Consider the following 115,343-nt stretch of genomic DNA (forward strand, 5'->3'; position numbering starts at 1 on the left):
AAATCTTCCCGGGTGGAACGATTGGTTACATTGCATCTTCCTCCTCCAGTTAGAATTAACTTTCGACCAAGTTTAGTGTTTTTTTCTAAAAGTAAGACTTTGGCACCGTTGAGACCGGCATGAATGGCAGCCATCATACCACTGGTGCCGCCACCGATCACAATTACATCATAATGATTCATTATTTCCCTCCTTACAAGAGAATTCGCTCCGATTGTATCATAAGACAAAAATAAAAGGCAAAGTGTTTCCACTTGCCCTCTAAGAAATTTTTATTCTGTGATTGGATAAACAGGTATTTTAGCTCTAGTTGCTAGCTGCTTAGCAAAATAATCACTCATGAAATAATCGACCATACCGTGAATAACGGTTCCGCCACCAACTAGGACAATTAAAACATACAAAAAGTTTTCACTCGCTGTATTCAAACCAAATTGGGTCAAGAAGAAAACAACAGCCACTTCGGCAACCGCATGGATCAGATTGATGATTAGGGCAAAGGTCCATTTACTATTTCTAGTTGCTAGCCACTCAGGGCGTTTCTCTAGCATATTAGCCCCTACATAGGCGAAGACAACGTGCGAAGCAGCTCGAGCAACAATAATCAGTGGGAAACCAGCTAGCTGAAAACCAAGGCTTGTTCCTAGGCTAACCAAGACAGCTGTAAAAGGAGAAATAAACATTGCTACAAAAATGGCTACGTGACTAGCTAACGTATACGAAGCTGGCGGTATTACAATTTTAAGTGGCATTACCATTGGAATAATAATTCCAATAGCAGTTAATAAACTGGCAAAGGTCAATTGGCGGGTTTTTGATAATTTAAAGGATTGTGTCATAGAAACCTCCATAAAGTAAATAATCTATCGGAAGTTTACCAATAAACTTTACAGGTGTCAAGACACCCAATTAAACATATAAAATGTTTTCATTTTGTAAGCTTTGCTGTATCTGATCAAACTCTTTCAAACTAGGAACTGAAATGGTGTGGGAATGAATACCATTCGTTAAAGAAGCTAACATCTCTCCTTCAAAGTTTTTCATCCGTTCTAAAAAGGCTTCTAAATCGGCTTGATTATTAATATGAAGTGCAGCCGAAAGTAAGCCATAAACAGGATGCTCAATTTGGACATCAAGAATTCGACCCTGATGAGCCAAAATGGTCTCTAATTCCACCCGCATCTGACTGTTATCGTGGCGACAAACAATCACGCCCGTATAACCACTCGCTACGTTTTCACCAGCTGAAAGAGCTGGGATTAAGTATCCTTGATTGGTTGCTAAAATTTCTACCTTATTATGGGCCCGTAATAGAGCAATATCACCGACAATCACCTGACGACTGACTTGGTAGCGGCTAGCAAGTTCATTGGCTGTAACTGCCTCAGTTTGATCTTTTAAAAAAGCTAAGATAGCTTGGCGTCGTTCTTGAGCTTTCATTCATATTCACTTCCTTTAATTTGATTATAGCATGAAGTTAAAAAAGAATGTTCCTTAGATAAAAATTTAAACAGGCTAAAGAAAACCGCTTGACATTAGGGGTTGATAAGGAATATAATAGTGGACGGTATTGTTTACCCCACACATGAGCCCCGGAAACTCATCGTAACCGTAAACAACTAGATAAATATTGGAGGAAAACAACGTGCGTCAAACATATATGGCTAAAAAGAACGAAGTTGAACGCAACTGGGTATTATTAGATGCCACAGACATCCCATTGGGACGCCTTTCAACTGTTGTTGCATCAATCTTACGCGGAAAAAATAAACCCACCTATACACCACACGTGGATACAGGTGACTTTGTAATCGTAATTAACGCTGAAAAAATTGCCTTAACTGGTAAAAAAGCGACAGACAAGAAATATTATAACTACTCAGGACATCCTGGTGGAATGCGTGTCACTACAGCAGGTGAAATGCGCGACAAGAAACCTACACGCTTAATCGAACGTTCAGTAAAAGGAATGTTACCAGATAACCGTTTAGGTCGTAAACAATTCACTAAACTTTTTGTCTATGAAGGTTCAGAGCATAACCATGCCGCTCAACAACCTAAAGAATTAGACATCAATACATTAATATAAGGAGGGATTAAATGGCTACAGTACAATACTTAGGAACAGGTCGTCGTAAAAACTCATCAGCACGCGTACGCTTAGTACCAGGAACTGGTGAATTCACTGTGAATGGTAAGCCTTTGGAAGAATACATTCCATTTGCTCACTTACACGAAGTAATCAACCAACCATTCAACGCTACTGAAACTTTAGGATCTTACGATGTAATTGTGAACGTAAAAGGTGGAGGCTTCTCTGGTCAATCAGGTGCCATTCGTCACGGAATCGCACGTGCACTATTAAACGTCGATCCAGACTTCCGTCCTGCATTAAAATCAGCTGGACTATTAACACGTGACCCTCGTATGGTAGAACGTAAAAAACCAGGTCTTAAGAAAGCTCGTAAAGCTTCACAATTCTCAAAACGTTAGGACAGTCGTTGCGAACTTGTTCGCTTACGAATGTGCTATGGGACGGAGATTCCGCAAGGAATCGAGTACCAATCATTATTACAAGAATTCAACCCAACCGGAAGGTTGGGTTTTTTTATTTTTATTAAATCTAAAAGAGAGATAATAGGAATTTAAAACTGATTGGTGTTCGAGCAAAGCGAGTTAGGGATGTATTATGGGACGGAGATTCCGCAGGAATCGAGTACCAATCATTATTACAAGAATTTAGCCCAACCGAAAGGTTGGGTTTTAGTCTTTATTTAATCTAATAGAGAGACACTAGGAGGATAAAATTGATTGCATCTCGAGAAAAACGATTTACAGATGTGTTATTGGATGGAAATTCCACAGGAATCGAGTACCAATCATTATTACATTAGAACTTCGAGGCACTTTACTTAATTGGAAGGTGTCTTTTTTTGTGCTTTAGCTAACTATTCTTATAATTTTATATTCAATGATTAAGAAAAGATATTTTAGGAGGATTATAAATTGAATCAATTTGATAGATTAATCACTCAAATAAATGGTCAGTTAGGAAAAGATTTACCTGTTATTGAATATTAGATTCAGAGGGTACCTTAGGATACAGAATATTCTAGATATGTCGTCGATAACGGTTAAGGCTTCATCTATACATAATATAACTTTATACTTTATCTATATTATAAGGCAGGGAAAGATGCAAAAGTTAAAGTAAATCCAGAGTGGCATAATCTCAAATTCTTCTACTATTAAAATGATTCTGATGAAAAGAAAGTAGAACGTATCAATTATATCAAATTAAGAGAATACGGTATGATCGAAGTGAGGATGCTAAGTTAAAAATGAATATCATAATTCATTAATAAAAACAGACAAAGTCTATGCCCAACGGGATTCTGATTTTAAAGATATTTGTAGAATATACCATGAAGGTGGTTACTACAACTACGGGTATTAGGAGTAAATTAGAATGGGGAAAATAAATAACTTATTTAATTTTGTTACCAATCATTTTTCAAAGAATCTGTAAAGGTTATAATCGGTGTGGCTTTATAGACTAAAGATAATGGGGTATAAGGTGATTTTAGTTTAAAAATTTTGATTAATATCGGATAGTGATAAGTCCGTATATTCGAATCACCAAATTACCTCTTTCCTTATTCATTCTATGCGACGAGGGCGGTTTTTGTATATTAATATAAAAAAGAGGTAAATTAATGTCAGTAAATATTGTGTGGGGGGTCAGTTGCAGAGTGGGTAGGAATTATAAGTACCGTAGCAACTATATATCTAACTGTTAAATATTATAGTAAAGATAATAGAAAAGATTATATATTCATGACATATGTACAAAATAAAGTAAAGACTGAGAAAAATGGAGTGGAAATACTAACCAGTGAAAAAGAAATTGTTATCCATGTTTATAATAATGGTAAAATACCAATTAATATTAGAATAGAAGGGTTTCGTAATAAAAGAGTCGAATTATGCAAATTATATGGAGATATAAAAAAAGATCAAAGTTTAGTACCAATAGAGCCTCTTGAATCGATATTTGAAAAGCAGATTAAATTCTATAGAATTGAACCCTACTCTATCTCTGAACCATTTAAATTCGATGTGAAATGGCTAAAGAATCACTTAGAAAATAATAAAATTAATTTAGAAAAGGATGTCGAGATTCTTTTTAGAGAGATAGGGGGACAATACAAAAGTGTGATAATAAAAGCAAAAGAAATCAAAATAGACAGTTTTAATTTTAGTTTAAAGATCATTAAATACATACTCATTTATAAAATAGAGACCTTTAATAAGTCATTGTTTTTTCTTTACAAATAAAAATATAAAATTGTAAGATCTTTCGAGAATTAAATGATGTTTAAATAATTCTTAGCTTAATAACATGCTTCCATATAAGAGTAAGTAATGCTGTTTGCAACGAATATTACATTATTTTGGGTTAAATTGAAGTGTTTGAAGTGCAATTTGGATATAAAACAAGAAGTTTATATAAGAAAATAGTTTCAAAGCAGTATTACGTAAGACACTAATCTTTCAAATCTTAACAGTGAATATGAAATTGATAATCGTTATGCAGCATCTATGGTGACTTTACAAGTGAATTAGTATAAAGAAGAAGAGAATACGGAGGGCTTGCTAATCATGAACAAATACATATTATCTATGTTAATCTAAAGGATTGCAGAGTATTCAACAATAAAGTTCTATCAATCATTACAGCGTCTTATGTCCACAGCGAGGTTAATGGAGATAGCCAATAATATGTATCAAAAATGTTAATCATCAAGAACCCATACGTTGGAAGAGATTCACATTATATAGTTCATATGATTTACAATAAACACTCATTATTGTTGGTAGTTTTACTTAGTTTAAACAATAGTTGACCTAACAAATAATATTCGAAAGATGGTTTTAAATATAAATTTATAAATAAAGAGTGTTAGTAGATCCCGGTTTAATTTGAAAATTAAATTAATTCGAGGAACCAGACAACCGGGCAAGACTCTTAAAAAATATACGCGCGAGTGTGAAAAGAGTATTAAATATCAAATGTTTCCGGGAGGAAGAACGATACCAAGAAGTATAGCGATGGATTTCTCGATGTGGGTATTCTCGCAGCGTGCTTTAGAGATGGTTTTACATATTAGAGAAAAGCTTTTTTATAGAACAAAACCAAAGTGGTAGCCGTTATTTGAATCAGATGCTTCAAGTCTTTCTTCAATCGGTGACGGTATCATTAAATTGAACCAATTTTTACCAGGTTTTGTATCACCTGCAATCATTAGAGATCTAACTGGCATTGAAGGAGACCAGGAAAATATGAACTCTAAGCTTATTACAAGAATTATGATGGAAAATGTAACTTTATTAGGGATCCTAAGGAATTCATTGATTCATTTAGCTAGGATTTGTTTATTCATTTAATAATTTCATCGCATGCATATTAAAAAAGACACCGGAGAGTGTTCTTCATTAAGCAAACATAATAACTTAAGCTGCTTAGTCATCCTCAGCCATCATCGGTCCCGTTATGACGTTTAAGATTTTATATGTAACATTATCTCTAATGAATATTTCTTTTTTTCATGAGTATCTTTGACTGGTTTCTTATATTTAAAGGTTTCCGCTTATGTAAATTATTTTCAATAACACCCAAATACATTACCAGTGAATTTACTCTTTTACAAAAATTATAAACAATAGAACATTACTTCTACTATTTAAGTATTACACTAATTAATAGACTTTCATGAGATTTAATAAAAATATTTAGTACCGAATTTTTAAAGACGTGATGTTATTAAAACTTTCTCTCTTTAGTGTACATTTGAATTATGTTTCTTAAATCATTTTGATCATCACTTAGATTACTTAACTTACGATGAGCATACATTGTTATAGAGCTTGATTCTGTATTTATATAAAACTTATCTGAATATTTAGTATCCTTATCGCTATATGTAATACTTACATTAAATGGTTTAACCTCACTGTCATCATTTGTGATTAGCTCAGTAGAAAAGACTTGACCGGGTGCAAAAGTATATCCCTCTAACACTGATATTTCCTTTCTTAAATCAATGAAAACATTGGTATCTGTGATACTAATAGATTCAATTTTTGCTGGAGATTGGCCAAAGTTTTTAATTACTAGATATTTAGATAAAGTAGAGACATTTACAGTATCGAATGAAGCAACTATAACTGGTCTATTAGCTTCTTTAATTGATTTTTCAGTTAACTTTATAGATCTTCTGGATTGTAGAATAGCAATTACACTAATAATTAAACTAATTAGTGCTACAATGGATTCTATCCAACTAGTAATTTCGGTTCCTAATATTATCATGGGTAACCCCTTTCTTTTGAGATTGTTCATACTGATACTATACTAAAATACACAGGAAAAGTTTAGAGATTTTTCTGAATCTACGATCATGTGCTGATTTGAAAGATGAATATAAGCAAAAATATGCAAAAGCATTAGATGTCTTAGAGATGGTGTAATTATGAAAGTTGGACTGGTTTTATGGGCAAAGTTGAAACTAAATAATTCAACTGGATTTATTAATCGAACAGATAGACCATTTTTAATAGTCGAAGTAAATAAACAAGAAAAATATATAGAGGTAGCACCATTAAGCAAGATAGAAGATAAATTACATAAAATACTCTTTGAATCAAATGACATTATAAAAAAAAGATAATCCTGATGAAAAATGTATATATTATCACAGTTTGATTCAGATGGATAACCCAATACAAATAGAAATCTGCACTGAAATTAAAAATTTGATAACCATTAAAGAAAAATTGACAAAATTTAAGCTTGAAAAAGCGTTAGCTTCACTTTCATATTATCGAGCAACACACACATTAGAAGACGAACTAAATATCTATTTAAGTGTAGAAGAGTTCTTGACTATGAATAACTTATAAAAAATTTATCTTTTTATTGATTAAACACACTGGTGTACCCAGTATTTTTTCGACTAATTATCTTCATTTCAAAGTAGATCAGGTCAAATAAACTTCTTTATGATAATCACAATCACAAGGTAACGTACTAAGTTAATCTTGGCTAACTTTTCAGAAAAGAACAGAAAAAGTTAGGAAATATGACTATAAGGAATGTTCTTATATCAAACTTTATCTAACATTAGCAACTCTAAATAAATCAAAAAATAGCATATCAGGTCTTAAGAAAGCTCATAAATGAAGTTAATTTAGTAACCATCAATAAATCCATTAATGTATCAACGGTCACATCATTTTTGGTTAAAGTAGGTTCAAATCAGCTTTAACTTTATAAAGAATTTAGCAGTTTTAAAGCATCAGCATTTTGCTGATGCTTTTTTGGCATTAATTCTAGATAATAATTATGTGTTGTATGGACATAAATTTGTTCCAATCATTTCGATATATAAACTATATCAATATCTTGTACAAACAAGACTGATGCAATTGTATCGCTTAGATCAGGAAATGTTGTTTTTGATAGATTCACTGTCATAATTATTCTTGAATTTGGCAGATTGACGAAATCCATTCCAATTCGAAATAGATCAGTTTTAGCATTAAAGAGTTCAATCATCAAACGTCATCAATATCTTTTTTAAAAGAAAAATCTCTTCTTGAACACCCAAGATTGAAAAAAGAACGTATCATTAGAACGCTAAAAAATTACTATAGATAATATAGTAAATTAATAAATGGGGAAAGGCTATTAAAAGAGTATTTTTTAAAATTCTTTATAATTTGGTTATTTACTATAAGATAGGTTTAAATATCGATTTTACTTGAAAAATATTTATTGAAATATATTCTTGGGTTGGTTTAATTCAAGATAAATTAAACAGGGTAGTATTAACACCTGTTTATGTTGTTACATTATTGGTTACATTAGCACTGGTTACATTAGCACTGGTTACATTAGCACGTGTCGATAAATAAAAACTCTTATGTATGGGATTTTCAACAAGGTCTCATGACATAATTATGACAAGGGCAAATAGATATGAAGATGACTGGGTTTTGAAAAACATATATAATTGTTAAAATAATGTATAAGGAGAGAAAATGATTGAGACCGGAATGTTAAATCTTAGATAGTTAAAAGAAAATGATTTAGATTATATATATGTTTGGGGTTCAGATGAAGAGGTTACAAAATTTGCAACTTTTACTGTTCATAAGAGCAAAGAAGATACAGAAAAATTTCAGACTCTTGGTTAATCAAATATAATGAACCCGATACTATCAGATTTGCTATTGAAAATACAGAAAGCCCTGAAGTAATATAGCTGGAATTACATCTGAAGGGTATCCTGAAATTGGATACGCTTCAGCTAAATAATATTGGGGAGAAGGCTATATGACAGAAGCATGTAAGGCCATGGTTAATTACATGTTTGAACTTGGATATAGGAAAATATTAATTAAATCAGTGATTGAAAATATAAGTTCTAATATAGTTATAGAAAAAATAGACTTTTCTTTCTTAAAAAAGAGGAAGTTCATCTAAAAAAGCTAGACAAGAATGTCACTTTAAATGTCTACGAGATAAATCAAGGTTAGACTTTAAACCTGGATCTATAACAAGTTTAAATCGTAAGTAGGGTGACAGGGTTTGAGAACATCTATATAAGGAAAAATGATAGATCAGTGTATTTTATAACCATATATTGAATAGTATTATTCAATAAAATTTTAAGTCAAGAAATATAAATTAGAATTTAGTGGGTGAATTATGGTGTGTTTAAATATCTATAGTAATAAAAAATTTTTTATTTGATCTTCATAACTCTAACTATTTTTGATAAATTAGTGATTGCAATGTTTGCTACAGAAGCTAGAATTTCTGTAATCCCTGAAAGTTTGGCTTATGATTTGAGATTATTATAAATGATTCTTAGTTTCGAAAAACATGCAAGATAATTCCTTAGACGTTAAAAAATCTATAATACGAAGATTATTATACGATAATGCAAACTAAGCAGTCTGGCTTGTTTAGTATCTAAACTTTCCATATTTATTATAAAATCTGAAGATTTGAAGTGTTTCTCGCTAAAATGACAATAGCTTGGAATGCAATCAGGATTTTTAATTGGAATGTAAGATGTTGCCCCCATGTATATTACTTCAGGTGGAAAAGCGCCTATTTCTGATTCGCTGGATTATGAAGAGTTTCCTCTTACACTAAGAAAATGAATTTACTAATTGTATCACTTCAATGTCTAAATTTTTTAATTCTGACTTTTGTGTTTTTAATGATAAAATATAGTAGTATGAATGTATAAGTACTGCAAATGTTATGTTAAAATAAGAGAATGTATGTTCTTTAGGAGGTTTTTTATGACAAAAGATGTTATTAGTAAAGTAAGAATTGGAACATTAGATTTTAATGATCCTTTTTTTCAAACTCTCAGAGATGATTATGAAGGATTCGATAAATGGTTAGAAAAAAATCTAATGAAGAAGCATATGTTTTTTTTGAGAATAATAAAATAGGTGGATTTTTGTATTTAAAAGATGAAACGGAAGAATCTAATGAAATACGTCCTTTTTTTGATAAAAGAAGACGTTTAAAAGTGGGTACATTTAAAATTAATGCTCACGGAACTGTATTAGGACAAAGATTTTTGAGTATTATATTAAGAAAAATGTATGAAGAAGGGTTTAACTTCACTTATGTTACATTATTTAAAAAACAAGAAGGTTTGATAAAATTACTTCAAAAATTTGGCTTTAGATTATTGGGAAAAAAGAATAACAATGAATTAGTTTACTATAAAAACGATGAAGTATTTGATAATATTTATATTGATTTTCCAAGAATATCAAATAGAAATAACAATAAATTTTTATTGTCTATACTACCTATTTTTCATACAGATTTATTTCCTGATTCTAAATTAAGTACGGAAAAAAATCATTACATAGAAGATCTTTCTTTTACCAATACTATTGAGAAAGTATATATTGCTGCAATGCATGAGATGGCAAATATAAAAAAGGGTGACCGTATTGTTATTTATAGAACTGCTGAACAGGGTAAGAGCGCAGAGTATTCATCAGTAGCAACTTCGATATGTTCTGTAATTGAAGTAAAAAATATTGATGAGTTTAAAGATATAACTGAATTTTCAAAATTTTGTGGTAAGGGATCAATATTTTCAGAATCTGAATTATCAAATATGTGGGTAAATAAAAAATATCCATACGTTATAAAAATGCTGTATAATGTTCCTTTGAGAAAAAGAATAACTCGACACGATTTAATAGAAGTTATAGGTCTTAATAGACAAGCCTATTTTGGTTGTCTAAAAATTAGTGATCATGAATTTGATAAAATTTTAGAAATAGGTGAAGTAGATGAAGGTTTTATTATCGATTAAACCTGAATTTGTGGAAGAAATAATGGAGGGGAGAAAAAAGTTTGAATATCGAAAGAATATATTCAAACGACCAGACGTATCTTCTGTAGTTGTGTATGCTACTAAACCGTATGGAAAAGTAGTTGGAGAATTTGAAATCGAAAGAATAATAAAAGAAAAACCTAATAAATTGTGGGAACTAACACAAGATTTTTCTGGAATTACGCAGAAGTTTTTTGATGAATATTTTAAGGATAGAAAAACAGGCTTCGCAATTCAAATAAGAAAATTTATTGAGTATGACGAACCAATGGATTTAAAAAATTATGATAATAGAATAAAAACAGCTCCACAATCATTTTTGTACTTGGAGGGATAGGGTTATGGAGTACATTTTTTTGTCAGGTGTACATGGAGTTGGTAAATCTACTTTATTAGAAAGAATTTCGAAAGATAAAAATATAACGATTGAATCTATAAGCAATTTAATTCGACAAGCTGGTAATGAGATTAAGGAAAGTAATAAATTAACCAAAAATATACCAAATAATCAAAATTTGTGGAAGCAAGAATTAAATAAAAAAATACTATTAGATGACAAAAAAATAATTTTAGATGGCCATTTTTGTTTATTAAATTCAAAAGGGGAAGTTGTAGTTTTACCAGATAATACTTTTGAAGGTACAAAAATGAGCAAAATAATTTTTAAAAAAGAAAAAAATGAAATTATAAAGCAGAGAATAGAAAATAGAGATAATATTATTTGGGAATTAGAAACAATTAAGTTACTACAATCTTTGGAAGAAAAAAGAGCCATATTTTTTTCAAGAAAATTTGATATTCCCCTATTTATTTTTGATAACAATGAACTATATAAAGACTTATTAGAATTTATATAGAAAAAAGAGAGATGGTTATTGATGATTCATGAATTAAAAATAGATGAGATATATTTTGAAGATATATTAAGTAATAATAAACAATTTGAGATAAGATATAACGATAGAAATTTTAAAAAAGATGATAAAGTGATTCTAAAAGAAATAAATTCATTTAAAAAATTTACTGGAAGAGAAATTGAAGTTAAAATTATATACTTAACTGAATTTGAACAGAAAGAAGGATATGTTGTTTTTGGTTTTAAAAAGCTTTAACTATGACAATTTATTTAATTAACATTTTAAGAAGCTGGATTAAGTAGTGTCAAGTTATATCAATTTAAATCCTCTATTCTCAATATTAATTCTTATTAATATAACTAGAAATAAAGATATAAAGTGATTCTAACGTATATTGAAAAATAAGAATTTAAGTCTTTTGTTCTCAATGGGTCAGGACATTCGTTGAAACTTGTTTGCTTAAGAATGACTATTGTACGTAGATTTAGAGGAATCGAGCATCCGTTATTGTATTTGATGTAAATATTATTAAAATTTTTGATAATTAAGTATTAACACTTATAGTTCATAAAACTAGGTGCATGAATAAATTTAATCAAAATCAATTCAAAGACGATAATTAATATTTAAAGTTAGGATCTTCATCATCCAGTAAACTAGGCGTCATTTATAGGTCATCATCTAATTCCAGAAGTTCTTTTTTTAATCTAGCCTTTGAATTCTTAAATTTGTTTGCCTTCATCACTATTTGAAACTTCAGATGACTTAAAGACCATTTTGTTATACCGATTCACGGTCAAGAGTTTCATCTCCCGCTATATACTAAATGGCTTCACCCGTCTGTATTTCCTTCATAAGCAATTATTTAATAATAGTTTAGATCTTCATTGTTTCTTTTATTACTTCATTTATCTCATGAAGTAATATTGCCGTCAGCAATAATACATTCTTGATTATTAGACTATTATGTTTCTAATTTAAGGAAACTTATTCATTATTTTGTTTTGAATAATAGTAATTGTTGCTATAAGAATCACCCCAAAAATTGTAAAAAAGCTTTTGTATGAAGGTAAGAAAATCGTAAAAAGAATAAGATAGAAATCATACCCAACATAAAAAATGAATGGTTTGAAGGAAACGCAAATCAAGCAAGAAGACTTGGCCGTTTAATTAAACCAGGTAATGAATCAAGAAAGATTTGTTTTAAAGTGGCAAATTGAGATTCATTTACTTGTCTGTACCTTTTTTATCTTACTTTTTTCTTAATTATTTTTTGCACTGAAAATTATTTATTCAGCGCTTTTATTGTGTATTTTTTCAAAGTTTAGGGACTGGAAAGTTTAGTCCTCCTTCAGTAAGTTTTCGAATAGTTATTGTATGTAATGAGTCTTTATAATATAATAGCTCTATTAAGATAAAATTTAATTTATTAAATTTCGAACTATTAATAAATTCTACATTAAATAAATCATCTCTATAGGAATTGAACTGACAGCCGAAATAAAGAATGATGGATTATAAGGATAATAAACTCATGTACTACTGAAAAAGAAACAATTACCAAAAAAGCAGATTGAAACTAATACTCATTATATAGGTTCTACTGTAAGGACTCTTATCAAAAAAATTGGAGTGGTATAGCTTGTTTATTAAAAAATTAAGACATGAATATCCAAATTTCAAATTAGAAATTGATGATTTAATGCTAAATAGTAATACAATCATCGGTCTAATAGGGGAAAATGGTGCTGGGAAAACTACTTTAATGAATATTCTCTCAGGAATGAATACTGCAAACCAAAATTTACAAATAGATGATCATAACTTAGAAAATATTCTGTATATTCCTTCAGATGTCGAACCATACGAGTTTATGACGGTTATGGAATTCATCACAATTGTTATTAAGTATTCTGACTCATCAATAAGTCCTCAAATTATTATAGATAAGTTAGAACTGAATGAAAAAGAAAATACTTTAATTTCAGAATTATCTCAGGGAATGAAAAAGAAACTAACGTTAATCAATCTTTTTTTAAACAACTATAGCTTAATTATTTTGGATGAACCATTTAAAAGTGTTGATATCAAATTTATTTATCAAATGAAGAAAATCATCCTAGGGTTAAAAGAAGATTCTATTATCTTAATATCTTCTCATATATTAGATACTTTAGAGGATATTTGTGATGAATTCATCTACTTAGAAAAAGGAAAAATTAAAAAAATGTTTAAAAATGATCAGAACCATAAAAGTTTGGAGAGTGAACTGTTTGATTAAGGCTCTCATGGTTGATTTAAAACTATTTAGAGATCGTTTTAAAATTTATGGATTTTTCAATGTGTTTAGTTTGATTCTTATTTTATTGTTAATAGTAGTTGGTGGGAAATGGATACTTTTTACTAAAGCAAACTATTTATCTTTAGCAATGTTTTTTTCACTGTTTCTCATGATGACTGGTTTAACTAATATCAATCCGAATAAAAATAGTTCTTCGAAAATCAGTATGTCTTGCTTTTTCCCAAAACTAGGACTGGACAATATAAATAATTATTATAAATTCAGAAAGTTCATTTTTGCATACGTGACGATAATTTATCTTTTGTTTCCATTCAGTACAACTATCTTTGATTTAAAGACTTTTATTTTTTTATTAATTTTACTTTCTGTATTTATCTTAGTAAGCATAGTTAGTAGTATCTATCTCAGCGAACGTTTGATTAACAACATTAATTTAATTATACAATTAGCAATGGCTTTATATATAGCGTTAAGAAGTAGAGGCATGGCGCCTTTTGAAATTGAAAATGTAATATTAAGGTCTGATTTTAACTTTTTAATAATTCTATATTTCTTAATTTTTATTTTGAATATATACTTGTTGTCAAAAAAAGCTAGAAAGATCAAAGTGTATACATCTGTTTTGGGGATTCGCAATATTTATAATCCATTATTTTTATTTGTACTGAGAACTAAAATTAAATTTGATATTATAATTATGATATTCTTTTCAATAGTATCAGGCTTTGCGGACAATAACTATGATGAACCAATTGTTTTTATAGTGACCTTTTTAGGTGCTTTGTATATGATTTATTATGCATATTTGTATGCAAACGCTAAGAGAATTACTCTATTTTACAACGCTTCTAATTTAAAACAATTGAGAATAGACACGATTAGTCATTTAGCTAAATTCTCAACAATTTTTTGTATAATTGCTGCAACTTTGGGTCTGCTTAGTGATTCTCTTCTCAATTATATTTTTTATTATTTAGTTACAATTATTAGTTTTATTATTTCTAATAATATTGTACGTATTAATATTGAGAAAAAAATAAATAAAAAGGTAATACTGTTTACTGATTTAATAAAAAGTATCTTTTTAACAATAGTATTTATTCTCTTTTTTCTTTATGTGAAATCAGTTTTTTCAACCTTTAAATAATTCCTCAATCATATGTGGTACTAGTAGTTCATACTTTCTAGCAAAATAAATATTAATTCGTTTCAAATGATCGAAAGGTTCGATTATAAAAATAAAAGCATTTAATTATTTATACTTTCAATAGTTGTAAAATTTAGACTCATTCTTATTGTCTATATTAATCAATAAAAAGGCCCTCAATCAATAAAGGCTGAGGGTTTTCTGGTAGTTACTTAATCTAATTCGATTTGTACAGGGTAATCAATATTTAAATCAGGATCTTCATCATTCACTAATTTTAGCATCATTTCTAAATCATCATCGAGTTCAGGAACCTTTTCATCTTCGTCTAGGCTTTGAATTTTTAAAATGATTTGATCTTTTGCACCTGCTTCAATTTCTTCTGAAAGAAAGACCATTTTTTCATCTACTAAATCATCATCGATGGTAACGTCTTCTGCCAAGATATTCATGGTTTTATCAGTTTTATTCTCTACTTCAAAGACGAACTCATAATAATAGCCCAGATCTTCATCATCTTTTTCATTTACTTCAATATATTTAATGAAGAAATCCTCATCATCCGTGATAATATATTTTTCATCTTCACCAGTTAAGTCTTTTAACTCTGTCTCTTTTTCTTTTAGTTCTTCTTTGAGCTCTTTAATTTCAGTTCTCAATTCTTCAATCTTTTCTTCATCTTGAGCAAAAACAGGTACTCCACCCAACATCATCATACTAGCTAGTAACATTAAGCTTTTTTTCATAAATGTTCCTCCTTATAATTTCTAAGAATACATTATTTAATACAAAATTTTTAAAACCTTTCTACGAGCAAGTTTTTCGGTATTTTGACTATATATTTACCGTAACATGATAAGTAGGATCAATCAAATAAATGGATTAATCAACCAAGTAGGTATCACTATTTATCAAAAATTTTACTATTTCAATTATTCTATTTGAAGAAATTGTTTCCGTTATAGGAAAAATATAAGACAAGATCATATCGTACCTTCTTAGTAAAAGTAAGATCTTCACTATTAAGAGATTGGATATGTCTGTTTAAAGAAAACATACGGCGAATAAGCATCGTTGCATATTATTTCGGTTGTCAACCTAGCTTTGTTACACTAAGTATATAATAAGGAGGGATTCTATGAATAATAGTGATCTAAAAGTTTTAGAAGTTATCGAAAACACTTTGCAAGATAATTCTGAAAAGCATTTAACCAAGGCTGATTTCAGTGATATAGAAGAAGACAAATTAGTTGAAAGTCTTCATAAATTACGTACAATGGGCAAAATTGAGTTCGAAGAAAATCAAGGCGAAATTGATTTTGAATCGATTAAATTATAAATAGAAAAGAAGTATCCCTACAGTTGGACATCCCAATCCAACTGTAGGGATATTTTAATGGTTAAAAAAAACAAATACCTTTTATAGAAATACCGGCTATTATAAAATATATAAAGAAAATAAAAATGGTATTGCACAATAGAATAAGCAATACTTTTCAGTTCTAGATTGAATATAATTTCTTATTTCTTAATGTGTTCCGTCTCCTCAAATTTTCCAAGTAAATCGCTTCATTATTCTATCTTAGAAAGGCTTTCTCTAGTATTATAGGGAGAAAGAAAGGAGCATTTCTATGATGCATTTACTGGTAATATTCTTTTTAAGCATATTTATTCTTATGTCAATATATGAAAGACGAACACTTTTATACAGTCTCTCTTTGATTTTGTTGGTTACAACATTATGTATCGATATAATTTTGATATATGAAAGAAATGGGATTGATATTTTTCAAAGTAAAGTAGGCTACCTACTTATCATATTAGCCATATTGTTTATATTGCTCACTATCATTGGTCCAGTTATGATAACTTTTACTTTTATATTTGAGGGAATACGACTCCTTTTAAAAGAAGGGATCTACTTTAGAAACTTATTGGCAGTTGGAGTTGGTTTTCTATTTATATTTAGCCCGTTCATCACAACGGGCATTATAGAATTAGCCAATCACAACACTCTGATCATAGCAATATGTAATATTTATCGCATTATTATTACTTATTTACTTGTTGTAGCGAGTGCCTATACTTTGTCCAGTTTTTTAAATTTTATTAATACAAAGAAACATGATCTTGACTATGTAGTGGTTCTCGGAGCAGGTTTAATAGGTGAACAAGTGACTCCTTTACTGAAAAGTAGAATTGATAAAGGAATAAAAGTTTTTAAAAAACAAAAGAATTGTCGTTTGATAATGTCTGGTGGCCAAGGTTCAGATGAACTTATCTCAGAAGCTGAGGCAATGAAGAGATATGCTGTGGATGTAGGTATCGATCCGCAATTGATCATTGAAGAAAATAAGTCCACTAATACCAAGGAAAATATTAAAAATTCCTATAGTCTTATGGCCATAGATGACCCTAAATTTGCTATTGTAACAAATTATTATCATTTGTTTAGGGCCTTATTATTGTCCAAAAAACTTAACATCAAATGTATTGGATATGGTGCCAAGACACGATTGTACTTTTCTCTAAATGCATTTGTCCGAGAATTTATAGGGTATCTAGCGATGAGTTATAAAGTTCACTCTATTACGTTGCTTTTTTTAATAGTACCTTATCTAATCTTTCTATGGATCGACACTCTTATTTAGTATCCTAGTATTTTTCCTAATAAGTAAATTGGGGATAGTATATATTTCTTGTGGAGTATAATTCTCTCTGTAAAGCAAATAGAGTCAGATCAAAAGTGCATACGTAAAAGTATATAGAGATGAAATAAAAAGCATATCAAAAATAATATCATGAGTTAAAATACATTTACACTCTTTTTCTTCATGTATTGACCCCCAAATGTCAGACCAAAAATCTAACTTCTTTGGAGTTGCATTATTAATTAAGGGTATTTTATAGGAGTGAAGTCATTCTCGGAAGAAATGATAAAGGTATCAAAATATTTAGACAATTCAATCAACTTTGGATAAGTTAGAGATATAAATATCTGATCGTATTTCTATAACAGATTTCAACTTCAGTGATTCTACTTATCATTCTTCGTCTGCAAAAACAAGTTAAAATTCTTAAGGGCTAATCTAGATATAAGGATAATTTTGCGGTATCCTTAAAATAATATAGTTAGTGGTATTAATTTTTAGTATAAGCATAAATAAGGTGATTTAATGTACAAGAAAATAGTAGCTTCTATTCTTACCCTGTTAGCTTTAGGATTGATCCTATTTCTAGGATCCAGAGTTTATTATGATAGTGATAGTGAACTGTCAAAAACAGAACTGAGGGCTCGAAAAAACAATTCTCCAGAATCATATCGTACACTATTAGCAGATTTATATGAGGAGCAACCTTTAACCGCAAAAGGGATCAAACAAGAAAGAAAGTTAAAAGAAGTCAGTTTAGCAGATTATAACATTAAAATTGAACAGATTTTGAATGCGTTAACTGATGGCAATCTTAAAAAGAATATTAAACTTATGGCTGAAAATGATCGAAAAATACTTGAACTCAATCATGCTATTACGGATCTTAAAATAGAGATGGAAGATTCTAATGACTATCCTGCAGGTCTTTTCCTAAAAGTAAAAAAAATAGATCATCAATTAAAATCTTTGCAACTTACAAGAGCATATAAAGATTTAAGTACCTCGTATCAAAGTTGGGGAAAAGCGATCCAAGAGAAATCTGTATCCGTTCCTAATAAAATTTATGCCGACCCTGATCTTGGAAAATATTTAAATGATCCCTCCTTGACAAGTGAAGATAGTAGCGAACATTCTCTGTCATCAAAGTTTGTTGTGTTAACCTTTGATGATGGTCCTAACCCTATCACTACTCCTCAAATACTTGACACGCTTAAATTTTATGATGTGAAGGCAAGCTTTTTTGTATTAGGTCAAAATGCTGAAAAATATCCTGATATCATTAAAAGAATGCAGGATGAAGGACACTTAATAGGTAATCACTCTTATAGTCATCGAAATTTTACGCTGATTAGTGAAGCAGAGATATTAGATGAATTAAATCGTACCAACCAAATTATTGAAAGTGCGACCCATGCTTCGGTCAATTATTACCGTATGCCATATGGTGCAGGCGGTCAACGCGAAATGCAATTAACAAAAATGACACCTGTCTTATGGAATGTCGATTCTGAAGATTGGAAAAGTCGCAATGAACAAATGATCATTAATCGAGTGAATAGCACGTTGAGGCCTGATCCCGTGATTCTTATGCATGATATCTATCAAGAAACGGCAAACTCCTTAGGAACCATCATTGAAAATATCCGCAGGAATGGTTATCAATTCGTGAGATTAGATGAAATGATGTAGTGTTAGCATTATGTTTATAAGCATTAACCAGTCGTGAAGGCTGGTTTTTTTATATGAAAGAGACACTAAGTAAAAAAGAAACCATACGCCACCACCGAAAAATATTTCAATAATATAAATAAAATATTGACAAAATATTTCAACGTGCTATACTTTTTTTGTAAACGCTAACAGGAGGAAGGAAATGGAAGCAGAAAAAAGGAGTACTGAACAGCGGAATCCACGAACATATCATTTTGATCAGGTATCAACATTAGAAATGGTACAACTAATGAATTCGGAGGATAAAAAGGTCGCAGAGGTTGTAAAAAATAATTTAGTTCATATCGCAAAATTGATTGATGAAATCTATAATTTAATGAAAAAAGGGGGACGATTGATATATATTGGAGCAGGCACTTCTGGCAGACTCGGTATCTTAGACGCATCAGAAATTCCCCCAACCTTTGGAGTAGAAAATAATTTAATTCAAGGTATTATTGCAGGGGGTTCTACAGCTTTGCAAAATGCTGTTGAAAATGCGGAAGATGATAAGACACAAGCAATTCAAGATTTAAAAGAAGTAAACCTCAATGAAAATGACTTTTTGATAGGAATTGCTTCTAGTGGAACAACGCCTTATGTTTTCGAGGCACTGCGTTATGCAAAAAGTAAAGGAATAAATACCGGAAGTATCACATGTACTGAAAATAACATGATCAGTCAAGTAGCTAAATTTCCTATAGAACTGATAACTGGCCCTGAAGTTATAACGGGTTCAACTCGGTTAAAGGCTGGGACCGCTCAAAAGTTAGTTTTAAATATGATATCCACATGTATAATGACTAAAATGGGAAAAGTATACAGTAATTACATGGTCGATTTGAAGATAACTAATAAAAAGCTCTATCAACGAGCGACTAATATGTTGATGGATATCCTTGAAATCTCACAGCCAGAAGCGCAAGATCTTTTACAACAGGCAAACGAAAACGTCAAAGCTGCGATTGTGATGAAGTTAGTGGGAGTTTCTTATACAGAATCAGTTGAATTAATAAATAAGAATAACGGTAAAATTAGAGAGGTTGTGGAAATTGATGGATGAGAAGATGAAGGATATGGAGTTAATAGTTTTTACTATTATCAATAAGGGAGGTAATGCAAAAGGATTAGCTTATGAGGCAATTGCTGAAGCAGAAAAAGGTAATTTCAATCATGCGGAGGCTTTATTAAAAGAAGCGGACGCAGAATTAAAAGAAGCGCATAAGGTTCAAACGAGTTTGATTCAAGATGAAGCACGTGGTAAAAAACAGGATATAACTGTTTTATTTGTTCATGCGCAAGATCACCTAATGACTTCAATCGAAGTAAGGAATCTGGCTGAAGTATTTATTAGAAATTCTAGAAGGATCGAAAAGCTTGAAAAAGCCTTAGCTCTAAAGGACAACGGAGATGAATAAGGGGGATTATAAGGAATTTCTGCCCCGATTAGGTTATAAGGATGCGATAATTTTGGTGACAGTTATGATGGTTGCTACTATATTTCTTCCTTATCTGTTAGTAAAAATCGGTGTTCAATCACCTTTTTTGTTTTCATTATCTGGCGCTATTTTGGTAGGAATGACCCCACTCTCGATTTACAGTAACCTCAAAAAACATAGTCATATTCAAGCAAAAATCATCCGGTTAACTTTAGCTTTAATTTACTTCTTGTTTACTTATTTTGCGGCAAGATATAATATCATTTTTTAGGAGGAATCATATGAAATTTCTATTAGTTTGTGCAGGAGGAATGTCCAGTGCGATAGCGGCCAAGTCACTTGAGGAAACTGCTAAAAAGAAGGGTATCGATTTGGAAGTACAAGAAATCGGTACTCAGGCATTTGAGGATGAAGTTGGAGAAGGGTATCAACTAGCGTTAGTTGCTCCTCAAATTAGACATCGTTTTGATACACTAAAAAGTCAAGCAGACGCAGTGTCTGTCCCAATCATATTAATTAAACCTCAAGGGTACTCCCCAATAGGTGGAGAGTTTTTGTTAAATCAAATAAAACAAGAAACGAATGTTTTGGAATAGAGAGGTATAGATATGTTTGAAAAATTAACAGAATTCATAGATAGTAAATTTTCAACGCCTATGGCAAAGTTAGGTGAACAACGTCACTTAAGAGCGGTTAGGGATGGTATTGTTGCTACGTTACCACTAATCATTGTTGCTTCAATGTTTATGGTAATTGCATTTCTACCAAACTCATTACCAGAAAATTGGGCAATAACTCAATTTGTTGCTGAGAATCAAGCAAAAATTCTATTACCATACAGAATGTCGATGTATATTATGACGCTTTATGCAGTGTTTGGTATTGGTTTTTCTTTGGCGAAATCTTATAAATTAGATGGCTTATCCGGAGGTATTTTAGCAGAACTTGCATACTTGCTGACTGTTATTCCTAAATTAATGCCGGAAGTTACACCAGTAGTGCAAGAACTAGCTGATAAGAATGAAGAATTGTCTACATTTGTCTCACAATTACCTGCTGGATTTGTTTTACCCATGGCGAACCTAGGAGCAGCTGGAATGTTTGTTGGAATTTTAGCAGCTTTCTTTGCGGTTGAAATTTATCGCTTCACCCAAAAGAGTGGCTTTAAAATTTCAATGCCGCCACAAGTACCAGAATCGGTTGCGCGTTCCTTTGAGTCATTAACTCCTACGGCGATTATTTTAATCATTGTTTCTACAATCACAATGTTCATCGGTATCGACTTGCATGGTATTATGTCAAATATAATTACGCCATTAATTCAAGCTACTGACTCTATGCCTTCAGTTCTTTTAATTGTCTTTCTTGTACAATTCTTTTGGGCCTTTGGGATTCACGGTATGTCCATAGTTGGTTCATTAGCTCGACCAATTTGGCTAGTTTTGCTGGAATCCAACACAACAGCTTGGGCTGCAGGGGAGAATGTCGTCAATATTGCGCCAGAACCATTTTATCAATGGTTTATATGGATTGGAGGAGCAGGATCAACAATTGGTTTAACTATATTATTAGCTTTTGCTTCAAAATCTAAATATGCGAAAACTTTAGGAAAAACAGCTTTTGTTCCCGCCTTATTTAATATTAATGAACCAATCATTTTTGGAGCGCCGATTATACTAAACCCTACCTTAATTATTCCTTTTATTGTGGTTCCTTTAATAAACACGATCATTGCTTATATTGTGGTTTCAATAGGATGGGTTAATAAGATAGTAGCTTCTTCACCTTGGACTTTACCTGGACCAATTGGTGCCTTTCTAGCTACAGGGAATGACTTTAGAGCGATAATTTTAAGTCTGTTTCTGATTGCCTTATCAACTGCTTTATATTATCCGTTCTTTAGAATTTATGACAAGCAATTATTAGAGCAAGAACTAGATGTGAAATAGACCAGCAAACTTAAATGAATCTTAGCTCCTACTTTTTATTTAAGTAGGAGCTTTAATTAGAATTTGGAGGAAAAAAATGCGAAAACTTGGAATTTCATTGTATCCAGAAAAAAGCAGTTTTGAAGAATTAACCGACTATATTGATGTAGCAGCAGAAGCAGGTTTTAATAAAATTTTCACTTCGCTTTTACAAATTGAAGGTTCTGGTGAAGAGATTGTACAGCGTTTAAAAGAAGCTAATGAATATGCAAAAAATACAGGTTTTGAAATTATTGTGGATGTGTCCCCGCGTATTTTTGATGCCTTAAGAATCTCCTATAATGACTTGAGTTTTTTTAAAAAAATCGGTGCAGATGGTATTCGCTTAGATGCGACTTATAGTGGTCGCGAAGAGGCCATGATGTCCTATAATCCTTATAACCTAAAAATTGAGATGAATATTAGCAACGACGTTCATATGATAGATAATGTGATGGATTATGCACCTAATAAATATAATCTTTTAGGCAGTCATAACTTTTATCCTCATCGATACAGTGGCTTGAGTCGTGATTTTTTTATCAAGACTACCAAACGCTTTACTGCTAATGGAATACGCACCTCAGCCTTTGTCAGTAGTCAAAACAAGGAAACCTTTGGCCCTTGGCCAGTCACTGATGGCTTACCCACTTTAGAGATGCACCGCAATTTGCCATTAGATGTACAGATAAAACATCATTTAGCAATGAACGTAATCGATGATATTATTATTTCTAATTGCTATCCATCATATCAGGAACTTCAGTCTGTCAGTGAGCTTGATTTATCTCTAGTGACTCTCGATGTGAAACCGATCAATAATTTACCTGAAATCGAAAAGAAAATTTTATTTGAAGAACTGCATTTTAATCGTGGAGATATTAATGAATATTTTATTCGTTCGACACAAAGCCGAGTGAAATATAAAGGACATCCATTTGATTTAATGAATGCACCCGATATCATCAGAAGAGGTGATGTTTTAATTGAGAGTAGTTTATATGGCCATTACGCTGGAGAAATGCAAATCGCTTTAAGAGACATGGAAAATTCTGGTAAAACAAATGTAGTTGGAAGAGTTCGTGAAGAAGAAATATTTATCTTAGATGAAATCCAACCGTGGCAGAAATTTAGATTGAGAATGAGTGAGGATTAATAATGTATTTTATATGTGTAGATGGTGGCGGAACTAAAACTCAATTTGCCTTATACTCGAACTGGGGCACACAGATTGATGTTAAAACTCTACCGACTTGTCATATCTTACAAACGACAGAAGAAAAAGCGATTAAAATTTTACAACAAGGTATTTTTTTATTATTAAAAGGAAGAGAAATTAATGAATCAGATTTGGTTCTTTCATTAGGTTTGGGCGGTTATGGGAGCTCGAATAACCGAGGAAAGATCGAAAAAATTGTTCAACTAGTTACACAGAATAGATACCCTTACTTTCTTACTAATGATGCAGAAATTGCATTATTGGGCGCCCATAATGGTCAAAGAGGTGCTATATTAATTGCAGGTACAGGGTCCATTTGCCTATTTTTTGATGGTGAACATACTATTCGAAGTGGTGGTTGGGGCTATTTATTTGGTGATGAAGGGAGTGCTTTTTGGATTGGTCAGAAAATGCTGAATCGTTTTGCCAAAGAAGCAGATAATCGAACTGCTAAAACAGAAATATATACTTATCTGATGCGGAAATATCAACTAACAAATCCTCATGATATTTTAGATGAACTTATTTCAACTAATAAAAATAGTCGAACCATAATAGGTAATCTCGCAAAAGACGTAGTATCTATGGCCAATCAGGGAAGTCAAGAAAGTGTTGAGATTATCAAAGATGCTGCAGCAGAATTGGCAAGTCTTGTTAATGAGTCTCTAAGTGATTACGACAGTGTAAATTTAGCTATTTATGGTGGACTATGGAAAGCAGGAGAAATATTACTTAATTATTTTTCAGAGAGCTTGGATAGTCATATTAAAGTATGTGAGCCAAAAGGAGACGCCTGTCGCGGAGCGTTCATTTATGCAAAGAAACAATTATTAGTTAGGGGAAGCTATGAGCAACGTACAGTTTAAATTGAAACAATTAAAAGATCAGCTAACTGAAACGGAAGAAAAAATTGCTAAGGTGATCGAAACAAAGCCAAAACTAATTTTAAAAGCTAGTTCACAGGAGTTAGCGGACCTATCAGGAACTTCCCCAGCTTCTTGGAATCGTTTAGCCAAAAAGCTAGGATACAAGGGAGTCGTTGAACTAAAAGTTGAATTGGCGACTGAAGGGAATAAACCAGAGATATATGAGGACATTGATCTTCTAATAAATGGTTCAGAAATGATGGAAGATCTTGTCTTGAAGTATCAAAGAATTTGTGAAAAATCGTTAGCAGACACAATAAAAATTCTGGATGTCGAATCTCTTAAACAAGCAATTAAACTTATGATTAAAGCTGATCGAATCTTTATATATGGGGTTGGTGCTAGTTCAACAATTGCGTTTGATTTTTTACAAAAGGTATCAAGGATTGGTAAAACAGCGATTTTTTATCCAGATATGCACCTACTATTATCTCATCTATCAAGCATTACTAGTAGGGATGTTCTTCTTTCAATTTCTTATTCAGGAGAAACACCTGAGGTTATTTTTGGATCGAATTTAGCTAAAGAAAATGGAGCAAATGTAATAAGTATTTCTGGTTTTAATCCAACCAATAGCTTAGCTAAAATAAGTGATGTTAAGTTATTTATTCCACTAGAAGAAAAAAAATTGAGAGTGGGTGCGATTACCTCTAGAAATTCCTCTCTACTGCTTACCGATATCCTTTATTTAGGTTTAGCGGCAGAAGATTACGAAGCAACGCTTTCGATGCTTAAGTATTCGCATACCAAAGCTGATATATTGAAGAATGGGAGGAAATAGATGAAAGCAATAGGAATAATGTCGGGCACCTCTCTTGATGGTGTCGATGTCGTTTTATGTGAAATCAATGGGGTAGATGAAGAAACACAAGTGAAAGAATTAGCCTTTAAAACTTTCAAATTTGAAAGAAAATTAAAAAGTAAGCTAGAAGAGATATTAGAAGAAAAAAAGGCTGATCTGGCATCTATCTGTTCAATTAATTTTGAATTGGGTGAGTTTTTCGCTGAATGTTGTTTGAAATTATGTCAAGCATATGGGATAAATAGCACAGAATTAGCTTTCATTGCTTCCCACGGGCAGACTATTTATCATATTTCTGAAAATAGCGATAGCAGTATTAAAAGTACTTTGCAATTGGGTGAAAGTGCTCTAATCGCAGAAAGATGTGGCTGTCAAGTCATTTCAAATTTTAGATCCAGAGACATGGCTGTTGGTGGCCAAGGAGCTCCTCTAGTTCCTTATAGTGAATATATTTTGTATAAGAACAAGCAAAAATCTTATGGGTTTCAAAATATTGGCGGAATAGGGAATATCACAATAATTCCTAAGAATGCGCAGAAAGAACAAGTCTTTGCGTTTGATACCGGTCCCGGGAACATGATGATCAATCAAGTAACGAAAATTCTTTATGACACAGAGTATGACAATGCGGGAAGGTTTGCTGCTAAAGGAAAATTAATAAAACCGTTACAAGAAGAGTTGATGGGTCACCCTTATCTAAAGACGGAGCCTCCAAAATCAACTGGTAGAGAAATGTTTGGAGATGATTACACTAATAGACTGCTTGAAAAGTATTTCAGTCATAAAAAGGAGGATTTAGTAGCGACCTTCACATGGTTTACGGCCTACTGTATTTATTATAGTTATGAACAATTTATAAAAGAAAAAACAATTATCGATGAGTTAGTAGTCGGTGGCGGAGGGGCTCATAACTTAACGTTATTAACTTGGATAAAAAAACTTTTGCCGACTATCAATGTACTAACTCAAGAAGAAATTGGTATGTCTAGTGATTCAAAAGAAGCAGTGGCCTTTGTTATATTGGGAAATCAAACCTATCATAGAAGACCTTCCAATCTTCCGTCTGTAACAGGAGCAAGAAAAAATGTGATATTAGGTCAAATTACTTATCCTTAACAGTGTTATATTAGATTATTAAAACTTGTTGTTGACTAAGACATATATTCCTTCAGATTTAAATATTTTATAAAATAGTAAAAAGTAATTCCTATATTTTTAATAAAATATATATGAATAATATTGGGTTAAAAAAGGAGTGCTTTTATATAAATTAAAAACTGTAATATTATTTATTAATAGAATGAAAACTAGATCTGAGAGTGTTATACTTATAGTATAAAGCGGTTACAAAAAATTAGGAGGTATTTTATGAAGAAACTACTTACAAGTATGATGGCTATGCTATCTGCTGGGGTTTTATTAACGCAACCGATAGCAGCCTGTACGGGTGTTTATGTTGGTAAGGATCTGACAGAGGATGGATCCGTCATTTTCGGGCGAACTGAAGACTTAGAGCAAAGTCACAACAAAACCTTTGTGGTGGTTGAAGCGACTGAAAATGAAGAAGGTGCAAAACTAGTTGATGAGTATACAAAGTTTGAATTTGAATTGCCAGCTGAATCCTATAAGTATTTTGCTGTTCCAGACACTACCCCAGAGTGGGGCTTATACTATGAAGCAGGTTACAATGAGTATGGTGTTGCGATGGATGCCACTACAACGACTTATACGAATGATGAAGTTTTAGCAGTCGACCCTTTAGTTGAAAATGGACTCTCAGAAGGAATCATGACGACCGTCGTGTTAGGCCACGTTAAAACAGCTCGTGAAGGGGTTGAGTTATTAGCGTCAATTATTGATGAGAAGGGATCTTCTGAAGGAAATGGCTTAATTATAGCCGATAAGAATGAAACCTGGTATATGGAAATTTTATCTGGTCATCAATATGCTGCGATGAAGTTGCCAGATGATATGTTTGCGGTATTTCCTAACTCATTTTTCTTAGAAACAGTTGATGTGGAAGATACTGAAAATGTTATCGCCTCTGCCGATTTAATTAAAACAGCAGAAGAAGCTGGGACTTATGTTGAAGAAGAGGGAATGATTCGAGTAGCTGATTCCTACGCAGCCGAAATTGATCCTGGCTCTATTTCGAGATACTGGTCAGGGGTTAAAACTTTAGATCCGGATGCTGAAGTTTCATTAGATGATACAGAATTTCCATTCTTACATTCAACAGATAAAACGATTACCCTAGACGATGTAATGAGTTTACAACGGAATCGTTTAGAAGATACAGATTATATTCCAGCGGATAACATCGCATCTGCTACCGGTGGACAAGTTGTTAAAGAAACTGAAACAACAGAAGGTGAAGAAGCTGAAGTAACAGAAGGCGAAGAAACCGAAGCATCAGAAAGCGAAGAAGCTGAAGCAACAGAAGGCGAAGAAAGCGAAGAGGCTGAAGCAACAGAAGGTGAAGAAACCGAAGTAGCAGAAAGCGAAGAGGCTGAAGCAACAGAAGGTGAAGAAACCGAAGTAACAGAAAGCGAAGAGGCTGAAGCAACAGAAAGCGAAGAGGCTGAAGCAACAGAAGGTGAAGAAGGCGAAGAAGCTGAGGTAACAGAAGGCGAAGAAACTGAAACGACTGAAAAGCAAGAACCAGAAAAACCTGAGAATGCTTTATATCCAATTGGTAATAAAAACACAATGGAGGCGCATATCTTCCAAATTTATGAAGATATGCCTGAACAAGTTCCAGGTGTGATGTGGTTAGCTATGGGATCTCCTACCGTTTCACCTTATTTACCATACTTTGGAAATATCAATGATACTATTTCTGCTTACCAAGTGGAAACCAATGAATATGATCCAGATTCATTCTATTGGGCAGTAGATAATCTACTAACCATTATGTTGGAAGACGAAGAGAACTTAAAACCAGAAATTAGAGAAAAGATCTTAGCCATTGAAAAAGCTGGTAAAGATAAATATGAAGAATTACGTCAAGAACTTATCACGATGTATGCTGAAGATCCCCAAGCAGCTGCAGAATGGATTACTGAACAAACTATGCAATTAGCTCAAGATGCCTTTGACCAAATCAAAGATCTTGAAGCGGAATATGTTGAGAAATAAAGAACAATAAATAAGAATTATATTTTTTTAATATAATGTCCTTAATGGTTAGCTGAACTGCCCCCTGTCTAATTGATAAGGGGCAGTTCATTATATACTAAGGTATGAAATATTTTTTGAAATAAAATTCAGCACAAATGGGGAGGATATAAACAGACTATAAAAGAAAGCAGAATCATTAATAATTCAAACTATATTTAAAATCAAGAATAAAGAAAAATTTCTGAGCCTAGCATTTTGCTAGGTTTTTTTAAAATTATAATGTACAAACTGAATATCTAATGACACAAAAATTGGGATGAAATCGTATTCAATATTTATTTTTTTCATTTATACTGTAGATAGATAGGAAAGGAGGGAATAAATGAAAGAGCGAGCCATTCAAATTATTTCTTTGCTTATACGAAATAAGGATTATAAAATTTCAAACATAGAAAAAGAATTATCGCTAACGAGAAGACAAATTAATTACTCATTAAATAAAATAAATGAAACTTTTCGTTCACATGGCCTTCCAATAATAGAAAGGACTCCGACAGGAAACTTCATAATACCTAATGAAATAATACAACTGTTTGCAACTGAACAAAATTTAGATATGGATTCTAATACGTATTTTACCGATTTAGAGCGAGTCGATTTTATTTTATTATATTTAATAATTAGTGGAGAAATGGTCTCCCTAAATCACCTAATAGATATGTTGAAGGTAAGTAAAAATACGGTTCTATCAGATTTAAATAACGTTGAGGATAACCTAAATCTTTTTGATCTAAATTTATCTTATAGTCGTAAAGAGGGATACATAATTGATGGTGAAGAGAAAAATGTAAGAGTTCTACTTAATGATATTATTAGACGAAACATATTATATAAAAGAGTTGTCCCTTTTGAACAAAGTATAATTAATAAATTCGAAGATGAAGTTATACATATGGTTAGAATGGTTGAGAAAAATTTAAAAGTTCGATATTCAGATGAATCATTTAAATTTCTAATTGAAGTAATGAAATACAATTTTGCTCGAATTAATTCTGAAAAATCTAAGGAGCTTAATTTTAAAGAACCATTATTGATGGAATCACATGAGTTTAAAATTATTAATAGGGTTGATAATTTGAAGTTAAATCAAGAAAATAAATTGTGGTTTACACTTCTTTTAATTTCTTCAAATATTTATACTAATGCAATCTTAAATTCAGGTGAATACAATATAACAGACACATTATCATTTAAATTAGAGCATTTGATTACGGAAATGGTTGATGATTTTCAAAATCGTACTTTAATACTAATTTCTAATCGTGATAGTTTTGAAAGGAGACTTTTAAATCATTTAAGACCAGCTGTTTTCAGAATTCAATTTGATATCAAAGTTAATGATTATTCATTAGAAGTGTTAAAACAAGAAGATGACTTACTAATTCGTTTAATTCAAGAAATCATACACCCGCTTGAGGAATTTATCGGTAAGAAAATCCCTGATGATGAGTTGCGATTACTTTCCTTATATTTCGGAATGCAACTTAATAGAAACGAAGAGTTACCTGAACCTAAAAAAAGAGCTGTAGTTGTTTGCTCAAACGGACTCATAGTTTCTAAACTTATGCAGCAACTTTTAAGACGCTTATTTCCTGAAATGATTATATTGAATTCTTTGTCCGTCAGAGAATTTAATGAGTTTCAAAATGATTACGATTTAGTTTTTACTTCTATACCATTAAAGACAAAGCTCAAACAGTATATTATTAATCCACTTATGACTTCGGATGAACAATTAGAATTAAGAAAGCAGGTTCTTTCAGACTATGGAATGAGCGAGTTAAATGAAATAGTTGAGAATGCAATTGTTGCAGCTAAGGAACATGGATCTATTTATGATGTAAAAGGCTTGAGGAAAAAGTTTGAAAAGATATTGATTACAAATAATGCTGCTCATGATTATCATGAAGATTTTCTACCAGGACTAAATGATTATTTAAATATAGAGAGAATACAAATTGCTGAAGGTGCTTTGTCATGGAGAGAAGCAATTCAATTATCGTTTAAACCTTTCCTGGAAAAGAATATGCTTGAACAAAGCTATGTTGAAGAAACGATATCGCAGTTTGAAACTGGTAAAGTATTTCATTATTTTGGGACAAAAATGGCTATACCACATTGTGATAGGGTTCAAGATTTAAAATCTGAAGGTATAGGATTGTTAATTTCAAAGACGCCTATACAATTTCCAAATAATATGAAAATAAACTTGATAGCACCAATGGCAATTATAGATACTACGAGACATTTAAAAGCTGTTAATAAGTTAGCGGAGATTGCCCAAAATGACACTCTAACTTCATCGATTATTTTAAGTAATGATATTAAAAAGATATATAGATTATTGGGAGGAAAGTAAATGGAATATCCAAAATTCACTATTATTATGAGAGGTTATACAAAGGAAGAAGCTTTTAAAATAGCAAAAAATATAGATGGTTTAGAAGAAAATTTTGCTATTGAAGTTACGCTAAATACACTGAATGCTTTTGAAATCATTCGTTTGCTGAATGAAAATTTTGGAAATCACTTAAAGGTAGGAGCAGGAACTGTGAGAAACTTAAAGGAAGCTGAAGAAGCAATTGCTAATAATGCACAGTTCTTATTAGGTCCACATGTCTTCTCTAAGGAAATTTTTGATTTAGCGAAGAAAAATCAAGTTTTAACTATCCCAGGAGCGTTTACTCCATCTGAAATTGTAAACCAATTCGAAATGGGAGCAGATATTGTTAAAGTTTTTCCAGCTAGAACTTTAGGAGCAGATTATTTTAAAGATATCCAAGCACCTCTAGGGAAAATTCCACTAATGGCTGTAGGAGGTATTAATTTTGAAAATTACCAATCTTTCTTTAAAAAAGGGGCTTCATTTGTTGGTATTGGTTCTAGTATTTTTAATGGTAGAAAAATATTAGATATGGGAGATATGGAGATCAGAGGAATGCTTAGAAAATATATCGAAAAACTTCAGGAAGTGAACTAAAAGATGTCAATACGTATGAATTTAAAAAGTGAATTAATGTTAAATCAACTGGATGTCAATTCTAAAGAAGAAGCACTTAGCTTGTTAGCAAAAAAATTAAAGGAAGAGGGTATGGTAAAAGAAGAATATATTGAGGCAATAATAGAGAGAGAAAGAGAATATCCTACTGGTCTTCCATCAGCACAACCGGCAGTTGCTATTCCTCATGCTAATCATGACTTAGTGAAGAAAACTTCAATGGCAGTCGCAACCTTGGCTAAACCGGTAAACTTTAAGAATATGGAAAACATCACTGCTGACATTCCAGTTCAAATTATTATGATGTTAGCTATTGCTGAACCTGAGGGACAAATCGAAATGTTGCAGAAGGTTATTTCGTTTATTCAGAATGAAGATATGAAAAATAATTTATTGCAGGCAGAAAATAATGAAGAGATGTTAAAAATAATTCAAAAAATTATCGAAAATTAGGAGGATAAATATGAAAAAAATTTTAGTAGCTTGTGGAAATGGTATCGCAACGTCAACAGTAGTAGCAAATAAGGTTAAGGAATATTTATTAGAAAAAGATGTTCAAGTAACATTAAGTCAATGTAAGTTAATGGAAGTTCCTGGGAAAGTCGAAGATTACGATGTTTTAATAACAACTGGCCAATTTGAAGGGAAAACATTTGGAGTTCCGGTTATTAAAGGAATGCCACTATTAACTGGAATAGGCGCTGACGAAATGCTTAATCAAGTTTATGAATTAGTTAAAGATTAGGAGTGAGCTAAATGAATTTTTTGATGAATATATTTAATTTCTTTATAGATGCAGGTCCAATGGTCATGTTGCCTGTAATAATAACGATAATAGGTTTAATTTTCGGACTTAAAATTTCCAAAGCATTTAAGTCAGGACTAACCTTAGCAATTGGATTTGCAGGGATAAAATTAATTTTAGATTTCATGACCTCGAACATTGGTCCTGCTGCGAAGGCAATGGTTGAAAGAACGGGTGTTCATTTAGATGCATTAGATGTTGGCTGGGGATCTATTGCAGCAGTTACATGGGCTTCTCCAATAATCGCTATCCTAATTTTTGTTATCTTGGCGATTAATATTATTTTGTTAATTTTAAAACGAACCCATACTCTTGACGTGGATATTTGGAACTATCATCATATGGCCATTGTTGGTGTTATGACCTATTTCGTTACAAAAAATATTTTCCTTGCGGTTGGTGCTAGTGCTACTATGGCAATTATTACATTTAAAGTTTCAGATTGGTCACAGCCAATGGTAGAAGACTTTTTTGGGATACCTGGTGTTTCATTGCCAACAGTTTCAGCTCTATCATCATTAATTATTGCGTGGCCTGTAAATTGGTTGTTAGATAAAATTCCATTCATAAGAAATTCCAAATTTTCAATTAAAGATGCTCAAAGATATCTCGGATTCTTTGGAGATCAAATGATAATGGGATTAATTATAGGTTTAGGGATCGGCTTTTTAGCTGGATTCGAGCTAACTCCAGTCTTAAAATTAGGAGTTAGCATGTCAGCAGTACTAGTTTTAATTCCAAAAATGACTGCCCTATTTATGGAAGGATTGATGCCGATTTCTGATGCCGCTCAAAAATGGTCACAAAATAAATTTGAAGGTCGCAAGCTATTTATAGGCCTTGATGCAGCAGTTGTCGTAGGGAATCCTGATGTTATTACAACGGCATTAATCATCATTCCCTTGACTATAGCCATGGCACTTGTATTACCTGGTAATAGGGTTCTTCCTTTTGCAGATTTAGCGGTTGTTCCTTTTCGAGTAGCGATGGTTGTTGCCTTAACAAGGGGAAATTTATTAAAGAATCTAATTATTGGTTTAATAGTTACAGCTTCTCTATTATGGTGTGGAACGATTACTGCACCTGTATTAACTAGTATTGCACAATCAGTGGGAATTGAATTAGGAACTAGTGCTTTACTAATTTCATCTTTTGCTGCAACATCAATGATTCAAAGCTTTCTAGTATTTATTGCATTTAGCTACAATCCATTAATTGGAATTCCATTATTGTTCTTAGGTTTTGCAGCTTATTGGTATGTATTAGAAAACAAAACAAAACAAATCGAGGCTTAGTAATTTCATTTTATGAAAGGAGTAAAACATGATTATTACGGATGTTAAAGTATATAAAGTAAAACCTAGATGGATATTTATAAAGATTATGACTGATGAAGGGATTGAGGGCTGGGGTGAAATGATCTCTGGTACTAAAACGGAATCGGTGGTTGCTGGGGCATTAGAACTCAGTAAGAGAATAATTGGTAGAAATCCTTTTGAAATAGAACGTATTTTTCAAGAACTTCATCGATCATTTTTTAGAGGCGGTCCTATAAATGGAACTATAGTTTCAGGAATTGAGATGGCCTTATGGGACATTAAAGGTAAAGCCTTAAATGTACCTGTGTATGAATTACTTGGAGGATCTTGTAGAGACAGTCTGAAGGTTTATTCATGGATTGGAGGAGATAGACCTGATGATGTTCTGGAACAAGCCCAAGATCGATTTGATAGAGGTTTTTCAGCTGTGAAAATGAATGCTACTGAGGAATTACATTATATAGATTCTCACGAAAAAATTACCCAAGTGATTGAAAGAGTTGCTTCAATTAAGGATAAATTCGGAGATAAGATGCAAATTGGTATAGATTTCCACGGTCGTGTTCATAAACCTATGGCAAAAGTTTTAGCTAAAGAGCTAGAACCTTATCATCCAATGTTTTTAGAAGAAGTTGTCTTACCTGAAAATGAAGAAACATTTATTGAGGTTGCTCAACATACTTCAACTCCATTGGCGACAGGAGAGCGATTGTATACTCGCTGGCAATTTAAAAACATCTTTAAACAAGGAGCAATTGATATTATACAACCTGACGTTGCTTTATGTGGCGGGATACTTGAATTAAGAAAAATTGCTGCTATGGCTGAGGCATATGATATTGGAGTGGCACCTCATGCACCATATGGCCCTATTGCTTTGGCTGCCACTTTACAAGTTGACGTATGCTCACCTAATGTTTTCATTCAAGAACAAAGTTTAGGAATTCATTATAATAAAGGTTTTGATTTGTTAGATTTTGTTGAAAATAAAGAAATTTTTCAATTTAAAGACGGTTATTTAGATATTCCAACTAAACCAGGTTTAGGTTTAATTATGGATGAAAAAATGGTAGAAGAAGTTTCTCAAGAGGGACTCCATTGGACAAACCCATCGTGGAAGAATTATGATGGAACAATTGCCGAGTGGTAGAATCAATGAATGAATTTGTTTTTTCAACAATACTAATTTTAGTATATTTAATACATCTTTTTAGTAAACGTAATAAAATTCTATTTAAATCTAAAAGATCAATTTTTAATAGAATCACTATTATTATTCTTTCATGTGTATTTTTATTCTCTTTTTGGAATACTGTCGATCATCAATTACTCTTATCGATTGTGTGCTTACTGATTGGTTATGCAGTCAGTATTGAAGGAATTTCTAAAACAAATATTATTAAGTTTGGAACTTTTGATAATAAAATAGGTGATTACGAAGAGATTTCAATTTATGAAAAGGCACCTAAAGATATTTATGTAGAATTTTATAACCTTAAGACTAATAAACAGTCAAGATTAATTCTTAATGAGTCAATTCAAACATTTGAAAAGTGGATTCAGTCAAATTATCCTGATATTTTAATTAGAAAAAATGAGTAATGAACTAAAGCTCTAATTCCTTCTTATTTTGGGAATAGAGCTTTTATTTTTAATTGGTCTAACATATTCCTAATTTTCGTAAAAAAGCTGTATAAGTTTGTTAATAGCATAATACAAGACTTATTGCTTAATCCAAGGCTTTTTTTTTGTTACTCTTAATAAGAGAATAATAATTGATAAAGTTAAAGGAGTGTTTCCATGGAAATAAGAGTGTTGAATGAAGCAGATATACAGGAAGTCATGACCATGAAAGAGGCCATTCAAGCAGATAAAGAAGCTTTAAAATTATATTCGGAAGGGGAAACCGAAATCCCCTTGAGAACCAATATTGACGTGGAAGAATTTGAAGGACAAAACTTATATATGCCCGGCTTAGCTGGTTCAGCAGCCGGAATTAAAATTGCCTCAGTCTATCCAAATAATATTCGAAAAGGTATTTCCTCTGTGCCGGCAACCATGATTATGCTGAATGAAGAAACAGGCGAAGTTTCAGCCCTGATGGACGGTACTTATCTAACAAGGTTACGAACAGGGGCTGTTTCGGGAGCAGCGACTGACCTATTAGCTTGTAAAAACGCTTCAGTCTTTGCCTTGTTTGGGACAGGGGGACAAGCCCAACATCAATTGGAAGCCATTTTAACGGTGCGACCTATTAAAGAGGTGCGCGTTTTTGATATTGACCAAGAGCGTGCTAGCGCATTTGCTCATCAAATGATAGATTTATTCGCTGAAAAGTTTGAAGTTGAAATTAAAACAGTTGCTTCTTCAAAGGAAGCAATTAGTGGAGCCGATGTTATCACAACTGTTACTACATCTACAAAACCCGTTTTTGATAGTAAAGATCTTAAGCCAGGGGTTCATATTAATGGCGTAGGCTCATACACACCAGACATGCAAGAACTTCCTGAAGAAATTTTTGCTCAAGCAAGTAAGATCTATTTAGATACCAAAGATGGAGTCTTGAATGAATCAGGCGATTTAATCAATCCGCTTAAAAAAGGTATTATACAAAAAGAGTCCATCACAGGTGAATTAGGACAATTAGTAGCAGAGAAGACACCGGGCCGCCAAACGGATGATGAAATAACCATCTTTAAAACCACAGGATCAGCTGTTTTAGATATTGTAGTTGGGAAAGCGATTTATGAAAAAGCTCTTGAATTAAACAAGGGGCAAGTGATTGAATTATAAAAAATTATTATATTAATAGTAAATCACCCTCCGATTGTGGAGGGTGATTTTTAGAAAAGATTGCCTTAAAAAACCAAAATCTTCCTCACTTCTCTAATTAACAATGCTATAATAAATTAAAAATATTTTAAATACATTCGAGAAAGAGGTTGCTTATGAAGACGATTGCAAAATTTGGAACTTTTTGCTCAGTTATGATGATGATTAATTGTCTGATAATTCATCCGGTGGCACTTGCGCAAGAGAATAGTCATAATGATTATGCAAATTATACAAGTTTCGAAAACAATTATGAAGATTCGAGTATTTTAACTTCAGAAATTTATTATGAAAATACCAGTTTAGTGTCCACTGAAAACATACAAGATAGCAGTGAATATGATTATACCACTAGCGAAGATGACTTCAATGAAACAACAGAAGATAGGCGTACTACGCTCAGTTTTGCAGATGATAAAGAAGCACCTAAACTATTAAGTGTTACGACGAATAAAAATGAATACCGCCCAGGCGAACAAATTGAAGTGAAAATTAGGGTAGAAGATCGATCAACAATCGAATCTATTTTCCTAAGTTTCCATGATGATTTTGGCACAGGATTTGGAACATTCTTAGACATAGAAAATAAAATATATAAAGTGAGAGAAAACACTTATGAAGGAATTCTGTATGCAAAAGTTCCGGAGATTTCATCAAGAAAGTATAGAGTTTCAAAAGTATCAGTGATGGACAGTTCTAAAAATATAAAAGAATATAAATTAGATTTTACAGAAACAAAAAATTTATTTCCAGAAATACAGGTAATTAGTGATCTACAGGAAGATATTTCTCCTCCAAAATTGATTAGTGTTGAAACAGATAAAGATTACTATAATCCGGGAGAAGTAATCGAAGTGCGAGTGGTCGCTAGTGATCAGTCTGAGATAATAGACATGGTCGTCTCATTTAATAATCAGAATAATGAATCGCTTCAACAAATAATAGAAGAAAAAGATAAGGTTTCGAAAATAGGAGAAAATCTTTATGAATTCAAATCTTATTTTAAGGCACCAAATTATTCTGACTCACCCTTTGAACTTAAGTTTGCCTATCTAATAGATACTTATTATCATTACAAATATTACACTTCTTTAGAAGAATTGAGTGATTTCGAAATACCAATGTTTAAAATAATTGCTCCAAATGATTGGGAAAGCACTGCTGAGACTAGTGAAGAATTTGAAAGTAGAGTGACAAAAACAGAATTTTATTTTATTGATAGTGACTCGAATGATTTAATTTTTACAAGGACATCTTTTAGTAATGATTATAAGGATATTCCAAAGTTTCTAGATGAATATAATCAAAACTATCTTACGCATTTTATGCACTTAAGTAATCAATTGACTGACTCGGTTAAATATGATGACGAATCAAATGGGGTTCTTTTTTCAAGATATCAAAAAGATATAGTGACTGTTTATATTAAAAATCTTGATGAAGCGAGCAATTTAAATAAAAGAAAGGAACTTATCCCAAAAGGTATAATTTATGATGATTCTTGGGATGACGGGCCTCTTTGGAAGAGGATTAAAGTAGTCAATAAAAATGAATTATTATATGAAGACAATTCGGAAATTTCAAATAAATCAATTGATCAAATAATTAAAGAAGCACTTTCTGTGCTAGATTCAGACAAGTTCTATTATATATCTACCGATGTAAAAACTAAGTTTTATTCACCTATATTTTCGGAAGTGTCTTATGCGGGCCCAGCTTATAATATTACCGTCTATGTAGGCGAAAGAATAATTGATAATGGAACTAGTGATGAAGAAACCAACCAAACTCAAACCGAGGAGGTTTTTTCCACTGAAGATACGACTACTTCATTGAGTGTCGATTTTACTGGAGAAAAAACAACCATAACCGATTCCCAAAATTATTCAACTAACGAAGGGTTCACTCAAGTAGAACCTAATTTTACTTTTGAACTGCCTAATAAGGAAGAAATAGTTGATAGCTTATTAAATGATTATTATGATGAAGTGACTGGAGTATCTATTGGGGTGGACTGGCTAGATAGAGATATTTTTGATTTCATTGTAGCGCCGGTAGCTATGACTGAAGAACATATGAAACTACTGAATAATCGATCAGCTGATATTTATGATATTTATCCAATAGATTCTCAAGGTAAAAAAATTCAAATCAAGCAGCCAGCCACTGTTACAATTCCACTGGATCAGAACCGAGTATTTCATTCGGTCGTCTATTTGGATGTAAACCGTCAAGTTGCTTTTCAAGTTCCATCACTTTATTTGGAAAATAAGGTCCAATTCACCGCAGATCATTTTAGTGAATATGCGGTGGTATACGAAAACAATAACAAAAAAACAAATTTAAGCAGTGAACAGGATAAAAAAGTATTAAATCAAAAAGAAAATTCTTCTATGTCAAGAAATAATCAAACACAGTTACCAAATACTGGTGAAAGTTACGCAACTAAAATGATGACTTTCCTATTAATGGTTTTAATCGTTACTATCATACTTCCTCTTTTACCCAAATTTTCTTCTGAAGAGCCGCTTAACTAGTTTTACTATGAAAAGCTATTGGATAAATTAAATAGTAAGCTGTTATAATAAGATTATGGACTAAGTAAAGGAGGTCACCAATGAAGTTACCAGCGATTAATTTTGAAGAATTAAATTTCTTCACCATACTTTTAAGGTCACTTTTAGCCATGTTGATTAGTGGTATGATTGGTTTTGAACGTGGATTGAAAAATCATCCAGCCGGTATGCGCACTTATATTTTAGTCTGTATAACTTCAGCCATGGTGATGATGACGAATCAGTTTGCGGCCGAATTTTATGAGGGAGTTGATCCTACACGGATGGGGTCACAAGTTGTTAGTGGGATTGGCTTTTTAGGTGCCGGTATGATTTTAGTCACTAATCGTGACAAAATTAAAGGTTTAACAACGGCTGCGGGCTTGTGGTCTTCGGCTTGTATTGGCTTAGCAATTGGGATCGGCTTCTACGAAGTAGCAATTGTTGTAGGCTTTATACTCCTAATCACTTTGACCTTCTTACAAAGAGTTGAAAGCTCATTAAGGAAGAAAACACCTTGGGTAACGGTTTTTGTCCAAGCAAAGGATGTTCAATCATTTAACGAGGCGCTTCATTTTATTGAAGCGTCATTAGTTACCGTCACTTTTATCAAACCCTTGGTGAATAATAGTGACCAACTTGATTATCTAGTCCGTTTAGTAATTCCTAAAGAAGTTCATCCTGAAAAGTTCTTTCAAGATATCAATCAGCTTTCAGGTGTGAGTATTTATGAATCGGAAGATGAATATAATTAAAAAAAAGCTAGTCAATGTTATAACCATTGGCTAGCTTTTTGTTTATATATTTTTGCAGAATATTCCTCTTGGATGTAGTTAATTAAAGGATGCTGATCTTGGTAATGGACCGATTCAAGCGTTTGAATCGGAGTAATCCCCATCAAACAGTTGGTCATAAAACCAGCTTGAAAAGCCTGTCTCTCCTGCCAGTCTATGGGGCGAATAGTCACGGGGAAATGCTCAATCACCCATTGACGCATAATACCTGGAAGAAGACCTGCACTTGTTGGAGCAGTGATAAGCTCCTGGTCTTTAACAAAAAAGAGATTCGTAAAGCTTCCCTCAGTGATCTGGTCTTTTTCATTTAAAAAGATGCATTCAAAAGCCCCTTTTTCTCTTATCTGCTTTAAATTAATTTTGTTCGCTAAGTACATAGTAGACTTGTGTTGCAAAAGTGTGTTAGAGGAGTGGCGCTGCCACTTGGCTAATTTTAATGGCTTTGCAGGCAAGAATGCCTTCCCATAGGGATCTGGTCGTTCCTGAATAACAAGATTGTCTGGTGAGAGGATGATTTTTAAAGCACCATCAACCATTTCTTTTCCGTTAATATGGTCGTTAATAACGTTCTTAGTTATTGAACTTGTGAAGTCTAAAGCTTTGGCTGATTGAATTAAACGGTCAAGATGTTGATCTAAGAAGAGCGCTTGTCCATTGATGACTTTAAGGGTGGAAAAAATACCCTGTCCAAAAACAAATCCTTCATCTAGTTTGATGTAAGCCATGGTTGGCACTCCTTCATTAATTGATCTAGCAGTGAATAATCAATAGTTTGAGCGGCATCGGTCCAGGCTTGGTCGGGGTTGTGATGCACTTCGATCATAACCCCCGAAATATTAGCGGCTAAAGCGGCTTTACTTAAAGGAAGGATGAGGTCGCGTCTACCACTGGCATGGCTAGGATCAATAATGACGGGTTGTTTTGTTTTAGCTTGGAGAAGAATGGCACCTGCTAAATCAAGCGTGTTGCGTGTTTCATCTTGGAAGCTACGGATGCCGCGTTCGCAGTATACAACAGACGCTTTTCCTTCGCTCATTAAATACTGACCGGCCATTTCCCATTCTTTAAGTGTTGCTGAAAAGCCTCTTTTTAATAAGACGGGTTTGCCGGCTTGACCTAATAACTTCAGCAGTTGGTAATTATACATATTTCGAGAACCTACTTGAAACATATCCACAAGATCGATCAGCTTTTCGACATCATATTCACTTAGAACCTCGGTAACCATCGGTAGGTGAACGGAATCTGCAGCGGCTCTTAAGTATTTTACACCTTCAAAGCCTAAACCTTGAAAGGCATGAGGGCTAGTTCTTGGTTTATAAGCACCCGCTCGAATCATGTCAACTCCTGCGGCCTTCAAGGCTTGAGCTTCTTTAAAAATATGTTCTTCGGATTCAATGGAGCAAGGGCCAGCGATAACAATCGCCGGTTGCTTGCCAAAAGTGACTTGTTTTACAGATACAGAATTGATTGTCATTTATATCTTCTCTTTCTATGTGCTAGGTGATGGATCATCAGAATCATCGAGGTAATTTTTGATAAAATCCAGAGCTTGAAGGTAGCCTGCAAGGCCTTGCCCTTCGATCGTTTTTATAGCTAAGTCTTGAACATAAGAAATGTGACGGTAATTTTCCCTTTGACTAATAGCACTTAGATGGACCTCTACAAAAGGGATGGCCACTGCTGCTAGGGCATCACGAATAGCGATCGAAGTATGAGTGTAGGCTGCTGGATTGATTATAATTCCGTCAATTTTTTGATAAGCGGCTTGAATTTTATCGACCAATTCACCTTCGTGATTTGATTGAAAGACGTCTAAAGATACTTTATGTTTTTTTGACCAATCGTTTAATAGATTTACTAGGTCTGTGTAAGAGGTATGACCGTATATTTCTGGTTGACGAATGCCTAATAAGTTAAGGTTGGGTCCATTGAGGACTAATAATCGCATGTTTGATCAGCCTTTCTTGCATTTCTTGATAGCTAGTGGGAATAGAAGACTTGACGGGAATAATGAGGTCTGCACTCTCGCGGTAGAGTGTTTTTCGCTCATCCCATAAACGCTTAACTTGCTCTAGCGACGCTGAAAGCGGTCGGCTCTTTCGAGACAGTTCTTCTAGGGGGCGCTCCAAAAGAATCAAGCGACCATTCTGTTTTAGAGCGTGACGGTTCTTTGCGCTTAAAATGGCTCCTCCGCCCGTCGCAATTACTTGCCCGTTTTCCTTAGTTACTTGGTGAATGATTTTTTCTTCTAGGTCCCGAAAGGATTTTTCGCCCACCTTGGAAATATATTCAGAGATAGGTTGATGGATAACAGCTTCTATCAATTGATCGGTATCTAAAAAGGGACGGCCTAGTTGATCGGCCAGTTTTTTTCCGAGCGTGGTTTTGCCGACTCCTGGCATTCCGATAAAAACTAAGTTTTCGATTCCTTGCCAATAGGATTGACAAATTTGATGGATGAAGTCTGTTGGATAAGACGTATCGGTAAAAAGTTGACTGGCAAAAAAAGCTTGAGCAATTAACATGTCGAGTCCACCTATACCTTGAATGCCTTGGCTTTTGGCTTGGAGGACTAAAGAAGTCCGTAAGGGATTATAGATGAGATCAACGACCGTTTCTAATTGAGGGAAAGCGGTTAAGTTTAATCTTAAATCCTGGTTATTGGGGTACATACCAACCGGTGTCGCATTGAAAATAACTTGAGCCTCCTGATGGTCAGCGCTTAATGGGGGGAAGGCTTGGCGAATACTTAAATGGCTAACTCGTTGACAGCCATGATTTTTAGCATAAACACCTATCATTTTGGCAGAGCCACCGGATCCAAGAATAAGTACATTTTTGTCTGTTAAGGTCAGATGATTATTTTTTAATAAAAAGTCTAAGCCAGCGTAGTCAGTATTATAGCCTTTGAGTTTGCCCTCTTTATTTACAATTGTATTGACCGACCCGATAGCTTTAGCCAAGGGGTCTAGGCTGTCTAAATAAGGTAAGACCGCTTCTTTATAAGGAATAGTCACATTGAGCCCGAGGTAGTTTTTTTCTAAAAGAAAGTCTTCCAACTGATGGGGTTCTAATTCAATTAAGTGATAGGGATAATTCCCAATTCGCTGGTGAACAGATTGGGAATAACTATGACCTAATTTACGTCCGATTAGGCCACAAAAAGTGGTTTTTTTATTTTTTTGAGAAGTCTGAAACATAAGAACCTACTTTCCAAAGGTAATTAATTTTTTGTTGAAATAGTTGGCCATTGACCGTCCATCATCATTAGGTCTAAAAGGCAAATAGCAGTCATCGCTTCAATAACGGGAACAACTCGAGGGACGATACAAGGATCATGCCGGCCCTCAATCGTCAATTCTTGATTAACTTGTTGGTCAAGGTTGACACTTGCTTGTGGTTGACCGATAGAAGAGGTAGGCTTTATCGCTACTCGCATAATCAAGGGCATGCCCGTGGTCAAACCGCCGATAATGCCACCGTGATGGTTGGTCAACGTTTTAACCGTCAGGTTACTATCCAAATAATAAGGATCGTTGTGCTGGCTGCCACGTAAGTTCGCCCCAGCAAAGCCCGTTCCGAATTCAACGCCGCGGGTGGCGGGAATGCCAAACATGGCATGGGCTAATTTAGCTTCACACGAATCATAGAGAGGTTGACCGATACCAACTGGTAATCCGTCAACGATTACTTCGACTTGCCCTCCTACAGAGTCTTTGTCTTCTTTAGCGACTAAGATAGCTTCCTTCATGGCTTGTCCTTGTAGGTCATCGATCACGGGAAATTCTTTATTAACTAATTCACTTAAAGCCTTAAAATCAGGTTGCGCAAAATCAACCAACCGGTCTTTTATACCAGCGATCGAATGAATGTGGCTATAAATTTGGATGCCGCTTGTTTCTAATAAATAGCGGGCAATACTACCAGCCATTACAATTGGAGCAGTCATGCGCCCTGAAAAGTGTCCGCCCCCACGAATATCATGGTGTCCCTCATACTTAACAAAAGCAGGATAATCAGCGTGTGAGGGGCGCGGGAGATATTCATGTTGGGCATAATCCTTAGACTGCATGTCTTGATTCCTAATCTCTAAGCAAAGAGGCGCGCCACAGGTTTTACCGTCTACAATACCCGCTTTGACCTCAAATAAATCAGCTTCGTTACGGCTAGTTGACCAAACCTTTTTACCAGGACGACGACGTTCGAGAGCTGTTTGAATGGCTGTATAAGGGAAATCTAAACCGGCAGGAAGGCCATCAATGACCACCCCAATCGCTTTAGCATGTGACTGTCCGTAAACAGTGAGACGAAATTTTTGACCGAGACTAAAGGACATGATAGATACCTCCTAGTTTTTGAAAATCATCGAAGAAGTGGGGATAAGATTTAGAAACACAGTCCGCTCCTTTAATAATCACAGGTTCTTGGGCAAGACTACCGGCAATGGCAGCTGTCATTGCAATACGGTGGTCTTGAAACGCATCCACGATTCCACCATGAAAGTCTTGACCTCCTTGCAAGATGAACCCATCAGCTTCTGCTTGTATGTAGACACCTAAAGCTTGCATAAGAGCTACGGTTGATTCTATCCGGTCACTTTCTTTTAAGCGGAGGCGTTGCCCGTTAACGATGCGGGTAATCCCAGCTTTTCTAGCAGCTGCTAGGGTAAGGATAGGAATGGCATCGGGTAATTGCCGAGCATCGATTTCCAATACTTGATTACTTTCAGTTGAAGTCTTACTTGGCTGATAGTTAGTGGATTGTCTTGCCAGCTTGGGGATGGGGTAGCCCAATTTCTCCAAATAGGACAAAGCCTGACGATCTGCCTGGAGACTGTCAAAAGCAAGATTTAAGACCTGGGCGCCTGCTACTAAGAAGAAAAGGGCGTTGGACCAATCGCCTTCTACTTGGTAGGACACTCCTTGTATAAGTCCAGTGGGTAGATGATAGGTTTGAGTTAGATTAGAGAAATCAATTCTTTTACTAAATTCAATTAAGGTAGCTAGGGTCATGTCGACGTAGGCAGCGGATTCCAAAGGCGAAGTTAATTTTATCTGACTTGCTTTATCTAAATGAGCGAGAGCCAAAGCTAATCCTGAAATAAATTGGGAAGAAACATTACCCGGTAGTTGGTAATTTCCTGCTTCTAACTTGCCTGAAAGCCAGATACTAGGGCCTTTTTCTTGCCAATAGATACCCAATTGGTCAAACAAGTGCCAATAAGGTTGGTTGGTCCGACTGATCAAACTTCCTTGGCGGATAATTTCGACATGTTGGTTTCTTTCTAATCGACTAGCTAAGATAGGAATCAGAAAGCGTAAGCTTGTTCCCGATTCGCCCACCTTGAATTGGCGCTTCATCGAATGAGCACCTGGTAGGATGTGGTATGCTTTTTGATCTGGATCATGGTGAACCAGGCAACCTAGACCTTCAATACAAGCTAAAGTTGCTTCTAAATCTTTTGAAAGACGGTCTAAATAGATGGTAGAAGGACCGTTGGCCACACTGGCTGCAAAGAGTGCTCGATGAGCGTCTGATTTAGAAGGAATAGCAGAAATATTGCCTTTTAAAGAGTGAGGAATAATTTGGATATCCATTTAAATTCGACTCCCTGCTTCAATCCATTGGCCTAATTCATGAACAGGAATGGCTTGTCGGACACACTTTCCTATTTCAAGTGGGATAATTAAGTGAATCGTTAGGTCTTGTTTTTTCTTGTCGTGATTAATGGCCTTCATTAAATCTTGGCTATCACAGTAATAAGTCTGGAATAGTCCTTGTTTTTGGTATAGATCTTCAAGAAGAGGAACAAATGATTGGCGGGCCCAACCCAATTTAAAACTAGCACGAGCCATCCATAATAGACCGATTGCGACTGCTTCACCATGGTTCACTTGGTGGTTGCTGATGCTTTCAATGGCATGGGCGAAAGTATGACCTAAATTAAGGTATTGTCTTTTACCCTGATCGTGAAGGTCATTAGCAACATAGGCGTGTTTTATTTCTAAAGACCGTTTAATTAGATTCAAGTAGTTGAGTTGACTTTTATCTCGATTGATTTTCTCCAATAAAGCAGGGTCAGTAAGGATCGCGTATTTTATGATTTCTGCTAACCCATTGTTAATTTGTCTGATATCTAAGGTGTTTAGGTAGGAGCTATCGATATGAACCCAAGCGGGATGGTAGAAAGTACCCACTTGATTTTTATAGGCACCAAAATTAATGCCATTTTTACCCCCAATGGCAGAGTCAACCATAGCTAATAGAGTTGTCGGAACTTGAATAAAGTTGATTCCTCTTAAATATGTGGCGGCTAAAAAGCCCCCTAAGTCACCAATGACGCCACCGCCAAAGGCAATCAAGCAATCAGACCGAGTAAGTCCTACTTCTACCATATGATTCATCACTTCTTGATAGCAAGCTAATGACTTTGATCCTTCTCCTGGAGGAACAATGTGGTAAGAAAAGGATGCTAACTGATCAAGTTGATCGATTTGTTCTTGGTAAAGGGTCGCCACATTTTGATCAGTTAGCAGAAACTTTTTGCCGCTCATTTGGCTTAAGCGCTCTTTTAATTGACTAAAATGATCGTGTTCTAGATAGATCGGATAAGGAAAATCATTAAATTGGATGTCCAAAACGTGCCCTCCTAAACAAAAATAGGAGCCCTGATAAAATCAGAGCTCCGCTAAAGACGTATAATAAAACAGCGGAAGATAAAAGGCATCGCATGACCGTTCATTTCGTTTTACAGCAACTTCCCATCTGTAAATACTTTACGCACCTTTTATACTCTGTTTAACTTCTCTTTCATTATAGGCGAATGTTAGCGCTTGTCAATCTGTGAAAGATTAAAACAGTTAAAAATAAACAAATGCTTTTAAGCATTTTTACAATAAATAAACTATGATAAGATAAGTTTGGAACCAGTTCATAAAAACAACTGAGAATGTACTGACAAGGAGAAACTCTATGAAGTTTGTTATCATTGATAATTATGATTCTTATACCTACAATCTTTTTCAATTAATAGCCAAAGTCACCCAAGAAATTCCCTTGGTTATTAAAAATGATCAAATGTCCTATGATGAATTTCAGCAACTTGATTTTGATGCGATTGTTATTTCACCAGGGCCTGGCAACCCGCAAAATCCGCTGGATTTTGGTTTATGCCGCGAAGTGATTGAAAAGCAAGAGCGACCGATTTTAGGTATCTGTTTAGGCCAACAAGGGATCTATTACCTCAATGGTGGAGAAAATATATTGGCTCCTCAGCCTGTTCATGGTCGATTGAGTGAAATCAGACACAATAATCAAGGTTTGTTTAAAGACTTGCCCCAAGATTTTAAAGTGACACGCTATCATTCTTTAGTTTGTAAGGAAGAAGATTTAGAGAACATCCAAATTGATGCGCGCACGCATGATGGCTTAATTATGGGGATTTCTCATCGCAGTAAACCTCAATACGCGGTTCAATTTCATCCTGAATCGATCGCTTCGCAAGAAGGAGAACAGTTAATCGTTAATTTTATCCATATAGTGAAAGCTTACCAAGCTCAATCCCTGCCTATATTTATTGAAAAACAAGCCTTCACTAGAACGAGTCAAATGGTGTTTGACCAACTTTATCAAATGAATAAACAGACACACTGGTTAGATTCGAGTCAAGTAACCGAAGGTATGTCTCGCTTCTCAATTATCGCTCAGGCAGGTCCTTATCATGGGCACCGTTTAGAATACTCTGTAACGACTAATCAGATAGTGAAGAAGGATCAAACGGGTAAAGAAGTATTGATTCAGCAAGATATCTTCACCTATTTGGAACAAAACCAGCCTCGATGGTCTGTTCACCCAGACTTACCCTTTGACTTTCAATTGGGTTACATAGGATACTTTGGTTACGAATTAAAGAGTTTGACCGAAGGACCGAATCAGCATCAGTCACCGTATCCAGATGTCATATTAGATTACATCGATCGAGCAGTGATTATCGATCATCTCGAAAACCAACTCTATTTTTTATCCTATAAAGATGATAAGGATTGGCTAAAAGATTTAGATTTTTCAAAGGTTTATACTTCAGCGATTGAAAAAGAAGACCCTGTTATGGAGGCCTTCGATCAACCGACGATTGCTTGGGCTATGGATCGCAGGGACTATTTGAAAGCTATCCACCAATGTCAAGACTACATTCGTCAAGGAGAGTCTTATGAAATTTGTTTAACCAACCGTTTGGATGTCGAAGACCAGCTAGATGCCTATAAATATTATCAAGCCTTACGTCAAGCCAGTCCCGCACCTTATGCAGCCTTTTTAACTTTTGATGATTTTGCTGTTGCATGTTCTTCTATGGAAAAATTCTTAACACTTGATCGCAATGGAAGAGTGCAAACCAAGCCGATCAAAGGAACAGCTAAAAGAGGTCAAACCCCAGCAGAAGATCAAGCAATTATTCATGCTTTAGCAACCGAAGAAAAGACCATGGCCGAAAACTTGATGATTGTAGACCTGTTGCGGAATGACTTAGGAAAGGTCTGCCAAATTGGAACAGTATCCGTTCCAAAGTTGATGGCCGTTGAAAGCTATTCAACCCTTCATCAATTAGTGACGACCGTTCAAGGCTTTCTTGCTAAAAATGTTACACCTATTGAACTATTTAAGGCATGCTTCCCTGGTGGTTCAATGACAGGGGCGCCGAAGTACCGGACCCTTGAATTAATCGATCAATTAGAAGGACGTCCTCGAGGTATCTACTCAGGGGCTATTGGCTATATTGCTAATAATGGGTGTATGGATTTAAACATTGTTATACGTACAGCGGTTATTGAAGAAGAAAAGACTAGTATCGGTCTAGGGGGAGCAATTATTGCCCTTTCAGATCCAGAAGAGGAATACCAAGAGACCTTAGTCAAAGCCCAAGGAGCGCTTAATGCCTTAAAAACCTATTACCATCTACCTTCTAACTATCAATTTAAAATTAAAGGAGCCTAGCTATATTGAATAATAAAATGAGATTTGAGACGCCTATGTCATTGAACTTAACAATTGAGAGTGACCCCGATCGAAAAGTAGAAATTGTTAAAATGATTTTAGCAGATTTGCCAGAATGGTTTGGAATTGAACAAGCGGTACATTTTTACATAGAAGATGCAAAGAGCAGTCAGTGTTTTGTGGTAACGGATCATGAGCTTCCTGTAGCTTTTTGCTACCGTTTCAAACTCTAGCTCGGATTGCGCTGAGATTATTTGCATGGCAGTTAAAAAGCAATATCATCATAAAGGATTAGGGCGTTTATTGATAGAAGCTATTGAAAACGAAACTTCTAAAAAATATGGACTACTACAAGTGAAAACAGTAGATGAAGGACATTATCCACAATATGATGAGACAAATGTCTTTTATCAAAAATGTGGCTTTAAGAAATTAGAAGTTTTTCCAGATTTGTGGAATAAAAATAATCCGTGTCTTATTTTGGTCAAAGCCTTATAAAAGCTATATACGAGGAGACAAGTTTATGAGAGACCTTCAGTTAAAAGAAGATCTATTTTTTATATCTGAAATTTTTTTGAAAGAACATAAATATCGCATGGCTAATCAATTGATTTTATCTGTAAAAGAATACCAAAAACATAGTGATTACCACACAGTTAATAACATAAGTAATCATCGGTCTTGGACTCTCAAGTGTGACTTTGTTTTGGTCGCACCGCCGGGTTGGTACGAATCTCAAGATCAACACTTTCAAAAAGAACTATTTAATGAAGTGAAAAAAAATGGAAGCTTTTTGATCGATGAACAACAAATAATTACAAGTAATTATTGGCGCCATTTAGACCAGCAAAGCAAGAGAAGATGGATTGAGACTGAAGATGAGTCATTAAGCCTAACAGATATTGATGAAATTGAAAATTATGAGTATTTAAAGAAATACCACAATATCTTTCCTAATAATCATGGTCCTAATTGTTTTGCGGCTTGTTTATATGCAATAACTAAGAATGAATTCATTTTAGATCAATGGGTTTGGCAAGAGACTTTCTTACAAACCTTAAGCCGAAACAATTACCGAAGGGTTAAGGATAATTATTTTCAAGCAAAAGATGTCATTTGTTTTTTAAAAGAGGATCATTTAATACATACTTGTTTTGTTTTAAATAAAGCTTATTGTTTTAATAAAAATGGTCAAACTTTCCACGAACCATGGAAGATTGTTGATTTGTCTGAAGTTTTTCAAACCTTTTCGGATAGCAAGTATAGCATCTATCGCAAAAGTCAGTAATCAAGATTAGTGGCTGGGACAAAAGCCCTGAATAAATGAAATCCGAGCAACGATAAAATCGTTGATCGGATTTTATTAAAAATATAAATATAAAAAGCGTTTCCTACTATCATAGTAATAATTACGAGCCATTTAGGAGGGCTTTCTATTTACCAACAGTAGACTATGAATCAACTTACTTGCCATTTGAAATTGATTGTCTATTACCTGAAAATTCTTTTACTTATCTAATTCATGAAGTGGTCGAACAGATACCAGAAGTAAACATTCCCCCATTTGAATCCGTTGATGGGCGACCTACTTATCATCCTCGTATCCTACTTAAAGCATTATTATTTGTTTATTCTGAGGGAGATTCTTCAGGACGTCGGATACAAAAGATAATGGAAGAAAATCATTGACCGTTAAGAAGCAAAGCTCACCCATTCGGTGACAACCTATTTTAACGCACAGATTCAACACGAGATTCAGTAGGCGATGTCATTCGATCAAACTGAGACCTTATTCGAAGACCTCGTTACTATTAAGCAGCTCTTAAGCGAAGAAATTGAAACACTTAACTGCACGATTGAATCGAAGCCTGTTGCCGGACTTGATGAACGTAGACACAAGCGCCGTCGCCCTATAAAGTATCATCGAAAAATTGTACAGAATTTCATTCCTTGAAAAAATATATCACTTATCAAACGCCATTCAACGGACGCAATAGCTTTTCTAAGATAGAGCTTGACGCAACATTTATTCCTATGAATGAAGAAACTGTGCGTAATGATCCACTCAAGCCGAGTTATAATGTTTAGATTGCCACTCATTCCATTTGTTGAGCAATTTTCCCATCCACCGCGTCGTACTATCGCTGACACCGGATATGGTAGTGATGAAAATTTAACTTAATTAACCTACCATGGGTAGAAGCGCATTATTAAATATAATCTATTTGAGAAAGAATGGACGAAGAAATGTCATCGGATCCTTAAATTTAAGGGGAACTAGCAAATCGACTCCCAAGCAAAGACAAACACGTTGACTGAAGGAAGAATTTAGTATTATCATCATACGCGCTAAGAGAAAACACGAAGTGGTTATGAAAGTATGTTCGAAGTTTTTATCTGGCGAAGGGAGAAGGCACTCTTCAGTCAATGATAGTTTGATGTAAAGGCTGTATTCGGTCAGGTAAAGGCCAATTTAGGTCTCAGTCGGCTCCACCGACGTGGTAAAGATAATGTGAAGACCAAAGGAGGACTGGTATTTATGGCCAATAATCTACGTAAATACACAAAGCAACGAGCCTAGAAGGGGAAATAACTTTCCTTTCTAGGCTCGCTGCGTTTTAAGAGACGAATGAGGAGACCTTTTGTCCCAGCCCTATTTTATTTAGCCTGATTAAGCGTTCGTAAACTATTGAGGACAGCAAGTATCGTTACTCCTACATCAGCCACGATGGCCATCCACATGGATGAATAGCCTATTGTAGCAAGTATCAAGAAGAGAATCTTAATTCCTAGAGCAAAAATAATGTTCTGACGGGCTATGTGCAAGGCTTTTCGAGCAATTTTAATAGCGCGAGGAAGTTTGGCTAGGGAATCATTCATGATCACAATATCCGCTGATTCAATAGCAGCATCTGAACCCATTCCGCCCATAGCAATTCCTATATCGGCACGGGCCAAGGCAGGAGCATCATTAATTCCGTCGCCGATAAAGGCAACACTGGAAGTATTGTTTTTAGAAGATTGAGTATTTACGCTCTCTATAATAGTCTCCAGTTCTGCCATCTTTTCTTGCGGTAACAAGTTACCTTTTGCCTGATCAATACCCACTAGTTGAGCAATTTCATCAACGGTCGCTTGATTATCACCAGAAAGCAAAATGGTAGATGATATGCCTAATTGATGTAATTCTTTCAGCGCTGATTGAGAATCTGGCTTGATCTGGTCTTTAATGAGAACGTAACCTTGATATTCTTGGTTAATGCTGAGATAAACGACTGTGGCAGCAGTCTTTAATTCTGGCACTTCAATCGTGAATTGATCCATCAAGTCTTTGTTTCCGGCGAGAAGCGTTTTGCCATCTACAATTCCTTTCAACCCTTTACCGCTAATTGTTTCCACTTCTTGGACACGGTCAGGGTCCAAGGTTTGACCATAAGCTTCCTGAATTGAAAGAGCAATCGGATGGTGAGATTGACTTTCTAAGTGAGCCAACATTTCTAAAAATTTCTCATCGCTTAAATGCAAGGATTCCACTTGATCAATAGCAAAGTTACCTTGAGTGATTGTTCCGGTTTTATCTAAAACCAGGGTCTTAACCTTAGTGAGGGTTTCGAGGAAATTGCCACCTTTAACCATGATACCTTCACGTGCTGCTGCGCCGATCCCACCATAGAAACTCATAGGAACAGAAACAACTAAGGCACAAGGACATGAGATAACTAAAAATTGTAAGGCACGGTAAAAGCTTGTTGACAAAGAAATATCACTAAAAAAGATAGGAGGTAAAACGGCCAAAAGAACTGCTAAACCAACCACGACGGGTGTATAGATACGAGCAAATCGAGTAATAAACTTTTCGGTTGGCGCTTTTTTAGATGAAGCATTTTCGACTAAGTCGATAATTTGACTAACAGTTGAATCTTTGAAAGTCTTAGTTACTTTAGCAGTCAGCTGAGAACTTAAGTTGATAGAGCCTGAATAGAGGGTATCGCCTTCTTTTAAACTTTGTGGTAAAGATTCTCCTGTAATCGCTGAATGGTCAACTTGCGATTGACCATTGATAATTTGGCCATCTAAAGGCACTTTATCTCCTACTGCTACGACGAATTCTTGACCTTCGACCAATTCGCGCGGATCAATTTTACTTAAAGACCCATCCGTTTGCTGGATGCGGGCAAAGTCAGGACGAATCGCCATTAAAGATTGAATGGATTGACGGGATTGTTCAACAGCCCGGTCTTGAAACCATTCGCCGATGGAATAAAACAGCATAACAGCAACCGCTTCAGGGTACTCACCAATCGCAAAGGCACCAAGGGTAGCAATCGTCATTAAGAAGTTTTCTTCTAACCAGTCCTTATTTTTAATTTTGTTCCAAGTAGTTTTAAGTACATTCTGACCGATGAATAGATAGGTCAACCCAAAATAGCCAACTAAAAGCCATTCAGAAGAAATATGATTTGTTAAAAAGAATCCTAAGATAAACAAAGGAATGGTAATTAAAATACGCCAACCTTCGCTATCAAGCACGCTTTTACTATTATTATTTTCATCAAGGTCTAGATTTGATTCCTCTTCTAGCTCAAAGAGTGGAACCAGTTTCACCCCTTGTTCGACTTCTTGTACATTTTTCTCCAAGCTTTGAATGAGATTAGGCTCCATCACTTGGTCTGTGTCGATCGTTAATTGTGCTTGTGCGAAGTTAACCGTCACTTTGACTTGATTTAAATTGTTTAAGCGTGTTTCAATTTTTTGAGCACAGTTAGCACAGGACAAGCCTTGCATTTTAAATTTATAAGTCATTATTATCATTTCTTCCTTCCCCTGCATGCTCCAATGCGTTGTTATATAAAATACGCACATGGTCATCAGCAATTGAATAATAAACAACGCGTCCTTCTTTGCGTTTTTTAACTAAATTTAATTTAAATAGATAAGCGAGTTGATGAGAAGTGGCAGACTTTGACATACCAATTAAGTAGCCCAAATCGCAAACACACAACTCTGATTGTAGCAGGTACCATAAAATTTTTGCGCGGGTGGGTTCCGCTAGTGCTTTGAAGAGTTTGATTAGAATTTCAAAATGTTCTGGATTGAGAGGCACTTCTTGAGCTTTCTTAATCGCTTCAGGATGAATCGTATTTTCTTGACAAGTATCCATCGCAAGACCTACTTTCTGTATACAAATAGTAAAAATTATTATTTATAGTTGAATGAACATTCAACTATTACAAGTTAAATATACCACTCGCTATTTTCATTGTCAATGGAGTATAAATAACTATGACAAAGGGGTGCTTAACTATATATAAAAACTGACTCCTAAATGAATAGAAGTCAGGTAGAAAGAGTAAACGATTAAAAAATAAATAAGTAAAATAGTATATAGATTGAGGGCCTTTGAGTAGACGTTAGTGAGTTGAATTGACTGTTTTAAAAGGAAGTTTAATAAAGTAGAGGTTAGTTTATGAATCTTATTTATCATTTCATTGAAATAGGATTCTTTGACTAAGAGCCGGTTGACTGATAATGATACAAGCCAAATCGCCAAACACCATAAACAGGTATAGCAAAAACTAGACTCAAAAAAGTAAATAGAGCTAATCGCCAATCATTACTCTTACCTACTAAATATAAAAAGGGATAATACTGGACCAAAGCCAGAGGGAGAATAAAGGTTAGAAACTTTAATATCTTCTTTCCATAAATAGAGAAGGGATATTGACCAAATTCACGTCCGCCATCTGTAAAAATATTCATAATCTCTAATCCTTGAATGGTAAAAAAAGAAAGGCTTGCTGAAAGAAAATATAATAAGGAAAATAACAAGCTGGCTGTTAAGATCATTATGAATAAAGTAGCAATCTTATTCCACGACCATACCATCTTGCCTCTTTCAATGACGAAAACTAGTAGTAAGGCTGCTTGGATTAAGCGTCCTATACGTGAAAACTCAAATTTTGATCCAATAACTTGGAGTAAGGGGCTTTGGGGGCGAGTGAGGACACGATCAAATTCACCATTAGCAATCATCTGAGGAAAAGAATCGAATCCCCTGGCTAGCATTTCAGCTAAGGCGGCCGCAAAAGTGAAAATTCCAGCACATAAAAGCACTTCATCTTTTGAAAACCCTTGTACGCTGTGAAATCTTTCTAACATAAAATAAATGCCTAGTACAGAGACAAAGGTTGCTAAGAATTGCCCCATAATTAATAACAACATAGAAACAGGGTATTGCCATTGAGCCTGCCAATTGAGTTTAAAATAATGACGTAAAATTTTAAACACTGCATTTAACCTCCTTGAATAACGAATTTAGATAGAGCATGTTGCATCAGCCACCAACCGGCCACCAACAGAAGAATCAGCCAAAAAGCTTGAGGAATGATAATATTCCAAGAACTAATGTCTAGAGAATAGACTCTAAGAGGAATGTTTTGCATATAGGCGAAGGGTGTCCAATGGATAAAGGTTTGTAAAGGCTGGGGTAAAAAGGGTAATGGAATGATTGCTCCGGTTAGAAATTCCCCGATCGTAGCAACAATCACTCGAATTCCCACGTCCGTTAAGAAATAAAAGACACTAATATAGACTAACATTAAGAAGGCAATGATTAATAAAGTAGACAGAATCATCGTCACTATAAAAAGTAGGAGGTGGTTTGGCGGCAAAAGCTTATAAGGTTCTGGCAGAAAGCTTGCTACAATTATCATTGGCAAACACCGTAATAAAGTGCGAGCAATTCGCATGGCAAGGTTAGAAATAAACCAATGGGGATAGAGACCGAGAGGACGCGTCAATTGATAGGCAACATTGCCTGAAATGATTTCTTCGAAGATAGTACGGTCATAAATCCATAAAGCAAACAAATTAAGACCGGCTTGTTGGATCCATATATAAGCGCAGACTTGTTCAAAAGTCATAGGTTGATTTTGTGCGTTGGTTTGATAAAAAGATTCGAACATTTTGATGAGAAGTAGTCCCCAAGCAAATTGGGTAAGAATACCTGCCAAAGCAGCCGTTCGATATTGTATGGCTGATTGAAATTGAATGCGAAATATTGCGCTATAAGTTTTCATAATTGATACTCCCGATAAAGCTGGATTACTAGGTGATCAAGATTAGTAGCATGAGGGCTTATAGATTGTAAATCAAGATTTTGATTTAATAAAGCAATAAATTCATTTTTGGATAGAAGATCCGAATCAAAAGATAATAAAGCTTCTGATTCAGTCGCTTGATAAATTTGAATACCCGGGTGATGAGGTAGTCTTCCTTTATTAAATTCAATGTTCCAAATCTGTTTTTGTTGATTTTTGTTCTTTAATTCCTCCAGGGAACCGTCGAGCAGTATTTTTCCTTGACCAATCAATATAATCCGTGAAGAGAGTGCTTCAATATCTTGCATGTCATGCGTGGTTAAAATAACTGTTGTCTGTTCTTCTTGATTAAGATCGATAATGAATTTTCGAACAGCTAATTTAGAAACTGCATCTAAACCAATAGTAGGTTCATCTAGAAATAGAATGGCTGGCTGATGAATTAAAGCAGCGGCAATTTCACACCGCATTCTTTGGCCTAAACTGAGTTGTCTAACGGGAGTATCCAGTAAGTTTTCGATAGCTAAAGCATATGCTAACTTATCAATTTGTTGATGATAACGCTGTGGATCCACACGGTAAAGGTCACGGATCAGGTCAAAAGAATTCTTAACTGGTAAATCCCACCATAGTTGAGAACGTTGTCCAAAAACGACGCCGATATTTCTAACATGGTCGATCCTGTTTTTCCAAGGCGTTAGGCCCATTATTTGGCACTCACCAGTATCTGGATGGAGGATACCTGATAGGATTTTAAGTGTGGTACTTTTACCAGCTCCGTTTGGGCCAATATAGCCTATCATTTCGCCTTTTTTAACATTAAAAGATACTTGGTCTAATGCCTGGTAGTATTCAGTCTCTCTCTTTAAATAAGATAAACCAGGCATTGAGGAGTGTTTTTTTCGTTTGGCTATTTTAAATTGTTTTGAAATGTTTTCAACCTGAATCATCTAATCTCTCCTAAGTTTTTTGATTATTTGAATTATATAGCTAGCGAACTAAAGAAGTAAAATTGAGCCTGTGAATTGTATAACAAGAAGCCTTTCAAGTCAACGAAGAGAAGGTTTTCAATCATAATCTGTTAATAAAGATGATATAATAGGTAAAAGTGGAAAGGGGTGGATCAATGACTTCTGTTTCCATCGAAAAATTGTATACTTATCTTCTGCAAGAAATGGGTCCCAGTGGTTGGTGGCCGGGGGATTCTAAATTAGAAATCATTTTAGGTGCTATTCTGGTTCAAAATACCAACTGGTCGAATGTTGATAAAGCCTTAACTCAATTACAGCTGGCGACTGGGTTTGATCCGCAAAGGATTCTAAGGTTGGAAAGTAGTCAGTTAGAACAGCTGATTTATTCAGCGGGTTTTTATAAAAATAAAGCCCTAGCTATCCAAGCCGTTTTGAATTGGTTCCAAGAACACCAGTGGAAGTATAGCCATATAGTAGAAAAATACGGATCTGATTTAAGAATAGAATTACTTAAGCTTCGAGGTATCGGCCAAGAAACGGCTGATGTCTTCTTAGTCTATATTTTTGACCAAGTCGCCTTTATTTCAGATGCATACGCTCGCAAGTTGTTTTCTTATATCGATCAAAAAGACTATAAAAGCTATCAGCAATTACATGCAGTCGTGCAAATGCCTGAATCATTCACTTATCTTCAAGCTCAAGACCTGCATGGACTGATTGATGAATTTGGTAAAAATTATTTAAAGGATCCTGTTAGGATGGAACGGATAGCTGGAGAGGTGAAGAAATAGTTACTGTATTTTTATGATCGATGCTAAAGCATTTTAGTCGGAGACGAAGGGCTGTTAACTTATAATTTGAAAAAGGAGTGGTTTGATGAAAATTAAAAATTGGTTACTTGTAGGAGCTCCATTGGTCGGTGGAACATTTATTGGTCGTTTAACGGCCGATAATGCCAAAGCAGACTATGAAAAGTACAAACAGCCCCCATTTGCACCTCCCAAAGAGACTTTTGGCATTGTTTGGCCATTATTATATACCATGATGGGGATTGCCCGAATACTCATTGATGAAAGTAAAGAAAAAGACGAAGCCATTATTGCCTATCGAACGCAATTAGGCCTTAATTATCTTTGGTCACTCTTATACTTTAAGTATAAATATCGCGGCACCGCTTTAATTGAAAGCTTTTGTTTATTCACAGCTGTTCTAGTCACAGCCATTAAATTTTATCAAAAGAACACTTGGGCGGGATTACTCTTATTGCCCTATGTAATTTGGTCGGCTTTTGCTTCTTATCTTAATGGAGCTACTTGGTTCTTAAATCGAGATCAAGCGTCTTATTCCAATGAATAAATTAGGAGGAAAATAATGCGATTATGGCATGAAGATTTGATTCCCTTATTACCTCGACAGCAACTCTTAGGACAACATCGAGAATGTTGTGCTCTAAGAGGAAAGGGATGGGGCAAGCCGCATTCTACTATAAACTATATTTTTAATTATCATCCCTATAAACTTTACCAATACCATGTTTTAGTAATGGAAGAAATGATAGCCAGAGGGTATCAGCCGGATAGCCTCTGGCTAGATCCCAAATACCGTGGCAAATCAGCTCCGTCTTATAAGGATTTAGAAGAACGCTCATTAGATTATCCCATTTATCCAGAACATGATGAAGCATATCTTCAAGCATGTTTACTTAATTTAAAGAATAAGGGGATTGCTATTCAAATAAATAATTAATAGGCCCTTCCTCAAAAGAAATTAATTTTCTTTTGAGGATTATTCTATTTAAAGGGTTAAGACCAACTACCCATTAGCAGAAAAATAATCTACAATAATAAAGTGAAAAAAGGAGGTTGGATATGAAAATAGCAGTTTATTGCGGTGCTTCACATGGTAATCGCACAGTTTACACACAAGCGGCAATCGCTTTTGGAGAGTGGATAGCAACAAATAACTACGAATTGATATACGGTGGAGGAAAAGTTGGATTGATGGGAGATATCGCCAATTCAGTCCTTAGTCATGGTGGCAAAGTGACAGGTGTTATGCCTCAATTTTTATTGGATCGTGAGATAGCTCATCAGGGTTTGAGTGATTTAGTTGTTGTGGAAAGCATGGCTCAACGCAAGCAAAAAATGTTGGACTTATCAGATGTTTGTGTGGCGCTTCCAGGTGGACCCGGGACATTGGAGGAAATTGTGGAAGCCATCTCTTGGAGTCGGGTGGGTCAAAACACGAATCCCTGTATATTCATGAATGTTAATGGTTATTACAATGGACTACAAAAAGTTTACCAACAAATGGTTGAAGAAGGATTTCTCTTAACGGAAGATTATAAGCAAATTGGTTTTCTAACCAATCCCGAGCAAATTGAAGGATTCATTAAAAACGAATCACGATTGTAAATAAGTGAAAATCAGCCTCTAGTACAAGTCGCTTAGTAACTGATTCTGGTAGAATAGATATACTATTAAGAAAAGGAGACTAAAATGAAAAACAAACACACTTTTAAATTATCTATCCTATTAATAATGGTTTTAGTTTTGACTGGCTGTCAGGCTATAAGTGAATTTGTTTCTGGCTTTAAACAAGATTTTATTGGTTTGACTATGACCGTCCAAACTTATGATGAGCAAGCCCAGATCATTGATTCTATGACGGGAAAATCAGTTTCAATTGAACGAGATGAAGAGTTCGATTCACAAACAGCTGAAGGCTCAACCAAAGCTGACTCACAGGTCTTAGATATTCAAATTGGTGGGCACACGATGACTCATGTAGGATCATCTTTGATTGCTGCTGAGAAGGGGTTAAATGACTTGACGATGGAGGTAGATAATCGCGTTGAACTTTATGATACGAGATCGAACCTTCCATTCATTTCGCGCTTACAGGACAATTTAGGTCAAACCTTTTTTGGTAAAAAGAAGACGATTATGGTGCGAAGCCAAAACGGAACACCTTTAGCCGTTTATTCAGGGAATAAGGTCTCCTATTTTAAAACGGATGTGCCTAAGTCGACAGGACTCATAATAGATGGCAAGTATCTCTTTATTTACCGTTGTGATTACACGATCTATGACAATGAGTTACTCGAAAATAGTTAGTTATTTAAAGCGATTTTTGAAAATAAAAAAGAGGCGGACGTCAGTCACAGCCTCTTTTTAAACTTTCCATCCTCGGGCATGTTTCATTTCTTGCCCTTGATCATCGTATTTCTTTCTTTTGCTCGAAAGGTGCTCTATTTCGATAGCATAGACTTGAACATAATCGAAAGCTGTGTCAATGGCTTTATCAACTAGTGAATAATGTTTAGGGACATATTTTTTGGCGATCAGACGTAAGGCCTTGCGCAACTCTTTTTCGTTAGTAACTTTGCGAATTTTACCATAGATAATGGCCGATTCAAATTCAGTAGTAAAAACAGTACGGGCTAAAGTGCCCCAAGCAGTGGGATCAGCAGCAATCGTTTCGATTTCGCTTTCGCTATATAGATTTGGAACCTGAACCTGTCCAACAAAAGTGACACAGACAGCCATACCGTCTTCAAGTAAATCAACCTTTTTACCGGCTCTTGCACTATGAAAATAGAGGGTTTGATTGTGGCGTATCATTGACAAAGGAATTGCATAAGGATAGGGTTGATCGGGCATACTTAGTACACCGTATTGAGCTTGATCGATAACTTTTTCAGCAAAATCATTGGGCATGGCACGGTCTTGACGGCGCATGGCTTGATGGATATCAGACATTTGAGACCTTCTTTCTATGGAGGTAGAGGATAAAAGCGACTTCTAAAAGAAAACATCAGGGGTTTAGACCTGATGTTTTCTATTGATAGCTTATAAGTCTTTGAATAGAGTGTCAATAATTTGTTGATTACTGATGTTGTGAATTAAATCTTGCGGATAGTTATCATTAAAATGGTCTTGCATGGTTTTTTTATTAAAGCTAATCCCTTTTACAGAATGCTCAAAATCCCTTAAATCGTGCGTGCTAAAGAAGTCTCCTTCAAAAAGGAGTGATTGAATGACACCTTTTTCCACTTTGCAGTGAAGTTTGAGGAGACCTCCGGGGAATACGGATTCATTAACTAAAGAAAACGCTGGATTACGGCCGAAGACCCACTCCCAGGACTCAAATTTTTCTTTTTTAAGTTTTTGAACGGCTAGTTCGTCTGCTTCACTAAGGTAGAAAGAGTTAGGCTGATCTCCTACTATTTGTTTAATCAAAGCTTCTTTAAAAGACAAGGCTGTCCAATCTTCTGGGCAATTGTTTTTGATATTAGTGGTTCGGTCTTTCACAGATTTGATCCCTTTGGAAATTAATTTATGTTTAGCTGGATTGAGATAGTTTGCCATGGCTGTCAAGTCAGTCTCAAATAAAAGTGATCCATGATGCAGAATGGAATCTCCTTTAAAACATTGTGCATTGCCGGAAATCTTTTTACCATGAATCGTTAAATCATTGCGGCTATTCATTTCAGCAGGGATTTTTAAACTTTGCAATGCCTGAATGATGGATTGCATGAAGCGTTCAAAATTAATTGCTTCATGCCGCTTGTCGCTTTGAGGACGAGGTGTGATAAAACTAAATTGCCACCCACCTCGATCGGTAAAGATGGTACCACCCCCCGTATTGCGACGAGTGATCATTACTTTGTTTTTTTCAAGCTCGGGTAAATTTAATTCAACATAAGCATTTTGATAATTCCCCAGCATAACAGTGAATTCAGTTTGCCAGATCATGAAGAGATCTTCTTTTAACTCTTTTTGAGTCATTAAATATTCCTCTAGGGCAAAATAGTAGTTAGCATCGAGTGAATCAGTAGCTAAATATAACATGCGATCTTTAAGCTTTCTCTTGGGCTATTTGAGCAATCAAGCTGTTTTCGGCGTCAAAATGCTTGTTCACCCCAACTGCATCTAGGGATTCATGGGCTTTATAAGAACTTCTAACTTGTGGGCCAGAAGCGACAAATTTGAAACCTTTTTTCATTCCCATTTTATTGTATCTACCAAATTGTTCAAGCGAAATATATTCTTCTAGTTTGTAATGCTTAGGGGAAGGCTGAAGGTATTGTCCAATTGTAAAGAAATCTACGCCTACCGCTAAACTATCATCCATAGCGTGAGCAACCTCTTCTTCAGTTTCACCTAAGCCTAGCATTATCCCTGTCTTTGTATAGATATGGGGTGCTTGTTTTTTAATATATTTTAAAACGTCAAGAGAACGTTCATAGGTAGCGCGGTGACGAATTCTTGGAGATAAACGCTCTACCGTTTCGATATTATGATTAATAATTTCAGGATTTGCTTCAATAACAAGGTCAAGACTTTCTTTGTTACCTAGGAAATCTGGTATAAGCACCTCGATCGTTGTGTCTGGGCATTTTTCTTTAACAGCACGAATTGTGCGAGCAAATTGTTCAGCTCCACCATCTTCTAAATCATCACGTGCCACACTGGTCACTACCACATGGCGAAGCCCCAGTGTTTTACAAGCATCGGCTAAGTTTTCAGGCTCCTTGTCATTCACTTCTTCCATATTGCCTGTCAGAATATCACAAAAACGACAAGCTCTTGAGCAATGGCTACCAAGGATCATGAAGGTGGCTGTACCATTTTTGTAGCACTCACCTAGGTTAGGACAGGTTGCTTCAGCACAAACAGTATTCAGCTGTAAACTAGAAAGTAAGTGGTTAACTTGATCGACGGATTCATTGTCAAAGCGGATACGTGGTTTTACTTGGGTAGATGAAGAGGCGTTAATTTTCATTTAAACTTCCTCACTTTCTTCGATTGTAGCAATTAAATCGCCAGCATTAACTTCGTCACCTAGCTCGCGATGAACAGCTATAATCTTTCCTGTAAAAGGCGATTCAATCTCGTGAACAGCTTTATCTGTTTCCACAGAATACAATACTTCACCTTTTTGAATAGTCTGACCAATTTCAGTCGTCCACTCAATTATAACCCCTGACAATACTTTTGAACTTAATTTTGGAAATACGATTTCTTTTTTCAAAATGAATCCTCCAATCATTAATTTAAAGTTATTTCCTAGGAAATCTCTATGCTCCATTGTAGACATTTAATTAAGAATGTTCAATACTTTTCACAAAAAATTAATGCAATTCTCGTTCTTTGACACAAGTGTAAAACGCCTATATGAAAGCTTCTAGATGTATAAAAATTAGAAGATCGTGAAATATCAAATAAGCGCTTCCTTTAAGATTGTGATAAAATTCTCAAACGAATGACTTGCTTAATTAAATGTATAGGGAAAAATATTGAAGATATTGATGACTTGTAGAATAATAAAGAATGTCCTATTCTTAAAAATAAGGATAGACATAGATGAGGAAGTGTAAGTATGATTGAGAGTTTAAAATTATATTTTGAAGATCAAAAATCGTGGTGGGTTTTTCTATATAATGTTATTTTCGCCTTTGTTTTAGCAGTATTTGTCATGTTGATGGATAGTCGTTATTGGGGAGATCTAGATGCCTTGCCGAGTGTAATGCTGACAAGTCAAAATTTTGCTCAAATGATCTTAAGTTCTCTAGCAGGGTCGCTCTTTGCAGTTGCAACATTTACTTTTGCGACTATGTTAAGTGTAATGTCCTATTATGCTTCCAGCTTTGGGCCAAGAACAATTGAGAATTTTCTGTTTCGTAAAGTATCCACTCAAACATTAGGCATATACTTGGGAGGGTTTGTGTATTGCCTGGTTTCCTTGTTCTTTATGCGAGAGTCGGCAGACGAGTATTTAATTTTGTCAGGGACCGTTGCCTTGATGTATGGACTGGCGAGTGTCTTATTTTTCATTCGGTTTGTCTATGATATTTCACAATCAGTTCAACACAACCAAGTAATTAAGGGGCTTTTTCAAAGAGCTTCGAAAATTATTTCTCAAAATAAGCAGTTTTTTCAAGAAGCAGAATTTGTCAATCAATTACCTTCTATTCAAGGTGGAGCGAGTCAAAGTGTTTATTCATTGAAGAAGGGGTACCTCGATTTCGTGGATATAGATCGCCTATACGATTTATCTAAAGAATGCCATTGCTTGATCATTCTGAAAGTAAGAAATGGCGATTTTGTCGGTGAAGGAGCCGTTTTAGCCGAGGTATATTCGCCAAAAAAACAAAAAGAGTGGGAACAATTCCAAGAAAAGCTCAATCGTTGCTTTATTTTTCAACACGAACCTTCTTCCATGTATAATCCTGATTTTGCACTATCTAAATTGACCGATATTGCTTTACGGAGTGCTTCTCCTTCCATTAACGATCCAAATACAATCAGTCACGTCTTTCGCTATCAATCAATATTACTAGGAGAGTTGGGTCAGGCACCCGCTAGATATGCCGTTTATACTGATAAGGTAGAGCTTTCTTCTTCTCAGAAAATAGAAGTGGGCGTTTGCTATGATTTTTGTCCTTTTCAAAAGATTTTGTTTCAAAATTTTGGTCAATTGGTTCAATACATCGCTAGAGATGCCTATTTGATCAGAGATCTCTATGAAGCTTTATACTTTATAGGACTCAATTCTTCGCACAGACATCAAGAAGTGATTAAAGAGTTTGTCAATTATTTAACAGATAAGATAACCCGTCACTTTACTTCTGAATATGATCAGAGAATGTTTCAGGAAGTGACAGAACGGATTGCTATGTTAAGACATACTACTGAGGATTAATTAGAGGTGTAAAATAAAGTTGTATCGTGTTAAACTGTTTCTGTGAAGACATTTTAATTTATATAAAGACGCTTCATTCACACTGAGATGTTACTGACTATCATTAGTTTAAATTCGTTTTATTCAAGTCCTATTAGTATTTGGATTAATAAGAGTATCGAAGCAGACAAAAAAGTACAAAGCCATTGAAAACGCTTAAATAATCAGTTAATATGTATGCTATAGAGTGAAATTATAGTTATTTATAATAATGGAGGGTGACTAATGAGTAAAAAAACAATTATGTTGGTATGTGGTACAGGAATGTCTACAACCATGTTGGTTAACAAAATGAATAACATCGTGAAATCAGAAGGATTAGATTATGACATTATATCTTCTTCAATTCAAGAGATGGAAGATTATGTTAATAAGCAAAATATTGATGTCCTCTTATTAGGGCCACAAGTTTCCTACTTGTCAGAAGGCTTGTCGAAGCAATATGCGCCTAAAAAAATTGTGGTTGATAGTATTGATAAAAACGATTATGGCTTAGCTAACGGAAAAAAAGTTCTTGCCCACGCCGAATCACTTTTAGATTAATATGAGAACAGAAGAAGTACAAGAAATTGCCATGTTAATGATTGCTAATGGTGGGGATGCACGGAGTCAGTCTATGGAAGCGATACGGTTTGCTAAACAAGGTGACTTTGATCTAGCTCAGCAGAAATTTGCGCTAGCCAAGGAATCAATCTTGACTGCTCATCAACTACAAACCAAACTTTTAGTGGGTGAAGCTCAAGGAAAAAGCTCGGAATTATCCTTACTAATGATTCATGCTCAAGACCATTTAATGAATGCAATGACAGTCAATGATATGGCTAAAGAAATCGTCGATTTGTATCAATTAATCAAGCCGGTTCATAGAGAAATTTAATAAAAATTAACGAATCCCTCTTTTTAATAAAGAAGAGGGATCTTTTACACTTCCAAACATCAGAATATCCGGATTGTTGTATTGAAGAGAGGAGCTTTAATTGTTAAAATAAGCTTAAAAATGAAGTATAAGGAGTGGTTATATGTTGTCAGACTCAGTCAAAAAGCTAAAACAAAATTATGGTTTTTTTATAGGTGTTTTGTTAATAACATTAGTTGGAACATTTATTATAAATTGGATTTTAGGAATGTTAAATCCCGCTAACAATACAACGGAAGAAATAGTAGGGATGATTAATCCTGCCATGTCACCGGATCAGATGATGAATTTAACCAGCGATATGTTAGCTAGCAAGTATACCGGTTGGGGGGGAGTTATTACACTTATCACAATGATTCTAACTAGCTTTTTGAGCATTATGCAGCGACGTGCTTTTTTTCAAAAATTAAATTTTCCTGAAATGCGAATTGCTGATTCAGCTTTCTTTCATACATCACCCTTAAAAATAATCACCCTTCCGGTGAAATCTTTCTTTGCTACTTTACTAGCAAGTATTGCACAAATTCTTATAATTGGAATCATTGCTTTTATTCTGTTTTCGCAACTAATGGAAAAAGGTTCGGGTGTACTTTTTGGAGGAGCAATCCTTCTGGGTTTGATTTATTTGATTATGGAAGTCTTTTTTGTTCCAATTGGGTACTTGATTGCTTATGATGTAGATGGTAAATATAACTTCTGGTCAACTTTCACAAAAAGTCTTAGTATTGGTAAACGCCACTTTGGTCGTATTGTAAAAACTATATTTGTGAGATTTATTATAGTTTTAGTGCTTATAATTTTACCTCTATTATCAATCTTCTTCACATCCGACGGACTAGGTCCACTCGTTGCTGGTGGTTTAACTGGATTATTGGCTCTTCTTGCTTTTATTTTTTGGATCGGACCACTAGTCGAAGTTTACTTAATTAACACTTTGAATAAAATTTTTGAATTGGAATATTAAGTGAAAAAGCTTAAGGAGACTAATGATGAATGTTGACACCATTATGGATATATTGCAAAATGACATGAAAGTAGCTGTATTAGCTACGGTTGATTGCCAAAACAAACCCCATGCCCGTCATGTACATGTGGGGCTTGCAAATGATAAAGGGGTTTTTTTCATGACCAATCCAAAGACAAACCTCTACCAACAGCTTCAAGATAATCAATACGTTGCAGTGACTGCAATGAAGGAAGAAGATTATTTGATACAGGTGATTCGAGTAGAAGGCAAGGTTAGAGAATTAGGTAAGGAAAAATTGGTTGAAATATTAGGAAGTAATCCTTATGTCGAAATGGTCTATCCCGACCAAGCGGACCGAGAAGGCGCCCAAGTGTTTCAAATCTTTGAAGGCCAAGGCTTTTATCACTCTCTAACTCAAGGCCATAAGTATGAGTTTGAGATTGGCGGCAATGTAGCTACCATTAATAATTAATAAAATGAAAAATTTTCACCCTTTATAAATGTCCTACCGTTTATAAAGGGCTGATTTTTAGCTATTTAGAATACTCGCACTTATGAAGTTGGTGGTATGACAGGAAAGTTAGGAGGAACAAGATGTTCAAGGAAGCCTTAAAAAAGTTTCATAAAAATTATGGATATTATTTAGCTGTTTTCCTTATTCCGGTATTTGGTTTCTTTTTAATGAATCGTCTTTTAAATTTAGTTGGAGCTACAAGAATAAATTTTTTTTCGATTATTAATCAACCCATTGTTTTTTTTAATAAAATAGCTCTTGATAAATTAATTGATTCAGTGACTAATCAGATTATAGGAATAAATGGATTATTAACATTGATTTCAACTCTGTTCATTGCCTATTTATTTATAATGCTTCTGCGATCTATTTTTTTGAAATTAAACTTTCCCGCTACACGAATCATGGAATCTGCCTATTTTAAAAGCTCTCCTAAACAAGCAATCTTACTGCCGTTAAAATTATTTTTTACGCAATTTAGTATTTTTTTAGCAAGCAGTCTACTGTGGACCGGCTTAAACTTTATAATCTCGCAATTATTCGCAAGGAATTCCTTTGCTTCTTTCTTTGTTATGGTTGGGGTAATCGTTTTAACTATTATCACAGTACCTATTGCCTTCTTGGTAGCCTATGATATAGAAGGAAATTACAATTTCTTGACAACCATCACTAAGGGGCTTTCAATAGGATTACGTCATTTCTGGCAAATTGCCAAAACGATTCTGGCTCAGTTCTTGATAGTTGCCTTGATCACTTTTGTTTTTGTGTGTATTGGAATAATACTTGTTGCTTTATTTCACTCACAAACTTTAATCGAAATTTATATAGCATTTGGGATTGGGTTTGCCGTTTTCTGGACGTTTCCGTTTTGTATCATTTACATGGCTGAAACTATGAACAAACTATTTGAAAAGGAGTACTAAGATTAGTTAAAATCAAAAAACCATTCATCATTAACGATGAATGGTTTTTTGTGTTAGCTGAAAGTTACTCTTCCTTTATACCAAATATATTTCTCACAATCTCTTCAATGATACCCCCAATGATAAAAATAATCCATGAGGTTGCCCAAGTCGAAGTCATAAAAGACCATATAAAATAAATGGCAGAGACAATTGGCCAATAGATATCATCAATCAGTTTATTGATTCGTTTATGACGTTCTTTTTCTTGGATTTCTTTTTGATCAGCTTGTGCAGAAAGTCCAGCTTCTAATATCTTTTTATACATAGATAAATTTCCGCCAAAATAGATAAAAAGGAAGACTGCGCTAGCTACACAAACTAAGAGTCCTGAAATCGTTAAATCAACTAAACCAGAAGCAACATTCATATTGTCAACAATTATGATTGGGATAATAGGAATGAGAATTAAGGCAATTCCGCTAATGATAGCATAGGTATTTGCCTTTTCTTGTTGTTTCAGTTGGTTTTGAAGATCTTTTTCTATTTTTTTTGACAGACTATAATCTCCTTTGGCTACATTATCTGGTTTGTCATTAAACTGACTGGCCATTATATAAAACCCTATAGCAATGACTATAGAGATAATAATGACACTAGTACCAATATTATCTCCAACGGTACTGTCCTCGCCTAGGATGGCTTGCATGGTCATAAAGACTGAAGTAGAAGCGATCATCAAAAAAGTTCCTAAGGCAGTCAGTAAGGTTGATTTAATATTATTGGTAATATAGTCATTTAAATCCTTCTCATTTAAGAGGGGATAGTAGGTAGTTTGTTGAGTCTCACGGGTTTGAAGGTGGTAAGCTTGAATTATTTCGTCGATATTGCCAAATTCTGTAATGACTTTACCGATTGCTTCGTGTTCACTTAAGCCAGAAGCGCGTAAGTCGTGATATTTATCTTCCATATTTTGCAGAATTTCTTCTTTGAGTCGAAGTGTTTCATCTGTCGATTCTACCTTACTAAACATTGAGTCAAGATAACTTTTGATAACTTCCATGGTTAAACTCCTTTGATAATATTTTCGACGATTTGTTTGACCAGTTTCCATTCTTTTACTTTTTCTTGCAAAACTTTCTTTCCAAGAGCGGTTAAACGGTAGTACGTTCTTTGGCGACCATTCGTTTTGATACCTGGGTAATCTTCAATGAGTCCTTCCTTTTTTAACCGATTAAAAACAGAGTAAAGAGTTGTTTCTTTCATAATATATTCTTGCTGAGATAAAAGTGAGATTTGTTTGCCTATTTCGTAGCCATAGGAGTCACCTTTGTTAAGAATGGCTAATACGAAAAGATCGTTATATCCGCGGAATACATCACTATTGGACAATTAACCACCTCTTTCTTTTTTACTACATCAGATGAAGTACTTATAGTTTAAGCCAATTACTACGACAGGTAAAGTAGTTTTTGGTAAAATCAGACTATAGTCTGAGAAAAAAATACATTGACCATATAACAAAAGCGTTCAGATAAGAATCTGAACGCTTTTGAAGATCAAATTTATTATTTAGAATCGGGAATGAATTAGTTTTTAAAAAGTAATTCGTGCAATTTCAAGGGTTCGATGTATTGGCCATCTTTATAAACACGCATATTACCACCAGAAATTTCATCAATCAAGACAACTTCATCGCTATCTTTCAAGGTACCAAACTCAAATTTAATATCATAAAGATCGAGCCCATGAGCTTTTAATTCATCAGAGACAATCGTTGTTATTTGACGGGTTAATTCAATAGTACGATCAACTTGTTCAGCTGACAAGATGTTAAGAACAACGAGTCCTTCTTTGGTAATTGGTGGATCTTGACGGTCGTCGTCTTTAATTGTGAATTCTACATATTGAGGGAGATCGCTTGCTTCTTCGATATAATCACCATAACGGCGGAAGAAAGATCCGACAGCTTTTTGACGGCAAATAACTTCTAGACCTTTTCCGAATACTTTAGCAGGTTTGACCTCCATTGTTTGTTCATCAAGGTTAGCGTTGACAAAGTGTGTTGAGATTCCAGCTTGATGGATTTTCTCAAAGAAAAATTGAGACAATTCTAAACCTGCCCGGCCAACACCTTCAATCGAAAGGCCCACAGAGTTAGCACCAGGATCGAAGACTCCATTTTCTCCGGTGACGTCATCTTTAAATTTCAAGAGATAATTTCCATTCTCTAAGGAATATACATCCTTTGTTTTGCCTTTGTAAACTAATTGCATTTTTCAACACCCTTTCTTAATAGCATAAATTGATTCTAGCATACCCTCAATCACAGGAGTAGAAAAAGTTAGATGAATAAGAAGAAATCGAGCCAAACGTTCGGAAAAATATACGAACAAATTTTCTGGTTTGCAATCAAACCTGTGTTATAATAGGGTGAATGGATATGGAAGAGAGGGATCATTTTGAGTAAAGATAAAATTACGATTAAGGGAGCAAGAACCCATAATTTAAAAAATATAGATATTGAAATACCACGTGATCAGCTAGTTGTAGTTACCGGGTTATCTGGTTCAGGTAAGTCGTCTTTGGCCTTTGACACCTTGTATGCGGAAGGGCAAAGACGTTATGTTGAAAGCTTATCGGCTTATGCCCGCCAATTTTTGGGACAAATGGATAAACCAGAAGTTGATTCAATTGAAGGGTTAAGTCCAGCGATTTCAATCGATCAAAAAACAACGAGTAAAAATCCTCGATCCACTGTGGGAACAGCTACCGAAATAAATGATTTTTTACGTCTGCTTTATGCGAGAGTGGGTGTGCCTTATTGTCCCCGACACAATTTACCGATCGTTAAACAATCGGTCGAACAAATGGTTGATCGTTTATTAGAATTGCCTGAGCGTACTAGAATACAAATACTTTCCCCACTGGTACGCAATCAAAAAGGTCAGCATAAGAAAGTGATAGAACAAGTAGCAAAAGAAGGTTATGCTCGCGTGAGAGTAGATGGTGAAGTTTATGATTTGGCGGAGGTTCCCGAGCTTTCCCAAAAGGTCAGTCACACTATTGAAATTGTTGTCGATCGGATTGTTATAAAAGAGGGTATTCGTTCGCGTCTTTATGATTCGGTGGAGACAGCAGTCAAAGCTTCAAAAGGTTATTTAGTCGTCGATGTTATTGATGGGGAGTCATTATATTTTAATGAACATTACTCCTGTCCTTATTGTGACTTTTCTATTGACGAATTAGAACCAAGGCTCTTTTCTTTCAACGCCCCATTCGGTTCGTGTCCAGCCTGTGACGGTTTAGGATCTCGCTTGACCCCCGATGAAGACTTGATTATTCCAGATCCCAGTCTAACCTTAAGTGAAGGAGCTTTCTTACCTTGGGGTAAAGAAGGATCAGGATATTATGCTTCAATGCTCGAACAATTTGCTAAAGCCTATGGGATTCCTATGAATGTTCCCTATGAACAATTAACTAAAGACCAACAAGAAGTGCTAAAATACGGTCAGTCTAATTTTCAATTTAAATTTACTTTCGAGCCCATGCATGGTGGTAAGAAGCGAACAGTTGACCAAACATTTGAAGGTGTTTTTAATAATGTTGAACGGCGTTATAATCAAACAGCTTCTGATTATATGCGGGATGTTTTGCGAAATTATATGCAAGAATTAGAGTGCCCGACTTGCAAAGGGCAACGTTTGAACGAAAAAGCCTTGAGTGTAAAAGTGGCTGAAAAAAACATTGCAGAAGTCACAGAGCTTTCGATTGATTTAGCTAAGAAGCACTTCGAGAGTCTAACATTTAATGAACATGATCAAATGATTGCACAACCAATTATGAAAGAAATTATCGATCGCTTGAATTTTTTAAATAATGTAGGACTTGACTATTTAACGCTCGATCGTATTGCCGGTTCTTTATCTGGTGGTGAGGCACAGCGTATTCGCTTGGCTACCCAGATAGGATCTCGTCTGAGTGGGGTGCTCTATATTCTGGATGAGCCATCAATTGGTTTGCATCAAAGAGATAATGACCGTTTGATTCATTCCTTAATGGAAATGCGCGATTTAGGCAACACTTTAATTGTGGTGGAACATGATGAAGAAACCATGTTGGCAGCCGATTACTTAATCGACATTGGACCTGGAGCAGGTGACCAAGGTGGACAAATTGTTGCAGCGGGAACCCCTGAAGAAGTCATGAATAATTCTCAATCGTTGACTGGTAAATATCTAAGGGGACAAAAGGGGATAGCGATACCTAAAGAACGAAGACAAGAAGATTTAGGCTGGATTGAAGTCAAAGGGGCGAGTGAGAATAATTTAAAAAATATTGATATTTCTTTTCCGATTGGACGTTTGACTTGTGTTACGGGCGTTTCAGGTTCAGGTAAGTCCTCTTTAGTGAATCGTATCTTGAAAATAGCTTTAGCCAAACGATTAACTTCAACTCAAGAAAGACCCGGCAAATTCAAATCGATCAGTGGATATGAGCAGTTGGAAAAAGTGATTGAAATTGATCAAAGTCCAATCGGGCGAACACCAAGGTCCAATCCGGCTACTTACACCTCTGTTTTTGATGACATAAGGGATTTATTTGCCAATACTAATGATGCGAAAATACGCGGTTATAATAAAGGTAGATTTTCTTTTAATGTCAAAGGAGGCCGCTGTGAATCGTGTGGGGGTGCAGGAATAAAGAAAATTGAAATGCACTTTTTACCGGATGTCTATGTTCCGTGTGATGTTTGTCATGGGGCTCGCTATAATTCAGAAACACTGGAGATTAAATTTAAAGGTAAATCCATCAGTGATGTTTTGAATATGACAGTTGATGAAGCGGTTGAATTTTTTAATGCACATCCGAAAATAGCGCGAAAAATGAAAACTCTACAAGATGTCGGCCTCGGTTATATTCAGCTAGGACAATCTGCAACCACCTTATCGGGCGGGGAGGCTCAACGGATGAAATTAGCTGCGGAACTCCACCGTGTTTCAAACGGCAAAACCCTCTATATTCTGGATGAGCCGACAACAGGTCTACATGTGCATGATATAGTTAAATTGATGGATGTTATTAACCGTTTAGTGGATGCTGGAAATACCGTCGTAATTATTGAACATAATTTAGATGTGATAAAAACCGCTGATTATATTATTGATATGGGACCGGAAGGAGGAAGTCATGGGGGACAGGTAGTTGCAACGGGAACCCCTGAAGAAGTGGCTAAGAAACGTAACAGTCATACAGGTCAATTTTTGAAAGCCATTTTAAAGCGTGATAAGAATAAAAAATTTCAATAATAAAGAGCATGGGCTGGAAATTAAGTCTTCCGGCCTATGCTTTTCTTTCTGTGGTTAGGTAGTATGAGATTAGAAATCAAAAAAGGGATTTCTTTATGATACAAATATCAGCCTAGGGACCTATGATAAACTAGCTAATTCCAAGCATAATGATAAGTGAAGATGAAAGATGGATCAGTATAAATTAGGAGGATCACTATGAATGAGAAAGAAAGAATTATTGAATTAGTCCGTCAAAAAATTATTTCCATGGATGAAGCCCTTAGATTACTCGAAGCAGGAGGGATGACTTCAGAATCCTCAGCATCCACTGAGGAGACTGTTAAAGAGAATGCAGTTAAAACAGAGAATAAAGCCTTTGAAAAAGATGACCTAAATCGAATGATTCGTTCAATGGTTAATCAAGCAGTGAATGTTGGAACAAATGTTGTAAAAGAGGTAACTACAGCTGGCAACCAGGTGGTAAAAGAAGTTAATGAGTCATTAGAAAATCGTAAAGAAACAAATCATAAACCTTCTTTTAAAGGTCAAACAAATGATGAGGAGAATGCGATTTATCAAGCGAAAGCTGAGGCCTTTGAAACCAAAGGCCAAGCTATTCAGCTAGAGATCGAAAAAGTGAATGAACAACTTCACCAGTTTAACGAAGAAAAAATTATTATTCAACAGCGTTTGCGAGAATTAGAAATCTTGGCTGAAATTGAAGACCTTAATGCAGAAATGCAAGAACAAGTTGAGGATTTGACCTTGCAAGAAGAAGCAATCGAATCAGAGATCATCCGTTTAGAACAACAAGTTGAAGAACTGTATGATCAGCAAGAGGAACTCTATGCGGAATGTAAAGAAAATCAGCAAGTGGATCCAGAGTTCAAACGCTTTATCTCTAATTCAAGCCAAGTTATTTCTGAACAGGCTCAGCAATTTAAAGAGGAGGCAAGTCGAGAAGGAAAACGTCTAGGGGAACAAGTTACCGCATTTGTTAAATCGACTTTAAATAATTTCACAACCAAGGATGTCAATATTTCTTTCAATGTACCTTGGCTCAAAAGCCAAGAGCTGAGCCATACATTCACTTTTGACGGTCAACAATTAACCGATATTGATTTTAATATCTTAAATGGCGATTTACAAGTCGAAGTATATGAGGGTAAAGAGATAGAGGTTGAAGCTGACATCAAGTTAATGGGAGGTCAAGAAAAACTAACGCTCGAATTTTTTGAAGAAAAAGCGACCATGCTTATTGTTGAAAACAAGTTAGTTTTCCATGTGGATGCAATGAATATAATGCTGGATGCTAAAATCAGACTGCCTCGTAAGGCTTATTCTTCTATTCTTATCAATACCATAAATGGTGATATACGAGTGGATAGTCTTGAAACGAGAGAACTAAAGATTACTAGCAAACGTGGCGATCTACGATTAGGCCTAACTAAGGCAGATGAAATTATGTTAGATACAAAATTAGGTGATGTTAAACTTAAAAATGTAACTGCCGACTTGTTAGATATGAACTTAGTTAATGGGGATGTTAAAATTAAAAATTCAGATATCCAAGTAACTACTTTAAAAAATATTAATGGTGATTTCCGCATTGTTGGACCAGTTGGTAATATAAAAGCCAACACTGTCAATGGCGATTGTTATATTACTAAAGAAGACTTAAAGGCTGCGAACATTTCAATCACTGCTGTTCATGGCGATCTAAAAGTTAGCCTTTTAGCCGATCAAGCATTTATTGCTCAAGGCAAGCTTTCGGAAGGACAAGTTAAAGATAGAATGTCCGGTTTAGACCGTCAAGAAATTCTTGAAGATGGCAAAGCTTTCGTTTATAATCGTCCAGGGCAAATCGATAGTCAAGAAGTACAATTAGATGCCACTATTACCTTTGGGGATGTTTACCTGAAAGATGGTGACACAAAGACAGGAAAGGAAGATAAATAATGAAACGATTAACACGTTCATCCTCAGACCGTCGTTTTTTAGGGGTCTGTGGAGGTTTGGGAGAATACTTCAATATTGATGCGACATTAATTCGCTTAATTTTTCTTATTTCAATGTTTACAGGAGGAATTGGTGTCTTCCCTTATATTTTAATGGCGCTGATTATTCCTTATGATTATCAAGTTAAAGATCGTCCATATTATCGTGAAGGAACGAAGCGTCCCACTTTCAAATCGAGTAAAGTCGTTAAAGATATTACTCCAAACGATGATGACAACTGGAGTGACTTTTAATTAAGATAAGAGTGTAAAACTAAAATCTTGCATTCAAAATTACATAAGCGAAAGAAAGACTCTATTTGGAGTTTTCTCTTTCGCTTTTTTCTGTGGGTTTATTTGATTCAATGGCTCACTATCAAAGAAATATTTAAGTTTACTTTTGAATCAGACTATCCTCTTAGAGGCAGTATAACTAATATAGAAATATAAGTTAGCTCCTTTTTCTAAATAAATAAAAAAATTAATGAATTGATGATCAATTCAGCTATCCTTTTTCGAATGAACACGTGAAATTTTTATGTTTTTTAAAGTGGGTAGTTGACGGGCTAGAATTTGAGATGTACTACACTCGTTCTCTGCCAACATCTTCAGAATTTGCTATAATAAAGTATCATGTAAAGGAGCGTTCCTATGCTATTGAACCATTTTCGTTATACCCTCATTTGCTTTGGTCTTATTGAATATCTTCTGCTTCATCAAACAAGCATAAATTGGCTAGATATGTCCTGTATGCTAATTTGGATTGTTTTGCTACAAACTGCTTGGTTTATCGTTTCATCGGACAAGTTGCGTAGAATAATGTTATTTTTAGCGATGATGTTTGGGATTGCTCTATCTTATTATAATCACCAGCTTTACGTTTTTATGTTGATGTTAAATTTAGGTGAAAGCGCGTTGAATTTTACGGATCGATCTTTTCATGTCATTTCAGGTCTACTCATAATCAATGGTGCAATATTAACTTATCTTTATCCCTTAGAGATTAATATTATAATGAGTTTGGTATTGTTAGTGGCTAATATTATTTTATTGCAAATTCGACCTATGATTCAAGAATATTATCGACTCAAGGACGCTTATTATCAGCAAGAAAGGGAGCGCCAAGAACAAATAGAATCTACCAAGTATTTAATGAATCACATTCAAACAATGAAAGATTTATATATATTAAACGAACGCAACCGCATTTCCCGTGATATTCATGATTCGATTGGTCATGTCTTGTCAACAATTATCATTCAGCTAGGTGCCATTGGTAGTTTGACTAAAACAACCCAGCCTCAAGTTTCACAGATGACTCAAGAACTTCGTGACTTTTCAGCTAAGGGTTTACAAGATATTCGTCAAATTGTTCATGAAATGAAACCAGTAGAATTTCAGCGAGCCGAATTTATGGTTCGGATTAAAGAGCTTTTAAATGAATTTGAACATTTATCAGGAATACGCGTCTTAATCAATCATAATGAACCAATGTGGCAATTAAATAGTGCACAAGAAGCAGTCTTATATCGAGCTATCCAAGAATTTATTAGTAACTCTGCTAAATATGGAGAAGCTAGTGAAATTCGCATCAATATTCATTATACAGATGATGCTTTAATTTTAAATATGGCAGATGATGGTAAAGGTACTGATCATATTACGCCTCACTTAGGTTTGATGGGCCTAGAAGAACGGGTGCATCAAATAGGAGGTAAAGTCAGTTTCCACTCCTCTTCTGGCCAAGGCTTTAAAACTCGCTTGGTAGTAAATAAAGGAGGAAGAAATTATGAAGATTCTCTTAGTTGATGATGAACGACTGATTCGTAGCGGTTTAGCTATTTTATTAGAGGAATTCGAGGATGTAGATATCGTTGGGCAAGCCGGAAATGGTCAAGAGGCTTATGATTTTATTAAAGACCATGAAGTGGATGTCGTTTTAATGGATATTCGGATGCCAGAGGTAAATGGTATTGAAGGAACACGCTTGATTTTAGCAGAAAAACCACATGTTAAAGTGTTAATTTTGACAACTTTTCAAGATACAGAGTATATTGATGAGGCTATGCGATTAGGCGCTAGTGGTTATTTGCTCAAGGATTCTAGTCATAAAGATATCTATGAAGGGTTGAAATTAGCCATGGCTGATAAGATAGTATTGGATAAGGTGGTGTCTAAGCAATTTATGTCCAATTCCGTCGCGAAACTCAGTCCACAGGATTATGATCTCAATGATAAAGAATTAGAAATCATTACTTGGATTGCCAGAGGATTGAATAATGCAGAAATCGCTGAGAAGATGTTTTTATCTAAAGGAACTGTCAAAAATAATGTATCATATATTTTAAACAAGTTAGCACTTCGTGATCGAACCCAATTAGCAATTTTTGCCTTTGAAAAGGGTTTGGTAGACTCTCAATTTTAATCTTTAAAAAGAATCGTATTTCCGAATCCAAATTGAAATAGGATTCTTTTTTTTTGAATCTTTGCGTGAAGTCTCTCTTTAATAAGTGTTTTCTCATAGAGAGTGACTTTTGGCACTCTCTATGATGACTTTTGCGACTGGGAAGAGGTAAAAAACTTGTTAAAATAAATGTAAGTTAAAGCGTTATTCACCAGAATATAATTAGTTCAAGTCAATAAGGAAGGGGAACAGTATGTCATATATCGAGGTAAAAAATGTTTTTAAAAAATTTGGGAAACAAGAGGTATTGAATAATATCACTTTTTCGATTGAAGAGGGTGAACGGTTTGGTCTGATCGGTCCTAACGGGGCCGGTAAGTCTACCTTAATTGATATCATTACGGGCTTAACGCCAGTAAATTCCGGACAAGTATTAATTGATGGCATGGATATTCGCAATGACCGTGTGGAAATTCGTAAGCAGATTGGGTTAGTGCCTCAAGAAATTGCTCTTTTAGACCATATTAATGCCAAGGGTAATTTGGAATACTTTGGTTCACTTTATAATTTAGACCGAACTACCTTAAAGCAAAGAGTGACTGAAGCTTTGGAGATGACAGGTTTAAGAGACGATGTAAAAAAAACGATTAAGGCCTTTTCTGGGGGAATGAAACGTCGCTTAAATATTGCGGCTGCCTTGTTACACCATCCCCGGTTCTTAATTTTAGATGAGCCGACCGTAGGTGTAGACCCTCAATCGCGTAATAAAATTTTTGAATTTATTAAATTTATGAATGAGGAGCATCAAACCACCATTCTATATACTTCTCATTATATGGAGGAAATTGAAAATCTAACTCAGCGACTCTTTATTTTAGATCAAGGGGTACAAGTAGCTTACGGATATCAAGACGACATCAAAGCTATGGTTCAGGATAAGGTCAAGTGGATAGTGGAATTTGACAATTTACCTTCTAATATAAAAGAAATTATTAGTAATCGGATCCCGGGCATTCATCATCTCCATCAAGAAATGAATCGATTAGAATTGATGGTTGATCCGAGTCAATTTAAATCGACTGCCTTATTCCATACAATTGCACACGAAGAGCTTGAGCTTAACTCACTCTATAAAGAACCTCTGTCATTGGAAGAAGCTTTTCTTCAGTTAACTGGCAAACGTTTAAGAGATTAAGCCTTTTGATGAATTTGAAAGGAGTATAAGATGAAAAAATTTCTCAACTATTTCACGAACAATTTACGACTCTATCTTAAAGCTTTACCCGTTCAGTTGGCTCTTTATGTACTTCTTCCGATAACAATATCCTTATTCATGGCATGGTCCATGGCAGGTGTGTCAGAAGCGGATTCCAAAGATTTAGATATTGATATTCGTGTAGAGAATAAAGATCAAGGTGACTATGGCAAACTCTTACTTGAAACCTTTAAATCTAATTCCTTGTCTCAGTATTTCAATCTCAAAGAGGATGCCTCAATTATGATTACGGTTCCTCGAGGATTTTCAGAATCAGTTAATAAAATGCCGCTACAAATAACAGTCAAAGGTGATCCGCGAATGTCAGAAGTTGAGGTGGTCAAAAGCATTGTGGGACAGTGGCATCAAACCATACTTGAAAACATACATCTTACTCAAGCGAGTCAAGCTTTAAGTCAAGATCAACAGCAAACATTCAAGCAGCAGATACAAAAGCTCAATACTATTGATCTCAATGATTTTGTTCATAAAAAAGCAGTATCACAGGCTAAACACTTAAATGCTGTAGAAACATATTTAATCTCCGGTTTAATATACAGTTTGATCATTGGACTTAATTCAGCTACAAGTCTAGCGACTAAAGATGAATTATCTGGTTTAGTAAAACGCTTAAATATTATTCCTTTAACGACTGGCGAAAAAACAACTTTTGAATGGCTATCAGATAGTTTAGTCATGGTAATCAACACTTGTTTAATTTTAGCCTTAATGCGTTTTCACCCCGATGTTGATGGAAGACATTTGATTCAATGTATTCCCTGGCTCTTTCTCTATGCGGGATTCTTCCAAGCTATAGGCATGTTTCTTGTGTCAAGTTTACCTAAATTAGGAATTCAAGTCATGATCCAGTTTATTGCCATGTTCTTTATCTTTACTGGGTTGATCCCTCTTGGGGACTTGATGGGAGGGGCTGTTCAAGAATTGCTTTCGAAAAATTGGATGCAAATTTATATAATAAATCCGTTAAGATTCACCCTATTAGGAGAATCGATTCCGAATGCAAGTAGGATTATAGCTACCTTAGTTGGTTTAATTATAATATTGTTATCAATAACCTATTTGAGAAGACAAAGAAAGGAGCAAGGATTTTAATGAAGCAATATTTTAAACTGACAACTTTTCATATTAAAAGAATCATGCAAGATCCCAAATCTTTATTACTCGTGATTTTACCCGTTGCTTTGTCCTTCATGATGGGTATGATTTTTTCATCGGATAACTCACATCAGCAAGGGAGACATGCTTATTTAAGTCAGTCAACTTATTTTAATCGGGAGCTATATCCCCTCTTAAGCCAGTCTAATCAAGGAGAAATTCTTGAGGATCGTGAGCAAGCCGAAGAGAGGCTAGACCAAGGTGCAGTCGACGTTATCTACTCTATTCATGACAATTTTGAAGAAAATGGACAAATAACGGCTTTGTCATTAAATGGTGAAATATATAATCAATACGTGGAAGAAGAAGTGATGAGTCTCTGGCGAAATAATAAAATACAAGCTTCATATCAAGTATATGGGATAGTAAGTCTTCAAGAAAAAGCGCCCGAAATCACTATAGATCAGCAAAAAGATTTTCTGCCGGTGGGAATGATGCTTTCTTTATTTATGATATTCTACATGATGTATATTAATGCTTCGATGTTTGCGGGTGATTTATTGGACATGCGCAGTAACTATGTCTTAAAACGTAGTATTGTTTCTCGTTCGACAGGTAAAGCTATCTTGGGGAGTGTTTTATCCGCTTACGGTCTGATCTTTTTGGTGCTAAATGTCTTGGCCTTACTAATTGTGATGTTAGTGAATCAGTTACCGCTCCAATTTTTTGGATTAAGTGTTGCCTACTTCATGGCTAATGTTGCTTTTGTGATTGGTTATATCTTATTGATCGTTCGGGTGTTTAAGACTAAAGAAATGCTATCAATCGTTTCCATTGTTATTGCTATCATGTTCGTGCTTATGCCCCAAGTGTTAAAAAACACTCATTTTGAGCCCATATCGATGTTATCACCCTTTTATTGGACCATGGAAGGTTTGGATTATGCAAATTTCTTTCCTCAGGGTTTAATCATATTGTTAATGGCAATAGTCTTATTTACAGCAGGATCTTTTAAAATAGAAGACTTGGCAAAGGCCTGAGGATCATAAGCAAAATCATATCGAAAGAAAAGTAAATTTTTAAGAAAATTCCTAGTTTAAAATAAGTTCCTTTCAATCAAAGGAGCTTATTTTTTTCTGATAGCGTCATTTGCTAGTCAGAAGGGTCTTTCTATGATACCATTTTAGAGAAAAATGAATGGAGGATTGGACCATGGGAAAATATGTAACAGTCCAAAAATTAACTGATACTTTAGATGTAGAGATTGTCTATGGTCATGAGCATGTTGGCAAGAAAATTGTTTCGAGCGAAGTTTCTCGACCAGGTCTTATTTTAGCAGACTTTAAAGAATTCTATCCGAGTGATCGAATTCAATTAATGGGTCGTACAGAAATCTCTTATTTAGATACGCTCACTAGTCAAGAGCGAATTGAAAAGTTTCGTTCCATTTGTAGGGAGGATACTCCGGCTATTGTGGTAGCACGTAAAATTTCAATTCCTTCTGAACTTATTCTAGTAGCAAAAGAACGTAAAGTACCATTGTTATCTGCTCGATCTCGTACGAGTCGCGTGTTAGCAAATTTAACCAACTATTTGGAAGGCCAGTTGGCTGAGCGCTTTTCAAAGCACGGTGTATTTCTTGAAGTTTTTGGGATGGGTGTTTTACTGACTGGAACTTCAGGGGTAGGTAAATCAGAAACAGCTTTGGAACTAATTCAAAGAGGTCATCGCTTAGTTGCAGATGACCGAGTAGAATTTTTTATGGTAGACGAGCTGACTTTGATTGGAGAAGCACCTGAGATCTTGCAGAATTTATTAGAAATCCGTGGTTTGGGTATTGTAGATGTGATGAGCCTTTACGGTGTTTCGGCAATTGTCCGTTCTAAAAAATTAGAGTTAATTATTGAGATGGTCTTAGACGATGGCCAAATTGAATATGACCGTCTGGGATCAGGTCAACAGTATGACCGTATTTTTGATGTTCAAATTCCAAGAACGAGGATCCCAGTTAAAACGGGTCGAAATCTAGCCGCTATTATTGAGGCTGCAGCAATGAATTTTAGAGCTAATAGTATGGGCTTTGATGCAACAGACGCATTTAATGCTAAATTAGACGCTTTAATTATGTCTAATCGAGAGGTGAATAATGACTAATTTTATGAGCCCTCTTTTATTGAAAATTGATCGTGTTGCCTTTCATATTGGAACTTGGCCTGTTTATTGGTATGGATTGATAACTGGTCTTGGTATGGTTTTAGCCTATCTACTCTATATCTCTGAGGTCAAACGGAAAGGGGCTGATCCTGACAAAGCTTTCGATCGTCTTTTTTGGTCCATTATCATTGGCTTTATTGGGGCTCGAATTTATTATGTAGCCTTTTCTTGGCAGGATTATCAAGATAATCCGCTCAGTATTTTTGCCATTTGGAATGGTGGGATAGCAATTTATGGCGGAATTATCGCTGGCTTCTTGACCTTGGTCTATTTTATCCACCGAGATAATTTAAACATGGGATTAGAAATGGATATGGCAGCTCCCGCCTTGATGTTAGCGCAGATTATTGGGCGCTGGGGAAATTTTATTAATCAGGAAGCATTTGGCGGTGTGGTGAGCCGGTCTTATCTAGAAAATCTAAAGTTGCCTACATTTATCATTAATCAAATGGAGATTCAAGGTCAGTATCGACAACCTACTTTCTTATTTGAATCTGGGTGGAATGCAATCGGTTTAGTTTTATTAATAATTCTTAGAAGAAAGCACATCTTAAAAGAAGGAGAAATTGCCGGCCTTTATGCTGTTTGGTATGGCTTGGGCAGATCTTGGATTGAAGGCTTAAGAACAGATAGCCTTTATATGGGTTCTTATAGAGTCTCACAAGTATTTTCATTAATAGTGATAGTTGCCGCCGTAATAATCATGGCTTATCGGAGGATGAAAAAGGATTTACCTTTCTATATTGAATCAGATATTGGAAGATAAGGAGAAAATAAATGAATATTACAATTTTAGGATCAGGTTCTTGGGGATCTGCTTTGGCAAAAGTATTGTCAGATAATCAGCATCAAGTAACAATTTGGGGAATCGATCCACATGTGGTTGATGAAATAAATCACCAACATACAAATAGCCATTATCTCAAGGACTTTAAGTTGAACGACGAAATTAAAGCCACCGGTAACCTTGAAGAAGCGGTTGCAAAAGCAGACGTGATTCTTTTTGCAGTACCTACACAGGCTATCCGTAAAGTTGCTCAGCAGATAAATATACTTTTAGTTAAAAAAGAGGCTAAACCTTTAATTATTCATGTTTCTAAAGGGCTTGAACAGTCCAGTCATTTAAGAATATCCCAAGTCATCCAAGAATCTATAGATCCAGCTTTTTATAAGGGAATAGTTGTTTTATCAGGTCCGAGTCATGCGGAGGAAGTGGCGCGTGAAGACCTTACAACGGTAACGGCAGCTAGTGATTTTTTAGCTTTAGCCGAAATAGTACAAGACTTGTTTATGAATCACTATTTTCGGGTTTATACGAATACAGATGTGATTGGTGTCGAACTTGGTGCCGCCTTAAAGAATATTATTGCTTTAGGAGCAGGAATTCTTCATGGCTTAGGTTACGGTGATAATGCTAAAGCGGCCTTGATTACACGCGGGTTAGCTGAAATTTCTCGACTAGGTGTGCGTTTAGGCGCAGATCCGTTAACCTTCCTCGGTTTGAGTGGCGTAGGAGACTTAATTGTAACTTGTACCAGTCCTCATTCACGCAACTGGCAAGCAGGAAACCTATTGGCTAAGGGCCTAACCGTCCAAGAAGTTACTGAAGAGGTTCAAATGGTGGTTGAAGGAATTTTTACTTGTCGAGCGGCCTATGAACTCTCTCAACAATATCGAGTCGAGATGCCTATCACGAATGGGCTCTATCAAGTGCTTTATCAAGGTGCTGATGTTAAAGAAGAGGTGGTTCAATTGATGACCCGTTCAGGGAAACAAGAAGCTTCTTTGGCTCAACATAATGAAAATGTGAACGCAGAGAAAGGAAAATAAAATGACAGAAAAAAACGAAAAACCATTTGTAGAGGTAGATGTGGTGGTAGTTGGGGCAGGACCTGGCGGGATGACTGCAGCCTTATATGCCTCTCGTGCAAATCTCAAAACAGTAGTGCTTGAGAAAGGCTTACCTGGAGGGGAAGTCAACAACACAGCTGATGTTGAAAATTATCCAGGCTATGCCAAAATATCAGGCCCAGAACTAGCCCATAAGTTTTTTGAGTCTGCTATGGAGTTTGGCGCTCAACACTCCATGGAGAATGTCTTAGGGATTGAGTTACACGGCAATGTTAAACATGTAATAACTTCAAAATATATATATGTGGCACCAGTGTTGATTGTTGCTACTGGGTCGCAGCATCGAAAGTTAAATATTCCAGGTGAAGACCTTTTAAGTGGAAAAGGAGTTTCTTATTGTGCAGTTTGTGATGGATTCTTTTTCCGCAATCGTCACTTAGTTGTAGTAGGGGGAGGTGACTCAGCAGTCGAAGAGGGAATCTATCTTACTCAGTTTGCTGATAAGGTGACTATTATTCATCGCCGCGATCAGTTGAGGGCCCAAAAGATTTTACAAGAAAGAGCGTTTAAAAATGAAAAGATTGACTTTATATGGAATAGTACGGTCGAGGAAATTAATGGTGACCAGTCAGTAGAAAGTGTTACTATTAAGAATCTAAAGACAGATGAAACATATACGTATCCGTGTGAAGGAGTTTTTATTTACATTGGATTAAATCCAAACTCTTCTTTAGTTGGACATTTAGATATTACCGATGAAGAGGGCTGGATTATAACTAATGAAAAGATGGAAACGAAAATACCAGGTATTTTTGCTGTCGGTGATGTACGTCAAACTCACTTACGTCAAATTGCAACAGCTGTTGGCGATGGAAGTCATGCGGGCCATATGGCTTATCAATATATTCAGACTTTAGCTGATCACCCATCCTAAACAATCAGACTTACCTTTCTTAATAAGGGTAAGTCTTTTTTTCATTAAAAGAATTTCAAAATGAACAAGTATGGAGAAAATTTCTCCTATTTTTGCATAATCATGCTATAATAATTAACAATGAGAAAGGTGGCGAGAATATGCCTTGGCGCGAATTATACAAGAAATGGAAGAATAAAGAAGATCTTGATGAAGCAGTCAAAAGATCCTTAGAAAATCAAGTTGGGGATGAGACGAAAGATGCCTTTAATAACACTCTAGGTTTTGGAACGGCGGGCATGCGGGGCATCATCGGGGCTGGTCCTAATCGTATGAACATCTATACAGTAAGACAGGCAACAGAAGGCTTAGCAATGTTAATAAATGAGGCAGGTCAAGAGGCAAAAGATCGCGGGGTCGTTATCGCCTATGACTCAAGACACTACTCACCGGAATTTGCCATGGAGGCAGCTTTGGTGTTAGGTAAGTATGCTATTAAAGTTTATATTTATGAAAGCTTACGTCCTACTCCAACATTGTCATTTGCAGTGCGCTATTTACATGCTTATGCAGGTATCATGGTAACAGCTAGTCATAATCCAGCAGAATACAATGGTTATAAGGTATATGGCGAAGACGGTGGACAGATGCCACCTGAAGATGCAGACAATTTAACGCGATATGTACGTTCGATAGCAGATCCACTATCAATTGAGGTTGGTGATAAAACAGAGCTATTAGGTTCTGGTAAGATTGAAATTATTGGGGACCGCGTGGATCGTGCTTATCTGACTGAGATAGCAACGGTTACCATTGATGCAGACCTGATTTCAGAGATGGCAGATCAAGTAAGAATTGTTTTTACTCCCTTACATGGAACGGGTATGTACTTGGGTATGAAGGCTTTAGAACAAGCAGGTTTTTCTAATATCCACGTCGTAGAAGAGCAAGCAGAACCAGATGGCGATTTTCCAACAGTTAAATCACCAAATCCTGAATCACCAGATTCCTTTGATTTGGCTGAGCAAGTTGGACGCAATAACGAAGCGGATATACTTTTAGCTACCGACCCTGATGCAGATCGGTTAGGCGCCATGATTCGCACGCAAGAAGGAAATTATCAATTGTTAACAGGTAATCAAATAGCCTGTTTAATGTTGGATTATATGTTAAGAGCATACCAAGCTAAAGGCCAGCTTCCTGCTAATGGGGTGATTATCAAATCGATTGTATCCACTGATTTAGCAGAGGAAATTGCTAAGGCTTATGGTATTGAAACAGTAGAGGTCTTGACCGGATTCAAATTTATTGCCGAAAAAATAAAGCAATATGAAGAATCGGGAGCTCATCAGTTTATTATGGGCTTTGAGGAAAGTTATGGATATTTACTAAAAACTTTCACACGTGATAAAGATGCTATTCAAGCCTTAGTCATGCTTGCTGAATTGACCGCATTTTATAAAAAGCAAAATATGACCTTAGCAGAAGCGCTCAAGCAGATTTATGAAACATATGGCCATTATCAAGAAAAAACATTATCTATCTCTTTCGCATCCCTAGAGGGTAAAAATGAGATGGATGAAATAATGGATAAAATGCGTTCAGCTCGCTTGGAAGAAGTAGCCGGTATGTCGGTAACCGAGGGATATGATTACTTGAAAAGCCATTTGATTTATGCGGATGGAAAAGAATCAAGTCTCTCCTTTCCTAAATCGAATGTTCTAAAGTACAAATTAGAAGACGGTTCATGGATTGCTTTGAGACCAAGTGGGACAGAACCCAAAATTAAACTCTACATGGGTGTTAAAGCCGAAAGCGAAATCAGCGCACAAGATAAGTTGTCTAGCTTAGAAGCTTTTCTGAGTCAATTAATCCAATAATTAATAAAACTTTGCTGAATAGAGCTTTCAGATCATCTGGAGCTCTTAGGTCAGCAGAGTTTTTTGCTTAAGTGAGGTAAATAGGTTAAATTATATTTTATGCTATAATATAGTGTAAGAAAGACTAAAGAGAAAAGAGGGAGACCATGGCTAATTTAGAGCTGGTAATTATTACCGGAATGAGTGGGGCTGGCAAGACAGTAGCGGTTCAAAGTTTTGAAGATTTAGGCTATTATTGCATTGATAATATGCCACCCAATCTTTTACCGACATTCTGGCAACTCATGCGAGAGTCAGGAAAAATCACTAAAATTGCCTTAGTGATTGATTTGAGGACACGAGAATTTTTTGATGAGCTTTCCGATGTAATCGGTGCGATGGACAACAGCCAAGATGTTATGACCAGAATCCTCTTTTTAGAAGCAGATGATCAAGAACTGGTTTCTCGATACAAAGAATCTAGACGTCATCATCCTTTGTCTCAAGGAAATGAGGTATCGACGGTGACGGCAATTGCTAAGGAAAAAGAACTCTTGCGTGACTTACGAAGTCGTGCCCAGATGATTGTGAATACTTCTAATATGAAGCCTAGAGAACTAAGAGCCTATATAATGGAACATTTCGCTGAAAAAGAACAGATAATTTTTCGTTTAGATGTTATGTCTTTCGGATTTAAGTATGGGATCCCCATTGATGCGGATGTGGTAATGGATGTACGCTTCTTGCCTAATCCTTATTATATTGAGGATTTGAGAGGCTTAACAGGAGCAGATAAGGCAGTCTATGATTACGTTATGAGCCAACCAGAAAGTCAGATCTTTTATAATAAATTGATTGATTTGTTAGACTACTGTGTGCCAGGCTATAAGCGAGAGGGTAAAAGCAATGCGGTAATTGCAATTGGTTGTACGGGTGGACAGCATCGATCTGTTGCGCTTGCAGAAAGAATTGGTGAACATTTTACACGAATGAACTATTCTGTAAATGTTAGTCATCGAGATATGCTAAACAACCAAAATCAAGTACTAAAAAAGGATGCTAGAAATGAATCAAACACGTCATCCTCGTTATAAAGTTGCGGTAATAGGTGGAGGAACAGGTCTTCCTGTAATTTTAAGAGGATTAAAGAAATTAGATGTAAATATTACAGCAATCGTTACTGTAGCTGATGATGGCGGTTCATCAGGGGTCATTCGTGATTACATCAACGTAGTGCCACCAGGAGATATTCGTAACTGTATGTCTGCCCTATCAGAGGCAGATGCGGATCTACTTGAGCTTTTTCAATACCGCTTTAATACAGATGATGATTTCTTAGCAGGGCATGCTATTGGAAATTTACTCATTGCGGCCCTCAAAGAAATGAAGGGGTCTCTATCAGAAGCGATTGATATTTTATCCTATTTCATGAAAATTAGTGGTCAAATCTTACCGGCTGCACCTGAGCCATTGATACTACAAGCACTTTTTGAAGATGGAACAATTGCTGTAGGAGAATCTAAAATAGCCCATCATCGCAAACGAATTCAAGAAGTAAATGTGATGACCATTGATGGAAAACCAGCGATCAAGGCCTCTTCCAGAGTGGTTGAAGCAATTATGGAAGCAGATATGATTGTTTTAGGACCCGGTAGCCTTTATACATCCATTCTTCCCAATTTAATGATTGAGGAGATCGGTCAAGCCATCCTAAAAACAGATGCTCAAGTTGTTTATGTTTGTAATATTATGACACAATTAGGTGAAACAGAAAATTTCACTGATGCAGATCACATTGAAGTCTTACATAATCATTTAGGCTCCCAATTTGTGGATACGATTCTTGTGAATACTACCGAGGTTCCTAAGGAATACATAATTAACCAACCTAATAAAGAATATTTATTGCAAGTGAAGCACGATTTTAATGGGTTGCGCCGTTTGGGTTGCCATGTTATTTCGAGTGAATTTTTAAGTATGAAGGAAGGCGGCGCCTATCATGACACTGACAAAGTCGTAAAAGAGTTAGGCCGCTTATTGGACAGCATTCGTTTACTTGAAAAAAATACTTTGGTGGAAAGGATGCGACCTGTGATCTAAAGATGAGTTTGAGGCTGAATAGGAGAGAAGAAGATGACTTTTGCAGCAGAAGTAAAAAAGGAATGTACATTGTTAGAAGTTCATAAGGAACACGCTAAAGCAGAATTAGCAGCTTTAATCCGAATGAATGGGGCTGTTTCGATCTACCAGCAAAAATTGATTTTAAATGTACAAAGTGAAAATGCAGCCATTGCAAGAAGATTGTATACTTTACTTAAAGAACACTTTAATGCAGAGAGTGAGCTCCTTGTTCGGCGTAAAATGAAATTAAAAAAAAATAATGTCTATATCGTTAGATGTCGCTATCACGTTCAAGAAATTTTAGAAAGCTTAGAAATATTTGACCAATCAACGCTCATTTCTAGAATTGCTCCTGAAATTATGCAAAACGATCCCAAAAAACGTTCTTATCTTAGAGGGGCTTTTTTAGCTGGAGGATCGGTAAATAATCCGGAATCCAATTCCTATCATCTAGAAATTTATTCTAGTTATGAGGACCATAATGAAGATCTGTGCAAAATGATGAATGATTTCCATTTAAATGCTAAAACGATCGCCCGTCGCAACGGGTACATTACTTATCTTAAAGAAGCAGAGAAAATTGCTGATTTCCTAGTGATCATCGGAGCTAATCGAGCGGTATTAAAATTCGAAGATGTTCGGATCGTAAGAGATATGCGCAACTCAGTTAATCGTTTAGTAAATTGTGAAAATGCTAATCTTAATAAAGTGATCGATGCTTCTCAAAGGCAAATTGCAGCAATTAAACGTATAGAAGCAAAACAAGGCTTATCCTCACTTCCGGAAAAATTAGAGGAGATGGCAAGGTTTCGTATCGAAAACCCTGATATGAGTCTCAAAGAATTGGGAGAACAAATTCCAAGTGGTCCTATTTCGAAGTCGGGCGTCAACCATCGCTTGCGAAAAATCGTCGAAATAGCCGAAAAATTATAAAAATCAGATGAATAGCGCTTTTTCCTTTCTTTTAGTGTAGTTATAAATACAACATTTAAGGAGGGAAACCATGAATCAAGTCGTTTTTGTGGGTAGACTATGTCGAGAAGTACAGTTGCGAGAAGTTGGCGAGTCAGCAGCAGTCACTAATAATGTGATTGCGATTAAACGTCCCTTTAAAGATCGAAACGGTGAGTCAATAACAGACTTTATTCCGTTTGTGGCATGGAATGGCTTGGCTAAGATGATGCATAAATATGCTTGTAAAGGACAACGGATTGCTTTATCTGGAACGATGCAGAGTCGTACCTATTTGGATACTCAAAATGAAGAAGTTTATGTCATAGAATGCAATGCTAGCGAAATAACCCTATTGGATAAGCCCAAATCTAAGAAAGAAAGCAAAGCAGCTGTTAAAATGTGTGAGATGGAGCTTAGGCCAGAAGATATGCAAGTTGCCCAAGAGACGGTTCAACAAGTTTTGAATAACATCAGAGAATAAGAATGATTAAGAGTCCAAGTATAGCTGCTTGGACTTTTTAAATTTTAGGGTATTTGTTATAAGAATGAGTGACCACCTGCATTATCTTATTGGGAGTGTGCGTATGAAGTCTATTTTAAAGTAAAAATTATCCTACCTGAGACGGAGTGGGAATCATTTAGTGTTTCTTATAATGACATTTGTGTATAATAGAACCACAGAAACAAGATCGGTCAAAGGGGGAAGACGAATGAAAATATTGATGATTGAGGACAATGAATCAGTTTGTGAAATGATGGGAATGTTTTTTGAAAAAGAGAATTTCGAAGCGAGCTTCCATGGAGATGGGAAAGAAGGTTTTGAAGCCTATCAGAGTCAACCCAACGCTTGGGATATCGTTATTTTAGATTTAAACTTACCTTCTATGGATGGAATGACCATTTGCCGAAAAATTAGACAAATCTCTAAGGAAACACCAATCATAATGTTGACGGCACAGGATTCAGAAAGCGATCAAGTGATTGGGTTAGAAATGGGAGCTGATGATTACGTCACAAAACCTTTCAGTCCCTTGACACTATTAGCGCGAATGAAAGCACTTCACCGTCGCGCTCAAGTTGTTCCTACAGAATCAACCAATTCACTAGAAAATAAGTTTGACGTTGAAACGAAGACAGTTAAAATCAATACCTCTACTCGTGAAGCCTATTATCATGACGAAATGATTGATAGTTTAACGCCTAAGGAATTCGATTTGTTTGTGATGTTTGCTAAGCATCCTAAAAGAGTTTTTACGCGCGAGCAGCTTCTAAAAAGTATCTGGGAAGATCCTTTCTTTGGTGATGAGCGAACCGTTGATGCGCATATTAAAAAGCTAAGACAAAAGATCGAGCGATATGGCCCTCAACTTATTCAAACGGTCTGGGGTGTCGGATATAAATTTGAAGAACCAGGTGATTAATTATGAAGTTCTTGTGGCAGCAAATTGTTGTTTTTTTAATTGTACTATTTACTGCCTTAACGGTATCTGCCTATCGTATTTCTGAGTATATGGAAAAGAAAATATATGAAGATAGGGAAATGCAGCTACTACGCTATGGAGAGAACATAGTTGATAATTATTTTTCTAGAGAAGATCTGGTTCGTGCCTCTCAATTGTTATCCAGTGAGAAAATTATTATTCAAGTCAACTTGTCTGATGGACGGATTATCTATCCAACCTATGATCAACGCTTTGGCTCTAAATTAAGTAAAGAAGATCTTGAACAAATTGCAAAAGGGGTGAATGTTGGATTAAGGTACTCTCAAAGATACATTGATCCGGATACCCAGTTGCAAATGGCCACAGTTTATATTCCTTTAAAAGAAAATCAAGTTGCGGGCTTTCCAACCGGTTTTATTAGCCTTGGAGCCCCTTTAGAAGATTTAGAAGAAAAAGTAACAGCTATGCAAGAGAAGGTGCTGTTTGCTTATTCACTAGCCGGAATTGCAGGGATAGGAATAAGTGTTTTCTTCTCGATCTATCAAACTAATAAATTAAAACATTTGCAAAAGGCCAGTCAAGAGATTGCCTCTGGAAATTATGAAATTAAAGTCAATACAAAAGGTAATGACGAATTTGCTGATTTGTCTAGGGACTTCCAAAAAATGGCTGATTCTCTAGTTCAATATGAGGCTGAGGTTGAAAGACAAGAATCTCTAAGACGACAATTTATGATGGATGTCGCACATGAGATGCGAACGCCTTTAACAACGATGAGTGGTTTGTTGGAAGGGCTAAGATATAACATGATCCCAGAAAATCAAGTGGATCGTAGTTTGGAGCTTATTCACTCTGAAACCCAACGTTTAACGCGCTTAGTCAATGAAAATTTAGATTACGAAAGAATTCGTAACAAGCAAATCAGTTTGAAAAAAGTAGAAATAGATACAAAAGAATTATTTGAAAAAATAAAAGCGCAGCTGCAAGTGAAAGCAGATGAAAAGAATAATCTTATCAAGAGTAAAGTTTCTGACGACTTCACCTTATGGGCTGATTATGACCGCATTATGCAAATATTGATTAATTTAGTGACCAATGCTATCCAATTTTCGCAAGATAGTGAAATTGAAATAGAGGCATCAATGGTAGAGGAAGGATCACAAATTAAAGTGATTGATCATGGGATCGGGATCGATACAGCCCAAATTCGTTCGATATGGGAGCGGTTCTATAAGGTAGATGTTTCAAGAAAAAATACGAAATTTGGTGAATCGGGTATTGGCCTAGCTGTTGTTCAATCTTTAGTGGAAGCTCACGATGGTCAAATAGAGGTTGAAAGTGAAGTGGGAAAAGGGTCTGTTTTTACAATATTATTGCCCCGCCCAACTAAATAAGCTATAATGTGTCTTTGTTAAAGAATACGAAGATTAATATCAAAAAGGAGGCCGCTAAAGTGGGTAAAACACTGAAAGTTATCATATCTATGATATTGATATTAGCCTTAGTGGGGGTAATTTCTTTATATGCTTATATTGACTTGAGCTCAAAAGCAAATCATGTGCAAAAATCAAATAGTGAATTAATTAACACTAAAGATGAAATTCAAACTCAGATTGATGCGTTGTATTTTGATGACCAAAAAGATTTCCTGTCAGAGACTCTCAATCTAGAAATGATGAAACCTATCCAAGAAGAAATAAATAAATTGAATGAATCTACTAGCGTAAAAAATCAATTTCTTGATCAGTTAAAAGACATTGAATTGCGTTATGAAGCACAAATAGCAGTCAACGATTTCTTCCAAGGAACAGAAGAGGCCATTCGAGGGAATCAAGTGAATGAAGAGCTGATGATTCGCGAAGATTTAACAAAGGAAACGGTTCTTGAGGTGAAGGATAAGTACTATTTCATAGAGAAAATGGATGAAGAAAACGAGGTTCCAATTGAACTTGACAACTTTGAAAAATCAGTTAATCGCTTAATTGACCGTGTAGAGGGAAGTATGGATGAGGTTGAAGAGTTAAACACACTTTTTAAAGCGGTTGAAAAAATCGAAATTGTAGATGGCAATATTGGGAAAATTGCCCAGGCGATGCATAAATTTGATCAGCGACTTTTACAAGTCCAGAATTCATTGCCTTCACTCTATAAAAAAATGGATAAGAGAGCAGATAACTATACGGCTAAAATGATCCAAAAGGTTGCGGAAATAGCTAAAAATGTTCCACAATACTATCAGCTGGTTATTACTTCAGTAGAGCCATCGAAGCGTTTAACCGATGCACTTGAAGAAAATAGAGATTTATTTGAAGTGGTTGAAGCATCTACAATTGAATCGGTAGAAGTTTCTCAAACGATTCCCCAAGATACTCAGACATCTTCAAATGACTACTATTATGAGGAGCCAGAAAACTCTTGGACCAACCCAGATCCCAATCCTCCGACCACAAATACACAAGAAAGCCCAGGGCCGGTTGAACCAGAACCAAATGAACCTGAAGCAACAGCAGATTATTATAATAACAGTGATTATTAATCGCTCTTATGCACTTCAATCTCCATGCTGACTCCTTTTGATAAGAAGTTAGAGCGTTGGAAGATGAAGTGCTTTTTGTTAAAATAGACGTCAGTATGATAGGAGGGATCCAATGAGAGTCATATCTTATATTGCCCATGATCACTTAGCTAATTCATCTAGCCAACAGTTTTTATTAGCGAGTGGCAAAGCGTTGACTGCAATTGATTATGTCGACTTAACTAGTGAGTGGCATGAAAAAGGAAGCTTCAAATCAAGTGAAGAGCTAGCTAGACTGGCTAATTATGACCGTATTTTATTTCAATTTCCTTTATATTGGTACCAAGCTCCTGCGATTCTTAAAATATGGATGGATCAAGTTTTTGATGATCAATTGAATATTAAACAGACACAAAAAATACTCAGAGAGAAAGAGTTTGGAATCGTTTTGACGGTCGGATCAAAACGTGAAAGTTTTCAACCAGGCGAGCGCGTGGGAGTCACTTTATCGGAATTATTATCACCTTATTATGCTTGGTCAAATTATTTCGCTATGAAATACCTCCCTCCTTTTGTAATTTCACAATTTCATTATTTAACCGAAGCAGAAAAAAACAATTTGTTGATTGACTATGTTACTTATATAAAAATGGGAAGAATTAATTCACTGGAAGATAAGGTGAGAGTTTTATTAGATGAGTTGAACCGACTTGAACTCAATCTAGATCCAATTGATCAATTAGTATTCGATCAGTTTATTCAAAAAATTAACGAACAAGCGGATGAATTAAAAGAATTAAAATTTCTGGATGAAGAATAGAAGGTGATAAAATGTCAGAAGCTGAAATGTTTCAAGCGCATGTTGAAAAATGGTTAAATCACTGCAAAGACTATCCGAGTAAAGCCGTTTTAACTGTCGCATTAGCAGTTCTAAAAGAACAAGAAAAACGAATTGATCAAAATAGAGGACAATTAGATTCTAGCGCTTGGAGTCCCAATGCTTGGTCCTAACAAGGCTTGCAAGATACTAGTCGACCAATTATACTAAAAAGAAAGAAATCCTGGGAGTGAAGTAAATGTCAATTATAGAAGATTTAGAATGGCGCGGCGCAATTAACCAGCAGACTGATCCAGAGGGGCTAGCCAAATTATTAGCTAAGAAGCCAGTAACCCTATATTGTGGAGTAGATGCAACCGGTGATTCCATGCATATAGGGCATTTAATTCCTTTTATGGTTTTAAAAAGATTTCAATTAGCAGGTCACCAACCCATTGTTATAATAGGGGGCGCAACTGGATCAATCGGTGATCCTTCTGGTCGCACAAGCGAGCGAAGCCTACAAACGATGGAAGTTGTTCAAGAAAACGCAAAAAAATTAACACAACAAATGCAAAAACTTTTCTTCAAAGGGGATGCAACTGAAAATTCTTTTAAGATAATGAATAATTTTGACTGGTTAAGCAAAATTTCATTGTTAGAATTTCTTAGAGATTACGGTAAGCATTTTAATGTCAATACCATGTTAGCTAAGGATGTTGTGGCAAGTCGCTTAGAGCATGGAATTTCTTTTACAGAATTTTCTTATCAAATCCTTCAAGCCATCGACTTCCACTATCTTTTTAAAAGTCAAGATGTACAACTGCAAGTAGGAGGAAGCGACCAATGGGGTAATGTTACAGCGGGTTTAGATTTTATTCATCGAATGGAAGGACCAGAAGCTGAAGTTTATGGTTTGACTATCCCTTTAATGTTGAAGTCAGACGGAACTAAATTTGGCAAATCAGCAGGTGGAGAAACGATCTGGTTAGATCCAGAAAAAACAACCCCTTATGAATTTTATCAATTTTGGTTAAATCAAGCGGATGCAGACGTGATCAAATATTTGAAGTACTTCACTTTTTTGGACAAATCAGAAATAGAGATATTGGAGCAAGAAGTGGCTAATCAACCGCATCTAAGAAATGGTCAACGCCGTTTAGCTGAAGAAATCACCCGATTTGTTCACGGCCAAGACGCCTTAGAAGAAGCAGAAAAAATAACGCAAGCATTATTTACTGGTAATGTACAAGACTTAAATATGCATCAAATTGAGGCTGGCTTTAAAAATATGCCACAAGCCAACGCATCGAAAGAACCAATGGATATCGTAGTGTGGCTAGTTGAGACGGGTATTGTTCAATCTAGGAGAGAAGCTAGAGAATTTGTTAGCAATGGAGCAATTTTGATAAATGGAGAGAAAATAACGGATCTTCAATATGAAATAAGTCAAAGTGATGCCATCGGAGAAAAATATATTATTGTCAGACGGGGTAAGAAGAACTATACACTGGTTACCTTATCCTAATAAAGTAGAGCTTAAAATCCATAGGTTTATCCTATGGATTTATTTAATTAATCAAAGCTGTTAATGTTTCAGTTGTGTTACAAGTCCTATACGAATCCGCTAAAACGATCTTTTTTTACTTTAAATATGGTAAGATCATTCTTGTTAAGAAAGAAAATCGTTATATATATAAACTATGCAAAAGATCAAAGGGGAGCTAATAAGTATGAAAATGAATTTTTCCAAAAGGTTAGTAACCACATTATTAACTTCATCGCTTGTACTTTCAGCGGTAAGCACTTCACCAATTTATGCACAAAATAGTGATGAGATGAATTCAAATACAACTTATCAAGTAAATGACTTAAATGGTGAGCAAGCTCAGTTATACGCTAAGCTAGTGAATTCATACAATCAGATAGAATCAATTAAAGAAGAAGCAGAAGGACTTCAAAATTCTATTGTGGAAGATAACGAGACAATTGAAGCTTTAAATCAAGAGATCGATGAGTTGCAAGAAATGATTGATAAACGTCAAGAATTGATTGCAGAACAAGCCATTGCTATTCAAGAAAACGGCGGAACAACTAACTATTTAAATGTTCTCGCTTCTTCAGAATCACTTTCTGAATTTGTGGGGCGTATGGACGTGATTATTAAGTTGGTTTCTTCAAATAAAGATTTATTAAATAGCCAGAAAGAAGATATGGCGAGCGTTGAAGCTAAAAAAGCAGCAACCGAAGAAGCCAAGACTACTAAAATAAATAAAATGATTAGTTTAGAGGCCCTAAAAGGTGATCTGGAAGTTGAAACAGCATCTGCCGAGGTGGCTTATTCTGAATTAACAAGAGCAGCTGAATTAGCTGAAGAAACGCGTTTGGCTTTAGAAGCAGAGGCAGCAGCATTTGAAGCTGCCGCTCAAGTTGAAATTACTGAAAATACAGAAGTTACTAATGAAGTTGTAACTCCTGAATCAACCGAAGAAGCTGTGACAACAGTAGAAACACCATTAGAAACGATTGAGACAAGTCAGGAAGCACTTCCAACAGAAGAGCCTTCTTTTGAGGCTGTGGGTTCATTAGAAACAATTGAAAGTGAGCAAGCTGTAGAAACAATCCAAGCTGTAGAAACAAGCTCTGAACCGATTGATACAACTCAAATTGTAGAAACAAGTGCTCAGCCAGTAGAAACCACTCAAGTTGTCGAAACAAGCGTTGAACCGGTAGAAACAACTCAAATTGTAGAAACAAGTGAAGAAGTGATACAAGAAGAGGAAGTTCAAACACCAGATTTATCTTACAATACAGGATCTTTAATTGGAAATGCAGAAAAGTATATTGGAATCCCTTATGTCTGGGGTGGTAAATCGCCATCAGGATTTGACTGTTCAGGATTTGTCCAATATGTATTCAGAGAAACTTATGGAATGGAAATAGGTGGATGGACTGGAGCGCAAGAATATGCGGGAACTAGAATTTCAGTAGAAGAAGCTCAACCTGGCGATTTATATTTCTGGGGAAGTCCTGGAGCTACTTATCACGTCGCTTTAGCAACTGGTGGTGGAAGCTATATCCATGCATCTCAACCGGGAACACCTTTGGGCTATTCTAACACTTCATCATTTACCCCATCATTTGCGGTAAGAGTTTTATAATAATACAAAGAGTCAGGAAACTGACTCTTTTTTTGTGCAAAATTATAGAGGGAGCCTACCTTTAAACTATGCTATAATAGAGAGGATAATTTACTTGAAAGGGGCACTCATCCGTGACCGAACAAAAAACTTTTTATATTTCAACACCGATTTATTATCCTAGTGGTAAATTGCATATCGGTAATGCATATTCCACCTTGGCTGCTGATGCTATCTCGCGCTATAAACGTTTAATGGGCTATGATGTTTATTTCTTGACTGGAACTGACGAACACGGTCAAAAGATTGAACAAAAAGCTGCTAATTTAGGTTTGGAACCAAAGATGTATGTGGATAAAATGGCTGAAGAAATTCAAAAATTATGGAAAAAACTCGAGATTACCAATGATCACTTCATTCGGACAACAGATGACCATCATGTTCAAGCGGTTCAGAAAATTTTTGATCAATTATTAGATCAAGGGGATATTTATTTAGGGGAATATTCCGGTTGGTACTCTGTCAGCGACGAAGAGTACTTTACTGAAACACAATTAGCAGAAGTTTTTAAAGACGAAGCAGGAAAAGTGATTGGAGGGATTGCGCCTTCAGGTCATCCGGTTGAACTCGTTAAGGAAGAGTCTTACTTCTTTAGATTGGATAAATACGCTGATCGTTTAATTGAATATTATGAATCCGCGGAACAAGTAATCTTGCCGGAATTTAGAAAAAATGAAATGATTAATAATTTCATTAAGCCAGGGCTTGAAGATTTGGCAGTTTCTAGGACTTCTTTCTCCTGGGGTATCCCGGTTAAATCAGATCCTAAGCATGTGATTTATGTTTGGATTGATGCTCTTTCAAATTATATTACCGCACTTGGTTATGGTAGTCAGAATGATCAAGCCTTTAAGAAATATTGGCCAGCCGATATTCACGTTTTAGGTAAAGATATTTCGCGCTTCCATATGATCTATTGGCCAGCTTTATTAATGGCTTTAGATCTTCCGTTGCCAAAACGTATTTATGCTCACGGTTGGATTGTGATGAAAGATGGCAAAATGTCTAAATCTAAAGGCAATGTCATTTATCCAGAAACTTTGATTGAGCGTTATGGTTTAGATGCAACGCGCTATTATTTATTGAGAGAAATGAGTCTGGGCAATGATTCAGTGTTTACACCTGAAGACTTTGTTAAGAAGGTTAATACAGAATTAGCCAATGATCTAGGGAACTTACTCAATCGTACAGTGGCGATGATGAATAAATATTTTGAAGGAAAGGTGCCGGCTGGCGTAAGTCATTTAAATGATTTAGATAAAGAGTTTAGAACATATGTTGAGTCTCATATCGAAGAATATCGTAAAAAAATGGAATTAATGGCTTTTGATAAGGCAATTGATGCTATAATGGCTATCGTCTCAAGATCTAATAAGTATATTGACCAAACAGAACCATGGGTTTTGGCCAAAGATATACAAACAAAAGATCGCTTGGCAGTTGTGATGTATCATTTAGCTGAAAGCTTGCGCCTTGTTGGCCACTTATTGCGTCCATTCATGACGGAAGCACCACTTGAAATATTTAAACAATTAGGGATAAACTCAGAAATAAATTCGGATTTAACCGACTTAACTTTTGGTCAATTTCCCCAATCTGCTCAGGTGATTAGTAAAGGGGTACCCATATTCCCTCGGTTAGAAGTGGAAGAAGAAGTTGATTATTTACAAAAAATTATGACACCAGAAAGGAATGATCAAGTGTCAACTGAAAAATTAAAGGTTTCAGATCCTACTTGGGATCCCGAAGCAACAAAATTACTATTTGAAGAGACAGCTGAACTAGACTTTGAAGATTTTATCAAAACAGAAATTAAAGTAGCGGAGGTCATTGACGTTGATGAGGTGGAAGGGTCAAATAAACTTTTGCGTTTTCGTTTAGATGCTGGTGATGAAGGACACCGTCAAGTGTTATCTGGCATCCGAAAATATTATCCTGATTACAAAGAATTGGTAGGACGTAAAGTCTTAGTAGTGGCGAACCTTAAACCGCGAAAAATGATGGGTTACATTAGTCAAGGAATGATTTTATCTGCTGAGTCAGGCAAGGAATTACATTTAGTTTTTGCACCGGACCAAGCAGAAAATGGATCATTAATCGGTTAAAAAATTTGATAAAGAAGGGCAAGTGGGTACATTTGTCCTTTTTCTTTTGTCAATAATGACTTTTTGTTTGTTTAAAACAAAATATGATAAAATGTTAGAGATTGGAGAGGAAAAGAATGAAATTATTTGATACACATACACATCTAAACGTCTCCCAATTTCAGGGGAAAGAACGTGAATATTTGCAAAAGGCGAAAGAAGCAGGCGTGGAGTACTTAGCAGTTGTTGGTTTTGACCGGCCGACCATTGATCAAAGTTTAGCGCTCAGCCATGATTGCGAGAATATTATTAGTGTAGTCGGTTGTCATCCAACTGAAACCATTTATTATGATCAAGCATTTGAAGACGATTTACATGCTTGGTTAGAATTAGACCGTGTAAAAATGTTAGGAGAAATTGGTCTTGATTACCATTGGGACACATCACCAAAAGATATTCAAATCAAATTTTTTAGAAGACAAATAGCGATTGCCAAAGAACATAATCTACCCATTACAATTCATAATCGCGAAGCAACAGAAGATTGCTACCGCATTTTAAAAGAAGAAGGAGTACCCGAAGCCGGAGGGATTATGCATTCTTTTGGTGAAGGACCAGAAGAAGCTAAACGCTTTTTGGATTTGGGCATGCATTTATCGTTTAGTGGAGTGCTTACTTTTAAGAAAACTGATCAAGTCCGACAGGCGGCTTTAATCACACCTTTAGATAAATTGTTGATTGAGACAGATGCCCCTTATTTAGCGCCTGTGCCAATGAGAGGAAAGCAAAATGAACCAGCTTTTGTGAAGTATGTCGCTGAACAATTAGCTCAGCTAAAAAAACTTTCAGTAGATCAAATCGCTCAAATTACAAGTGAGAATGCCTTTGCTCTATTCAAATGGCGACCGAAAGAGGAAAATTAAAATGAGAGAAATAGAAGTGCCCAAGGAAGTAGTTGTAGTAGAAGGAAAATCCGATACCCAGCGCTTAAATCAAATATTTGGGTCAGCCATTAAAACCATTGAAACGAATGGATCGGCTATTGACAGCGCGATAATAAAGCGAATTAAAGATGCTGATGAAAGGTTTGGCGTAATTGTCTTTACAGATCCTGATTATCCGGGAGAGCGAATTCGTCGAATTATTCGTGCCGAAGTTCCATCGGTTAAAGAAGCTTTTTTGAGTCAAGAAGCAGCCAATTCACACCGAAAAAAAGATTCTTTAGGAATAGAACATGCAAGTGCTGAAGCCATTCAAACAGCCTTAAAAAAAGTAACACAAATGTCTTTTCAAGCAGAGCTTAAACCTATTCCTATGTCTGAGCTTGTAGCTTTGGGGTTAGCTGGAAGCGATCAGGCTAAACTTTTGCGTCAAAAACTAGCTGATCATTTCAACTTGGGACATGTAAATGCTAAGCAATTACAAAAGCAGATGGCCAAATATCAAGTTACACGCGAAGAAGTTATCCAAGTTTTAGAAGGGGGGAAAGCTAATGACCAAGAACTTAAATGAAAAATTTATCGCTACGCCTAGTCGAACGAGTGCAATCATGAAGCGTTATAATATCAAAATGAAAAAGAGTCTCGGACAAAATTTTTTAGTTGAGCCCCAAATTTTGCAAAAGCTGATTGAAGTAGCTGAAGTGGATGATGAGACGATTGTTATTGAAATTGGTCCTGGTATTGGAGCTTTAACAGAGTTCTTAGCTTTATCCGCGAAGAGAGTGCTAGCTTTTGAAATCGATCAACGGTTTGTAAATATTTTACAAGAGACATTATCTCCTTATAAAAATGTTGAGGTAATCCATCAAGATATTTTGAAAGTAGACTTTAACCATCAAGACTACCACTTTTTACATGAAGCCAAGCGATTAGTTGTCGTAGCTAATCTTCCATATTATATTACCACCCCTATTATTATGCATTTATTAGCGAGTCAATTACCTTTTCATAGCCTGGTAATGATGATGCAAAAAGAAGTCGCTGAGCGCATGACAGCTCAAGTAGGAACCAAGGCTTATAATTCACTGACGGTGGCGATTCAACTGCAAATGAAGAGTGAGTTAGCTTTCATTGTTCCGCGAACCGTCTTCATTCCTAAACCGAACGTGGATTCGGCAGTACTAAAATTAACAAAGTTAGAGAAAAATCCTTACGAATTAGACGACAGTGAAGCTTTTCAAAAATTTGTGCAAGCTTGTTTTAAGCAACGAAGAAAAACTTTATGGAATAATCTGAAAGCATATTATCAAGAAATAGATCCTGGACAATTAGAGGATTATTTTGCAAAAGTCAATATGGAACCAAGTCGCCGAGCAGAAACATTAAATTTAGATGAGTTTATCAAACTTTATTTAGTTATTAATGAAAAAAAATAACAGAATAAACTTATTGAAAAATTTAGTCACTTATGTTATATTGTGAAATTTGGCAATTTATGGTATAATGAGGTGCGAGGTGATAAGATGCCAAAAGACCTGATTGAAATCAAGTCAATGCTTGATGGTAGAGTTGGAGAAGAGATTATTGTGACTGTTCAGATGGGGCGCAAAAAAAAGCGGGAACGTCGAGGAACACTTGCTGAGACTTACCGATCAATCTTTATTGTTGACCTAGATGAAGAAGATAATGTGGATCGTGTATCATTTTCTTACCGTGATATACTTACCAATGCGGTACAAATTGAATTTTAGAGAATAATTATTTTAAGAGGCTTACTGTCTGCTTGGTAAGGCTCTTTCTTATTTTGTAAGATGAGCTATGGTATAATGAGTTGCATATATTATGGAGGTGTCGTGCGTGAAAATGATTGTTGGACTAGGTAACCCTGGTGAGCGTTATGCAGGGACGCGGCATAATGCAGGATTTGAAGTGCTTGATCGACTTGTAGATAAAGAAGGTCTAAGTTTTACCGATCAAAAATTTGAAGCAGATTTTACTATCTGGCATTCTCAATCCGATAAAGTTCTTTTAGTTAAGCCCTTTACCTATATGAATAATTCAGGGCAAGCAGTTTTACCTTTTATGTCTTATTTTGGACTCGCAATTGACGATTTAGTCGTAGTATATGACGAACTAGATCTAGAACCAGGACGTATTCGCTTACGCGAGCTAGGCTCAGCTGGTGGACACAATGGAATGAAATCAATCATCCACATGTTGGGAACGAGTGAATTTAAACGTATTCGGGTGGGTATAGGACGGCCGCATCCGGGATGGAAAGTGGTTGATCATGTTTTAGCCCCTTTTGACAAAGAAAGTTTACCGCTAGTGACTCAAGCCATTGATCAAGCGGCGGATGCCTTAATTGACTGGGTGCATGGAAAGTCGTACAGCGAAGTAATGAATCAATATAATAGAAAATAATCCATGGAGCAAGGGTGTTTCCTGCTTCATGTTTTTGTGTTGGATGTAGAAGGAGAGATTCAATGTTAGATAAGTTGCAAACTACAGCCTTTAGTCAAAGTATCCAGACAATTAATAAGGCTAATAATTCCTCTCTTCCCCATTTAGTAACGGGTCTGGACGGAAGTGGGAAAGCGATCTATATCGCAAAACTTTACCAAAAAGCTCCTAGTCAAATGCTGATAATTGAAAGCAATCCGAACCACTTAATGCAAATGTTGGAAGATCTTTCTAGTCTTTTACCTAACGTTGCCATTTATTCTTTTCCTGCAGAGGAAAGTTTAGCGTTAGAGTATTCAACAGCTTCTTTAGAAGGTAGAGCACAAAGAGTAGAGTGTCTTCAAGCTCTATTAAGTAAAGAACCAGCAATTATATTAACGAATGTAGCTGGGATTCGCAAACGCCTTTCACCCATTAATGACTGGCTAGCCAATCAATTAGAATTAGCCATCGGTGATGAAATTGAGAGAGATGTTCTAGAGAACGTTCTCTTTGAATTAGGTTACCAAAGAGTATCAATGGTTATGGCTCCGGGTGAATACTCTGTCAGAGGAAGCATTATTGATTTTTATCCTTTAAATTATCCCTCCCCTATTCGGTTGGATTTTTTTGACGTTGAATTGGATTCAATTCGGTACTTTGATGCCGAAAGTCAGATTTCAAAAGAAAACTTGCAATCTATTAAGCTTGAACCAGCGGTCGATGTCTTGTTTACCCAAAGACAACAAAATAATATTAAGGATCAATTAATTGAAGAGATAACAGTAGCAAGTAAAAAAATTAAAGATTCCGAATTGAAACAAAAAATAAAACAATTTATGGGAGAACAAATTCAAGGTCTAGATCATGATCAATCGCTGGATAAGCATCAAGCATTTCTATGTTTCCATGATTCAGTCGGACACTCTATCTTAGATTATATGCATTCAACAGGTCGCTTGATCGTTAATGAATTTTCTAAGATACAACAAGAAGAAGTTCAACTAATGGAACACGATCAATTTTGGATCGAGCAAGAAACCTTGAAGGGTCACCTATTTCCCAATCAAAACTTAAAGTTATCAGCTTTCAATCAAATAAAAGAAAGTCATCATCAAGTTGTCTTTTTTGACCTTATTCAAAAGAGTATGGGGAAACAGACTTTAGCGAGTATTCATCATTTTTCTTATCGCACAATGAATGCTTTTTACCATCAAATGCCATTAATTAAGGCTGAAATGGATCATTGGTTAAAACAGGGTCAAAAAATCCAGTTAATTGTTGAATCAGAAAAGCGGGCTAAAAAAATTCGTCAATTATTCGCAGAGTATCAAATTGAACCTGTTCATCTTCAAAAAGACGAAAAATTTATACCAGATCAAATCAATATCTTGGTAGGCAATCTCAATCAGGGGTTTGAACTGCCAAATGATAAATGGGTATTATTAACTGAAAAAGAGTTGTTTAATCGCATAAAAAAGAAAGTGATTAAACAGCAAAAGTTATCCAATGCAGAACGGATTAAATCCTATAATGAATTAGAAACCGGTGATTATGTGGTTCATATTAATCACGGTATTGGTCGTTATACGGGAATGGAAACAATGGAGATTGCTGGCTCACATCGTGACTTACTCGTCATAGAATACCAAAATAACGCTAAAGTCATGGTACCGATTGATCAACTTCATTTGATTCAAAAATATGTTTCCTCTGGAGAGGCAAAGACACCTAAGATTCATCGTTTAGGTGGTACCGAGTGGACCAAAACGAAACAAAAAGTTTCCAGTAAAATTGAGGATATAGCTGATGAATTGATTGAGCTCTATGCAAAACGCGAGCAAGAAAAGGGCTTTGCCTTCAATGAAGATAGTGCAGAGCAACAAGAATTTGAAAATGCCTTTCCTTACGTGGAAACACCTGATCAACTTCAGGCCTCTTCGGAAATAAAGAAAGATATGGAAAAAGAACGACCGATGGATCGTCTCTTAATTGGTGATGTCGGTTATGGGAAAACTGAAGTGGCAATGCGAGCGATCTTTAAGGCGGTCATGGATGGTAAGCAAGTTGCTTTTCTCGTACCAACTACCATTTTAGCTCAGCAGCATTATAATTCATTGATGGAGCGATTTGCGGACTATCCCTTTGAGATAAGAATGTTAAGTCGTTTTGTCAGCAAAGCTAATCAAAAGGAAACGATTAAAGATCTTAAAGTAGGAGCCTGTCAAATAGTGGTCGGGACTCATCGGATTCTATCGAAAGATATTGCCTTTCTAGATTTAGGTTTATTAGTTGTCGATGAAGAGCAGCGCTTTGGAGTAAAGCATAAAGAACGCTTAAAACAGTTACGCTCTCAAGTAGATGTTTTAACTCTCACGGCGACCCCGATTCCTAGAACGCTACATATGTCAATGATCGGCGTAAGAGATTTGTCTGTGATTGAGACGCCGCCAAGCAATCGTTACCCTGTACAGACCTATGTGATGGAACGAGATGAGGGTGCTATTAAGTCGGCGTTAGAGCGTGAAATGGCTCGAGGCGGACAAGCCTTTTATCTTTACAATCGCGTAGCTACTATTTACCATCGGGCGGAAGAATTAGCCCAATTAGTACCAGAGGCTCGTGTAGCAGTTGCTCACGGTCAAATGAGTGAGATCGAATTGGAAAATGTGCTTTATGATTTTGTCCAAGGGGATTATGATTTATTAGTCACGACTACGATTATTGAAACGGGTGTCGATATTCCCAACGCTAATACTTTATTTATTGATCATGCAGATAAAATGGGATTATCAACGCTTTATCAACTTAGGGGAAGAGTCGGACGAACTAATCGTTTAGCTTATGCCTATTTAATGTATGATCCTATGAAGCAATTAAGTGAAGTGAGCGAAAAACGTTTAAATGCCATCCGTGAATTCACGGAATTAGGGTCTGGATTTAAAATAGCCATGCGCGATCTTTCAATTCGTGGTGCAGGTAATCTCTTGGGAGCTCAACAGTCAGGCTTTATTGATTCCATTGGGTTTGATTTATATTCTCAATTGCTCAAAGAAGCAGTTGATAAAAAACAAGGTAAAGAGAACCACCAAAAGGCTTTTGAACAGAGTGAAACGGAAATCGATTTAGCCATTGATGCCTATTTACCAGCAACCTATATCGAAGATGAACGTCAAAAAATTGCAGCCTATAAAGCTATCCAGCAGATTAATTCCTTTGAATCATATCGGGATGTACAAGATCAATTGATTGATCGGTATGGGGAGTATCCTGACCAAGTAGCAGATCTATTAGATATTGCGCTACTTCGTCATTTAGCTGATCAAATTGGTGTTTTAACTATTAAAAAGCAACACCAGTATGTCATTTTAACTTTTGATGAGAAAGCCACTCAGTTTTTCTATGGTCCTAATATTTATGAGGCCTTGCAAGATGTTAAAGCTAGAGAAGTGATAACTAAGCCCAAAGACCGAATGCTAGTAAAATTAACGATTCAGGGCTTGAAAAGTTACGAAATTTTGAGTGTTTTAAAAAAATTATTAGATCAAGCAAATCAAGTTTATTTCAACTATCAGAATCGTCAAAATGAACTTAATCAAGCATTAAACTAAAAAGGAGTGTTTATCGATGCGTTTAGATAAGTTTTTAAAGATTTCAAGGATCATTAAAAGAAGAACCGTCGCCAAAGAAGTAGCTGACCAAGGGCGCGTTCAAATTAACGGGCAAGTCGCCAAATCGAGTTCAACGGTGAAAGTTGAAGATGAAATCAAAATTACGTTTGGCAATCGAATGATGGTCATTAAGGTTAAGCAATTGCAAGAATCTACTAAAAAAGAAGATGCGGCCAAGATGTATGAATTAATCGGTGAAGAAATAATTGAAAAATAAACCAAAATCCAAAGATTAGAGGGTGCATTCTCATTAAATTACTGCTATACTCAAAAATGAGAGAGTGGTGAAAAAATTGAATGAAAAAAATAATCAGCAGCCCAATCGAAAAATCTTACCTTTTGATCAGACTAATCGTCCATTAAAAGCTTCTAAAAAAAGCAGACAGGGTCGATTTTCTAAACACATGATACCTATTGTAGGCGTTTTTTTGACCTGTTTATCTATTTTTTCGCTTTTTCAAAGCTTTCAAAAGCATAAAGAAGTTACAAATCAATTAGTTCAAGCAGAAGTAAGTTTGAAAGATTCTATAGAAAAAAATAAACAAGCCAAAGCAGAATATGAACTATCAAAAGATAAAGAATACATTGCTAAGATAGCTCGCAAAGATTATTTTTTTTCAAAAGATAATGAAATAATTTTTGATATTGAAGAAGAATCAAGTGAACAATAAAAGGTAATTAATTAATAGTATTATTATAGGAGGAAAAAGAAGTTTATGGCGGTAGAAGTAGGACAAAAAGTTACAGGTAAGGTTACAGGAATTAAGAACTTTGGAGCCTTTGTAGCGTTGGAAAATAATCAATCAGGCTTAGTACACATCAGTGAAATATCGGATGGGTTTATAAATGATATCAACGAAGTTTTATCTCTTGGTGATGAAGTAACAGTGAAGGTTGTTTCGATTGCTGATGACGGAAAAATAGGCTTATCCATTCGTCAAGCTGTCGATAAACCAGCAAGCTCCTCTCACGATAAAAGAAATGATGACGGATCTACTGCCAAATTCCGCAAGCCTAAAGAGGCGCCTCGCCGTAATTTTCATCAAGAATATCCTAAAGTTCCACAAGGAAAGGGTAATTCTTATCCTAATCAAAATGTTTCAGGTAAATATGCTCAAAAAAGCAATGATGATTTTGATCAATTAATGAGTAATTTCTTGAAAGATAGTGAAGACCGTTTGATCTCGCTCAAGCGTAATACTGAAGGGAAACGCGGCGGACGTGGCGGACGTCGAAGCTAATCGATAATATTAAACGGACTGCAATAGACTTTTATATGTCTGTTTGCAGTCTTTATTTTGAAAGAAGTAAAGGTGGGAAGCCATGGAAGCAACCTTTCGACAATTTAAAAACAAAGTGGAATCATGGCCGAGTTGGGAAGAGTGCCAAACAATTGTCTTGGCTATCTCTGGCGGAGTCGATTCGATGGTGCTCTTGCATTTAATGATTGAATTGGTTCAATTAAATGAATATAAAGATCGGCAGTTAGTGGTGGCCCATTTCAATCATCGTTTGAGGTCACCAGAAATTCATGACAAAGAACAAACCCTCGTTGTAGAAACAGCTAAAAAGCATGATTTAGTTTACTTCGTTTCAAAGTGGGAAAGTCCTAGTAAGTCTAATATTGAGGCGAATGCCAGACAGGCGCGCTATCAATTTCTAGCGGATGTCTTAGACGCTAGTCAAGGTGATTGCTTGATGACAGCCCATCATTTAGATGATGCGGTTGAAACAATGTTCATGCGTATGGTTCGTGGCACTTCTTTGAAGGGCTTAACAGGCATACGCGATAATTATCAAAGAGTAATGAAAGCGACTAATAATGGAGTAACGGTGACCGCTTTGATGCGTCCTTTAATCAATTTTCGAAAAGCGGATCTATATCGATATGCCAAGGCCCATCAAATCAGGTACTATGAAGATGAGAGTAATCAAGAGACAGAATATTTAAGAAATCGGATTCGCCAACAATATTTACCACAAATCGAACTTGAGAACCCTCAATTTTACAATAATTTGTTTGCCATGCAGCAGCAATTGACTTCTTCTTACCAAGCCCATTATGAGACCTATATGAAAGAAGAACCTATTCTTCTAGCTAAACTGGAGGCTAAACGTTGGGCTCTAGATGTAGAGAAATGGCGCAATCTTTCCTATGAATTTCGCGAAGTCTTTTTGACCATCTTTTTTGAGGAACGCTTCATTGAGGTGGCGGGTCAATACGATAAAGAGGCTATCAATCATTTGCTAGACCAGATCTTAAACACCGAAAACCCTAACTACCGCTTCAACTTAGCACCAGGTTGGGTATCACGGAGGGAATATAATTATATCTTTATTGAGCCAGAAGAAAGAAAGCTGCCCCAACTGTCTGATTACCGAGTGGATTTATCATCTAACAACAAGTGGTTTAGTCTTGGTAATGGCTTGTGGATTGGATTATTTAATCGCGCTTTTGTCAATAATCAAATGCGAAAAGCCGTAGATGATTTTTTGGCTCTTGATTTGTCAGGATTTAAAAGAACGCCAGCCTTTCACATACGTCACCGACAAGATGGGGATTTGATTGAGTTAAATTCAAGTAAGGGTTCTTATCATAAAAAAATATCAAGGATATTGATTGACGATAAGATTCCTTCCTCTTTGAGAGACCGAATCTGGTTGATTGTTAATGATGATAATGAAGTGATCTGGATGATTGGTCATCAAAGTTCCTCGAAATATCAGCCTCAAAAGCCAGAAAACATCACACACTATCTCTTAGTCCAAAAGATGTATTAAAAGGGTGCAAGAAAAATAATAAGTATGTTAAAATACATAAATACACTTTGATAAAGAAAAGGAGTCACTATGTTAGAACAAGATGTTTTAAAAATACTCGTAACAGAAGAAGAATTACGAGCAACCGTGCAACGCTTAGGAAAAGAGATTACTACACACTATCAAGGTAAAGAAGTGCTTGTGGTTGGTATTTTAAGAGGGGCCGCTCTTTTCATGGCTGATCTGATTCGTCAGATGGATTGCTATGTAGAGATCGATTTTATGGATGTATCTAGTTATGGATCAGCCACAGAGTCTTCTGGTGAAGTTAAAATAATAAAAGATTTAAATAACAGTGTAGAAGGAAAAGATATTTTGATTGTAGAAGATATTATTGATACCGGCAGAACCTTAAAATATATAATCGACCTACTTAAATTTCGTAAAGCCAATTCAATTAAGATATGTAGCCTCCTAGATAAAGCAGAGCGTAGGATTGAAGCGGACGTTACCGTAGATTATGTAGGCGTTGAGGTGCCTAATGAGTTTGTGGTCGGTTATGGCTTGGATTATGATCAAAAATACCGTAACTTACCTTATATCGGTGTATTAAAACCTGAAATTTATTCATAGACTATTTGAACAGTATATTTGTCTTTTTATAAGATTAAGTGTATTCTTAATCAATAATTGAAGTTAAGGAGAAAGAAGCGAATGCAAAAACCAAATCCGAATCGAAATCCCTTTCGAAATCCCTTTCGAAACACATTAGCGTACATTTTAATCGGTTTGGCTATTTTAGGTGGCTTTACCCTCATGACAGATGGCGGCTCATTTATGAAAGCGAGCCAAAAGATAACTACTTCTGAATTCATTAGACAGCTAGAAACAGATAAAATAGCTGAATTTGAAATTCAAATTGGATCAGGAGTATATCATGTAAGAGGAAAATATCAACCACAAAAATCTGAGTCTAAATCAGATGATAAAATAGTCGAAGTGATTAAGGGCGACAGTAAAACGCAAGCCTTTGAAACTGAAATTTTACCAAATGATTCGATGCTTAAACAAGTTACCGATCTTGCTGAAAAAAATGAAATTAAATATAAATCCATTCCAGAATCTTCAGCGGGAATCTGGCTCAACTTCTTACCCATTCTACTCTTATTGATACCTAGCTTTTTCTTAATGTATACCATGATGCAAGCTAGCAATGGTGGCGGTAAAGGTGTCATGAATTTTGGTAAATCTAAATCAAAAGATGTTTCCAAACAAAAAGTTAAAGTAAGATTTTCTGATGTTGCTGGAGCTGATGAGGAAAAACAAGAGTTAGTTGAAATCGTTGAATTCTTAAAAGAACCTAAAAAGTTTACAGCCTTAGGTGCAAGAATTCCCGCTGGTGTACTTTTAGAAGGGCCTCCCGGAACAGGTAAGACTTTACTCGCTAAGGCTGTAGCCGGAGAAGCGGGTGTTCCATTCTTCTCTATTTCAGGTTCAGAATTCGTAGAGATGTTTGTCGGGGTAGGAGCGTCTCGAGTACGTGACCTCTTTGAAAATGCTAAAAAAGAAGCTCCAGCGATTATATTTATTGATGAGATCGATGCAGTGGGTCGTCAAAGAGGTGCTGGTATGGGGGGCGGTCATGATGAACGTGAGCAGACCCTCAACCAATTACTCGTTGAGATGGATGGTTTTGAAGGAAATGAAGGAGTCATCGTGATGGCTGCTACTAACCGTTCCGATGTTCTTGACCCAGCGCTTTTACGTCCGGGGCGTTTCGATCGTCAAATTTTAGTGGGTAACCCAGATGTTAAAGGAAGAGAAGCTGTATTGAAAGTTCACTCCCGTAATAAAAAATTGGCATCTGACATTGATTTGAAAGTGATTGCTCAACAGACACCAGGCTTTTCTGGTGCTGATTTAGAAAACTTATTGAATGAAGCCGCTCTAATTGCAGCTCGTTTCAATCGTAAAGAAATTACAGCACCCGATTTAGATGAAGCGCATGACCGTGTAATTGCCGGGCCTGCTAAGAAAGATGCTGTTGTTTCTGAACGACAAAGAAAAACAGTGGCCTACCATGAAGCAGGTCATACTGTGATTGGTATGGTCTTAAGTGAAGCACGTACGGTCCACAAGGTAACCATCGTTCCTCGTGGTCGAGCAGGTGGCTATGCCATCATGCTACCTAAAGAAGATCAGTACATCGTGACTTACAAAGAACTTTTTGAACAAGTCGTAGGTCTATTGGGTGGTCGAGCAGCTGAAGAAATTGTCTTTAACCATCAATCAACAGGTGCTAGCGATGACTTCAGACAAGCGACAGCCATTGTTCGTAGCATGGTGACACGTTACGGAATGTCCGAAACGATTGGAACCGTTCAGTACGAAAGCGATAGTCAGCCATTTGCTGGTCGCCGCTATGGTACAGAAGATCATACTTCTTATTCTGAGCAAGTAGCTTATGAAATTGATAAGGAAATTCACCGTATTATGAACGAAGCTTTGATGGAAGCTTATCACATTATAAATGAGCATCGTGCGCAATTGAATTTAATTGCTGAAAAGCTTCTGGAGATAGAAACCTTAGATGCGCGACAAATTAAAGCTCTGTTTGAAACAGGTCAAATGCCAAAAGCAGATGAAAGCGAGTCAGAAGAACCTGTAGAAGAGCCGACTGATTTTGAAGAAAGCAAGGAAAAATCTTTACAAGAAGATCCTCAAAAAGAGTCAGATATAAGTCAAGAAAACGAATAAGCATGTTAGAAGACAGGCTCTTGCCTGTCTTTTATCTTAGATTTTATCAGGAAGTAGGGAAGAAAATGAAATGAAAATTAATTAAAGCACTCGCTTTTGATGATCAAATTCGCATCTATGTAGTTGACGCGACGGAACTAGTCAGTCAAGCTCAAGTAAAACACAAAACTTGGCATACCGCTACAGCTGCTTTAGGGAGAAGTTTAGTTGCGACTGCACTTTTGTCAGCTAACCTAAAAGGGGAGGACCGTATCCTTGTTCAAATAAAAGGAAGTGGGCCAATAGGCTTAATTGCTTGTGATGGCGACACGCACGGAAGAATCAGAGGCTATGTTACCAATCCAAAAGTTGCTTTAGAGTTAAATAGTAAAGGTAAAATAGATGTGGCCGGTGCGGTTGGACTACCTGGTAGTCTGAAAGTTAGTAAGTATATCGCCGATTCCGATCCTTTTACAGGCCAAGTCGATCTTATTTCAGGCGAACTCGGTGAAGACTTTACTTATTACATGGCTGTATCGGAACAAACGCCGTCATCGATTGGTTTAAGTGTGCTAGTCAATCCTGATGAGACCGTTCAGTCAGCGGGAGGGTTCATGATCCAAGTGTTACCGGGAACTTCGGAAGAAGTGATTGATCAGTTAGAAGCAAAAATTAAATCCTTAGGATCACTTTCCGATCTTATTGATGGGTCAGATGATATCAGAGAGCTTTTAGATTCCTTAGTAGGCTCTAATAATAGTCGTATTCTTGTAGAACAAAGCGTCGAATTCTCTTGTCCATGCAGCAAGGAACGATTTGCGCAGTCAATGGCTGCTTTGGACCCAAAGACAATCCAAGTAATGATAGATGAAGATAAGGGAGCAGAAGTAATTTGCCAGTATTGTAATGCCGTTTACCAGTTTAGTGAAGCCGATTTAAGAGATATTTTAGACCAGCAATAATAGGGTTATTATAGCCATGACAAATGAACCTACTTCATGTAGAATGAAATAGACAGTATAAAGTACTAGTAGGAGGAAAACCGATGTCTGATATCAAAGATAATCAAGAATTTGAAGAGTTAAATGACCAATTAGTGGTTAGAAGACAAAAAATGCAGGAAATGTCTGAAGCGGGAGTTAACCCTTTTGCTGCAGGTTTTGAACGTAGTGATTACTCAAGTGATTTAATTGAAAAGTACGATCATTTTTCTAAGGAAGATATACAAGCAAAAGAAGAAATTGAAGTTTCCATTGCTGGACGTATGGTTTCAAAACGTGGAAAAGGAAAAGCCGGATTTGCTCACCTCTTAGACATGAAAGGTAAAATTCAAATTTATGTCCGCCAAGATCAAATAGGTGAAGATGCTTTTACTTGGTGGAATGCAGCTGACTTAGGAGATATTGTGGGGGTTCGAGGCAATTTATTCAAGACAAAGACTGGTGAGTTATCTGTCAAAGCTAAAGAGTTTATTCCCTTAACTAAAGCATTAAGACCGCTGCCTGATAAATTTCATGGTTTAACAAATATCGAACAGAAATATCGTCAACGTTATTTAGACTTGATAGCCAATGAAGAAAGTTTTGAGCGTTTTGTCAACCGCTCTAAAATCATTCGTGAAGTGAGACATTATTTAGATGATCGTGATTACTTAGAAGTTGAAACACCTGTGTTACACAATTTAGCAGGTGGAGCTTCAGCGAGACCTTTTATTACGCATCATAACGCTCTAGATATGGAGTTGTATCTCCGGATTGCTTTAGAATTACACCTAAAACGTTTAGTGATTGGTGGAATGGAAAAGGTTTATGAGATCAGTCGAGTTTTCCGGAATGAGGGGATCGATACTACCCATAATCCTGAGTTTACAATGATTGAAATTTATACAGCTTATACGGTATATACAGATATTATGGATTTAACTGAAGGATTAATTCGTCATGTTGCCAAAAAAGTTTTAGGAACAGCGGTTCTTGAGTATGATGGTAAAACGGTAGATCTCGAGTCACCATGGGCACGCCGCCATATGGTTGATTTAATTAAAGAGGAAACAGGCGTTGACTTTTGGCAGGAAATGACTTTAGATCAAGCTAAAGCACTCGCTAAAGAACACCAAGTTCCTGTTCAAGAACATGATTTATCAGTAGGACATATCATCAACAATTTTTTTGAGGAGAAAGTTGAAGACACTCTGACTCAACCAACCTTTGTATACGGGCATCCGGTTGAAATATCGCCATTAGCTCGCAAAAATGAAGAAGATCCTCGTTTTACTGACCGCTTTGAACTATTCATTGTAGGTAAAGAATATGCCAATGCCTTTACAGAATTAACGGATCCAATTGACCAAAGAGAGCGCTTTGAAGCTCAAATGGCAGAAAAAGATGCTGGAAATGATGAAGCTCAACCAGTTGATGAAGATTTCCTAGAAGCATTAGAACATGGAATGCCTCCAACCGGTGGTTTGGGAATTGGGATCGATCGATTAGTAATGCTATTAACGAACTCACAATCGATTCGTGATGTCCTCTTATTCCCAACTTTGAGAAACCATTAATAGACTATTTATACTTCGTCTTTGGCGAAATAAGAGACCACCACAAACAATTAAAATGTTTGTGGTGGTTTGAGATTAATAAGAGGAATTTGTTTAATGTCTCAGTATTAAAAAGGAGATAATAGAATGAATACAAGTAGAGTAG

Annotated in this window: 114 protein-coding genes, 3 pseudogenes and 1 riboswitch (2 of these 118 cut by a window edge); of the genes and pseudogenes, 92 read left to right on the forward strand and 25 right to left on the reverse strand. The window is 35.6% G+C overall.

Annotated elements, in window-relative coordinates:
* The 3 genes from HF969_RS03870 to HF969_RS03880 all read right to left on the reverse strand — a co-directional run.
* On the reverse strand, positions 1-182 hold the 5' end (the start) of the coding sequence (locus HF969_RS03870) for a BaiN/RdsA family NAD(P)/FAD-dependent oxidoreductase (protein ID WP_090289637.1). Its footprint begins 1,081 nt before the window's first position; the window shows 182 of its 1,263 coding nt (coding positions 1-182); its start codon is at positions 180-182; the stop codon falls past the left edge of the window.
* A gap of 90 nt (positions 183-272) precedes the next feature.
* Entirely contained in the window at positions 273-839 is a 567-nt protein-coding gene (locus HF969_RS03875) for a hypothetical protein (RefSeq protein ID WP_090289636.1), read from the reverse strand.
* Positions 840-909: 70 nt separating this feature from the next.
* A complete protein-coding gene (locus HF969_RS03880) occupies positions 910-1,440 on the reverse strand; it encodes a transcription repressor NadR (protein ID WP_090289635.1) in 531 nt (176 codons plus the stop codon).
* A gap of 205 nt (positions 1,441-1,645) precedes the next feature.
* On the opposite strand from HF969_RS03880, the gene rplM reads away from it, so the two are divergent.
* The 3 genes from rplM to HF969_RS03895 all read left to right on the forward strand — a co-directional run bounded on the left by rplM (position 1,646) and on the right by HF969_RS03895 (position 4,338).
* Positions 1,646-2,089 (forward strand): 50S ribosomal protein L13, encoded by a 444-nt coding sequence (gene rplM, locus HF969_RS03885; RefSeq protein WP_090289634.1) that lies wholly within the window; start codon positions 1,646-1,648, stop codon positions 2,087-2,089.
* An 11-nt stretch (positions 2,090-2,100) separates the two neighbouring features.
* Positions 2,101-2,493, forward strand: coding sequence for a 30S ribosomal protein S9 (rpsI, locus tag HF969_RS03890; RefSeq protein WP_090289633.1), 393 nt, complete (start codon positions 2,101-2,103; stop codon positions 2,491-2,493).
* A 1,344-nt stretch (positions 2,494-3,837) separates the two neighbouring features.
* Positions 3,838-4,338 (forward strand): hypothetical protein, encoded by a 501-nt coding sequence (locus HF969_RS03895; protein WP_143406549.1) that lies wholly within the window; start codon positions 3,838-3,840, stop codon positions 4,336-4,338.
* A gap of 845 nt (positions 4,339-5,183) precedes the next feature.
* Here HF969_RS03895 and HF969_RS03900 read toward each other — a convergent pair.
* Together HF969_RS03900 and HF969_RS03905 are read right to left on the reverse strand one after the other, a co-directional pair.
* A complete protein-coding gene (locus HF969_RS03900) occupies positions 5,184-5,324 on the reverse strand; it encodes a hypothetical protein (protein ID WP_168427156.1) in 141 nt (46 codons plus the stop codon).
* Between the two features lie 500 nt (positions 5,325-5,824).
* Positions 5,825-6,373, reverse strand: coding sequence for a hypothetical protein (locus HF969_RS03905; protein WP_090289631.1), 549 nt, complete (start codon positions 6,371-6,373; stop codon positions 5,825-5,827).
* 160 nt (positions 6,374-6,533) lie between these two features.
* Here HF969_RS03905 and HF969_RS03910 point away from each other — a divergent pair, with 160 nt between their 5' ends.
* The 8 genes and pseudogenes from HF969_RS03910 (at position 6,534) to HF969_RS03945 (ending at position 14,748) form a co-directional block, all read left to right on the forward strand.
* Entirely contained in the window at positions 6,534-6,731 is a 198-nt protein-coding gene (locus tag HF969_RS03910) for a hypothetical protein (protein WP_090289630.1), read from the forward strand.
* Positions 6,732-8,392: 1,661 nt separating this feature from the next.
* A pseudogene (locus HF969_RS03915) lies at positions 8,393-8,548 on the forward strand (GNAT family N-acetyltransferase); the annotation flags it as partial.
* A gap of 830 nt (positions 8,549-9,378) precedes the next feature.
* Positions 9,379-10,421: pseudogene (locus tag HF969_RS03920) on the forward strand (EVE domain-containing protein).
* On the forward strand, positions 10,399-10,779 hold the full coding sequence (locus tag HF969_RS03925) for an ASCH domain-containing protein (protein ID WP_090289627.1): 381 nt from the start codon (positions 10,399-10,401) through the stop codon (positions 10,777-10,779). The pseudogene HF969_RS03920 and the gene HF969_RS03925 overlap by 23 nt, the downstream one beginning before the upstream one ends.
* A 4-nt stretch (positions 10,780-10,783) precedes the next feature.
* Positions 10,784-11,299 carry an ATP-binding protein gene (locus HF969_RS03930; protein ID WP_090289626.1) on the forward strand — a complete coding sequence of 172 codons (516 nt, stop codon included), beginning with the start codon at positions 10,784-10,786 and terminating at the stop codon, positions 11,297-11,299.
* Positions 11,300-11,320: 21 nt separating this feature from the next.
* Positions 11,321-11,554 carry a DUF3850 domain-containing protein gene (locus tag HF969_RS03935; RefSeq protein ID WP_090289625.1) on the forward strand — a complete coding sequence of 78 codons (234 nt, stop codon included), beginning with the start codon at positions 11,321-11,323 and terminating at the stop codon, positions 11,552-11,554.
* Positions 11,555-12,941: 1,387 nt separating this feature from the next.
* A complete protein-coding gene (locus tag HF969_RS03940; protein WP_180363661.1) occupies positions 12,942-13,580 on the forward strand; it encodes an ATP-binding cassette domain-containing protein in 639 nt (212 codons plus the stop codon).
* Positions 13,573-14,748: a hypothetical protein gene (locus HF969_RS03945; RefSeq protein ID WP_090289624.1), complete on the forward strand. Its 1,176-nt coding sequence runs from the start codon at positions 13,573-13,575 to the stop codon at positions 14,746-14,748. Before HF969_RS03940 ends, HF969_RS03945 begins: the two co-directional genes overlap by 8 nt.
* A 212-nt stretch (positions 14,749-14,960) precedes the next feature.
* On the opposite strand, the gene HF969_RS03950 is transcribed toward HF969_RS03945, so the two are convergent.
* Positions 14,961-15,494: a hypothetical protein gene (locus HF969_RS03950; protein ID WP_090289623.1), complete on the reverse strand. Its 534-nt coding sequence runs from the start codon at positions 15,492-15,494 to the stop codon at positions 14,961-14,963.
* Positions 15,495-15,886: 392 nt separating this feature from the next.
* On the opposite strand from HF969_RS03950, the gene HF969_RS03955 reads away from it, so the two are divergent.
* The 23 genes from HF969_RS03955 (at position 15,887) to HF969_RS04065 (ending at position 39,909) form a co-directional block, all read left to right on the forward strand.
* Complete coding sequence (locus tag HF969_RS03955) at positions 15,887-16,087, forward strand: hypothetical protein (protein ID WP_090289622.1); 201 nt, start codon at positions 15,887-15,889, stop codon at positions 16,085-16,087.
* Between the two features lie 292 nt (positions 16,088-16,379).
* The gene (locus tag HF969_RS03960; RefSeq protein ID WP_090289621.1) at positions 16,380-17,399 is read left to right on the forward strand and encodes a YdcF family protein; all 1,020 of its coding nucleotides are present in this window, start codon (positions 16,380-16,382) and stop codon (positions 17,397-17,399) included.
* 525 nt (positions 17,400-17,924) lie between these two features.
* Complete coding sequence (locus HF969_RS03965) at positions 17,925-19,091, forward strand: polysaccharide deacetylase family protein (RefSeq protein WP_090289620.1); 1,167 nt, start codon at positions 17,925-17,927, stop codon at positions 19,089-19,091.
* A 136-nt stretch (positions 19,092-19,227) separates the two neighbouring features.
* Positions 19,228-20,175, forward strand: a complete 948-nt coding sequence (gene murQ / locus HF969_RS03970; RefSeq protein WP_281241371.1) for an N-acetylmuramic acid 6-phosphate etherase — start codon at positions 19,228-19,230, stop codon at positions 20,173-20,175.
* A complete protein-coding gene (locus HF969_RS03975; RefSeq protein WP_245694813.1) occupies positions 20,168-20,530 on the forward strand; it encodes a PTS lactose/cellobiose transporter subunit IIA in 363 nt (120 codons plus the stop codon). The genes murQ and HF969_RS03975 overlap by 8 nt, the downstream gene beginning before the upstream one ends.
* Positions 20,523-20,822 carry a hypothetical protein gene (locus tag HF969_RS03980; RefSeq protein ID WP_090289618.1) on the forward strand — a complete coding sequence of 100 codons (300 nt, stop codon included), beginning with the start codon at positions 20,523-20,525 and terminating at the stop codon, positions 20,820-20,822. The genes HF969_RS03975 and HF969_RS03980 overlap by 8 nt, the downstream gene beginning before the upstream one ends.
* A gap of 10 nt (positions 20,823-20,832) precedes the next feature.
* Positions 20,833-21,147, forward strand: a complete 315-nt coding sequence (locus tag HF969_RS03985) for a PTS sugar transporter subunit IIB (RefSeq protein WP_090289617.1) — start codon at positions 20,833-20,835, stop codon at positions 21,145-21,147.
* Between the two features lie 12 nt (positions 21,148-21,159).
* A complete protein-coding gene (locus HF969_RS03990; protein WP_090289616.1) occupies positions 21,160-22,500 on the forward strand; it encodes a PTS sugar transporter subunit IIC in 1,341 nt (446 codons plus the stop codon).
* Between the two features lie 76 nt (positions 22,501-22,576).
* Positions 22,577-23,674: a DUF871 domain-containing protein gene (locus tag HF969_RS03995; protein ID WP_090289615.1), complete on the forward strand. Its 1,098-nt coding sequence runs from the start codon at positions 22,577-22,579 to the stop codon at positions 23,672-23,674.
* A 2-nt stretch (positions 23,675-23,676) separates the two neighbouring features.
* A complete protein-coding gene (locus tag HF969_RS04000) occupies positions 23,677-24,603 on the forward strand; it encodes an N-acetylglucosamine kinase (RefSeq protein WP_090289614.1) in 927 nt (308 codons plus the stop codon).
* On the forward strand, positions 24,584-25,444 hold the full coding sequence (locus tag HF969_RS04005) for a MurR/RpiR family transcriptional regulator (RefSeq protein WP_090289613.1): 861 nt from the start codon (positions 24,584-24,586) through the stop codon (positions 25,442-25,444). The genes HF969_RS04000 and HF969_RS04005 overlap by 20 nt, the downstream gene beginning before the upstream one ends.
* Positions 25,445-26,581, forward strand: coding sequence for an anhydro-N-acetylmuramic acid kinase AnmK (gene anmK, locus HF969_RS04010; protein WP_090289612.1), 1,137 nt, complete (start codon positions 25,445-25,447; stop codon positions 26,579-26,581).
* 252 nt (positions 26,582-26,833) lie between these two features.
* Positions 26,834-28,603 carry a C69 family dipeptidase gene (locus HF969_RS04015; RefSeq protein ID WP_168427157.1) on the forward strand — a complete coding sequence of 590 codons (1,770 nt, stop codon included), beginning with the start codon at positions 26,834-26,836 and terminating at the stop codon, positions 28,601-28,603.
* A gap of 364 nt (positions 28,604-28,967) precedes the next feature.
* Positions 28,968-31,004 carry a BglG family transcription antiterminator gene (locus HF969_RS04020; RefSeq protein ID WP_090289610.1) on the forward strand — a complete coding sequence of 679 codons (2,037 nt, stop codon included), beginning with the start codon at positions 28,968-28,970 and terminating at the stop codon, positions 31,002-31,004.
* Positions 31,005-31,625, forward strand: a complete 621-nt coding sequence (locus HF969_RS04025) for a bifunctional 4-hydroxy-2-oxoglutarate aldolase/2-dehydro-3-deoxy-phosphogluconate aldolase (RefSeq protein WP_090289609.1) — start codon at positions 31,005-31,007, stop codon at positions 31,623-31,625. It begins immediately after the preceding gene.
* Between the two features lie 3 nt (positions 31,626-31,628).
* Positions 31,629-32,096 (forward strand): PTS sugar transporter subunit IIA, encoded by a 468-nt coding sequence (locus tag HF969_RS04030; RefSeq protein ID WP_090289608.1) that lies wholly within the window; start codon positions 31,629-31,631, stop codon positions 32,094-32,096.
* A gap of 10 nt (positions 32,097-32,106) precedes the next feature.
* On the forward strand, positions 32,107-32,388 hold the full coding sequence (locus HF969_RS04035) for a PTS sugar transporter subunit IIB (protein ID WP_090289607.1): 282 nt from the start codon (positions 32,107-32,109) through the stop codon (positions 32,386-32,388).
* 11 nt (positions 32,389-32,399) lie between these two features.
* On the forward strand, positions 32,400-33,743 hold the full coding sequence (locus tag HF969_RS04040) for a PTS galactitol transporter subunit IIC (protein ID WP_090289606.1): 1,344 nt from the start codon (positions 32,400-32,402) through the stop codon (positions 33,741-33,743).
* 28 nt (positions 33,744-33,771) lie between these two features.
* On the forward strand, positions 33,772-34,917 hold the full coding sequence (dgoD, locus tag HF969_RS04045) for a galactonate dehydratase (protein WP_090289605.1): 1,146 nt from the start codon (positions 33,772-33,774) through the stop codon (positions 34,915-34,917).
* Positions 34,918-34,922: 5 nt separating this feature from the next.
* A complete protein-coding gene (locus HF969_RS04050) occupies positions 34,923-35,369 on the forward strand; it encodes a hypothetical protein (protein ID WP_090289604.1) in 447 nt (148 codons plus the stop codon).
* A 204-nt stretch (positions 35,370-35,573) separates the two neighbouring features.
* Positions 35,574-36,560, forward strand: a complete 987-nt coding sequence (locus tag HF969_RS04055) for an ornithine cyclodeaminase family protein (RefSeq protein WP_168427164.1) — start codon at positions 35,574-35,576, stop codon at positions 36,558-36,560.
* A gap of 155 nt (positions 36,561-36,715) precedes the next feature.
* Positions 36,716-39,136 carry a hypothetical protein gene (locus HF969_RS04060; RefSeq protein WP_090289602.1) on the forward strand — a complete coding sequence of 807 codons (2,421 nt, stop codon included), beginning with the start codon at positions 36,716-36,718 and terminating at the stop codon, positions 39,134-39,136.
* Positions 39,137-39,216: 80 nt separating this feature from the next.
* Positions 39,217-39,909, forward strand: a complete 693-nt coding sequence (locus HF969_RS04065; protein WP_090289601.1) for an MgtC/SapB family protein — start codon at positions 39,217-39,219, stop codon at positions 39,907-39,909.
* A gap of 17 nt (positions 39,910-39,926) precedes the next feature.
* Here HF969_RS04065 and HF969_RS04070 read toward each other — a convergent pair whose 3' ends face one another.
* Genes HF969_RS04070 through aroB form a run of 7 tightly spaced genes read right to left on the reverse strand, consistent with a single transcriptional unit; the run spans position 39,927 to position 46,589 of the window.
* A complete protein-coding gene (locus HF969_RS04070; RefSeq protein ID WP_090289600.1) occupies positions 39,927-40,673 on the reverse strand; it encodes an aminotransferase class IV in 747 nt (248 codons plus the stop codon).
* Positions 40,655-41,425: a 3-deoxy-7-phosphoheptulonate synthase gene (gene aroF / locus HF969_RS04075; protein ID WP_090289599.1), complete on the reverse strand. Its 771-nt coding sequence runs from the start codon at positions 41,423-41,425 to the stop codon at positions 40,655-40,657. The genes HF969_RS04070 and aroF overlap by 19 nt, the downstream gene beginning before the upstream one ends.
* Positions 41,426-41,440: 15 nt before the next feature.
* Positions 41,441-41,899: a type II 3-dehydroquinate dehydratase gene (gene aroQ / locus HF969_RS04080; RefSeq protein ID WP_090289598.1), complete on the reverse strand. Its 459-nt coding sequence runs from the start codon at positions 41,897-41,899 to the stop codon at positions 41,441-41,443.
* Positions 41,865-43,151 (reverse strand): shikimate kinase, encoded by a 1,287-nt coding sequence (locus tag HF969_RS04085; RefSeq protein WP_090289597.1) that lies wholly within the window; start codon positions 43,149-43,151, stop codon positions 41,865-41,867. The genes aroQ and HF969_RS04085 overlap by 35 nt, the downstream gene beginning before the upstream one ends.
* A 23-nt stretch (positions 43,152-43,174) precedes the next feature.
* Complete coding sequence (gene aroC, locus HF969_RS04090) at positions 43,175-44,287, reverse strand: chorismate synthase (RefSeq protein WP_090289596.1); 1,113 nt, start codon at positions 44,285-44,287, stop codon at positions 43,175-43,177.
* Positions 44,277-45,548, reverse strand: coding sequence for a 3-phosphoshikimate 1-carboxyvinyltransferase (locus tag HF969_RS04095; protein WP_090289595.1), 1,272 nt, complete (start codon positions 45,546-45,548; stop codon positions 44,277-44,279). The genes aroC and HF969_RS04095 overlap by 11 nt, the downstream gene beginning before the upstream one ends.
* The gene (aroB, locus tag HF969_RS04100; RefSeq protein ID WP_090289594.1) at positions 45,549-46,589 is read right to left on the reverse strand and encodes a 3-dehydroquinate synthase; all 1,041 of its coding nucleotides are present in this window, start codon (positions 46,587-46,589) and stop codon (positions 45,549-45,551) included.
* A gap of 67 nt (positions 46,590-46,656) precedes the next feature.
* Positions 46,657-46,750: riboswitch (THF riboswitch) on the reverse strand.
* 173 nt (positions 46,751-46,923) lie between these two features.
* On the opposite strand from aroB, the gene pabB reads away from it, so the two are divergent.
* The 7 genes and pseudogenes from pabB to HF969_RS04130 all read left to right on the forward strand — a co-directional run.
* Positions 46,924-48,942 carry an aminodeoxychorismate synthase component I gene (gene pabB / locus HF969_RS04105; RefSeq protein ID WP_168427158.1) on the forward strand — a complete coding sequence of 673 codons (2,019 nt, stop codon included), beginning with the start codon at positions 46,924-46,926 and terminating at the stop codon, positions 48,940-48,942.
* A 5-nt stretch (positions 48,943-48,947) separates the two neighbouring features.
* Positions 48,948-49,175 carry a hypothetical protein gene (locus HF969_RS09830; RefSeq protein ID WP_245694812.1) on the forward strand — a complete coding sequence of 76 codons (228 nt, stop codon included), beginning with the start codon at positions 48,948-48,950 and terminating at the stop codon, positions 49,173-49,175.
* Between the two features lie 25 nt (positions 49,176-49,200).
* The gene (locus HF969_RS09835; RefSeq protein WP_245694811.1) at positions 49,201-49,440 is read left to right on the forward strand and encodes a GNAT family N-acetyltransferase; all 240 of its coding nucleotides are present in this window, start codon (positions 49,201-49,203) and stop codon (positions 49,438-49,440) included.
* Positions 49,441-49,465: 25 nt separating this feature from the next.
* Entirely contained in the window at positions 49,466-50,230 is a 765-nt protein-coding gene (locus HF969_RS04115; RefSeq protein WP_090289593.1) for a hypothetical protein, read from the forward strand.
* A gap of 179 nt (positions 50,231-50,409) precedes the next feature.
* Positions 50,410-50,631, forward strand: a complete 222-nt coding sequence (locus HF969_RS04120) for a transposase (protein ID WP_090289592.1) — start codon at positions 50,410-50,412, stop codon at positions 50,629-50,631.
* 76 nt (positions 50,632-50,707) lie between these two features.
* Entirely contained in the window at positions 50,708-50,896 is a 189-nt protein-coding gene (locus HF969_RS04125) for a hypothetical protein (protein WP_090289591.1), read from the forward strand.
* 498 nt (positions 50,897-51,394) lie between these two features.
* Positions 51,395-51,523, forward strand: a pseudogene (locus tag HF969_RS04130) (hypothetical protein); the annotation flags it as partial.
* 77 nt (positions 51,524-51,600) lie between these two features.
* Here HF969_RS04130 and HF969_RS04135 read toward each other — a convergent pair.
* The 5 genes from HF969_RS04135 to HF969_RS04155 all read right to left on the reverse strand — a co-directional run bounded on the left by HF969_RS04135 (position 51,601) and on the right by HF969_RS04155 (position 56,992).
* Positions 51,601-53,745, reverse strand: coding sequence for a heavy metal translocating P-type ATPase (locus HF969_RS04135; RefSeq protein ID WP_090289695.1), 2,145 nt, complete (start codon positions 53,743-53,745; stop codon positions 51,601-51,603).
* The gene (locus HF969_RS04140) at positions 53,735-54,103 is read right to left on the reverse strand and encodes an ArsR/SmtB family transcription factor (RefSeq protein ID WP_090289590.1); all 369 of its coding nucleotides are present in this window, start codon (positions 54,101-54,103) and stop codon (positions 53,735-53,737) included. The genes HF969_RS04135 and HF969_RS04140 overlap by 11 nt, the downstream gene beginning before the upstream one ends.
* A 347-nt stretch (positions 54,104-54,450) precedes the next feature.
* On the reverse strand, positions 54,451-55,230 hold the full coding sequence (locus HF969_RS04145) for an ABC transporter permease (protein ID WP_245694810.1): 780 nt from the start codon (positions 55,228-55,230) through the stop codon (positions 54,451-54,453).
* 5 nt (positions 55,231-55,235) lie between these two features.
* A complete protein-coding gene (locus HF969_RS04150) occupies positions 55,236-56,021 on the reverse strand; it encodes an ABC transporter permease (RefSeq protein ID WP_090289589.1) in 786 nt (261 codons plus the stop codon).
* Complete coding sequence (locus HF969_RS04155) at positions 56,018-56,992, reverse strand: ABC transporter ATP-binding protein (protein ID WP_090289588.1); 975 nt, start codon at positions 56,990-56,992, stop codon at positions 56,018-56,020. Before HF969_RS04155 ends, HF969_RS04150 begins: the two co-directional genes overlap by 4 nt.
* 176 nt (positions 56,993-57,168) lie before the next feature.
* On the opposite strand from HF969_RS04155, the gene HF969_RS04160 reads away from it, so the two are divergent.
* The 5 genes from HF969_RS04160 to HF969_RS04180 all read left to right on the forward strand — a co-directional run bounded on the left by HF969_RS04160 (position 57,169) and on the right by HF969_RS04180 (position 60,129).
* Positions 57,169-57,804: an endonuclease III domain-containing protein gene (locus HF969_RS04160; protein ID WP_090289587.1), complete on the forward strand. Its 636-nt coding sequence runs from the start codon at positions 57,169-57,171 to the stop codon at positions 57,802-57,804.
* Between the two features lie 85 nt (positions 57,805-57,889).
* A complete protein-coding gene (locus HF969_RS04165) occupies positions 57,890-58,369 on the forward strand; it encodes a TspO/MBR family protein (protein ID WP_090289586.1) in 480 nt (159 codons plus the stop codon).
* Between the two features lie 15 nt (positions 58,370-58,384).
* Entirely contained in the window at positions 58,385-58,759 is a 375-nt protein-coding gene (locus tag HF969_RS04170; RefSeq protein ID WP_090289585.1) for a TIGR02328 family protein, read from the forward strand.
* A gap of 122 nt (positions 58,760-58,881) precedes the next feature.
* Positions 58,882-59,427 (forward strand): LOG family protein, encoded by a 546-nt coding sequence (locus tag HF969_RS04175; RefSeq protein ID WP_090289584.1) that lies wholly within the window; start codon positions 58,882-58,884, stop codon positions 59,425-59,427.
* An 84-nt stretch (positions 59,428-59,511) separates the two neighbouring features.
* Entirely contained in the window at positions 59,512-60,129 is a 618-nt protein-coding gene (locus HF969_RS04180; protein ID WP_090289583.1) for a DUF5052 family protein, read from the forward strand.
* 57 nt (positions 60,130-60,186) lie between these two features.
* Here HF969_RS04180 and HF969_RS04185 read toward each other — a convergent pair whose 3' ends face one another.
* The 4 genes from HF969_RS04185 to HF969_RS04200 form a co-directional block, all read right to left on the reverse strand.
* Complete coding sequence (locus HF969_RS04185) at positions 60,187-60,774, reverse strand: pyridoxamine 5'-phosphate oxidase family protein (protein ID WP_090289582.1); 588 nt, start codon at positions 60,772-60,774, stop codon at positions 60,187-60,189.
* A gap of 90 nt (positions 60,775-60,864) precedes the next feature.
* On the reverse strand, positions 60,865-61,866 hold the full coding sequence (lplA, locus tag HF969_RS04190; protein ID WP_090289581.1) for a lipoate--protein ligase: 1,002 nt from the start codon (positions 61,864-61,866) through the stop codon (positions 60,865-60,867).
* A gap of 7 nt (positions 61,867-61,873) precedes the next feature.
* Positions 61,874-62,800, reverse strand: coding sequence for a lipoyl synthase (gene lipA / locus HF969_RS04195; protein WP_090289580.1), 927 nt, complete (start codon positions 62,798-62,800; stop codon positions 61,874-61,876).
* The gene (locus HF969_RS04200) at positions 62,801-63,049 is read right to left on the reverse strand and encodes a biotin/lipoyl-containing protein (protein WP_168427159.1); all 249 of its coding nucleotides are present in this window, start codon (positions 63,047-63,049) and stop codon (positions 62,801-62,803) included.
* Positions 63,050-63,397: 348 nt separating this feature from the next.
* Between HF969_RS04200 and HF969_RS04205 the strand changes: the two genes are divergently transcribed.
* From HF969_RS04205 to HF969_RS04230, 6 genes are all read left to right on the forward strand, one after another.
* A complete protein-coding gene (locus HF969_RS04205) occupies positions 63,398-64,720 on the forward strand; it encodes a DUF2254 domain-containing protein (RefSeq protein WP_090289578.1) in 1,323 nt (440 codons plus the stop codon).
* 264 nt (positions 64,721-64,984) lie between these two features.
* The gene (locus tag HF969_RS04210; protein ID WP_090289577.1) at positions 64,985-65,302 is read left to right on the forward strand and encodes a PTS sugar transporter subunit IIB; all 318 of its coding nucleotides are present in this window, start codon (positions 64,985-64,987) and stop codon (positions 65,300-65,302) included.
* Position 65,303: 1 nt separating this feature from the next.
* A complete protein-coding gene (locus tag HF969_RS04215) occupies positions 65,304-65,636 on the forward strand; it encodes a PTS sugar transporter subunit IIA (protein ID WP_090289576.1) in 333 nt (110 codons plus the stop codon).
* A 142-nt stretch (positions 65,637-65,778) separates the two neighbouring features.
* Positions 65,779-66,639 carry a hypothetical protein gene (locus tag HF969_RS04220; RefSeq protein ID WP_090289575.1) on the forward strand — a complete coding sequence of 287 codons (861 nt, stop codon included), beginning with the start codon at positions 65,779-65,781 and terminating at the stop codon, positions 66,637-66,639.
* Positions 66,640-66,664: 25 nt separating this feature from the next.
* A complete protein-coding gene (locus tag HF969_RS04225) occupies positions 66,665-67,114 on the forward strand; it encodes a pyridoxamine 5'-phosphate oxidase family protein (RefSeq protein ID WP_090289574.1) in 450 nt (149 codons plus the stop codon).
* Positions 67,115-67,236: 122 nt separating this feature from the next.
* Positions 67,237-68,079, forward strand: coding sequence for a hypothetical protein (locus HF969_RS04230; RefSeq protein WP_090289573.1), 843 nt, complete (start codon positions 67,237-67,239; stop codon positions 68,077-68,079).
* 64 nt (positions 68,080-68,143) lie between these two features.
* On the opposite strand, the gene HF969_RS04235 is transcribed toward HF969_RS04230, so the two are convergent.
* From HF969_RS04235 to HF969_RS04245, 3 genes are all read right to left on the reverse strand, one after another.
* A complete protein-coding gene (locus HF969_RS04235; RefSeq protein ID WP_090289572.1) occupies positions 68,144-69,121 on the reverse strand; it encodes a permease prefix domain 1-containing protein in 978 nt (325 codons plus the stop codon).
* Between the two features lie 2 nt (positions 69,122-69,123).
* Complete coding sequence (locus HF969_RS04240; protein WP_090289571.1) at positions 69,124-69,450, reverse strand: PadR family transcriptional regulator; 327 nt, start codon at positions 69,448-69,450, stop codon at positions 69,124-69,126.
* A 197-nt stretch (positions 69,451-69,647) separates the two neighbouring features.
* Entirely contained in the window at positions 69,648-70,334 is a 687-nt protein-coding gene (locus HF969_RS04245) for a phosphoribosylaminoimidazolesuccinocarboxamide synthase (RefSeq protein ID WP_090289570.1), read from the reverse strand.
* Between the two features lie 186 nt (positions 70,335-70,520).
* Between HF969_RS04245 and uvrA the strand changes: the two genes are divergently transcribed.
* The 40 genes from uvrA to HF969_RS04445 all read left to right on the forward strand — a co-directional run.
* Complete coding sequence (uvrA, locus tag HF969_RS04250) at positions 70,521-73,367, forward strand: excinuclease ABC subunit UvrA (RefSeq protein ID WP_090289569.1); 2,847 nt, start codon at positions 70,521-70,523, stop codon at positions 73,365-73,367.
* Between the two features lie 198 nt (positions 73,368-73,565).
* Positions 73,566-75,308, forward strand: coding sequence for a DUF4097 family beta strand repeat-containing protein (locus tag HF969_RS04255; protein WP_090289568.1), 1,743 nt, complete (start codon positions 73,566-73,568; stop codon positions 75,306-75,308).
* A complete protein-coding gene (locus tag HF969_RS04260; RefSeq protein ID WP_090289567.1) occupies positions 75,308-75,601 on the forward strand; it encodes a PspC domain-containing protein in 294 nt (97 codons plus the stop codon). Before HF969_RS04255 ends, HF969_RS04260 begins: the two co-directional genes overlap by 1 nt.
* 396 nt (positions 75,602-75,997) lie before the next feature.
* Positions 75,998-77,155 carry a sensor histidine kinase gene (locus tag HF969_RS04265; RefSeq protein ID WP_090289566.1) on the forward strand — a complete coding sequence of 386 codons (1,158 nt, stop codon included), beginning with the start codon at positions 75,998-76,000 and terminating at the stop codon, positions 77,153-77,155.
* Entirely contained in the window at positions 77,136-77,771 is a 636-nt protein-coding gene (locus HF969_RS04270) for a response regulator transcription factor (RefSeq protein WP_090289565.1), read from the forward strand. Before HF969_RS04265 ends, HF969_RS04270 begins: the two co-directional genes overlap by 20 nt.
* A gap of 232 nt (positions 77,772-78,003) precedes the next feature.
* A complete protein-coding gene (locus HF969_RS04275) occupies positions 78,004-78,945 on the forward strand; it encodes an ABC transporter ATP-binding protein (protein ID WP_090289564.1) in 942 nt (313 codons plus the stop codon).
* Positions 78,946-78,975: 30 nt separating this feature from the next.
* Entirely contained in the window at positions 78,976-80,118 is a 1,143-nt protein-coding gene (locus tag HF969_RS04280) for an ABC transporter permease (RefSeq protein WP_090289563.1), read from the forward strand.
* Positions 80,118-81,161 (forward strand): ABC transporter permease, encoded by a 1,044-nt coding sequence (locus tag HF969_RS04285; RefSeq protein WP_090289562.1) that lies wholly within the window; start codon positions 80,118-80,120, stop codon positions 81,159-81,161. Before HF969_RS04280 ends, HF969_RS04285 begins: the two co-directional genes overlap by 1 nt.
* 172 nt (positions 81,162-81,333) lie before the next feature.
* Entirely contained in the window at positions 81,334-82,275 is a 942-nt protein-coding gene (gene hprK, locus HF969_RS04290; RefSeq protein ID WP_090289561.1) for an HPr(Ser) kinase/phosphatase, read from the forward strand.
* Positions 82,268-83,101, forward strand: a complete 834-nt coding sequence (lgt, locus tag HF969_RS04295) for a prolipoprotein diacylglyceryl transferase (RefSeq protein WP_245694809.1) — start codon at positions 82,268-82,270, stop codon at positions 83,099-83,101. The genes hprK and lgt overlap by 8 nt, the downstream gene beginning before the upstream one ends.
* An 11-nt stretch (positions 83,102-83,112) precedes the next feature.
* Positions 83,113-84,165 carry an NAD(P)H-dependent glycerol-3-phosphate dehydrogenase gene (locus HF969_RS04300; RefSeq protein WP_090289560.1) on the forward strand — a complete coding sequence of 351 codons (1,053 nt, stop codon included), beginning with the start codon at positions 83,113-83,115 and terminating at the stop codon, positions 84,163-84,165.
* A 1-nt stretch (position 84,166) separates the two neighbouring features.
* A complete protein-coding gene (trxB, locus tag HF969_RS04305; RefSeq protein WP_090289559.1) occupies positions 84,167-85,120 on the forward strand; it encodes a thioredoxin-disulfide reductase in 954 nt (317 codons plus the stop codon).
* Positions 85,121-85,260: 140 nt separating this feature from the next.
* Positions 85,261-86,979, forward strand: a complete 1,719-nt coding sequence (locus tag HF969_RS04310; protein ID WP_090289558.1) for a phospho-sugar mutase — start codon at positions 85,261-85,263, stop codon at positions 86,977-86,979.
* A 146-nt stretch (positions 86,980-87,125) separates the two neighbouring features.
* The gene (rapZ, locus tag HF969_RS04315) at positions 87,126-88,052 is read left to right on the forward strand and encodes an RNase adapter RapZ (protein ID WP_090289557.1); all 927 of its coding nucleotides are present in this window, start codon (positions 87,126-87,128) and stop codon (positions 88,050-88,052) included.
* Complete coding sequence (locus tag HF969_RS04320; RefSeq protein WP_090289556.1) at positions 88,024-89,058, forward strand: gluconeogenesis factor YvcK family protein; 1,035 nt, start codon at positions 88,024-88,026, stop codon at positions 89,056-89,058. The genes rapZ and HF969_RS04320 overlap by 29 nt, the downstream gene beginning before the upstream one ends.
* A gap of 33 nt (positions 89,059-89,091) precedes the next feature.
* Positions 89,092-90,012, forward strand: a complete 921-nt coding sequence (whiA, locus tag HF969_RS04325; RefSeq protein WP_090289555.1) for a DNA-binding protein WhiA — start codon at positions 89,092-89,094, stop codon at positions 90,010-90,012.
* 70 nt (positions 90,013-90,082) lie between these two features.
* On the forward strand, positions 90,083-90,514 hold the full coding sequence (locus tag HF969_RS04330; protein ID WP_090289554.1) for a single-stranded DNA-binding protein: 432 nt from the start codon (positions 90,083-90,085) through the stop codon (positions 90,512-90,514).
* Between the two features lie 229 nt (positions 90,515-90,743).
* Positions 90,744-91,454, forward strand: a complete 711-nt coding sequence (locus HF969_RS04335) for a response regulator transcription factor (RefSeq protein ID WP_090289553.1) — start codon at positions 90,744-90,746, stop codon at positions 91,452-91,454.
* Between the two features lie 2 nt (positions 91,455-91,456).
* Entirely contained in the window at positions 91,457-92,869 is a 1,413-nt protein-coding gene (locus tag HF969_RS04340) for a sensor histidine kinase (RefSeq protein ID WP_090289552.1), read from the forward strand.
* Positions 92,870-92,928: 59 nt separating this feature from the next.
* Positions 92,929-94,011: a hypothetical protein gene (locus HF969_RS04345; RefSeq protein ID WP_090289551.1), complete on the forward strand. Its 1,083-nt coding sequence runs from the start codon at positions 92,929-92,931 to the stop codon at positions 94,009-94,011.
* A gap of 112 nt (positions 94,012-94,123) precedes the next feature.
* Positions 94,124-94,810 (forward strand): NAD(P)H-dependent oxidoreductase, encoded by a 687-nt coding sequence (locus HF969_RS04350; protein WP_090289550.1) that lies wholly within the window; start codon positions 94,124-94,126, stop codon positions 94,808-94,810.
* Between the two features lie 11 nt (positions 94,811-94,821).
* Positions 94,822-95,001, forward strand: coding sequence for a hypothetical protein (locus tag HF969_RS04355; RefSeq protein WP_090289549.1), 180 nt, complete (start codon positions 94,822-94,824; stop codon positions 94,999-95,001).
* Positions 95,002-95,066: 65 nt separating this feature from the next.
* Complete coding sequence (tyrS, locus tag HF969_RS04360) at positions 95,067-96,335, forward strand: tyrosine--tRNA ligase (RefSeq protein WP_090289548.1); 1,269 nt, start codon at positions 95,067-95,069, stop codon at positions 96,333-96,335.
* 205 nt (positions 96,336-96,540) lie between these two features.
* A complete protein-coding gene (locus HF969_RS04365) occupies positions 96,541-97,968 on the forward strand; it encodes a C40 family peptidase (RefSeq protein WP_090289547.1) in 1,428 nt (475 codons plus the stop codon).
* 113 nt (positions 97,969-98,081) lie between these two features.
* The gene (gene metG / locus HF969_RS04370; protein WP_090289546.1) at positions 98,082-100,112 is read left to right on the forward strand and encodes a methionine--tRNA ligase; all 2,031 of its coding nucleotides are present in this window, start codon (positions 98,082-98,084) and stop codon (positions 100,110-100,112) included.
* Between the two features lie 116 nt (positions 100,113-100,228).
* Positions 100,229-101,014, forward strand: a complete 786-nt coding sequence (locus tag HF969_RS04375) for a TatD family hydrolase (RefSeq protein WP_090289545.1) — start codon at positions 100,229-100,231, stop codon at positions 101,012-101,014.
* Position 101,015: 1 nt separating this feature from the next.
* Positions 101,016-101,603, forward strand: a complete 588-nt coding sequence (rnmV, locus tag HF969_RS04380; RefSeq protein ID WP_090289544.1) for a ribonuclease M5 — start codon at positions 101,016-101,018, stop codon at positions 101,601-101,603.
* Positions 101,584-102,468 (forward strand): 16S rRNA (adenine(1518)-N(6)/adenine(1519)-N(6))-dimethyltransferase RsmA, encoded by an 885-nt coding sequence (rsmA, locus tag HF969_RS04385; RefSeq protein WP_090289543.1) that lies wholly within the window; start codon positions 101,584-101,586, stop codon positions 102,466-102,468. Before rnmV ends, rsmA begins: the two co-directional genes overlap by 20 nt.
* Positions 102,469-102,555: 87 nt before the next feature.
* Positions 102,556-102,783, forward strand: coding sequence for a Veg family protein (locus tag HF969_RS04390; RefSeq protein WP_090289542.1), 228 nt, complete (start codon positions 102,556-102,558; stop codon positions 102,781-102,783).
* A 106-nt stretch (positions 102,784-102,889) separates the two neighbouring features.
* Positions 102,890-103,456, forward strand: a complete 567-nt coding sequence (gene pth / locus HF969_RS04395; protein WP_090289541.1) for an aminoacyl-tRNA hydrolase — start codon at positions 102,890-102,892, stop codon at positions 103,454-103,456.
* Between the two features lie 62 nt (positions 103,457-103,518).
* On the forward strand, positions 103,519-107,085 hold the full coding sequence (mfd, locus tag HF969_RS04400) for a transcription-repair coupling factor (RefSeq protein WP_090289540.1): 3,567 nt from the start codon (positions 103,519-103,521) through the stop codon (positions 107,083-107,085).
* Positions 107,086-107,101: 16 nt separating this feature from the next.
* Positions 107,102-107,362 carry an RNA-binding S4 domain-containing protein gene (locus HF969_RS04405; protein WP_090289539.1) on the forward strand — a complete coding sequence of 87 codons (261 nt, stop codon included), beginning with the start codon at positions 107,102-107,104 and terminating at the stop codon, positions 107,360-107,362.
* 67 nt (positions 107,363-107,429) lie between these two features.
* Positions 107,430-107,816: an FtsB family cell division protein gene (locus HF969_RS04410; RefSeq protein ID WP_143406548.1), complete on the forward strand. Its 387-nt coding sequence runs from the start codon at positions 107,430-107,432 to the stop codon at positions 107,814-107,816.
* 45 nt (positions 107,817-107,861) lie between these two features.
* Positions 107,862-108,386 (forward strand): S1 domain-containing RNA-binding protein, encoded by a 525-nt coding sequence (locus tag HF969_RS04415; protein ID WP_090289538.1) that lies wholly within the window; start codon positions 107,862-107,864, stop codon positions 108,384-108,386.
* Positions 108,387-108,468: 82 nt separating this feature from the next.
* On the forward strand, positions 108,469-109,926 hold the full coding sequence (tilS, locus tag HF969_RS04420; protein WP_090289537.1) for a tRNA lysidine(34) synthetase TilS: 1,458 nt from the start codon (positions 108,469-108,471) through the stop codon (positions 109,924-109,926).
* 69 nt (positions 109,927-109,995) lie between these two features.
* Positions 109,996-110,538, forward strand: coding sequence for a hypoxanthine phosphoribosyltransferase (hpt, locus tag HF969_RS04425; RefSeq protein WP_090289536.1), 543 nt, complete (start codon positions 109,996-109,998; stop codon positions 110,536-110,538).
* Between the two features lie 81 nt (positions 110,539-110,619).
* A complete protein-coding gene (gene ftsH / locus HF969_RS04430; protein ID WP_090289535.1) occupies positions 110,620-112,662 on the forward strand; it encodes an ATP-dependent zinc metalloprotease FtsH in 2,043 nt (680 codons plus the stop codon).
* Between the two features lie 80 nt (positions 112,663-112,742).
* Positions 112,743-113,603 carry an Hsp33 family molecular chaperone HslO gene (gene hslO / locus HF969_RS04435; RefSeq protein ID WP_168427165.1) on the forward strand — a complete coding sequence of 287 codons (861 nt, stop codon included), beginning with the start codon at positions 112,743-112,745 and terminating at the stop codon, positions 113,601-113,603.
* An 83-nt stretch (positions 113,604-113,686) separates the two neighbouring features.
* Positions 113,687-115,198, forward strand: coding sequence for a lysine--tRNA ligase (gene lysS, locus HF969_RS04440; RefSeq protein WP_090289534.1), 1,512 nt, complete (start codon positions 113,687-113,689; stop codon positions 115,196-115,198).
* A 126-nt stretch (positions 115,199-115,324) separates the two neighbouring features.
* On the forward strand, positions 115,325-115,343 hold the start of the coding sequence (locus HF969_RS04445) for a TMEM175 family protein (RefSeq protein WP_090289533.1). The gene runs 563 nt beyond the window's last position; the window shows 19 of its 582 coding nt (coding positions 1-19); it begins with the start codon at positions 115,325-115,327; its stop codon lies beyond the right edge, outside the window.

It is taken from the genome of Facklamia miroungae, assembly GCF_012396555.1.
GTDB lineage: Bacteria > Bacillota > Bacilli > Lactobacillales > Aerococcaceae > Facklamia > Facklamia miroungae.

Coding starts and splice junctions, on each gene's coding strand:
- HF969_RS03875 (WP_090289636.1), bottom strand. CDS start 839: ATGACACAATCCTTTAAATTATCAAAAACCCGCCAATTGACCTTTGCC.
- HF969_RS03880 (WP_090289635.1), bottom strand. CDS start 1,440: ATGAAAGCTCAAGAACGACGCCAAGCTATCTTAGCTTTTTTAAAAGAT.
- rpsI (WP_090289633.1), top strand. CDS start 2,101: ATGGCTACAGTACAATACTTAGGAACAGGTCGTCGTAAAAACTCATCA.
- HF969_RS03895 (WP_143406549.1), top strand. CDS start 3,838: ATGACATATGTACAAAATAAAGTAAAGACTGAGAAAAATGGAGTGGAA.
- HF969_RS03900 (WP_168427156.1), bottom strand. CDS start 5,324: ATGCCAGTTAGATCTCTAATGATTGCAGGTGATACAAAACCTGGTAAA.
- HF969_RS03905 (WP_090289631.1), bottom strand. CDS start 6,373: ATGATAATATTAGGAACCGAAATTACTAGTTGGATAGAATCCATTGTA.
- HF969_RS03910 (WP_090289630.1), top strand. CDS start 6,534: ATGAAAGTTGGACTGGTTTTATGGGCAAAGTTGAAACTAAATAATTCA.
- HF969_RS03925 (WP_090289627.1), top strand. CDS start 10,399: ATGAAGGTTTTATTATCGATTAAACCTGAATTTGTGGAAGAAATAATG.
- HF969_RS03930 (WP_090289626.1), top strand. CDS start 10,784: ATGGAGTACATTTTTTTGTCAGGTGTACATGGAGTTGGTAAATCTACT.
- HF969_RS03935 (WP_090289625.1), top strand. CDS start 11,321: ATGATTCATGAATTAAAAATAGATGAGATATATTTTGAAGATATATTA.
- HF969_RS03950 (WP_090289623.1), bottom strand. CDS start 15,494: ATGAAAAAAAGCTTAATGTTACTAGCTAGTATGATGATGTTGGGTGGA.
- HF969_RS03955 (WP_090289622.1), top strand. CDS start 15,887: ATGAATAATAGTGATCTAAAAGTTTTAGAAGTTATCGAAAACACTTTG.
- HF969_RS03960 (WP_090289621.1), top strand. CDS start 16,380: ATGATGCATTTACTGGTAATATTCTTTTTAAGCATATTTATTCTTATG.
- HF969_RS03965 (WP_090289620.1), top strand. CDS start 17,925: ATGTACAAGAAAATAGTAGCTTCTATTCTTACCCTGTTAGCTTTAGGA.
- HF969_RS03975 (WP_245694813.1), top strand. CDS start 20,168: ATGGATGAGAAGATGAAGGATATGGAGTTAATAGTTTTTACTATTATC.
- HF969_RS03980 (WP_090289618.1), top strand. CDS start 20,523: ATGAATAAGGGGGATTATAAGGAATTTCTGCCCCGATTAGGTTATAAG.
- HF969_RS03985 (WP_090289617.1), top strand. CDS start 20,833: ATGAAATTTCTATTAGTTTGTGCAGGAGGAATGTCCAGTGCGATAGCG.
- HF969_RS03990 (WP_090289616.1), top strand. CDS start 21,160: ATGTTTGAAAAATTAACAGAATTCATAGATAGTAAATTTTCAACGCCT.
- HF969_RS03995 (WP_090289615.1), top strand. CDS start 22,577: ATGCGAAAACTTGGAATTTCATTGTATCCAGAAAAAAGCAGTTTTGAA.
- HF969_RS04000 (WP_090289614.1), top strand. CDS start 23,677: ATGTATTTTATATGTGTAGATGGTGGCGGAACTAAAACTCAATTTGCC.
- HF969_RS04005 (WP_090289613.1), top strand. CDS start 24,584: ATGAGCAACGTACAGTTTAAATTGAAACAATTAAAAGATCAGCTAACT.
- anmK (WP_090289612.1), top strand. CDS start 25,445: ATGAAAGCAATAGGAATAATGTCGGGCACCTCTCTTGATGGTGTCGAT.
- HF969_RS04015 (WP_168427157.1), top strand. CDS start 26,834: ATGAAGAAACTACTTACAAGTATGATGGCTATGCTATCTGCTGGGGTT.
- HF969_RS04020 (WP_090289610.1), top strand. CDS start 28,968: ATGAAAGAGCGAGCCATTCAAATTATTTCTTTGCTTATACGAAATAAG.
- HF969_RS04025 (WP_090289609.1), top strand. CDS start 31,005: ATGGAATATCCAAAATTCACTATTATTATGAGAGGTTATACAAAGGAA.
- HF969_RS04030 (WP_090289608.1), top strand. CDS start 31,629: ATGTCAATACGTATGAATTTAAAAAGTGAATTAATGTTAAATCAACTG.
- HF969_RS04035 (WP_090289607.1), top strand. CDS start 32,107: ATGAAAAAAATTTTAGTAGCTTGTGGAAATGGTATCGCAACGTCAACA.
- HF969_RS04040 (WP_090289606.1), top strand. CDS start 32,400: ATGAATTTTTTGATGAATATATTTAATTTCTTTATAGATGCAGGTCCA.
- dgoD (WP_090289605.1), top strand. CDS start 33,772: ATGATTATTACGGATGTTAAAGTATATAAAGTAAAACCTAGATGGATA.
- HF969_RS04050 (WP_090289604.1), top strand. CDS start 34,923: ATGAATGAATTTGTTTTTTCAACAATACTAATTTTAGTATATTTAATA.
- HF969_RS04060 (WP_090289602.1), top strand. CDS start 36,716: ATGAAGACGATTGCAAAATTTGGAACTTTTTGCTCAGTTATGATGATG.
- HF969_RS04065 (WP_090289601.1), top strand. CDS start 39,217: ATGAAGTTACCAGCGATTAATTTTGAAGAATTAAATTTCTTCACCATA.
- HF969_RS04070 (WP_090289600.1), bottom strand. CDS start 40,673: ATGGCTTACATCAAACTAGATGAAGGATTTGTTTTTGGACAGGGTATT.
- aroF (WP_090289599.1), bottom strand. CDS start 41,425: ATGACAATCAATTCTGTATCTGTAAAACAAGTCACTTTTGGCAAGCAA.
- aroQ (WP_090289598.1), bottom strand. CDS start 41,899: ATGCGATTATTAGTCCTCAATGGACCCAACCTTAACTTATTAGGCATT.
- HF969_RS04085 (WP_090289597.1), bottom strand. CDS start 43,151: ATGTTTCAGACTTCTCAAAAAAATAAAAAAACCACTTTTTGTGGCCTA.
- aroC (WP_090289596.1), bottom strand. CDS start 44,287: ATGTCCTTTAGTCTCGGTCAAAAATTTCGTCTCACTGTTTACGGACAG.
- HF969_RS04095 (WP_090289595.1), bottom strand. CDS start 45,548: ATGGATATCCAAATTATTCCTCACTCTTTAAAAGGCAATATTTCTGCT.
- pabB (WP_168427158.1), top strand. CDS start 46,924: ATGAAGTTTGTTATCATTGATAATTATGATTCTTATACCTACAATCTT.
- HF969_RS09835 (WP_245694811.1), top strand. CDS start 49,201: ATGGCAGTTAAAAAGCAATATCATCATAAAGGATTAGGGCGTTTATTG.
- HF969_RS04115 (WP_090289593.1), top strand. CDS start 49,466: ATGAGAGACCTTCAGTTAAAAGAAGATCTATTTTTTATATCTGAAATT.
- HF969_RS04125 (WP_090289591.1), top strand. CDS start 50,708: ATGTCATTCGATCAAACTGAGACCTTATTCGAAGACCTCGTTACTATT.
- HF969_RS04135 (WP_090289695.1), bottom strand. CDS start 53,745: ATGACTTATAAATTTAAAATGCAAGGCTTGTCCTGTGCTAACTGTGCT.
- HF969_RS04140 (WP_090289590.1), bottom strand. CDS start 54,103: ATGGATACTTGTCAAGAAAATACGATTCATCCTGAAGCGATTAAGAAA.
- HF969_RS04150 (WP_090289589.1), bottom strand. CDS start 56,021: ATGAAAACTTATAGCGCAATATTTCGCATTCAATTTCAATCAGCCATA.
- HF969_RS04155 (WP_090289588.1), bottom strand. CDS start 56,992: ATGATTCAGGTTGAAAACATTTCAAAACAATTTAAAATAGCCAAACGA.
- HF969_RS04160 (WP_090289587.1), top strand. CDS start 57,169: ATGACTTCTGTTTCCATCGAAAAATTGTATACTTATCTTCTGCAAGAA.
- HF969_RS04165 (WP_090289586.1), top strand. CDS start 57,890: ATGAAAATTAAAAATTGGTTACTTGTAGGAGCTCCATTGGTCGGTGGA.
- HF969_RS04170 (WP_090289585.1), top strand. CDS start 58,385: ATGCGATTATGGCATGAAGATTTGATTCCCTTATTACCTCGACAGCAA.
- HF969_RS04175 (WP_090289584.1), top strand. CDS start 58,882: ATGAAAATAGCAGTTTATTGCGGTGCTTCACATGGTAATCGCACAGTT.
- HF969_RS04180 (WP_090289583.1), top strand. CDS start 59,512: ATGAAAAACAAACACACTTTTAAATTATCTATCCTATTAATAATGGTT.
- HF969_RS04185 (WP_090289582.1), bottom strand. CDS start 60,774: ATGTCTGATATCCATCAAGCCATGCGCCGTCAAGACCGTGCCATGCCC.
- lplA (WP_090289581.1), bottom strand. CDS start 61,866: ATGTTATATTTAGCTACTGATTCACTCGATGCTAACTACTATTTTGCC.
- lipA (WP_090289580.1), bottom strand. CDS start 62,800: ATGAAAATTAACGCCTCTTCATCTACCCAAGTAAAACCACGTATCCGC.
- HF969_RS04205 (WP_090289578.1), top strand. CDS start 63,398: ATGATTGAGAGTTTAAAATTATATTTTGAAGATCAAAAATCGTGGTGG.
- HF969_RS04210 (WP_090289577.1), top strand. CDS start 64,985: ATGAGTAAAAAAACAATTATGTTGGTATGTGGTACAGGAATGTCTACA.
- HF969_RS04215 (WP_090289576.1), top strand. CDS start 65,304: ATGAGAACAGAAGAAGTACAAGAAATTGCCATGTTAATGATTGCTAAT.
- HF969_RS04220 (WP_090289575.1), top strand. CDS start 65,779: ATGTTGTCAGACTCAGTCAAAAAGCTAAAACAAAATTATGGTTTTTTT.
- HF969_RS04225 (WP_090289574.1), top strand. CDS start 66,665: ATGAATGTTGACACCATTATGGATATATTGCAAAATGACATGAAAGTA.
- HF969_RS04230 (WP_090289573.1), top strand. CDS start 67,237: ATGTTCAAGGAAGCCTTAAAAAAGTTTCATAAAAATTATGGATATTAT.
- HF969_RS04235 (WP_090289572.1), bottom strand. CDS start 69,121: ATGGAAGTTATCAAAAGTTATCTTGACTCAATGTTTAGTAAGGTAGAA.
- HF969_RS04245 (WP_090289570.1), bottom strand. CDS start 70,334: ATGCAATTAGTTTACAAAGGCAAAACAAAGGATGTATATTCCTTAGAG.
- HF969_RS04255 (WP_090289568.1), top strand. CDS start 73,566: ATGAATGAGAAAGAAAGAATTATTGAATTAGTCCGTCAAAAAATTATT.
- HF969_RS04260 (WP_090289567.1), top strand. CDS start 75,308: ATGAAACGATTAACACGTTCATCCTCAGACCGTCGTTTTTTAGGGGTC.
- HF969_RS04265 (WP_090289566.1), top strand. CDS start 75,998: ATGCTATTGAACCATTTTCGTTATACCCTCATTTGCTTTGGTCTTATT.
- HF969_RS04270 (WP_090289565.1), top strand. CDS start 77,136: ATGAAGATTCTCTTAGTTGATGATGAACGACTGATTCGTAGCGGTTTA.
- HF969_RS04275 (WP_090289564.1), top strand. CDS start 78,004: ATGTCATATATCGAGGTAAAAAATGTTTTTAAAAAATTTGGGAAACAA.
- HF969_RS04280 (WP_090289563.1), top strand. CDS start 78,976: ATGAAAAAATTTCTCAACTATTTCACGAACAATTTACGACTCTATCTT.
- HF969_RS04285 (WP_090289562.1), top strand. CDS start 80,118: ATGAAGCAATATTTTAAACTGACAACTTTTCATATTAAAAGAATCATG.
- hprK (WP_090289561.1), top strand. CDS start 81,334: ATGGGAAAATATGTAACAGTCCAAAAATTAACTGATACTTTAGATGTA.
- lgt (WP_245694809.1), top strand. CDS start 82,268: ATGACTAATTTTATGAGCCCTCTTTTATTGAAAATTGATCGTGTTGCC.
- HF969_RS04300 (WP_090289560.1), top strand. CDS start 83,113: ATGAATATTACAATTTTAGGATCAGGTTCTTGGGGATCTGCTTTGGCA.
- trxB (WP_090289559.1), top strand. CDS start 84,167: ATGACAGAAAAAAACGAAAAACCATTTGTAGAGGTAGATGTGGTGGTA.
- HF969_RS04310 (WP_090289558.1), top strand. CDS start 85,261: ATGCCTTGGCGCGAATTATACAAGAAATGGAAGAATAAAGAAGATCTT.
- rapZ (WP_090289557.1), top strand. CDS start 87,126: ATGGCTAATTTAGAGCTGGTAATTATTACCGGAATGAGTGGGGCTGGC.
- HF969_RS04320 (WP_090289556.1), top strand. CDS start 88,024: ATGAATCAAACACGTCATCCTCGTTATAAAGTTGCGGTAATAGGTGGA.
- whiA (WP_090289555.1), top strand. CDS start 89,092: ATGACTTTTGCAGCAGAAGTAAAAAAGGAATGTACATTGTTAGAAGTT.
- HF969_RS04330 (WP_090289554.1), top strand. CDS start 90,083: ATGAATCAAGTCGTTTTTGTGGGTAGACTATGTCGAGAAGTACAGTTG.
- HF969_RS04335 (WP_090289553.1), top strand. CDS start 90,744: ATGAAAATATTGATGATTGAGGACAATGAATCAGTTTGTGAAATGATG.
- HF969_RS04340 (WP_090289552.1), top strand. CDS start 91,457: ATGAAGTTCTTGTGGCAGCAAATTGTTGTTTTTTTAATTGTACTATTT.
- HF969_RS04350 (WP_090289550.1), top strand. CDS start 94,124: ATGAGAGTCATATCTTATATTGCCCATGATCACTTAGCTAATTCATCT.
- HF969_RS04355 (WP_090289549.1), top strand. CDS start 94,822: ATGTCAGAAGCTGAAATGTTTCAAGCGCATGTTGAAAAATGGTTAAAT.
- tyrS (WP_090289548.1), top strand. CDS start 95,067: ATGTCAATTATAGAAGATTTAGAATGGCGCGGCGCAATTAACCAGCAG.
- HF969_RS04365 (WP_090289547.1), top strand. CDS start 96,541: ATGAAAATGAATTTTTCCAAAAGGTTAGTAACCACATTATTAACTTCA.
- HF969_RS04375 (WP_090289545.1), top strand. CDS start 100,229: ATGAAATTATTTGATACACATACACATCTAAACGTCTCCCAATTTCAG.
- rnmV (WP_090289544.1), top strand. CDS start 101,016: ATGAGAGAAATAGAAGTGCCCAAGGAAGTAGTTGTAGTAGAAGGAAAA.
- rsmA (WP_090289543.1), top strand. CDS start 101,584: ATGACCAAGAACTTAAATGAAAAATTTATCGCTACGCCTAGTCGAACG.
- HF969_RS04390 (WP_090289542.1), top strand. CDS start 102,556: ATGCCAAAAGACCTGATTGAAATCAAGTCAATGCTTGATGGTAGAGTT.
- mfd (WP_090289540.1), top strand. CDS start 103,519: ATGTTAGATAAGTTGCAAACTACAGCCTTTAGTCAAAGTATCCAGACA.
- HF969_RS04405 (WP_090289539.1), top strand. CDS start 107,102: ATGCGTTTAGATAAGTTTTTAAAGATTTCAAGGATCATTAAAAGAAGA.
- HF969_RS04415 (WP_090289538.1), top strand. CDS start 107,862: ATGGCGGTAGAAGTAGGACAAAAAGTTACAGGTAAGGTTACAGGAATT.
- tilS (WP_090289537.1), top strand. CDS start 108,469: ATGGAAGCAACCTTTCGACAATTTAAAAACAAAGTGGAATCATGGCCG.
- hpt (WP_090289536.1), top strand. CDS start 109,996: ATGTTAGAACAAGATGTTTTAAAAATACTCGTAACAGAAGAAGAATTA.
- ftsH (WP_090289535.1), top strand. CDS start 110,620: ATGCAAAAACCAAATCCGAATCGAAATCCCTTTCGAAATCCCTTTCGA.
- lysS (WP_090289534.1), top strand. CDS start 113,687: ATGTCTGATATCAAAGATAATCAAGAATTTGAAGAGTTAAATGACCAA.